The sequence below is a fragment of the Methylocaldum sp. GT1BB genome, assembly GCF_051027545.1.
Lineage (GTDB): Bacteria > Pseudomonadota > Gammaproteobacteria > Methylococcales > Methylococcaceae > Methylocaldum.
Genome location: NZ_CP194902.1, coordinates 3,152,358 through 3,267,700, shown reverse-complemented (window position 1 = coordinate 3,267,700; position 115,343 = coordinate 3,152,358). Strand labels below are relative to the sequence as shown.

The 115,343-nt window shown below is 57.3% G+C and carries 104 protein-coding genes, 1 tRNA gene and 1 pseudogene (2 of these 106 cut by a window edge); 51 read left to right on the top strand and 55 right to left on the bottom strand.

Annotated elements, in window-relative coordinates:
• Positions 1–181 carry the 5' portion of an accessory factor UbiK family protein gene (locus ACR2TX_RS16065; protein WP_077732357.1) on the bottom strand. It extends 71 nt beyond the left edge of the window, so 181 of the gene's 252 nt are visible here — the first part of the coding sequence; the start codon lies at positions 179–181; its stop codon lies beyond the left edge, outside the window.
• 279 nt (positions 182–460) lie between these two features.
• Between ACR2TX_RS16065 and glnK the strand changes: the two genes are divergently transcribed.
• Complete coding sequence (glnK, locus tag ACR2TX_RS16060) at positions 461–799, top strand: P-II family nitrogen regulator (protein WP_077732330.1); 339 nt, start codon at positions 461–463, stop codon at positions 797–799.
• A gap of 17 nt (positions 800–816) precedes the next feature.
• The gene (locus ACR2TX_RS16055; protein WP_077732329.1) at positions 817–2,208 is read left to right on the top strand and encodes an ammonium transporter; all 1,392 of its coding nucleotides are present in this window, start codon (positions 817–819) and stop codon (positions 2,206–2,208) included.
• 78 nt (positions 2,209–2,286) lie between these two features.
• On the opposite strand, the gene trxC is transcribed toward ACR2TX_RS16055, so the two are convergent.
• From trxC to ACR2TX_RS16015, 8 genes are all read right to left on the bottom strand, one after another.
• Positions 2,287–2,706, bottom strand: coding sequence for a thioredoxin TrxC (gene trxC / locus ACR2TX_RS16050; protein WP_133718684.1), 420 nt, complete (start codon positions 2,704–2,706; stop codon positions 2,287–2,289).
• Positions 2,707–2,730: 24 nt separating this feature from the next.
• The gene (locus ACR2TX_RS16045; protein WP_077732327.1) at positions 2,731–3,039 is read right to left on the bottom strand and encodes a hypothetical protein; all 309 of its coding nucleotides are present in this window, start codon (positions 3,037–3,039) and stop codon (positions 2,731–2,733) included.
• A gap of 128 nt (positions 3,040–3,167) precedes the next feature.
• A complete protein-coding gene (locus tag ACR2TX_RS16040; RefSeq protein WP_077732326.1) occupies positions 3,168–4,868 on the bottom strand; it encodes an AMIN domain-containing protein in 1,701 nt (566 codons plus the stop codon).
• 348 nt (positions 4,869–5,216) lie between these two features.
• Positions 5,217–6,641: a sigma-54 dependent transcriptional regulator gene (locus ACR2TX_RS16035; protein WP_077732325.1), complete on the bottom strand. Its 1,425-nt coding sequence runs from the start codon at positions 6,639–6,641 to the stop codon at positions 5,217–5,219.
• 104 nt (positions 6,642–6,745) lie between these two features.
• Positions 6,746–7,249 (bottom strand): hypothetical protein, encoded by a 504-nt coding sequence (locus ACR2TX_RS16030; protein WP_434130096.1) that lies wholly within the window; start codon positions 7,247–7,249, stop codon positions 6,746–6,748.
• Positions 7,250–7,266: 17 nt separating this feature from the next.
• Entirely contained in the window at positions 7,267–7,983 is a 717-nt protein-coding gene (locus ACR2TX_RS16025; protein WP_434130094.1) for a C39 family peptidase, read from the bottom strand.
• Positions 7,980–8,339, bottom strand: coding sequence for a hypothetical protein (locus ACR2TX_RS16020; RefSeq protein WP_086135627.1), 360 nt, complete (start codon positions 8,337–8,339; stop codon positions 7,980–7,982). Before ACR2TX_RS16020 ends, ACR2TX_RS16025 begins: the two co-directional genes overlap by 4 nt.
• A 92-nt stretch (positions 8,340–8,431) precedes the next feature.
• A complete protein-coding gene (locus ACR2TX_RS16015) occupies positions 8,432–9,310 on the bottom strand; it encodes a hypothetical protein (RefSeq protein WP_077732322.1) in 879 nt (292 codons plus the stop codon).
• A gap of 628 nt (positions 9,311–9,938) precedes the next feature.
• Here ACR2TX_RS16015 and ACR2TX_RS16010 point away from each other — a divergent pair.
• Positions 9,939–10,358, top strand: a complete 420-nt coding sequence (locus tag ACR2TX_RS16010; RefSeq protein WP_077732321.1) for a secondary thiamine-phosphate synthase enzyme YjbQ — start codon at positions 9,939–9,941, stop codon at positions 10,356–10,358.
• A gap of 324 nt (positions 10,359–10,682) precedes the next feature.
• Here the strand turns inward: ACR2TX_RS16010 and ACR2TX_RS16005 are convergent, their stop codons facing one another.
• Positions 10,683–10,826 carry a DUF2897 family protein gene (locus ACR2TX_RS16005; protein ID WP_240502640.1) on the bottom strand — a complete coding sequence of 48 codons (144 nt, stop codon included), beginning with the start codon at positions 10,824–10,826 and terminating at the stop codon, positions 10,683–10,685.
• Positions 10,827–10,993: 167 nt separating this feature from the next.
• Here ACR2TX_RS16005 and ACR2TX_RS16000 point away from each other — a divergent pair, with 167 nt between their 5' ends.
• The 3 genes from ACR2TX_RS16000 to mepA are packed head-to-tail and all read left to right on the top strand — an operon-like array spanning position 10,994 to position 14,172.
• The gene (locus ACR2TX_RS16000; RefSeq protein ID WP_077732320.1) at positions 10,994–12,244 is read left to right on the top strand and encodes a hypothetical protein; all 1,251 of its coding nucleotides are present in this window, start codon (positions 10,994–10,996) and stop codon (positions 12,242–12,244) included.
• Positions 12,237–13,319 carry a hypothetical protein gene (locus ACR2TX_RS15995; RefSeq protein WP_077732319.1) on the top strand — a complete coding sequence of 361 codons (1,083 nt, stop codon included), beginning with the start codon at positions 12,237–12,239 and terminating at the stop codon, positions 13,317–13,319. Before ACR2TX_RS16000 ends, ACR2TX_RS15995 begins: the two co-directional genes overlap by 8 nt.
• A 34-nt stretch (positions 13,320–13,353) precedes the next feature.
• Positions 13,354–14,172, top strand: a complete 819-nt coding sequence (gene mepA, locus ACR2TX_RS15990) for a penicillin-insensitive murein endopeptidase (protein WP_086135075.1) — start codon at positions 13,354–13,356, stop codon at positions 14,170–14,172.
• A 244-nt stretch (positions 14,173–14,416) separates the two neighbouring features.
• Here the strand turns inward: mepA and ACR2TX_RS15985 are convergent, their stop codons facing one another.
• Both ACR2TX_RS15985 and ACR2TX_RS15980 read right to left on the bottom strand, forming a co-directional pair.
• Positions 14,417–15,181, bottom strand: coding sequence for an ABC transporter permease (locus ACR2TX_RS15985; protein ID WP_077732317.1), 765 nt, complete (start codon positions 15,179–15,181; stop codon positions 14,417–14,419).
• A 27-nt stretch (positions 15,182–15,208) separates the two neighbouring features.
• Entirely contained in the window at positions 15,209–16,147 is a 939-nt protein-coding gene (locus ACR2TX_RS15980) for an ABC transporter ATP-binding protein (RefSeq protein ID WP_077732316.1), read from the bottom strand.
• 152 nt (positions 16,148–16,299) lie between these two features.
• Between ACR2TX_RS15980 and ppx the strand changes: the two genes are divergently transcribed.
• Positions 16,300–17,805, top strand: coding sequence for an exopolyphosphatase (gene ppx, locus ACR2TX_RS15975; RefSeq protein ID WP_156879436.1), 1,506 nt, complete (start codon positions 16,300–16,302; stop codon positions 17,803–17,805).
• Between the two features lie 666 nt (positions 17,806–18,471).
• Here ppx and ppk1 read toward each other — a convergent pair.
• A complete protein-coding gene (gene ppk1, locus ACR2TX_RS15970) occupies positions 18,472–20,811 on the bottom strand; it encodes a polyphosphate kinase 1 (protein WP_168175526.1) in 2,340 nt (779 codons plus the stop codon).
• A gap of 208 nt (positions 20,812–21,019) precedes the next feature.
• Complete coding sequence (gene msrB / locus ACR2TX_RS15965; RefSeq protein ID WP_077732314.1) at positions 21,020–21,535, bottom strand: peptide-methionine (R)-S-oxide reductase MsrB; 516 nt, start codon at positions 21,533–21,535, stop codon at positions 21,020–21,022.
• 185 nt (positions 21,536–21,720) lie between these two features.
• On the opposite strand from msrB, the gene ACR2TX_RS15960 reads away from it, so the two are divergent.
• From ACR2TX_RS15960 to ACR2TX_RS15940, 5 genes are all read left to right on the top strand, one after another.
• Entirely contained in the window at positions 21,721–22,167 is a 447-nt protein-coding gene (locus ACR2TX_RS15960) for a hypothetical protein (protein WP_139841136.1), read from the top strand.
• A gap of 236 nt (positions 22,168–22,403) precedes the next feature.
• Complete coding sequence (locus ACR2TX_RS15955; RefSeq protein ID WP_434130092.1) at positions 22,404–22,664, top strand: hypothetical protein; 261 nt, start codon at positions 22,404–22,406, stop codon at positions 22,662–22,664.
• A 240-nt stretch (positions 22,665–22,904) separates the two neighbouring features.
• The gene (locus ACR2TX_RS15950) at positions 22,905–23,309 is read left to right on the top strand and encodes a c-type cytochrome (RefSeq protein ID WP_086135071.1); all 405 of its coding nucleotides are present in this window, start codon (positions 22,905–22,907) and stop codon (positions 23,307–23,309) included.
• A 425-nt stretch (positions 23,310–23,734) separates the two neighbouring features.
• The gene (locus ACR2TX_RS15945) at positions 23,735–24,661 is read left to right on the top strand and encodes an OmpA family protein (RefSeq protein WP_086135070.1); all 927 of its coding nucleotides are present in this window, start codon (positions 23,735–23,737) and stop codon (positions 24,659–24,661) included.
• A gap of 377 nt (positions 24,662–25,038) precedes the next feature.
• Positions 25,039–27,714 (top strand): UPF0182 family protein, encoded by a 2,676-nt coding sequence (locus ACR2TX_RS15940; RefSeq protein WP_086135069.1) that lies wholly within the window; start codon positions 25,039–25,041, stop codon positions 27,712–27,714.
• A gap of 247 nt (positions 27,715–27,961) precedes the next feature.
• Here the strand turns inward: ACR2TX_RS15940 and ACR2TX_RS15935 are convergent, their stop codons facing one another.
• Positions 27,962–29,020 carry a hypothetical protein gene (locus tag ACR2TX_RS15935; protein WP_133718311.1) on the bottom strand — a complete coding sequence of 353 codons (1,059 nt, stop codon included), beginning with the start codon at positions 29,018–29,020 and terminating at the stop codon, positions 27,962–27,964.
• Between the two features lie 6 nt (positions 29,021–29,026).
• On the opposite strand from ACR2TX_RS15935, the gene thiO reads away from it, so the two are divergent.
• Positions 29,027–30,121: a glycine oxidase ThiO gene (gene thiO / locus ACR2TX_RS15930; protein ID WP_156879431.1), complete on the top strand. Its 1,095-nt coding sequence runs from the start codon at positions 29,027–29,029 to the stop codon at positions 30,119–30,121.
• Positions 30,122–30,456: 335 nt separating this feature from the next.
• On the opposite strand, the gene ACR2TX_RS15925 is transcribed toward thiO, so the two are convergent.
• The 7 genes from ACR2TX_RS15925 to ACR2TX_RS15895 all read right to left on the bottom strand — a co-directional run bounded on the left by ACR2TX_RS15925 (position 30,457) and on the right by ACR2TX_RS15895 (position 40,289).
• Positions 30,457–30,702 (bottom strand): formate dehydrogenase subunit delta, encoded by a 246-nt coding sequence (locus tag ACR2TX_RS15925; protein WP_086135066.1) that lies wholly within the window; start codon positions 30,700–30,702, stop codon positions 30,457–30,459.
• 44 nt (positions 30,703–30,746) lie between these two features.
• Positions 30,747–31,577: a formate dehydrogenase accessory sulfurtransferase FdhD gene (gene fdhD, locus ACR2TX_RS15920; protein ID WP_077729811.1), complete on the bottom strand. Its 831-nt coding sequence runs from the start codon at positions 31,575–31,577 to the stop codon at positions 30,747–30,749.
• A gap of 9 nt (positions 31,578–31,586) precedes the next feature.
• Positions 31,587–34,433: a formate dehydrogenase subunit alpha gene (fdhF, locus tag ACR2TX_RS15915; protein ID WP_434130088.1), complete on the bottom strand. Its 2,847-nt coding sequence runs from the start codon at positions 34,431–34,433 to the stop codon at positions 31,587–31,589.
• A 72-nt stretch (positions 34,434–34,505) separates the two neighbouring features.
• A complete protein-coding gene (locus tag ACR2TX_RS15910; protein WP_077729813.1) occupies positions 34,506–36,056 on the bottom strand; it encodes a formate dehydrogenase beta subunit in 1,551 nt (516 codons plus the stop codon).
• Positions 36,053–36,532 (bottom strand): formate dehydrogenase subunit gamma, encoded by a 480-nt coding sequence (locus tag ACR2TX_RS15905; protein ID WP_434130086.1) that lies wholly within the window; start codon positions 36,530–36,532, stop codon positions 36,053–36,055. Before ACR2TX_RS15905 ends, ACR2TX_RS15910 begins: the two co-directional genes overlap by 4 nt.
• Before the next feature lie 537 nt (positions 36,533–37,069).
• Entirely contained in the window at positions 37,070–37,345 is a 276-nt protein-coding gene (locus ACR2TX_RS15900) for a hypothetical protein (protein WP_086135061.1), read from the bottom strand.
• A gap of 1,516 nt (positions 37,346–38,861) precedes the next feature.
• Positions 38,862–40,289 (bottom strand): hypothetical protein, encoded by a 1,428-nt coding sequence (locus tag ACR2TX_RS15895; protein WP_434130083.1) that lies wholly within the window; start codon positions 40,287–40,289, stop codon positions 38,862–38,864.
• 167 nt (positions 40,290–40,456) lie between these two features.
• On the opposite strand from ACR2TX_RS15895, the gene trmB reads away from it, so the two are divergent.
• On the top strand, positions 40,457–41,206 hold the full coding sequence (gene trmB / locus ACR2TX_RS15890; RefSeq protein ID WP_434112330.1) for a tRNA (guanosine(46)-N7)-methyltransferase TrmB: 750 nt from the start codon (positions 40,457–40,459) through the stop codon (positions 41,204–41,206).
• Here the strand turns inward: trmB and ACR2TX_RS15885 are convergent.
• The 5 genes from ACR2TX_RS15885 to ACR2TX_RS15865 all read right to left on the bottom strand — a co-directional run bounded on the left by ACR2TX_RS15885 (position 41,203) and on the right by ACR2TX_RS15865 (position 45,789).
• Positions 41,203–43,188, bottom strand: a complete 1,986-nt coding sequence (locus tag ACR2TX_RS15885; protein WP_434130081.1) for a dynamin family protein — start codon at positions 43,186–43,188, stop codon at positions 41,203–41,205. The two genes, trmB and ACR2TX_RS15885, sit on opposite strands and share 4 nt — an antisense overlap.
• Positions 43,189–43,270: 82 nt before the next feature.
• Positions 43,271–43,570: a DUF167 family protein gene (locus tag ACR2TX_RS15880; protein ID WP_077729819.1), complete on the bottom strand. Its 300-nt coding sequence runs from the start codon at positions 43,568–43,570 to the stop codon at positions 43,271–43,273.
• A 1-nt stretch (position 43,571) separates the two neighbouring features.
• On the bottom strand, positions 43,572–44,147 hold the full coding sequence (locus ACR2TX_RS15875; protein WP_077729820.1) for a YggT family protein: 576 nt from the start codon (positions 44,145–44,147) through the stop codon (positions 43,572–43,574).
• Between the two features lie 2 nt (positions 44,148–44,149).
• A complete protein-coding gene (gene proC, locus ACR2TX_RS15870) occupies positions 44,150–44,974 on the bottom strand; it encodes a pyrroline-5-carboxylate reductase (protein ID WP_086135058.1) in 825 nt (274 codons plus the stop codon).
• 89 nt (positions 44,975–45,063) lie between these two features.
• Positions 45,064–45,789 carry a YggS family pyridoxal phosphate-dependent enzyme gene (locus ACR2TX_RS15865; RefSeq protein WP_434130079.1) on the bottom strand — a complete coding sequence of 242 codons (726 nt, stop codon included), beginning with the start codon at positions 45,787–45,789 and terminating at the stop codon, positions 45,064–45,066.
• An 88-nt stretch (positions 45,790–45,877) separates the two neighbouring features.
• Here ACR2TX_RS15865 and ACR2TX_RS15860 point away from each other — a divergent pair, with 88 nt between their 5' ends.
• On the top strand, positions 45,878–46,912 hold the full coding sequence (locus ACR2TX_RS15860) for a type IV pilus twitching motility protein PilT (protein ID WP_077729823.1): 1,035 nt from the start codon (positions 45,878–45,880) through the stop codon (positions 46,910–46,912).
• A 17-nt stretch (positions 46,913–46,929) separates the two neighbouring features.
• Positions 46,930–48,051: a PilT/PilU family type 4a pilus ATPase gene (locus tag ACR2TX_RS15855; RefSeq protein WP_077729824.1), complete on the top strand. Its 1,122-nt coding sequence runs from the start codon at positions 46,930–46,932 to the stop codon at positions 48,049–48,051.
• An 80-nt stretch (positions 48,052–48,131) separates the two neighbouring features.
• Here ACR2TX_RS15855 and miaA read toward each other — a convergent pair whose 3' ends face one another.
• Positions 48,132–49,070, bottom strand: coding sequence for a tRNA (adenosine(37)-N6)-dimethylallyltransferase MiaA (miaA, locus tag ACR2TX_RS15850; protein WP_086135056.1), 939 nt, complete (start codon positions 49,068–49,070; stop codon positions 48,132–48,134).
• Positions 49,067–50,854 (bottom strand): DNA mismatch repair endonuclease MutL, encoded by a 1,788-nt coding sequence (gene mutL, locus ACR2TX_RS15845; protein ID WP_434130076.1) that lies wholly within the window; start codon positions 50,852–50,854, stop codon positions 49,067–49,069. The genes miaA and mutL overlap by 4 nt, the downstream gene beginning before the upstream one ends.
• Here mutL and ACR2TX_RS15840 point away from each other — a divergent pair.
• On the top strand, positions 50,847–51,017 hold the full coding sequence (locus ACR2TX_RS15840; RefSeq protein WP_168175385.1) for a hypothetical protein: 171 nt from the start codon (positions 50,847–50,849) through the stop codon (positions 51,015–51,017). The two genes, mutL and ACR2TX_RS15840, sit on opposite strands and share 8 nt — an antisense overlap.
• Here ACR2TX_RS15840 and ACR2TX_RS15835 read toward each other — a convergent pair.
• The 3 genes from ACR2TX_RS15835 to ACR2TX_RS15825 form a co-directional block, all read right to left on the bottom strand.
• On the bottom strand, positions 51,004–52,335 hold the full coding sequence (locus tag ACR2TX_RS15835) for an N-acetylmuramoyl-L-alanine amidase (RefSeq protein WP_434130074.1): 1,332 nt from the start codon (positions 52,333–52,335) through the stop codon (positions 51,004–51,006). The genes ACR2TX_RS15840 and ACR2TX_RS15835 overlap by 14 nt on opposite strands.
• A gap of 71 nt (positions 52,336–52,406) precedes the next feature.
• Complete coding sequence (gene tsaE, locus ACR2TX_RS15830) at positions 52,407–52,862, bottom strand: tRNA (adenosine(37)-N6)-threonylcarbamoyltransferase complex ATPase subunit type 1 TsaE (protein WP_434130072.1); 456 nt, start codon at positions 52,860–52,862, stop codon at positions 52,407–52,409.
• Positions 52,859–54,346, bottom strand: coding sequence for an NAD(P)H-hydrate dehydratase (locus ACR2TX_RS15825; protein ID WP_434130070.1), 1,488 nt, complete (start codon positions 54,344–54,346; stop codon positions 52,859–52,861). Before ACR2TX_RS15825 ends, tsaE begins: the two co-directional genes overlap by 4 nt.
• A gap of 77 nt (positions 54,347–54,423) precedes the next feature.
• On the opposite strand from ACR2TX_RS15825, the gene queG reads away from it, so the two are divergent.
• Positions 54,424–55,533: a tRNA epoxyqueuosine(34) reductase QueG gene (gene queG, locus ACR2TX_RS15820; protein ID WP_434130068.1), complete on the top strand. Its 1,110-nt coding sequence runs from the start codon at positions 54,424–54,426 to the stop codon at positions 55,531–55,533.
• Here the strand turns inward: queG and ACR2TX_RS15815 are convergent.
• Positions 55,530–56,471, bottom strand: coding sequence for a hypothetical protein (locus tag ACR2TX_RS15815; protein WP_156879424.1), 942 nt, complete (start codon positions 56,469–56,471; stop codon positions 55,530–55,532). The two genes, queG and ACR2TX_RS15815, sit on opposite strands and share 4 nt — an antisense overlap.
• Before the next feature lie 203 nt (positions 56,472–56,674).
• Here ACR2TX_RS15815 and ACR2TX_RS15810 point away from each other — a divergent pair, with 203 nt between their 5' ends.
• The 10 genes from ACR2TX_RS15810 to ACR2TX_RS15765 all read left to right on the top strand — a co-directional run bounded on the left by ACR2TX_RS15810 (position 56,675) and on the right by ACR2TX_RS15765 (position 68,474).
• A complete protein-coding gene (locus ACR2TX_RS15810) occupies positions 56,675–57,061 on the top strand; it encodes a hypothetical protein (RefSeq protein WP_077729831.1) in 387 nt (128 codons plus the stop codon).
• Between the two features lie 120 nt (positions 57,062–57,181).
• The gene (locus tag ACR2TX_RS15805; protein WP_434130065.1) at positions 57,182–57,823 is read left to right on the top strand and encodes a DUF2760 domain-containing protein; all 642 of its coding nucleotides are present in this window, start codon (positions 57,182–57,184) and stop codon (positions 57,821–57,823) included.
• Positions 57,820–59,808, top strand: coding sequence for an Hsp70 family protein (locus ACR2TX_RS15800; protein WP_077729833.1), 1,989 nt, complete (start codon positions 57,820–57,822; stop codon positions 59,806–59,808). The genes ACR2TX_RS15805 and ACR2TX_RS15800 overlap by 4 nt, the downstream gene beginning before the upstream one ends.
• A 44-nt stretch (positions 59,809–59,852) precedes the next feature.
• The gene (locus tag ACR2TX_RS15795; RefSeq protein WP_434130063.1) at positions 59,853–62,645 is read left to right on the top strand and encodes an Hsp70 family protein; all 2,793 of its coding nucleotides are present in this window, start codon (positions 59,853–59,855) and stop codon (positions 62,643–62,645) included.
• Positions 62,646–62,834: 189 nt separating this feature from the next.
• Entirely contained in the window at positions 62,835–63,299 is a 465-nt protein-coding gene (locus ACR2TX_RS15790) for a hypothetical protein (RefSeq protein ID WP_086135050.1), read from the top strand.
• Positions 63,300–63,442: 143 nt separating this feature from the next.
• Positions 63,443–63,739: a PepSY domain-containing protein gene (locus ACR2TX_RS15785; protein WP_133718289.1), complete on the top strand. Its 297-nt coding sequence runs from the start codon at positions 63,443–63,445 to the stop codon at positions 63,737–63,739.
• A gap of 115 nt (positions 63,740–63,854) precedes the next feature.
• Positions 63,855–64,538: a response regulator transcription factor gene (locus ACR2TX_RS15780; RefSeq protein WP_086135049.1), complete on the top strand. Its 684-nt coding sequence runs from the start codon at positions 63,855–63,857 to the stop codon at positions 64,536–64,538.
• On the top strand, positions 64,535–65,905 hold the full coding sequence (locus ACR2TX_RS15775; RefSeq protein ID WP_434130061.1) for an ATP-binding protein: 1,371 nt from the start codon (positions 64,535–64,537) through the stop codon (positions 65,903–65,905). The genes ACR2TX_RS15780 and ACR2TX_RS15775 overlap by 4 nt, the downstream gene beginning before the upstream one ends.
• Before the next feature lie 184 nt (positions 65,906–66,089).
• Positions 66,090–67,307 (top strand): toxic anion resistance protein, encoded by a 1,218-nt coding sequence (locus tag ACR2TX_RS15770; protein ID WP_086135047.1) that lies wholly within the window; start codon positions 66,090–66,092, stop codon positions 67,305–67,307.
• A gap of 966 nt (positions 67,308–68,273) precedes the next feature.
• Positions 68,274–68,474 (top strand): hypothetical protein, encoded by a 201-nt coding sequence (locus ACR2TX_RS15765; RefSeq protein WP_077729838.1) that lies wholly within the window; start codon positions 68,274–68,276, stop codon positions 68,472–68,474.
• Here the strand turns inward: ACR2TX_RS15765 and ACR2TX_RS15760 are convergent.
• Together ACR2TX_RS15760 and ACR2TX_RS15755 are read right to left on the bottom strand one after the other, a co-directional pair.
• A complete protein-coding gene (locus ACR2TX_RS15760; RefSeq protein ID WP_434130059.1) occupies positions 68,440–69,555 on the bottom strand; it encodes a glycerophosphodiester phosphodiesterase in 1,116 nt (371 codons plus the stop codon). The genes ACR2TX_RS15765 and ACR2TX_RS15760 overlap by 35 nt on opposite strands.
• A gap of 52 nt (positions 69,556–69,607) precedes the next feature.
• The gene (locus tag ACR2TX_RS15755) at positions 69,608–70,939 is read right to left on the bottom strand and encodes a SpoIIE family protein phosphatase (protein WP_168175386.1); all 1,332 of its coding nucleotides are present in this window, start codon (positions 70,937–70,939) and stop codon (positions 69,608–69,610) included.
• 240 nt (positions 70,940–71,179) lie between these two features.
• Between ACR2TX_RS15755 and ACR2TX_RS15750 the strand changes: the two genes are divergently transcribed.
• The 13 genes from ACR2TX_RS15750 (at position 71,180) to ACR2TX_RS15690 (ending at position 83,101) form a co-directional block, all read left to right on the top strand.
• The gene (locus ACR2TX_RS15750; protein ID WP_434130057.1) at positions 71,180–72,175 is read left to right on the top strand and encodes a PspC domain-containing protein; all 996 of its coding nucleotides are present in this window, start codon (positions 71,180–71,182) and stop codon (positions 72,173–72,175) included.
• Between the two features lie 201 nt (positions 72,176–72,376).
• Positions 72,377–73,633: a serine hydroxymethyltransferase gene (gene glyA / locus ACR2TX_RS15745; RefSeq protein WP_434130055.1), complete on the top strand. Its 1,257-nt coding sequence runs from the start codon at positions 72,377–72,379 to the stop codon at positions 73,631–73,633.
• Positions 73,634–73,700: 67 nt separating this feature from the next.
• On the top strand, positions 73,701–74,210 hold the full coding sequence (gene nrdR / locus ACR2TX_RS15740) for a transcriptional regulator NrdR (protein WP_077729842.1): 510 nt from the start codon (positions 73,701–73,703) through the stop codon (positions 74,208–74,210).
• 4 nt (positions 74,211–74,214) lie between these two features.
• Entirely contained in the window at positions 74,215–75,327 is a 1,113-nt protein-coding gene (gene ribD, locus ACR2TX_RS15735; RefSeq protein ID WP_434130053.1) for a bifunctional diaminohydroxyphosphoribosylaminopyrimidine deaminase/5-amino-6-(5-phosphoribosylamino)uracil reductase RibD, read from the top strand.
• Between the two features lie 29 nt (positions 75,328–75,356).
• Positions 75,357–76,013 (top strand): riboflavin synthase, encoded by a 657-nt coding sequence (locus tag ACR2TX_RS15730; protein WP_434130051.1) that lies wholly within the window; start codon positions 75,357–75,359, stop codon positions 76,011–76,013.
• Positions 76,014–76,015: 2 nt separating this feature from the next.
• The gene (ribBA, locus tag ACR2TX_RS15725) at positions 76,016–77,119 is read left to right on the top strand and encodes a bifunctional 3,4-dihydroxy-2-butanone-4-phosphate synthase/GTP cyclohydrolase II (protein WP_205780727.1); all 1,104 of its coding nucleotides are present in this window, start codon (positions 76,016–76,018) and stop codon (positions 77,117–77,119) included.
• A gap of 17 nt (positions 77,120–77,136) precedes the next feature.
• Positions 77,137–77,616, top strand: coding sequence for a 6,7-dimethyl-8-ribityllumazine synthase (ribH, locus tag ACR2TX_RS15720; RefSeq protein ID WP_077729844.1), 480 nt, complete (start codon positions 77,137–77,139; stop codon positions 77,614–77,616).
• Positions 77,613–78,209: a transcription antitermination factor NusB gene (nusB, locus tag ACR2TX_RS15715; protein WP_077729845.1), complete on the top strand. Its 597-nt coding sequence runs from the start codon at positions 77,613–77,615 to the stop codon at positions 78,207–78,209. Before ribH ends, nusB begins: the two co-directional genes overlap by 4 nt.
• 36 nt (positions 78,210–78,245) lie before the next feature.
• Entirely contained in the window at positions 78,246–79,208 is a 963-nt protein-coding gene (gene thiL / locus ACR2TX_RS15710) for a thiamine-phosphate kinase (RefSeq protein WP_434130049.1), read from the top strand.
• On the top strand, positions 79,204–79,713 hold the full coding sequence (locus ACR2TX_RS15705; protein ID WP_434132488.1) for a phosphatidylglycerophosphatase A family protein: 510 nt from the start codon (positions 79,204–79,206) through the stop codon (positions 79,711–79,713). Before thiL ends, ACR2TX_RS15705 begins: the two co-directional genes overlap by 5 nt.
• Positions 79,714–79,796: 83 nt before the next feature.
• A tRNA-Met gene (locus ACR2TX_RS15700) sits at positions 79,797–79,873 on the top strand.
• Positions 79,874–80,156: 283 nt separating this feature from the next.
• Positions 80,157–82,268 carry a putative bifunctional diguanylate cyclase/phosphodiesterase gene (locus ACR2TX_RS15695; protein WP_434130047.1) on the top strand — a complete coding sequence of 704 codons (2,112 nt, stop codon included), beginning with the start codon at positions 80,157–80,159 and terminating at the stop codon, positions 82,266–82,268.
• Positions 82,269–82,477: 209 nt separating this feature from the next.
• Positions 82,478–83,101, top strand: a complete 624-nt coding sequence (locus ACR2TX_RS15690) for a urate hydroxylase PuuD (protein WP_205780728.1) — start codon at positions 82,478–82,480, stop codon at positions 83,099–83,101.
• 105 nt (positions 83,102–83,206) lie between these two features.
• Here ACR2TX_RS15690 and ACR2TX_RS15685 read toward each other — a convergent pair whose 3' ends face one another.
• The 5 genes from ACR2TX_RS15685 to ACR2TX_RS15665 form a co-directional block, all read right to left on the bottom strand.
• Positions 83,207–83,506 (bottom strand): hypothetical protein, encoded by a 300-nt coding sequence (locus ACR2TX_RS15685; RefSeq protein WP_077729848.1) that lies wholly within the window; start codon positions 83,504–83,506, stop codon positions 83,207–83,209.
• A 194-nt stretch (positions 83,507–83,700) separates the two neighbouring features.
• Positions 83,701–84,462: a slipin family protein gene (locus ACR2TX_RS15680; protein WP_133718278.1), complete on the bottom strand. Its 762-nt coding sequence runs from the start codon at positions 84,460–84,462 to the stop codon at positions 83,701–83,703.
• Complete coding sequence (locus ACR2TX_RS15675; RefSeq protein ID WP_077729850.1) at positions 84,459–85,850, bottom strand: NfeD family protein; 1,392 nt, start codon at positions 85,848–85,850, stop codon at positions 84,459–84,461. Before ACR2TX_RS15675 ends, ACR2TX_RS15680 begins: the two co-directional genes overlap by 4 nt.
• Positions 85,851–86,183: 333 nt before the next feature.
• A complete protein-coding gene (locus tag ACR2TX_RS15670) occupies positions 86,184–86,831 on the bottom strand; it encodes a carbonic anhydrase (RefSeq protein WP_077729851.1) in 648 nt (215 codons plus the stop codon).
• A 128-nt stretch (positions 86,832–86,959) separates the two neighbouring features.
• Entirely contained in the window at positions 86,960–88,342 is a 1,383-nt protein-coding gene (locus tag ACR2TX_RS15665) for an OpgC family protein (RefSeq protein WP_086135037.1), read from the bottom strand.
• A gap of 145 nt (positions 88,343–88,487) precedes the next feature.
• On the opposite strand from ACR2TX_RS15665, the gene ACR2TX_RS15660 reads away from it, so the two are divergent.
• Entirely contained in the window at positions 88,488–89,159 is a 672-nt protein-coding gene (locus tag ACR2TX_RS15660; protein WP_077729853.1) for a response regulator, read from the top strand.
• Entirely contained in the window at positions 89,152–90,537 is a 1,386-nt protein-coding gene (locus tag ACR2TX_RS15655; protein WP_156879415.1) for a sensor histidine kinase N-terminal domain-containing protein, read from the top strand. The genes ACR2TX_RS15660 and ACR2TX_RS15655 overlap by 8 nt, the downstream gene beginning before the upstream one ends.
• Before the next feature lie 50 nt (positions 90,538–90,587).
• Here ACR2TX_RS15655 and ACR2TX_RS15650 read toward each other — a convergent pair whose 3' ends face one another.
• Positions 90,588–91,592, bottom strand: coding sequence for a sodium:calcium antiporter (locus ACR2TX_RS15650; RefSeq protein WP_434130044.1), 1,005 nt, complete (start codon positions 91,590–91,592; stop codon positions 90,588–90,590).
• 329 nt (positions 91,593–91,921) lie between these two features.
• On the opposite strand from ACR2TX_RS15650, the gene ACR2TX_RS15645 reads away from it, so the two are divergent.
• Together ACR2TX_RS15645 and ACR2TX_RS15640 are read left to right on the top strand one after the other, a co-directional pair.
• On the top strand, positions 91,922–92,290 hold the full coding sequence (locus tag ACR2TX_RS15645) for a hypothetical protein (protein WP_077729856.1): 369 nt from the start codon (positions 91,922–91,924) through the stop codon (positions 92,288–92,290).
• Between the two features lie 215 nt (positions 92,291–92,505).
• Entirely contained in the window at positions 92,506–92,832 is a 327-nt protein-coding gene (locus tag ACR2TX_RS15640; protein WP_077729857.1) for a BON domain-containing protein, read from the top strand.
• Positions 92,833–92,988: 156 nt separating this feature from the next.
• Here the strand turns inward: ACR2TX_RS15640 and ACR2TX_RS15635 are convergent, their stop codons facing one another.
• The gene (locus ACR2TX_RS15635) at positions 92,989–93,360 is read right to left on the bottom strand and encodes a hypothetical protein (RefSeq protein ID WP_133718271.1); all 372 of its coding nucleotides are present in this window, start codon (positions 93,358–93,360) and stop codon (positions 92,989–92,991) included.
• Positions 93,361–93,780: 420 nt separating this feature from the next.
• Between ACR2TX_RS15635 and ACR2TX_RS15630 the strand changes: the two genes are divergently transcribed.
• Positions 93,781–95,736 (top strand): serine/threonine protein kinase, encoded by a 1,956-nt coding sequence (locus ACR2TX_RS15630; protein ID WP_434130041.1) that lies wholly within the window; start codon positions 93,781–93,783, stop codon positions 95,734–95,736.
• Positions 95,737–95,776: 40 nt separating this feature from the next.
• On the opposite strand, the gene ACR2TX_RS15625 is transcribed toward ACR2TX_RS15630, so the two are convergent.
• Together ACR2TX_RS15625 and ACR2TX_RS15620 are read right to left on the bottom strand one after the other, a co-directional pair.
• The gene (locus tag ACR2TX_RS15625; RefSeq protein ID WP_434130039.1) at positions 95,777–96,157 is read right to left on the bottom strand and encodes a hypothetical protein; all 381 of its coding nucleotides are present in this window, start codon (positions 96,155–96,157) and stop codon (positions 95,777–95,779) included.
• Positions 96,158–96,309: 152 nt separating this feature from the next.
• A complete protein-coding gene (locus ACR2TX_RS15620; RefSeq protein WP_434130037.1) occupies positions 96,310–96,501 on the bottom strand; it encodes a hypothetical protein in 192 nt (63 codons plus the stop codon).
• Between the two features lie 337 nt (positions 96,502–96,838).
• On the opposite strand from ACR2TX_RS15620, the gene ACR2TX_RS15615 reads away from it, so the two are divergent.
• Positions 96,839–98,272 (top strand): phenylacetate--CoA ligase family protein, encoded by a 1,434-nt coding sequence (locus tag ACR2TX_RS15615; protein WP_240507092.1) that lies wholly within the window; start codon positions 96,839–96,841, stop codon positions 98,270–98,272.
• Positions 98,273–98,629: 357 nt separating this feature from the next.
• On the opposite strand, the pseudogene ACR2TX_RS15610 reads toward ACR2TX_RS15615, so the two are convergent.
• Together ACR2TX_RS15610 and ACR2TX_RS15605 are read right to left on the bottom strand one after the other, a co-directional pair.
• Positions 98,630–99,697 (bottom strand): annotated as a pseudogene (locus ACR2TX_RS15610) (ribonucleotide-diphosphate reductase subunit beta); the annotation flags it as partial.
• Positions 99,698–100,069: 372 nt separating this feature from the next.
• A complete protein-coding gene (locus ACR2TX_RS15605; RefSeq protein ID WP_077729863.1) occupies positions 100,070–100,291 on the bottom strand; it encodes a hypothetical protein in 222 nt (73 codons plus the stop codon).
• Positions 100,292–100,506: 215 nt separating this feature from the next.
• Here ACR2TX_RS15605 and ACR2TX_RS15600 point away from each other — a divergent pair, with 215 nt between their 5' ends.
• Entirely contained in the window at positions 100,507–100,827 is a 321-nt protein-coding gene (locus tag ACR2TX_RS15600; protein WP_077729864.1) for a PilZ domain-containing protein, read from the top strand.
• A gap of 129 nt (positions 100,828–100,956) precedes the next feature.
• Here ACR2TX_RS15600 and ACR2TX_RS15595 read toward each other — a convergent pair whose 3' ends face one another.
• Positions 100,957–101,409: a hypothetical protein gene (locus tag ACR2TX_RS15595; RefSeq protein ID WP_347258360.1), complete on the bottom strand. Its 453-nt coding sequence runs from the start codon at positions 101,407–101,409 to the stop codon at positions 100,957–100,959.
• Positions 101,410–101,531: 122 nt separating this feature from the next.
• Here ACR2TX_RS15595 and ACR2TX_RS15590 point away from each other — a divergent pair, with 122 nt between their 5' ends.
• A complete protein-coding gene (locus tag ACR2TX_RS15590; protein ID WP_434130034.1) occupies positions 101,532–102,311 on the top strand; it encodes a ceramidase domain-containing protein in 780 nt (259 codons plus the stop codon).
• 99 nt (positions 102,312–102,410) lie between these two features.
• Here the strand turns inward: ACR2TX_RS15590 and mgtE are convergent, their stop codons facing one another.
• From mgtE to ACR2TX_RS15565, 5 genes are all read right to left on the bottom strand, one after another.
• Entirely contained in the window at positions 102,411–103,742 is a 1,332-nt protein-coding gene (gene mgtE / locus ACR2TX_RS15585) for a magnesium transporter (protein ID WP_434130032.1), read from the bottom strand.
• A 429-nt stretch (positions 103,743–104,171) separates the two neighbouring features.
• Positions 104,172–105,146 (bottom strand): XcyI family restriction endonuclease, encoded by a 975-nt coding sequence (locus tag ACR2TX_RS15580; protein WP_086135028.1) that lies wholly within the window; start codon positions 105,144–105,146, stop codon positions 104,172–104,174.
• Positions 105,146–106,018 carry a DNA-methyltransferase gene (locus tag ACR2TX_RS15575; protein ID WP_086135080.1) on the bottom strand — a complete coding sequence of 291 codons (873 nt, stop codon included), beginning with the start codon at positions 106,016–106,018 and terminating at the stop codon, positions 105,146–105,148. The genes ACR2TX_RS15580 and ACR2TX_RS15575 overlap by 1 nt, the downstream gene beginning before the upstream one ends.
• A 556-nt stretch (positions 106,019–106,574) precedes the next feature.
• Complete coding sequence (locus ACR2TX_RS15570; RefSeq protein ID WP_086135027.1) at positions 106,575–106,754, bottom strand: hypothetical protein; 180 nt, start codon at positions 106,752–106,754, stop codon at positions 106,575–106,577.
• Between the two features lie 108 nt (positions 106,755–106,862).
• Positions 106,863–109,784: a ribonucleoside-diphosphate reductase subunit alpha gene (locus ACR2TX_RS15565; RefSeq protein WP_434130029.1), complete on the bottom strand. Its 2,922-nt coding sequence runs from the start codon at positions 109,782–109,784 to the stop codon at positions 106,863–106,865.
• A gap of 250 nt (positions 109,785–110,034) precedes the next feature.
• On the opposite strand from ACR2TX_RS15565, the gene ACR2TX_RS15560 reads away from it, so the two are divergent.
• Positions 110,035–111,177: an AI-2E family transporter gene (locus ACR2TX_RS15560; protein ID WP_077729870.1), complete on the top strand. Its 1,143-nt coding sequence runs from the start codon at positions 110,035–110,037 to the stop codon at positions 111,175–111,177.
• A gap of 815 nt (positions 111,178–111,992) precedes the next feature.
• Here ACR2TX_RS15560 and rlmE read toward each other — a convergent pair.
• Positions 111,993–112,613, bottom strand: a complete 621-nt coding sequence (rlmE, locus tag ACR2TX_RS15555) for a 23S rRNA (uridine(2552)-2'-O)-methyltransferase RlmE (protein WP_077729871.1) — start codon at positions 112,611–112,613, stop codon at positions 111,993–111,995.
• 48 nt (positions 112,614–112,661) lie between these two features.
• On the opposite strand from rlmE, the gene yhbY reads away from it, so the two are divergent.
• A complete protein-coding gene (gene yhbY / locus ACR2TX_RS15550) occupies positions 112,662–112,934 on the top strand; it encodes a ribosome assembly RNA-binding protein YhbY (protein ID WP_240502471.1) in 273 nt (90 codons plus the stop codon).
• Here yhbY and greA read toward each other — a convergent pair whose 3' ends face one another.
• Entirely contained in the window at positions 112,935–113,411 is a 477-nt protein-coding gene (greA, locus tag ACR2TX_RS15545; RefSeq protein ID WP_077729873.1) for a transcription elongation factor GreA, read from the bottom strand.
• A 19-nt stretch (positions 113,412–113,430) separates the two neighbouring features.
• Positions 113,431–115,343 carry the 3' portion of a carbamoyl-phosphate synthase large subunit gene (gene carB, locus ACR2TX_RS15540; RefSeq protein ID WP_434130026.1) on the bottom strand. It continues 1,312 nt past the right edge of the window, so only the last 1,913 of its 3,225 coding nucleotides appear in the window; its start codon lies off the right edge, out of view; the stop codon is at positions 113,431–113,433.

The following is a 115,343-nucleotide window of genomic DNA, read 5'->3' as shown; positions in this document are numbered from 1 at the left end:
TCGCGAGAACGGCGGTCTGCACGTCGAATTCTTCCCGGCTGACCAAATTCATCTTGGCGAACGAGGCTTGAAGGATTGCGCGGAAATTCTTTTCCAAATCGTCCTGCAATTTGAGGAAGTCGGACGGTACCGCCTCGGCAAGGCGCCGAGCGAGATCGTTTAGAGTGGTTTTATCAAACATATTGAAAAGCATAGCCGAGTAACGCGGTGAGCGTCCAGTCGGACGCACTCCCGTCGATATGCACCGTCAGAGTGCATGCCAAATCAGACGCTCCGTGATGGTGCATTTTTAGCGTCTGCCATCTTGACAATTTCATTTTTTGCCAAGCCCACCGCACAACATAAAGCTTGGCACAGGTCCTGCTTCTTGGTCGAAGAACGCCTCAACACTGAGCAGGGCTTCGCCGGTTCAGCGTCGAATCGAAGGCGGCGTCCGCACATTCTATAGGAGAACTCTCGCATGAAATTTGTGACCGCGATTCTAAAACCGTTCAAATTGGACGACGTCCGCGAGGCATTGTCCGATGTAGGCATTTCCGGCATCACCGTTACCGAGGTGAAAGGATTCGGCCGACAGAAAGGACATACCGAATTGTACCGGGGCGCTGAATACGTCGTCGATTTTCTGCCCAAGGTCAAGCTCGAAGTCGCGGTAACAGACGAGCAGCTGGAAGCCGTGATCGATGCCATCTCCAAAACGGCCAATACCGGAAAAATCGGCGACGGCAAAATTTTTGTGCTCGACCTTGAGCAAGTCATTCGTATCCGTACCGGTGAAACCGGAGCGGAAGCCCTTTAATCAAGGAGAAAAACAACATGAAACGAATCCAGATCGCCCTTTTCCTGTTCATGTCGCTGTGTTTCACAGGAATTGCATTCGCCGAAGAAGCCCCCGCTCCGGTCCCCGATAAAGGAGACGTCGCCTGGATGATCGTAGCCACCGTATTGGTTATTTTGATGACCATTCCGGGGCTGGCCTTGTTCTACAGTGGCATGGTCCGCGCCAAGAACACGCTGTCCGTTCTCATGCAGGTGTTCGTGATTTTCTCGCTAATGGCGCTGTTATGGGCGATATACGGCTACAGCATTGCGTTTACGGAGGGAAACGCCTTCTTCGGCGGGTTCAGTAAACTGTTCTTGAAGGGCGTGACGCCGGAATCGCTCGCCGGTACGTTCAGCAAAGGCGTCTATGTTCCCGAATACGTCTATATCGTATTCCAAGCAACTTTCGCGGGTATCACCCCGGCACTGATCGTCGGCTCGTTCGCCGAACGCGTGAAGTTTTCCGCAGTACTGCTGTTCATGGTTTTGTGGTTCACGTTCTCCTATCTTCCGATGGCCCATATGGTCTGGTTTTGGGCAGGCCCGGATGCGTACACGGATGCCGCCGCCGCCGAAGCCGCCGGCGCGACGGCTGGTTTTCTTTTTCAAAAGGGAGCACTGGATTTCGCCGGCGGTACCGTGGTGCATATCAACGCCGGCATAGCAGGACTGATCGGCTGCCTATTGATCGGCAAGCGCATCGGCTACAAGAAGGAATTTATCGCACCTCATAGCGTAACGATGACCATGATCGGCGCATCGCTGCTTTGGGTCGGCTGGTTCGGCTTCAACGTCGGATCGAACCTGGAAGCCAACGGCATCGCTGCGCTAGTCTTCGCCAATACCTTGCTGGCGACCGCAGCAGCGACCTTGGCCTGGATGTCGGCCGAATGGCTCGCTCGAGGCAAGCCCAGCATGTTGGGTGCCGCGTCGGGCGCAGTCGCCGGGCTCGTCGCCATCACACCGGCCTGCGGCTTCGTTGGTCCTATGGGCAGCATCGTTCTCGGCCTGATTGCCGGTGCCGTCTGCTTCTGGGCGGTGACCAGCTTGAAAAACATCTTGGGCTATGACGACTCGCTCGATGTATTTGGGGTTCATGGCATCGGCGGCATCATCGGCGCGTTGGGAACCGGCATATTCGCCTCTCCCGACCTCGGAGGCGCCGGCGTATACGATTATGTGGCCAATGCCGTCGGCGAATACGACATGATGGCCCAGGTCATCAGCCAGGCTTGGGGCGTGGGAACCGTCGTCATCTGGTCAGGGGTGGTCTCTCTCATCGCCTACAAGATCGTGGACATGCTGATAGGGCTTCGGGTCACGGAAGAGATCGAGCGTCAAGGGCTCGATACGACCGAACATGGAGAAACCGCCTACCATCTTTAATTTGACAGCCTCTTGTCATGTCTATAGCGGGCGTCTTCGGACGCCCTCTTTTTTGCTACCGGCGCGATTCGAGCCCGATCAACGGGACAAAATCCAATTCCGGAGATTGGCCGCATTCATTGCGCCCATCGCCCGATCGACCTCTTTTCCGCCGTCGAACATCAATAGAGTGGGAATGCTGCGAATATTGAATCGTCCCGCAAGAGCGCTTTCCGAATCGACGTCGACCTTGGCAAAACACACTTGCCCAGCCAATTCGCTCGCCAACTGATCGAGCACCGGCGCCATCATTTTGCACGGTCCGCACCAACTCGCCCAAAAATCCACTACGACAGGCAAATCACTTCTTCCAACATAGGTTTCGAAATCCCTCTCGGTCAGATTTGCCGGCTGCCCGTTAAGGATTTCTTGGCGGCAACGCCCACATTTCGGACGATCTCTAATCCGCTCCGGCGAAACGCGGTTTACGGTCATGCAGAAAGGACAGACGATGTGCATATCTTCACTCCGATTCCGCTTCTGCTATTCGTCTTCTAAATCGCGATCGGGGTTCCAGCCCAAGGCTTTTGCCCGAGCAATCGCCTCCTCCTGAATGCGCAGATATTTCTGGAGAAGCTCCTCCGGAAAGTTGTGCACCGAAAATCCGTACTGATCCCAGGTTTGCTGAACCTTTTCCCACAAGTTCTCGATGCCCCCCGCTTGCCATCCCTCACAGGTCTCGGATTCAGGAATCAGCCCGAATGCCCAGGCGTCCCGAATGATGCGGCCGATATCCGTCATACCGCCGTAGCGGTCATTATGTATTCCGACATACGGTTCATTATTTTTCATGCCAATGCACAGATCCCAGTCAAAGGGCCATTCTACAAAGGTCCAGGATGAAGTACAGCATGCCGGCGCTGGTCGCCTTCTTCACCGGCAAGAATACGACGCTCAAGCTTGAAACGGTTTCACGAAAGTCAATTAAAAGGCGAAAAGGACATCGGCAATCTCAAGGTCAGCTTGACGTCCTGCGCATCTTCCGTGGCTCCGATGCTCACCGATAGATTTAGGCTGGTGTCTCTGGTGAGTTTGAACGAATACCCCAAAAGGAACTCCCCGATATCCAAACTCGATCCGGAAACGGATTCTCCGTCCACTTCCGTATCGAATACGTGCTTATGCGAGTATCCGATGCTGAAGGATGATCGTTCGTTAATGCTGAACCCCAACCCGAAGCTTGCTCCTATCGAGTCGCCGGGATCGATCGTTCCGACATCCTCATCAGTCTCGAGGGTGTAGCCATAATTGAGATTTGCGTAAAACACGGCCGGATCGGTCGGGTAGAGCGCCGTAATACTCGGCTGAACACTAACGTAACCCGAGCCGGTCGGGAGCTCTGTCGGAAAGCGGGCGCCCGGCACACCCTGAGCCAGCACATAGTCCACATCGTAGGGACTTTTTCCTGTGGGAATGGTAGTTGCGAGATTTCCCACGAATATCGGCCAACCGTTGGCTCCGCCATTAAACTGATACCGTGCCGTAAACTCGATATCGCCCAAACCGGATCCATCGGCATTGAAGGTCTCATCCACTCCGGCACCGATTGAAACAGCTCTCGATCGCTGCATGTCCTCTCTGTAAAGGAAAGGTACGCGGCCACTGATTTCGAGGCGATCGGTTACGCCGTAGCGGCCGGTAATCGCACCGATAAACGTATGCCGGTCGATTTCTCTAAGATCGATCAATCCGATGGCAATGGCCGGAACAAACGTAAACGCGTCAAGAAAAACCCGATTGTTGCTCGCGTAGTTGTATTCCAGCGATGGCTCCACAATCAGGTGGCCCTTCGGCGTCAACACGCCGCCTACGGTCTCCGAGATCCTGGGCAGTTCCGGGGGCTTCGGCTTCGCCTCCGGTTCCGGAGCTTGTCCGACCGGACCCTTGGGCATAGCCGGCTGTCGGTTATCGGCAACTTTGACGGGACCGGGAGGCTGGTCCTTGATTCGTGCTGCTTGTGCCGTACCGGGGTTTGTTGCAGTCTGTTTGGCGGGCGCACCGCCGGCTATACGTTCGAGCTGGTTTTGCAGGGTTTGAAGCTTTCGTTGCTGATCCTCGAACGCTTTCTTCTGAAGATCCAGTATCCGTTGCTGCTCGGCTAAGGCCCGCCGCAACTGCTCGATTTCGCTGCCTTTCGCCGCGTCACCGGCAGCCTTTTTGCCTTGAGGCACAAGAACGGCTCTCGATTTTCCCGCACTCTTAACGCCCGGCGCTTGGCCCGCACGCGCCGCCAATGCGGGCTTCGGAAAATCCACCAGAAGCTTGGGCGAAGCCCCATAGGAAACCGGCTCCCAAAACTGGGTAAAAGTCGCGGGCTGTTTTAAGTCGACGATCAGGCGCGAATCGTCATCGCTTTCTGAACCACTGATTACGCGCGAAAACAGGGGATGATCCCGAGGAGGTTGGGGGAGTGTTCTGCTGATTCGGCCGCCGGGAAACTTGATAACCAAGCGATCCGGGCCATCCAAAAAGGAAGCTTGCACCGAGACATAATCCGAAGCCGTTATCTCGAGCCTAAGCGCATCGACCGACTCTCCATACCTTATATCGGTGATTTCCGCTCCCAAACAGTCGGAAACTAGAAATACCCCAAAAATCGAGGAAATAACTAGTACACGCACTGACGTACCCTCCCTGGGTCCATGTCTTATTTTTGTGACGTAACAGAACGTACTTTAATTTGACTGGTTTGGCAAGTTATTTTCGAAGGATATGCGTGTACCAATAAAGCCTTGATTAAAAGAAAAATAGCCCTGCCCGCCATAAATAAATGACGGGAATATCTTGGACGCAAAGGAAATGCCTCGACGATGATCTAAGTCTTTCATGTCGTGAGGCGTTAAAGATCCGATATCGGCCCAAATCATGCGGCAGATATGGCGGTATAAATCATAAGGCGTATTTTATCAGTTCATCATTAATATATTATTCGATAATAAACAAACATATTTAGATGATCCAACGATAACTTATCCGGCGACATGCTCAACGCCGGGAACCGTAATGGAATGCTTTTCCATCAAGCGATATAGCGTCACGCGGGAAACTCCGAGCCGGCGTGCCGCGCTGGTAATACTTTTGGATTCCGACAACGCAGACATCACGGCTTGTTCGACGGCTTGCGCTTTTATCTCTCTAAGCGTTCTTCCACTGAATTTCGCCGGACGGGATAGCCCCAAATCCACCTCGGTAATCAGACGACCTGTGGAAAGAACGGCAGCTCGATTCACGCAACTCATCAACTCCCGCACGTTTCCAGGCCATGAATAATCGAGAATTGCCGAAACCGCTTTTTTCGACAGACGCTTCGAATTCCGCCGCTTCCCCTGATTAAATCGATCGACGAAATATTCCGCGATTTCAGCTGCGTCGGTATCCCGTTTTCTTAACGGCGGTACATCGATCTGCAATACATTGAGACGATAAAACAAGTCCTCTCTGATTACGCCGGCAGTCACCGCTTCTCGCAAGTTCGGGCTTGCCGAAGTAATAATCCTTACATCTATCGGACGTGATTCTTTAGAACCGAGGGGAGTTAACTCCTTTTCCTGCAAAAACCTTAACAGTGAGACTTGCCCCAACGGAGAGAGATTTTCGATTTCGTCCAAAAACACGGTACCGCCAGCTGCGGCTTCGAAATGCCCTACTCTCTCCTCGACCGCGCCAGTAAACGCTCCCTTGTTATGGCCGAAGAATTCGCTTTGCACTAGCGTGTCGGGAATGGCGCCGCAGCTCACGGCGATGAAAGGTTTTTCCGCCCTGGACGACAAGCCATGGATTGCCCTCGCAATGAGTTCCTTGCCCGTCCCGGTCTCGCCGGTAACGATTACCGGCTCATCACTCCGGCTGATTTTTTGGACATTTTCATAGACCAGCGACATTGCTTTACTGGACCCGATCAACCCAAACCTCTGATTGATCGCTAGACGAAATTCTCCGCGACTGGCCTCCGCCAGTTTTGCCGCGCCGTAAGCGTGCCCAAGCGAATATGCCAGTCTACGGACATCTACGGGGGTCGTATGAAAATCGAAAAAGAAAGAGCTCAAAAAAGAGGCGTGCTCAATAGAACCCATACTCCCTGGATCGACGATCGCAATCCACTCGGTAGACGAGCTTTCATTGATTACTTCCAATAGCCCGCTTTGCGTTTCCTCACTGAAACTTGCATCGAGCAGGACGACACCGACATAGATCTTGCTCGATCTGAGATGCCTTATCGCATCTCGCGTATCCATCGAGATGTGAGCCTTCCAGCCCTTTTCAGCGAGACTCTTCGCCAGACCGAGCGAGTCAGCCCAACCCGGCTGAAGCAAGATTAAATCCCTAGAATCGCCCCAGGCCTGATTGGCCGGAAACACCCTTTCGATTCGAGAAATCCCAGCTGTTAGTTCCATCTGTTTTCCCTTCCTTTTGATTATACAACACAGGACAATATTCCCTATTATTACAAGAACCTATGTAATTATATCTCCCTATAAATAAGCCGCTGCTTTAGATATTATGGAGCAAACCCGCCGCCGTACGGTCCAAAACCGTTAAAATCCATACCCTTAAGATTTGAAATGGTTAAATCGATGGACCGCATCATAGTTATTATCTGATTATCCATAGTATTTTGAATAACTGCCATGTTGTTCGTCCCAGCATCCGACATCGCGAAATTGTTGGGACCATTATTTACGGTCACTCCGCGCAACTGATCGATGGAAAAATCGTCGGCCAGCGCGAAACGGTCCGAAAACTGTTCTTGTCCATTGACAAATACGGATGTGGCCAAGGATAAGTCAACAACCATCCCGTTGTCCAACACAAACCCGGCACGCAACTCATCAAGCTCTGCGTCCTCGGCCGCTGTCCAGCCGGGAAGCGACTCAACGCCTCCCTGCCCACTTGCCGCACAGATTTTTATTGCTTGAGGGATCGAAGCAAGAAAGATGACACTCAAAACCAGCCGCATGACATCGAATTTCTTCGATGCTCGAACATCCTTGGCCGACATCATGATATTACTCCTTGTTTCTAAAAATCATATCTTCCCGGTTGTAGCAGGTTGAAGGAGGCGAGACTACCGTTATCGACTGCCATACCCAATGGGGCTTTCGGACTCAAAGCCCATTCTTCACCGCTGTTGAAATATTTGCCCGCAATATTCTTTTTATTTCGAATAACAAAAAGGATGCGGTTGTCCCATAATTCTCTAAACGTCTGAAGATCCACCCTTTTCAAACCCATGGCCGGATCTCCAAGCAACACAGCGGAGTCGTTCGTGCCTTTTATGATGACGAAGTGCAAATAGCCCTTATTATTGATAATAGTAATCGCGGGCACCTTCGCCTGAGCCAGCTGCTCCAAGCCGATTTTGTAACCGTCAGCCTTGTACCCTCGGCGTTCGAGGTATTGTTTCATGTCCAGCAAGGAAAAACCTTGCTGTTGTATTCTCTGCTGGTCGCCATGCTCCCACATGTCGCCGAAGACTTCCAATTCGCCGACCGTATCTTCGTAATGGAATGACAGCAAACTCGCCAGCGCTGCCGAGCCGCAGCTGAAATCATACTGCTGCTTCAGAATGGTCTTGAACCGTCTCTCCGCGTAGCTCGTTATGCCGATGTTATAGAATCCCGGCCCCGCCACTCCATCGAAAAACTGCACGGAGCCGGCGCGAACCTCCGACACCGTGCTCATAACACAGAGAACGAGCAAAAGACTTGAACGAAAAAGACCGGTACTTTCGCTCATGGCGTTATGGTGACGTTGACGTCCGTGAGATTTTGAATGATTACGTTGTTTCCGGTGTTTTGAATGACCGATATGATTCCGCCGGCATCGGTGAACGCGCTGCTATCGATACTGTTATATGTGGTCATATTACTGGTATTTGCGGTGTTACCAGCCATTGTCGCCTTGAGCGCGCCGCGGGCGAACGCCAAATCGTCCACGCCCTCGCGGGCCCGCTCCTCGCCCAAATCGCCGCTCCCAACCGCCGCATACGATTCGGAAGCGAATGCGACTTCGTCGTCGAGACCGCTTGCTTGGCCGGTCGACCAAAAACAACTGACGAGAAAACATAGGCTTCCAAGCAATCCTTTTTTCATCGTTCACACCTTCTTTCCTTTAGGCTTTGGCAGAGAGCCGGTGAGCGTTTCGGCGCTCACCGGTACCCTAATCGGCTGTTATCTCGTCAATTTCAATTGTTGACGTTCACGGTGCCAAAAACATTGGTGCTTTGTTGAATCAACGAGGCGTGGCCCAGGTTTTGGGAGAGCTGAACGATACCGGCGGCGCCGTTGGCTGAACCGTCGATGCTGTTGGATGAAGCCGCAACCGGCACCCCTGCCTGGACAGCGACACCGACCGGCACTACAACCACATGCTCGACTTCCCCATCTAGCTCGACCTTGGTACTGTTGTCGATCTCCACTTCGCCGCCCCTATGGACGTTAAAAGCATTCCCGTCGCCGGCGACCGAAGCCGAATTTACCTCGATCTCCCCGCCATTCTGCGCGCTTAACGCATTCCCGCCACCAGTGGCCGAGGCCGAGGTATAGTCGATCTCACCGCCGTTCTGGGCAGCAAAAGCATCCCCGCCAGCGTTAGCCGTTGTGTTTTCGCTCTGGTCGCGAGTTGCCGTGCCCCCGTTGTTCGCGGCTACACCGTCGTCCTCGGCCTCAGCTTCGCTGTTGTCGGCAGAGGCCGTGCCGTTGCCGGCCGCGGCAACAGAACCTTCGTCCTCCGCCTCAGCTTCACCAGCGTTGGCCGTGCTCCCGTTGTTCGCGGCAGCAGAGTTTTCGTCCTCGGCCTCAGCTTCGCCAGCGGTGGCCGTGCCCCCGTTGTTCGCGGCGGCAGCACCGTTGTTCTCGGCTTCCGCTTCGCTTTGGTCGTTCGTCGCATTCCCGTTGACCGCAGCAGCGGAATCCTCCTCGGCGTCAGCTTCGTAGCTCGCGTCCACCGCTACATTTAGGTTATTGTTTTGGGAGTCGATCTCCGCGTCAGCCCATGCCCCCGACGAGAAACCCAATGCCAGGCTGATACCGACCGCCAACAAAGTCTTATTGAAGTTCGTCATCGTATGTCTCCTTAAATTCAGTGGTTACCGGGCTGAACTCCAGCTCTGACCCGGAGCGTTCTTCCAAACGCCGCCATATTCCCAACAATTTTCGTACCACGGCGTTATGTCGCTGTTTTTACGAATTTTTTCGAAATGACGCGGTACTCGTTTTTGTAAATGTAGTGGAACGTCCGGCGTCCCCTAGTGGTGCTTTGAAACCCAGTTTCTTATGTATCGTAAATAGCAACTTCTAGCGGAAAGCCCGATCCGATCGTCCGTAGATCATTGATAGTTAAATCTTTTTAGACTCAGGGCGGTGCTGATGATGGCGTTTCCAAGAAATGTAAAATTTTCTGACACCGGAGCCTCCCGCCAATTTTCGCGGGCAAAAATCACGGCTTGAGAACAACATCAATCTGTCGCACCATTCGCAGTTATTAATCAGGCCCGTAAATACCCTCCTGGTATTTCGGGCCGCCGCCCAGGCCGGTACAAGCCCGGCCTGGGCTCACGCGGCTTGTCGCCGCGCCGGGGCATCCCTGCCCCGGATTAACCCGGCCTATATTTATAGGCCGGGTTAATGAAACCGACTGCATTCGTTGTCCCTGAAAAAATACAGCCCCCGAACAACAGGAGCACCTCAGACATGAAAAGTTACCGTAAAGAACTTTGGTTCGAAGCACCGAGCCGGATCGCTTTTATCAACATTACCCATCAGGTGGAGACATGTCTGAGAGAAAGCGGAGTGCGGGAAGGTCTCGTTTTGATTAACGCCATGCACATCACGGCATCGGTCTTCATTAACGATGACGAGTCCGGTCTGCATCGCGACTTCGAAACCTGGCTCGAAAATCTGGCTCCGCACGAACCGATCAGCCGCTATTTCCACAACCGCACTGGCGAAGATAATGGCGATGCCCACTTGAAACGGCAGGTCATGGGCCGGGAAGTGGTCGTGGCGATTACCGGCGGACAGCTCGATTTCGGCCCGTGGGAGCAAATTTTTTACGGCGAGTTCGACGGCCGCCGCAAGAAGAGGGTTTTGGTGAAAATCATCGGCGAGTAAGCCGATCAACGACGGTGGAAGCGAATTTCGGTTCCCATGGGAGGGGCAAAGGCCGATAGGCCGTGCCCCATCCCCGGCATCGATGGGCTAGCGGCGCTTTACTCGCCCGGAAAGCCAGGCTGGGCCTGTTCAGGTTGACTATGAGCCTATCCCAGTAGGCCGTTCGCCCTGAGCTTGTCGAAGGGTTTCTTGAGCCTACTGGGATAGGCTCTAAGACCACCCATGGCCTCACGGCAAACGTCGTTTGTCGCTTCCGGATCCCGGCGAATTTGCACCCATCCCGCTGCGCCATCAGGGGAAAGACTCGGTAGCTTCTTTAAGCTCTCACCAGTTCTCGTCATCGTCCTTGTAAGGCTTTGGCTTGACCGAGTCGGGGATCTTGGGCTTTTTCGCGGTTCGAAGCAGAATCATCAGATTACCGAGAATAATGGCAACCACCAGCACTATCGCGATCCAAAACATTCCCATAAAAATCACATCTTCACAAATGCATGAGTCAGACTCTAGGATAAGCCGGAAACGCGCCCGCCCCCAACCACTCTTACCGTTTCGACACCGATGCCGGGAAAATTGCTCAACCATCAACCCTCGATAAAATCCGAACGGCAGAACATCTGCGCCAAAGGCTACGCCCCATGATCAAAACAACCTGGCACATAGGCCAATTGTTAAATGCCGTTCAGAGTACCTTCATCGGCGTGCTGCGCGTTTTGTCGATCCCGATCGTCCTACTGCTCAGTGTTGCAGAGGGATACAACACCTGCTACGGCCTCAGCTATTTCATTCCTCAGTGGATCGCGCTGATCATGACGATCGCCGTGCAATCCATGATCGTGATTTGTACTTTGGAACTGGCCGGCATGCGCTGGCGCGCCAATCGCTTGCGCTATCTCAGCGTGGTGCTGTCGCTGTTAGTGGCTCTGACCATATCGATATCGTTCGCCTATTTCAGGTTTTACGAATTTTCCCAGCGCGATGCCATCCTGCTCGAACGACAGACCAGCGTAGTCCATGACGCGAACCGCTATATCGAAAGCGTGGTCGGTCTCAAGAGCCAGCTCACGGCGGCTCAGCAGAAGCGCGTCGAGCAGGCGTCGGAGGATGCCACCCGGGCTTACCTGGGCACTCATCCGGGCATGCAGGGACAGATAGGCAAGGGCAAAGTCTGGGGTTTTTACAATGAGATTCTGCAAAGCGAACAAGCCAGGCTGAAACAACTGAACACGTATTCCGAGAGCATGGAAAACCGTTTGTCCGAGGTGAGAGGCTCCCTACAGGAATTTTCGCTTCAGGTAAACAATTCCGAGGCTTACGAAAGGCTGGTCCGGAACTTCCAGAGTCTGCAAGGAGAAGCGGAAATCCTGGCCGCGACCTATGGTACGCCACCCATCGAGGCACCCCGGTTCGGCTCCTATGCCGAGTTTTCCCTCGGCATCACGCCGTCCTTTGCCATGTGGAAGAACATCTCTTGGTTTACCCTGGCCTGCGCCGCCATGGTGGACTTCTTCATCCTGTTCCTCTCCTACCGGCTGGAATCCACCGCGCCCGGCCCGCTTACCGAAGAGGAAAAGGAACTGGCCTATCTGGGACTACGCCAGTTCGGCGAATTCACCATCAACAAGAATGACGAATTGGAATTCGTGATCGAGAAAACCGAGCTGGAACGTGCCCGCCGTTATTCCGACTGGACGCGGATGTTTTCCGTGGCGTTTCTATTGAATCGGGGTTATCTTCGTAAGATAAACGATAAATCGGTGGAGTTCGCCCCGAACCTCTACCCGATCATCGCCGAGCGCATCAGGCCCCGGCAGACAACCGAAACTCCCGGGGAACCGGCCAACGAGAGCGAGCTCAAAGACACCCTGACGAGGAAAGGTTATGTTTGAGGACAACCCACTCGACTCCAACTCGCATTGGGAAGCGGGTTTCGAAGGCGACCGCCGCATCGTCGTCTCCGTTCTCGGCCCTTACCGCCGCGTGTTTCCTCGTCCAAACCGCTTTATCCGGCGTTTTTACCACCGTGTATACGAGCTGAAAATCGAAGATTGGCAGATCCCTCTGGAACCTCTGAGGCTGGGAACCCTTTGCACCATCGAAGCCGAGTTGTCGATCCGCTTCCAGCCAACCATTAAATACGCACACGAGCATCTCGACCACATTGCGAACCTCGGCGCCTATATCCGAGCCAATTATCTAACGCTGTTGCAGGATGCGGCGGAACACGAGTTGCGACAATTGGAACAGACGGAATTCGAGGATAACCACGTTCTAATGGAGCGCCGCATCGAAAACATCGCCAACGAACTGCTGGCCATGCGCGAAATTCAATGCCGCACACGCTGCACGATCCGAACTGTTTTCGCCGAGCTGGATAATATCGAGGAGTATGCCGAAACCGTCGACGCCAAGCACAACGGCATCTATCTCGAGTTGGTCCGGCGCCGCCGTCAGCTCAACGAAAGGCTGGCGAGGGAGCACTACGAACGCGAGACGAACGAACGCAAACTTAAGCTCGAGCACGAAGAACGAATGCTCGAATTGATTCGGCGCGAGGCCGAACTGCGCAAGGCGCAACGGGATCATGAGACCGAGCACGTCCGCGCCGAATTGACGACGGAAGAAACCCGCGCGGCCGAGCAGTATGACAGCGAAGTGCGTCTCCGCGAGGCGCGCATTCACCACGAGACACGTTTGAAGCAGTTGGAACTGGAGGCCGACCTGGCCGAAAAAACCCGCCGGGCAGGAGCCTTGGATGATGTCGAAAATCAGCTCAAGCGGGAAATCGAGTTGCTCGCTTTGGAACGCCAGCGCCTACTCCTGGAAGAGGAAATACACGACGTCAAGATCGCCAAAGCCAAAGGCTGGGTCATCAACGCCAAGCGTCGGTTCCCTTTGGGTGAAAACTCCAAAACGCTGAATTCGCAGGATTCCGGCGTCGCACAAAACCCCGGCAGCGACTAAGTCTCGCTGTCGCGCATTCCCAACACTGGCCGCCATGCGTTCGATCCGACGAGCACTGATTCTTTTTTTTGCCGTTCCCGGCGCTATTCTCGCTAATCCCTGGGCGGAGGTTCCCGGCCCGATCAAAGGCCCTCCGCGCGCAATCGGCGAAACCAACAACGGCTGCGTCAGCGGGGCGGCCGCTCTGCCCACGGAAGGCGATGGCTATCTCGTCATGCACTTGGAGCGGAAGCGCTACTTCGGCCATCCTTCGTTGATCCGGACGATTCAGACCTTGGGCAAGCGCGCCCACGAAACTATCGGGGTGATTCAGGTCGGCGATCTCTCTCAAGCGCGGGGGGGACCCATGCCTTTCGGCCACCGCAGCCATCAGACCGGCCTCGACGCCGACGTCTGGTTCAACCTCGATCCCGGCCTCTATTCGAATGCGGACGGATGGCGCGCCAACATTCCCGCCCCGAGCCTGTTGAATCGCGCCGGGAACGGGTTGGATCGCCGGCTTTGGAGTACGCAGCACGCGCGGCTGTTGAAACTGACGGCGACTATTCCCGAGATCGATCGGGTCTTCGTAAATGCGCACATCAAGCGCGAACTTTGCCGAACGGTTCGGGGAGACCGCAGCTGGTTACGAAAAATCCGCCCCTGGTACGGCCACCACGACCATTTCCACCTTCGCCTCACCTGCCCCGCCGAGAGCCCCGAATGCGTCCGGCAGCCCCCCTTACCGGCCGGTGACGGCTGCGATTCAAGCCTTTCCTGGTGGTTTCAAAAACACCCGCCGGGCCCGACCAAGCCGGAGCCGCCGAAGCCCCCGATGCCTGGCGCCTGCCAAATGCTCCTGAACGGCGATTAAGGCGCCGGCACTCGATCATTTTCCAAAAGAACCGGCGGTGAGTGGAACGCCGAATATCGTTCCCTATCGGGGAGGAGCCACGGTGTTGAAATCCCGAGGGTCCTCCATGGACGCAACGAGCGCGGAATAATTTATAGGTGTTTAGAGCCTATTCCAGTCGTCACAAAACCCTCCGACAGGCTTAGGGCGAACGGCCTACTGGGCCTACTGAGATAGGCTCTTAGAACTCTTTCCATTGCTGAGCTTAGGTCTTAAGCCCGGTGCCGCGCCGGAGCAAGACGAGGCTCCAGGCTACGAGGATCGAAATCGAGCCGCCGATGATCAGGAAAGCAGTCCGGATATCCACGTCGGAGATCCCTACGAATCCGTAACGAAAGGCGTTGACCATATAGAGAATCGGATTCGCCAGGGACACCTTCCGCCACAATTCGGGCAACAGCTCGATGGAATAGAAGACGCCGCCCAAGTAAACCAGCGGCGTGAGAACGAAATTCGGGACGATAGAGATGTCGTCGAAGCTGTTGGCGTAAACCGCATTGATGAACCCCGCCAGCGAAAACAGCGCCGCGGTCATGAAGAACACGCTCGCGATGAGACCGGGATGAGCCGGCCGTACATCGGTGAAAAACATCCCGACGATGGCCACCACGCCGCCCACCGCCAACCCGCGGGCTATCCCCCCGCCGACGTAGCCTGCCAGAATGATCCAGTTGGGTATCGGCGAGATCAACAACTCCTCGATATTCCGCTGGAACTTGGTGGAGTAAAACGACGCCACGACGTTGCCGTAGGCATTGGTGATGACCGACATCAGTATGACGCCCGGCACGATATAGTCCATGTAGGACATCCCGGCCATCGGCCCTACCCGCCCGCCGATCAAGGTCCCGAAAATCAGGAAATAAAGCGAGGTGGTGATCGCCGACGGCAGGATGGTCTGCGGCCAGATGCGGACGAAACGGTGAATTTCCTTGAAAAGAATCGTTTTAAATGCAATGAGGTGATGCATGTGATTGATGTATGTCGGACAACTCGGTCAGGCGGTTTTTCGCGCCGGGTCTATACGCTGGTTTTCCACCAAATCAATGAATAGCTGCTCCAAGCGATTCGCCGCATTGCGCAGACTGACCACTTCCATGCCCTGCGCGGCCAACTGATCGAGCAAGCCGTGCAACCCCAGATCCATGGGCACGTCCACGGCCAAGGTATGGTCTTCGAGCGGCTCCAGCTGGTAGCCTTCGACCGTGGGAGCGAACGGCGCGGGGTTTCTCAGCTCGAGGATATAACGATTGGTGTGAAGCTTTCTCAATAGATCCGCCATCGCATTGTGCTCGACAATGTGTCCGTGATTGATGATGGCGATGTGGCGGCACAGATTTTCCGCTTCTTCCAGGTAGTGGGTCGTCAGGATGATCGTGGTGCCTTCCTGGTTGATTTTCCGCAGGAACTCCCACATCGAGCGGCGAATCTCGATATCCACGCCAGCCGTGGGCTCGTCGAGAATGAGAAGTTTCGGCGAATGGACCAGGGCCCGGGCGATCATCAGGCGCCGTTTCATGCCCCCCGAAAGATGGCGCGACACACTGTTCCGTTTGTCCCATAGGCTGAGCTGAGTCAAGCATTCTTCCGCGCGCTGCAACGCCTCTTTCCGGCGAATGCCGTAGTACCCGGCTTGGTTGACGACGATATCCAAAACCTTTTCAAACTGATTGAAATTGACTTCCTGCGGCACAAGGCCGATGCAGCGCTTGGCGGCCTCCCGCTCTTTATCCAGATCATGACCGAAGACTTCGACCGTTCCGCTGGTCTTTCTGACCAAGGAACTGACGATGCCGATCGTGGTCGACTTCCCGGCGCCGTTGGGCCCCAAAAGCGCGAAGAAATCTCCGGCTTTCACATCGAGATCGATGCCTTTCAGGGCTTCAAAGCCGTTCTTATAAGTTTTCCGCAGATTACGAATGGAAAGGGCGTTCATTTCTGGCTGTTTTTGCCGGCAATATTTGTAAAAATACGGCTGCGACGCGAGAATCCCCGACTTTGAAATCACGCGCCGGGCCTCTCGATAACCGCAAGATTGTAACAAATACCACCCCTCTTAAATTCTCCTCTTACGCTTCCTACGGTTCCATGAGTCAATCGCAAAAACACCCTCCCGAGCACGTCGCAGCCGTGGACCTCGGTTCCAACAGTTTTCACATGGTCGTCGCGAAGCTCCGGGCCGGAGAGCTGATCGTCGTCGATCGGCTTCGGGAGATGGTCAGGCTCGGCGCGGGGCTCAACGCCCAGCGTCATCTGACCCAAGACGCGCAGCAGCGCGCGCTGGCATGTCTCGATCGTTTCGGCCAGAGGCTTCGGGATCTGCCGCCGGGATGCGTTCGAGCGGTGGGCACCAATACCTTGCGTACGGCGCGCAATGCCGGCCAGTTTCTGATCCAAGCCGAAAAAGTGCTGGGATATCCGATCGACATCATATCCGGTATCGAGGAAGCGCGGCTGATCTACGAAGGCGTCGCACAAAGCCTGGCGACGGACGGCAAGCGGCGGCTGGTGATGGACATCGGCGGTGGCAGCACCGAATACATCATCGGCGTGGACAAGGTCCCGCTTCGCAAGGAAAGCCTGCGGATGGGCTGCGTATCCATGAGCCTCGCTCACTTCTCCGACGGCAAGATCACCAGCAAGCGCTTCAAAAATGCGGTCATCGCGGCTCAACATGAACTGGAGCCGTTTGAATATACCTTTCACAAGGACCATTGGGACGAAGCCGTAGGCGCCTCCGGAACTTCGCGGGCGATCCGAAAAATATTGGTCGGCCGCGGGTGGAGCAAGGACGGCATTACTCGGGATGGGCTAGACCGGCTGGTCGATACGCTCTTGAGTCTCGGACGGGTCGACAAATCAGGATTCCCGGATCTCAACCCGGACCGTTATCCGATCTTCGCCGGCGGCCTCGCCATCTTGCACGCGACTTTCAAAACGCTGGGCATCCAGCAGATGCACGTTTCCGATGGCGCCTTGAGGGAGGGCTTGCTGTACGATCTCCTCGGCCGGATCTACAACGACGATATTCGGAGCCGAACGGTGGCGGCGCTCGCGACTCGCTATCACGTGGACCTGCAGCAGGTCGGCCGTGTTCAGGAGACGCTGAAATCGTTTCTGGACCGGATTCCGTCGATCGGCGGCATCGATCGGGAAACGGCCGAACAATGGCTGAATTGGGCGGCGAGCTTGCACGAAATCGGCCTCGATATCGCTCATAGCCAATATCACAAGCATGGCGCCTACATCATCGAAAACGCCGACTTACCCGGCTTTTCGCGCCAGGATCAGGTGCTGCTGGCCGCCCTGGTACGTGTCCACCGGCGGAAATTCCACCTCAAGTATTTTAAGGAATTGACTCCACCGTGGAATGAGGCCGCACGGTCCCTGGCGGTAATGTTGCGGCTCGCCATCGTTCTGAACCGCAGCCGGCACGGCAATCCGCCTCCCGATATCGCATTCGGCTTCAGCGATTCCAGAGTCGATCTACGGTTCCCGAGCCAATGGCTGGAGAATCACCCCCTAACCGCCGCCGACCTTGAGCAGGAAGCCGGCAATCTGGGCGCTGCCGGGATCGAACTGACTTATCTCTGAGAGGGTGTGCGAGACGCGTCACGAGTGCCCCGAGGACAAGCCTGTCCTGAGCTTATTCCATTCGGCATTCGAGTGAACATTATTAATCAGGCCCGTAAATACCCTCCTGGTATTTCGGGCCGCCGCCCAGGCCGGTACACGCCCGGCCTGGGCTCACGCGGCTTGTCGCCGCGCCGGGGCATCCCTGCCCCGGATTAACCCGGCCTATATTTATAGGCCGGGTTAATAGAGCGTTTTCCATCCCGGTGTACGGATTCGTTCCGGGAGGGGAGAGCGTAGGTCGGCAATCCCTTCCCAATCGCAAACGGTCGCTTTAGTCGCGACCCTTCCAATCGCAAACGGCATTTCTGGGAGCGCCAGAGCTGCCCTTCCGACAAAGCCCTTCGCCGAGCCGATACGTCGGCAAGGGATTGCCGACCTACATATCCAAATCCCTTACACCGATTCGGAAAACGCTCTAATTGTAGGGTGGGTTAGGCGCGCACCGCCACGAACCGTTCCGTGACCGCAGGGCTCTCTACGCGCCGTAACCCACCGGTTCCGCGGCCTTGCCCGGTGGGTTATGGCGCGCGGAAACGCCGAAGGAACTTTGCCGGTTCCGTGTAATGCGCGCCTAACCCACCCTACAAAATTTAATATTGAAAGCGATTTGGAATCAGTCCTCTTTCAACTCACTTTCTTCAATTGCTCCAGCAAAACGGACTGCGCTTGAATACCGCGCGGATTATCGGGCTGCGGGCGCTGATAGCTTCCGTCGGAAGCCAGCAACCAAGCTTGGCTGTCGTCCCGGAGATAAAGGTCTAAATCGGCCCGAATGCGGTCGGCCAGTTTTTTGTTCTCGATGGGAAAACAGATCTCGACGCGACGGAACATGTTGCGAGGCAGAAAATCGGCGCTCGTGAGATACACTTCCGGATGCCCGCCGTTCTCGAACCAGTAGACCCGGCTGTGCTCCAGAAATCGCCCGATAATCGAGCGGACTTCGATGTTTTCCGAGACGCCCGGAATTCCAGGGCGAAGACAGCAGATTCCGCGGACGATCAACTTGATCTCCACCCCGGCCATGGAAGCGCGGTAAAGCGCCTGGATCAACTGCGGCTCCGCCACCGAATTCACCTTGATGATGATGCGAGCGGGACGGCCGGCCAACGCATGCTCGATTTCGCGGTCGATTTTCTTGAGCAGGGTCTGATGCAAAGTGAACGGCGATTGCAACAGCTTGTTGAGCCTCCCGACTTTGCCCAGACTGGTGAGCTGGACGAACACCCGGCGGATGTCCTCGCCAAGTTCCTGGTCGGCGGTCAATAGCCCGTAGTCGGTATAGAGCCGGGTCGTGCGCGGGTGATAATTGCCCGTAGAGAGATGGGTGTAATAGCGCAGGTGCCGCCCCTCACGCCTGAGGATGAGCAACATCTTCGCGTGCGTCTTGTATCCGACGATGCCGTAGACCACCTGCACGCCCGCCTCCTGCAAGCGCGTTGCCAGCGAAATATTGGCCTTCTCGTCGAAACGCGCCCTAAGTTCCACCACTACGGTGACTTCCTTGCCGGCGCGGGCGGCTTTGAGAAGAACGTCCACAATCGGCGAATTCGGACCGGTACGGTACAAGGTCTGCTTGATGGCGACCACATGCGGATCGTCGGCGGCCTGCCGGATCAGTTCGATGACGGGCGTGAAAGATTCGTAAGGATGATGCAGCAGGATGTCCTGTTTCTTGATCGCCTCGAAGATATCCCGTCCTCCGGCGAGCTGGCCCGGGAATCCGGCCGTGAACAGGGGATATTTGAGATCAGGCCGATCGATCAAATCGTAGACTTCACGGGTGCGACTGAGGTTGACCGGGCCGTCCACCCGGTAAAGCCGATCCTCGGTGAGTCCGAACTGGCTCAGCAAAAACTCGACAATCTCATCCGGACAATTGTCGGCCACTTCCAACCGCACTTCGTCTCCGTAATTGCGGGTGCTCAGTTCGCCTTCCAAGGCGCGGAGCAAATCGTCGACTTCTTCCTCGTCCAGGTACATTTCGCTGTTGCGCGTCACCCGAAACTGATAGCAGCCGCGCACCTTCATGCCGTAGAACAGATCGTCGACGAAGGCATGAATGATGGACGAAAGAAACACGAAATCGTACGGGCCGCTCTCGGTTTCGCCTTGCGGCAGCTGAATGATACGAGGCAAGGCTCTCGGCGCTTGCACTATGGCGAGCGTGATATCGCGCCCGAAAGCGTCCTTGCCGGATAACGGCACGATGAAGTTCAGGCTCTTGTTCAGGATGCGCGGAAACGGATGCGCCGGGTCCAGGCCGATAGGACTCAGGATCGGAAGCAGTTCCTCCTCGAAATACTTCTTGAGCCAAGCGTGCTGGGAGGGATTCCATTCGCTCCTGCGGACGAATCGGATGCCCTGTTCCGCCAACAAAGGCAACATCACCTGATTCAATACCCGATACTGCTCGGCCACCAGCTCGTGGGCGCGCGCGCTGATCGCGGCCAATGTTTCCTGGGGCGCGAGACTATCGGGCTCGGTTTGGGTCGCCCCCAAATCGGCGAGCTGAATCAAACCGGCGGTGCGCACCTCGAAGAATTCATCCAGATTCGAGCAGGAAATGGAAAGAAAATTCAGGCGCTCCAAAAGCGGCGTGTGTTCGACCTTGGCTTGTTCGAGCACACGCCGGTTGAACTCCAAAAAGCTCAGCTCACGATTGATATAAAGCTGGCCATCGGATAAATCGATGGAACCGACAGCGCTCTCGCCCTCGCTCCCGGCCTCGGCCGAACCTTCCGCGCGTTTGTCCAGCAGTCTTCGGGCGCCGCTCGCCTTTTCCATGTCGCCCACCAGATACTTGGCCGCCCGAATCATGCGCATGGCCTTGGCTTTATTGAATCCCGCCATTTTGACCAATTGCTCGGCATCGGCGTTCGCCAATTCTTCGACCGAAAATATTCCGTGCTCGGCCAAGATGGTTCGAGTGGACTTAGTAATGCCTTTTACTTGGTTGATGATCAAACGTGTATCCCCTAATTGTTCTGATTCGGCAATCATAGCGCACCGCGGTCCGCTCAAAGTTGGGAAAACGCGGCGAATTGAAAACACATATGGCATGTACCGGTCGACTGCCGTTACGACCGGTTCTTGGAACGAGAACGAAAATACGCGGCGATTTAGCGGCTAAATCGGTCTCGACAAGCCAGACCCGTCAGCTTTTTTTGTTTGGTCACTTCGTCTTTTCGAAAAGAGCCCGGTACTCCCCGTAGCCTTCTTTTTCCAAATCTTCCTTGGGGATGAACCGCAAAGCCGCCGAATTCATGCAGAAGCGCTTTCCGGTGGGCGGCGGACCGTCATCGAACACATGACCGAGGTGCGAATCGGCGTGCTTGCTGCGCACTTCGTTGCGAACCATGAACCAGGATCGGTCCTGCCGGTAAGCGATGTTGCTCGGCTCCAACGGCTTGGTGAAGCTCGGCCACCCGGTGCCGGAATCGAACTTGTCGAGAGAACTGAAGAGGGGTTCGCCCGACACGACATCGACATAGATGCCTTCTCGGTGATTGTCCCAATACTCGTTCTTGAACGCTCTCTCGGTGCCATCTTCCTGAGTCACTTTGAACTGTTCGCTCGTCAGCTTCTTGCGGAGTTCCTCCTTGCTCTCGTTTTTGAACTGTGACGAATCCCACGACATGGCCAGGCCTCCATAAGACAACAAGGTAAGCAATAATAACAAGGCTTTCATGATGTTCCTGCGTCCGCTTTCAAAAATACCGGCGCGCTTCTCTTTCTGGTTTTTCTTATGTGTCAGCCGATTTCGACCTCTATGACAAACAAAATCGGTCGAAAAATCCTTTGACGTAAAACACCGAGGCATCCGATCCGTCTAACTTTATCTCGCCAACCGAATGGAATTTCCGGGAGGGCAAGATGCGACCGGAGTCAAGGAAAATCCCAGCAAGAACGGCCGATGCGCTATTGATGCTGATGGCCGTCTTATTCTCCAGATCGATTTTGGCGACGGGCGACGAGCTCGCCATGGTCGTAGGCTCTCATTCTTTATTGAGACCTCCAGCCATGATAGCCGTCAAGAAAGGCGCGATCCTGCACGGGCTGGACGCCAGAATGTATTCGGCCATTCATAAAGCCCGCCGGGTTTGGACGCGGCACGGAAAAACCCTGGTCGTTACGTCGGGCTTGGACGGCCGGCACAAAAAGGGGAGCCTGCATTATGCGGGCTTGGCTGTCGATCTCCGTTCCAGATATTTCGTTCCCTCTACCCGCAAGAAGGTCACTCGCGAATTGCGGAGGAGTCTGGGCGACGGGTTTCAAGTGATCGGCGAAAAACATCATATCCACGTGGAATACGATCCGTGAAACGAGATGTGGCAAGCTTATAAGTTCCTTTCGATATTCACTGCGTTTCTCGTCATCGCCCTTGATTTCACATGACGGGCCGAGTTTTCGAGTCCGCAGTTTGCGATAATTCCCATTTTCAAGCGCGCCGCGGTCCTGCAAGGGTTCGTCATTCGTGAAACGCGCTCATTTGCCGCGGTCTTTGAAATTCCAAGGCAAGATTAATTCAAACCCAGTCCAACCGGGGGGATTCGGCCATGGCCGACGAGACTTCCAATCTAATCGATCTTCAAGCACTCCGAACGAAACGACTCGCGGAACGGAGGAAAGACAAATCACGCCTTCAGGAAAGATTCGGGCGGGAGTTTCTCCTGGATCTTTTTTGGTACGAACACGAACGAAAACCCGCCTCCGCTGCCGAGTTAGAGCAATTCCTCGAGGCAAGGGGCCTGCCCACCATGACGGACTCGGCGCTTTTTCGCGGATGGCTGATGCGCCGCCTCCGAGAAGATGCCTAAGTCGGCGTGGTCCGCGTCGAGCGGGGCTCAACGACTCCAGCCAAAAGCTCCCTCATATAAATAGCTCGCCGCGATCTCTCAGCCCGTTTTATTCGTCGCCTATTGTGTGCAATTATCCGGTTTGTGAACCAAGACGGCCGCGATGCCATTGCGCCTTCGGTTCTCGTCTTCCAGCCAGGCACGGACGGTGTCTTGTCGAGTGCCCGGCTATTCAAACACGAACTTAGGAGGAGTTTGATTATGAGATCTTGTTCCGCAACAGCCGTTAAATCGGCATGGGGCATTATCGCCTGTTGTCTGCTTATCGCTGGCGCGCATACGGCACGCGCCGAGGGACCATACAAAGTCGAAGGCAACAAGGTCGATAAAGCGACCTTCGAAGGCTGGAAAATCTACAAACGGCAACGCTGCGAAACCTGCCATGGCCCCACCGGCGAGGGCGGCCCCGCTTTTCCCAATCTGCTCAACAGCATGAAGAATCTCTCGAAGGAACAATTCCAGCAAGTCGTTTTGGAAGGCCGGAAGAATATGCCTGCCTACAAAGGCAATAAGGCGGTCGTCGATAACATGGACGGCCTTTACGCCTATCTAAAAGGCCGCTCGGATGGTGCCATCCCGGCTGGCGAGCTGGTCGAAATGCAGTGACTTGTCTTAGAAAGCACCGTTTGACGGGAGCGCCATTCCAGTCGATGTCGCGACGGTGAATTCCTCCCCCTGACCGGGGGAGGCATCTCCGCAGCCCCGTCGAAAGGGCCGGGATGGCGGTGTTTCCAACGAACGCTGTCAGTCCCGGAACACCTTGTCTCTCTTCGATCGGTCGGTTCCGAACCTTCCCCTTCACACGCTCTTACCTCGGTACGATTCAGTCGAGATGAATTCAGATCTCTAACCTAGAAACGGCAGTTGGACGCGTCCGAGTGCCGTTTCTAGGTTTAAACTCCTCCGCCTCTCCGGCAACTGAAGAAACCCGCATCAAACAAAACCTACGTTACACTGTATCCGTTTGGGTGATACGGCGAACACGCCGCTCACTCGTTACAAAGCAAGCACGTCCATTCGAGGAGACAATAATGTTTAAGAACACTATTACCGCCAGCGTAGTCGCCATGTTATTGACGGGCTGCGCGAGTGGTCCTTACGGGGGTTCACCGCAATTCGGCAAGACCGGCACGGGGGCATTGATAGGGGCGGCCAGCGGCGCAGGGCTAGGCGCAATCATCGCCAAGGACAAGGGGAAAGGCGCGCTCATTGGCGCCGGCGTAGGCGGATTGCTGGGCGCCGGAGTGGGTGCTTACATGGATCGCCAGGAGACGCAACTGCGCGATCAGTTGGCAGGTACCGGCATCGAAGTGCAGCGGAGCGGCAATGATCTGGTTCTGAACATGCCGAACAATGTCACTTTTGCCTACAACTCCGACCAAATCTCACCGCAAGCGGCAAGTGCGTTGACCCAAGTCGCGTCGACTTTGAATCAATTTCCGGAAACATTGCTCACCGTGGTCGGACATACCGATTCGGACGGCAACGACGCGTACAATATGGACCTGTCTCGCCGGAGAGCCGGCGCCGTCTCCGAGTTCTTGATGGCACAGGCCGTTGCCGGCGGTCGCCTGCACACGGTCGGAATGGGCGAAAGTCAGCCTATCGCCAGCAATAGCACGGAAGAAGGTAAAGCACGCAACCGTCGGGTGGAGCTGTTGATTCGCCCCAATCAAGCTGCCGCACAGCAACCCGTAGCGCCGCAGAACCCAGGTTACTACCCCGCACCAACCGGAACTTATCCGCAAAACGGCTATCCTCAGCCGAACGCTTATCCGCAGCAGCCCGGCAGCTATCCTCAACCGAGCACTTACCCTTATCCCCAACAACCGGGCGGCTACCCTCAACCGGGAACTTACCCCCAACAGCCGACAGGATACCCTCAGCAAGGCAATTATCCGCAATATCCTAACAGCGATCCGCAGCAGACCTATCCGACTCGCACTTATCCGTATTGATTCATCGGATTCGGTCTTTTTTCTTTTGAGGAAGCCGTAGAAGCCTGTCTATGAAGCTTTTGCGACACGGACAGGGAATATTTCTCGTTTTCCAGATTACTCAACGGCTTATTACCTGTTGAAAAGTGGCGAACGTCGCTTTTTTCGGCACCATTCGTTCCGGGGCGGACCGAGATTCCCGCCCCTTTCGAACGGCCTTGTCACTAATTAAGCATCTACTTGTCTCACTAGAGTCTAGGTATTATCTTACGGCGTAGTCTGGCCGCTACAAATGCAACTCTAGTCCGGCTTCCCGATGCCGCTTTTTGAAACTGCGGCTCCGCCCCGCTATCCCAACCAGTCCGACAGCAAGAATCAGAATTACTCGAGAGGACCCTATGCAAAATTGGAAACGACTGCTGATGTTGATTGCCGCCGCCATCATTGGCTTGGCTGTCGTGCTTTTGGCATCCGGCATCGCTTTGACGAATTTCATAGTGGATTATTGGTGGCACGACGAGCTCGACTATGGCGGATATTTTTGGCTTAAACTTCTTTATCGCTACATTTTGTCGGGTAGCGTCACTCTGTTTTTCTTCTTCATCTTCTTCCTGAATTTCTGGGCTGCGTCCCGTTATCTCGGCATAGACGAAACCGCCTTTGCCAGATTGGGCCATACCGAAGGAACCCGCTACCGGCGATTGTTGAAACTCTTTCAAACCGGCTCTTTGCGGGTTTACACGCCATTGTCCTTAATTTTGGCCATTCTCATCGCGATTCCGTTCTACAAACAATGGAATGCCGCATTGCTGTTCTTGTTTGCTCCCAGCGCCGGAGTCACCGATCCGGTATTCGGGAACGATGTCAGCTTTTACATGTTCTCCTACCCGATCTTCACGCTGATTCAAAGGGAATTGCTCATCGCATCGATCATCGCGACGCTGGCGATCGCACTCCTTTATTGGCTGGAGCATCGGTTACTTCCGGGCGAAAAAAGGGAGTGGCCTATCGGCGCGAGAATTCACCTCAGCGGCCTGGTCATCATCACCGCGCTGATCGTGGCATGGGGTTTCATTCTCTACCGCTTCGGACTGCTATATACGGACGTCCACGAGCCCCAATTCTTCGGCCCGGGGTTCATCGAACTTCGCTATCACTTGCCTTTGATTTGGCTCGCTATTTTGACCCTGCTTGGGGCGGTGGCCGCCAGTTTGATCTATGTACACCGAGGCAACGGATTGACTGCACTGGTCAGTTTGGTCCTCATTTTCTCAGTCGCTTTGGGTGCCCGTAAGATCGACTTCATCCCCGGCTTGATCGATCGGTTTGTGGTAAAACCGAATCCCGTCAAGGTCGAGCAAGAGTTCATGCGGAACAATATCAATGCGACCCTTGCCGCTTATGAGCTGAACGACATCAAGATCATCGATGTCATGCCGGGTCTCCCTAACCGAGATATTCTCGATCAGGCCTTCCGCGAACACCTGTACAACATTCCGGTCTGGGATCCCGAATACCTTGACGACGTGTATCAGCAGATGCAGGGTATTCGGCCCTACTATCGCTTTCCAGGCGTGGACATTGCACGCTATGTAATCAACGGCCGGCTCGAGCAGGTGAATCTTTCCTCGCGCGAAGTCAACATCACCAAGCTGCCGTCCGAGGCTCAGAATTGGGAAAACACCCACCTCCGTTATACCCATGGCTACGGTGCGGTCATTACGCCCGCCGCTCAGGATGGCGAAACGCCGATGAAGTGGTTTCTCCGCGACTTGACCCTTCAGTCAGGAGTCGGCTTCGCGATCGAAAAGCCCGACATCTATTTCGGCGAAGAGAACTTAACCTACGCGATCGTACCGAATCGGCTCAGCGTGGTAGGCATTTCCAGCTTCGACGAGGAATCCAGCTACAACTATACCGGCAGCGGCGGGGTGCCGATTTCCTCGTTTTTCAGGAGACTGCTTTTCTCAATTTATTTCAGAGACGAGAAACTGTTTTTTTCGGTCAACATCCGCGGTGACAGCCGGGCGCTGTTCCGGCGCAACATCATCGATCGGATCAAGAGCCTCACGCCCTATTTGTCCTTGGACAACGACCCCTACGCCGTCGTCACGCCAAAGCGTATCTACTGGATCGTAGACGCCTACACGACTTCCGGCCTGTACCCGGTCTCAAAAACCTCGGTCACCCGTTTCAATCGGGACAGCGAGGATAAGCAATTCAATTACATCCGCAACTCGGTCAAAATCGTCATCGACGCTTTCGACGGTAACGTCGACTACTACGTCGCGAACCCAAACGATCCCATCATCCAAGGCTACAGAAAAGCTTATCCGGGTGTCTTCAAGGATATGAGCGCCATGCCGCCGATGCTCCGAGAGCAACTTCGCTATCCCAAGGATATGTTCACCACTCAGATGAGCATCTACGCCCGCTATCATCAAACCGACCCGGCTTTGTTCTTCCAGCAGGCGGAGACCTGGGATTTTCCTCTGGTCAACGATTCCATCCTGAAGCCCTTTTACTTCACAACTTACCTGTTGGAGGGACTTCGTGAGCCAGAAAACTTCGTTCTGATCAACCCGATGACCCCCATAGGACGGAGCAACCTCAGCGTGCTGGCAGTCGCGGGCACGCCGGCCGCCAGGGGGGGACGTACCGACTTTTTCAAGGAGATCGTCCTCTACAGATTCAGCCGCGAGGTCCAGGTCGAAGGCCCGTCTCAAGTCAGCGCTCTGATCGACCAGGACCCGGAGATCGCAAGACAGTTTGCCCTTTGGGACCAAAAGGGCTCGCATGTATTGCGCGGCCGCATCATCGTCCTGCCGGTGGGTCGATCGGTCTTGTATGTACAGCCCGTTTACATCGTCTCGACCGGCACCACGAGAATCCCGGAACTGCAACGGATCATTTTATCGATGGGAAACGTCGTCATTATGGATGCGTCTTTGGAGAGGGGAATGGAAAGACTCCAGGAGCGGCTAAGGGAAATAGGGCCCCAAGTACCGCCTAGCCCTCCGACGGCGCCCGTGGAGCCGCCACCGCCGCAATTGCCTGAAATCAGGCCGATGTAAGGCAAGACGAGTTTCGAGAAATCCACGGAACACGATCGCGGCAGTGAAAAGAATCACTGCCGCGATCGACCCTCTAGGCACGTAGGAAAAAGAAGCGGACAGACCGTTGTCCTAGGTCCTAGAAACGGCGGTTGGAACGTACCCGAGTGCGCGGCGTCACCCAAACGGTTCAGCGGATAGCCGCCGGGCTGTCCAAACTCGGACAGCTTCTCCGGTATTGCCTAACCACACAGTTGCCGTTTTTGGACTATCGGACTTTTGGCAACAGTTCGGTCGGCGAAGGCAACTCCTGTTTGTCGGTCGCTTTGATATCGATCGGCGTCGCATTCGTGGGATCGGAATCAGACTGTAGTTCGGGCAAAGGAGGCAGCCCATTCTCCAGCTCGCCTGGATCTGTCGGCAAGGTTTCCGCTCCTGATTCGCCTGCTTCCGGAGATACCGGGGCTTCGTCATCTTCCAAGGTTTCCAAAGTATCCAGCTTATCTTCAAAAGTGGAGCCGGTATCGAGCGAAATCAGGCATCTTTCAGGCAAAGCCAACTTGTGTTCCGCTCCGGTAAATTCGATTTTCAAAACCCCTTTCAACGAGCGAGGTCCGGCAGCCAAGTATTGCTTCTTGACCGAATATTCCAGCAATGCCGAATCCAACTGATCGCCTACGGTAAAATCCAAAGGTGTTGCTATAGCGTCATCCGAACCGCCTTGCGAGAAGAAGGTTTCGAGCTTCAACTTATCGCCAGTCGGAACGCCGACGCCGCTGCCGGTGGCAAAAAAGCCCTGTAACTTGGCGCGCGCCATGATCTTTCCATTGATGCCAGGCGGAAATTCATGCTCGAATTTGATGACCACCTCCTGTTTCACCGGCGGTTTGGCAACAAAGGTGGCATTCGCAATGCTGACCGAGTTGTTCCGCGAGCCGTTGTAGCAAATTCTCGGAGTTTGGCCCGGATTATCGGCCTCGATTCGCACACCTCGATAATCACCGGTAATATCGACGCAGGTTTCGCCGGGCGCTTGCGGTGCAAGCCGGGTACCCTGAATATCTACTACCAGTCCGGAAGAAACGCCGGGCAAGAAAGACAGTAAAATAGACGCGGCGGATAAACTTTTTTTCCAAGGCATTGATGTTCCTCTAGTCGATTTCATATCCCACGGCCATGCTCGGCATTGTGTCCGTCGTGGCGCAGGGATGTCGGTGAGTCGAAATATAGCAAGCTTCGCATAAATGTCTCCACCGAAATACACCCAGAAAAGCGCATCGCAATGCGCACAAGACGTTTTTCGAATAACTCTCGACCAGCTTGGCAAATTGGTATGACGGATATCATCATCATCGGCGGTGGCGTTATCGGACTGATGACGGCGCGCGAACTCATAAGATCTGGCGCTCGCGTTCTCATCCTGGAAAGGCAGATGATTGGTCGGGAGTCTTCGTGGGCGGGCGGCGGAATTCTCAGTCCGCTCTATCCCTGGCGAGCCGTGGAGCCGATCCTCCAACTCTGGCTTCCAAGTCATGCTGAATATCCCAAGCTTGCCGAAACTCTACATCGCCGCACCGGGATCGATCCGGAATGGCGAAAGAGCGGATTATTGATTGCCGACTGCGAGAACGTGCATCTCGCGGAAACTTGGTGTGAAAGCTACGGGATTGCCTACGAACGGCCGGATCTCGCGCGCTTCCGTGAACTGGAGCCTGCCGTGCAATTTATGCCGAGTTCCCCCATATTCCTGCCTGACATCGCTCAGGTCAGAAATCCGAGATTGCTCCGAGCATTGCAGTCGGAGCTATTGGCAGACGGCGTGCAAATTTCGGAACACCGGACGGTCACCGAGATTGCCGTGGACCGCAGCAAGATCACGCATATTAACGCCGGGAACGAAACTTACTCCGCCGACCAATACGTCATTACTGCCGGAGCTTGGTCGGGAACGATGAGTGATCGCTTTTTTTTCGTGCCGCACCTCGACGTGGAACCAGTGAAAGGACAGATGATCGTCTTTTCGGCTGAGCCGGAGTTGCTCAGACATATGGTCCTGAGCCGAGATCACTACTTGATTCCTCGAAAAGACGGAAAGATCTTAGCGGGCAGTACCTTGGAGCACTCCGGCTTCGACAAGAGCACCACAGAGTCCGCACGGGACGAGCTTGCCGAGTTTGCCTATACCGTGCTCCCGGCACTCCGCGCTTGCTCGATTGAAAAACACTGGGCGGGACTGCGCCCCGGCTCGCCTAGGGGTATCCCGTATATAGGCAGGCATCCTGAGATTCAGAATTTACATTTCAATTGCGGCCATTTCCGCAACGGATTCGCCATGGCACCGGCTTCTGCCCGCCTCCTGGCCGACCTCCTCTTCGCCCGTACTTCTGAGCTTTCTCCGGAGCCTTATTCTCTGACTGCCGAGCATTGAGCAAATAGCCGGCGCTTTTTAGAGCGTTTTTCATCCCGGTGTACGGATTCGTGTGGGGCGGGAAGAACATAGGTCGGCAATCCCTTGCCGACAAAGCCCTTTGCCGAGCCGGTACGTCGGCAAGGGATTGCCGACCTACATATGGGGCTCCCTTACACCGAATCAGAAAATGCCCTATTGACTCGGTCTAAGAATATAGGCCGGGTTTATCCGGGGCAGGGCTTCTTAGCGCGGCGACAAGCCACGCGAGCTAGGCCTAAGCGTGTAAACCGGCTTGGACGGCGGCCCGAAATGCCAGAAAGGCATTTACGGGCCTGATTAACAATCGGCTAGCTTCAGCCGTCGCCGGATTCCTTCAGCGATACGGTTTCATCCGCCAGTTCGGCGACAGCTGCTCGCGGCAATTCACTCAGACCGATCCCGCCTTCCCGATGGTGAGCGATGATGGCTTTACGCATTCTAGGGTCCCAGAATTTCCGGATGTGATCGGCGATGCCATGTATCGCAATGGATCGGTCCGGCTCGGCATTAAAAAAATTGCCGATGTCATTGGCCATTTTTACCAGATTTTCGATATTCATGATCTTCTTGTTTGAGAGGTTGAAGGCTTGGCGGCGTTAAGCGCTCAGGCCTTGCTGTGCAGCAGGCGTTGCGGATTTGCGTAAACCACATGCTTGTCGCCACGGGCAAATCCGACCAGCGTGACCCCCGCATCTTCGGCCAAGCGCACCGCGAGTCCGGTAGGCGCTGAGATCGCGGCCAGAAAACCGATGCCGACGGACGCGCATTTCTGCACCATCTCATAACTGGCCCGGCTGGTTACCACCACGAAGCCACTGCCGAAATCGACACCTTGCCGCGCCAGCGCGCCGATAAGCTTGTCCAGCGCATTATGTCGGCCGATATCCTCGCGAACCCACTGTATGCCTTGTCCCGGCACGGCCCAAGCCGCCGCGTGTACCGCCCCAGTGATACGGTTTAACCTTTGATGCTCCGATAGTTCGGCGAGCACCCGAATCAATTCCGGCGCCGACACTTGCACACCCTGCCCTACCGGACCCGGCCGGCGCATGGCCTGTTGGAGCGTGCGCGCACCGCAAAGCCCGCAGCCGGTCCGTCCGGCGAGATTGCGCCCTTTCTCCGCGGCACCCGCGCAACGCGCCTCCGGAATGCGTAGGCGCACCTCGATTCCCTCGGAACGCTGGTAAACCTTTATCGACTCCACCTCGCCCGGCGACGCGACGATAGCCTCAGTAAGGCTGAACCCCAGAGCGAAATCCTCCAGATCCAAAGGCGTCGCCAGCATGACGGCATGCGATTCGCCGTTATACATCAAGGCAATCGGAGCTTCCTCGGCGATACAGTCGTCCTGATTGGCATGTTTATCGCCATGCCAGCGCTCAACCGGACTGACTCGATAACTGGGCCACCCCAATTCGGAGGCGAGAACGGCCATCTCGCAGTCTCAACCGGTGGCCGATGTACGTTGCTCGAGCAACGCCAACTGTTCCTCCGAGAACTCCTGGTATCGGCGCTGCCATTCCGAGGGGCCGGAAACTTTGGTGACTTGCACCGCCGTCACCTTGTACTCAGGGCAATTGGTCGCCCAGTCGGAATTGTCTGTAGTAATGACATTGGCGCCCGATTCCGGAAAGTGGAAAGTGGTATACACCACGCCCGGCTGCACCCGTTCGGTGAGGGTGGCTCTCAGTACGGTTTCGCCCGAACGGCTCTTGATGCCCACCCAGTCGCCGTCCTTGATACCGCGTTGTTCCGCATCGTGCGGATGGATTTCCAGACGATCCTCCGAATGCCAGACCGAATTCATGGTGCGGCGGGTCTGCGCACCCACGTTATATTGGGACAGGATGCGGCCGGTAGTAAGGATCAGCGGATAACGGCTGCTGGTCCGTTCCTGGGTCGGCACGTATTCCGTCAGCATGAAGCGTCCTTTGCCGCGCACGAACTGGTCGATGTGCATGGTCGGCGTACCGATCGGCGCTTTCTCGTTGCACGGCCATTGCACGCTGCCCAGCTCGTCGAGCTTGGCGAAGCTGACGCCCGTGAAAGTTGGCACCAGCCGCGCGATCTCATCCATGATCTCGGACGGGTGCGAATAGTTCATGGGGTAACCCAAGGCATTCGACAGCAACTGGGTTACTTCCCAGTCCTCGTAGCCGGCCAAAGGCGGCATGACTTTCCTGACTGGGGAAATACGCCGTTCGGCATTGGTGAAAGTGCCGTTCTTTTCCAGGAACGACGCGCCCGGCAGAAACACGTGGGCGAACTTCGCAGTTTCATTCAAGAACAAATCCTGCACCACCACGCATTCCATGGCCCGGAGGGCGGCATGGACATGCTGGGTATCCGGATCGGACTGCGCGATATCTTCACCCTCGCAATACAGCCCCTTGAAGCTTCCGTCCAGCGCGGCGCCGAACATATTGGGGATGCGCAAGCCCGGCTCGGATTCCAGGGTTACGCCCCACGCCGATTCGAACTGGGCGCGGGTTTCGAAATCGGAAACGTGGCGATAGCCGGGGAATTCGTGCGGGAACGAACCCATGTCGCAGGAGCCCTGCACGTTGTTCTGGCCGCGCAAGGGGTTCACGCCCACGCCTTCCCGTCCGATATTGCCGGTCGCCATGGCCAAATTGGCGATGCCGATCACTGTGGTGGAACCCTGGCTGTGTTCGGTAACGCCGAGGCCGTAGTAAATCGCGGCATTGCCGCCGGTGGCGTAGAGCCTCGCCGCGGCGCGCACCGTCGCTGGCGGAACGCCGGTCACCGATTCGCTCGCTTCAGGCGAGTTGCGCTCTTCGCTGACGAAGGACTTCCACTTCTCGTAAGAGGCCGTTTCGCAGCGCTCCAGTGCGAAAGCGTCGTTTGAAAGGCCTTCAGTAACAATCACGTGGGCCAAGGCGTTGATCAGCGCCACATTGGTACCGGGGCGCAGTTTCAGATGGTAATCGGCCTTCACATGCGCGGATCTCACCAGATCGATGTCGCGCGGGTCCGCCACGATCAGCTTGGCGCCTTCGCGGATACGGCGCTTCATCATCGAGCCGAACACCGGATGGCCATCGGTGGGATTGGCGCCTATCACCATGATGACGTCGGCCTTCATGACCGAATCGAAAGTCTGGGTCCCGGCCGACTCGCCCAAGGTCTGCTTGAGGCCATAGCCGGTGGGCGAGTGGCAGACCCGGGCGCAGGTGTCGACGTTATTGTTGCCGAAAGCCGCGCGCACCAGCTTCTGCACCAGGTAGGTCTCCTCATTGGTGCAACGGCTGGAAGTCAAGGCGCCCACGGAATAGCGACCGTACTGGGCCTGAATATGCTTGAACTCGGATGCGGCATAGTTTATCGCTTCTTCCCAGGATACGACCTGCCATGGATCGTTGATGCTTTTCCGAATCATGGGCGTCGTAATGCGATCCTTGTGGGTCGCATAGCCGAAGGCGAAACGTCCCTTGACGCAGGAATGGCCGTGATTGGCGTGACCATCCTGGTTGGGCACCATGCGCACCACCTCGGCTCCCTTCATTTCCGCCTTGAACGAGCAACCCACGCCGCAATAGGCGCAGGTGGTGACAATGCTGTGTTCCGGCTGGCCCTTCTCGATTACGGACTTTTCCATCAGCGTCGCAGTCGGACACGCCTGTACACAGGCCCCGCAAGAAACGCATTCGGACTCCATGAAGGCCTGGTTCTGCCCGGGCGAAACCTTGGAGTCGAAGCCCCGGCCGTCCAGGGTCAAGGCGAAGGTACCCTGCACTTCTTCGCAGGCACGCACGCAACGGGAGCAGACGATGCACTTGGCCGGATCGAAGGCAAAATAGGGGTTGCTGGTGTCCTTTTCGGCCTTCAGATGGTTCTCGCCCTCGTAGCCATAACGCACTTCCCTGAGGCCCACCGCGCCGGCCATATCCTGCAATTCGCAATTGCCATTGGCGGAGCAGGTGAGGCAATCCAGCGGATGGTCCGAAATGTACAGTTCCATCACCCCGCGGCGGACTTTGGCCAATCGCTCGTTCTGGGTGCAGACCTTCATGCCTTCCGCCACCGGCGTGGTGCAGGACGCGGGCAGCCCTCGTCCGCCCTCGATTTGCACCAGGCATAAGCGGCAGGAACCGAAAGGTTCCAGGCTATCCGTGGCGCACAGTTTCGGGATCTGGATGCCGATGCTGGCCGCCGCTCTGAGAACCGATGTGCCCTCGGGCACGGTCACGCTGAAGCCGTCAATTTCCAAGGTGACCAGCTTGTCGGATTGGCTTGGGGGGGTGCCGAAGTCGTTATCACGTAGTGCCATGGGATGACTCCTGAGTCGTAAGATGCGCAATGCGCACCGCAAAGCATTCGGGGCGGGCGACGCACCCTATTTCTAAGCAGCTTTGTCTGCCGTGGAAATGCCGAAATCCTCGGGAAAATGGTTGAGAGCGCTCAACACCGGGTACGGCGTCATGCCGCCCAACGCACAAAGCGATCCATTGAGGAGGGTATCGGAAAGATCCCGGAGGAGCGCTAGGTTTTTCTCCCGGTCTACGCCTTCAATGATCTTGTCGATTACTTCTATGCCGCGAGTCGACCCGATTCGGCAGGGCGTACACTTGCCGCAGGACTCGATCGCGCAGAATTCCATGCCGTAGCGGGCCATCTTGGCCATGTCGACGGTGTCGTCGAAGGCCACCACGCCGCCGTGGCCGAGCACCGCCCAAATGGCGGAAAACGCTTCGTAGTCCAGCGGCGTATCGAACTGGGATTCCGGCAGGTACGCGCCCAAAGGCCCGCCGACCTGTACCGCGCGAATCGGCCTTCCGGTGGCGGAACCGCCGCCATAGTCGTAAAGGATTTCCCGTAAGGTGATACCGAAAGCCTTCTCGATCAACCCCGGATGCTTGATGTTGCCCGCCAATTGAATCGGCAGCGTGCCGCGCGAGCGGCCCATGCCGAAATCACGGTAGTATTCGCCGCCCTTGTCGAGAATGATCGGCACCGAAGCCAGCGAAATGACGTTGTTGATGACGGTCGGCCGTCCGAACAGCCCTTCGATGGCCGGCAGCGGCGGCTTGAAGCGGACCAGTCCCCGCTTGCCTTCGAGGCTCTCGAGAAGCGAGGTTTCCTCGCCGCACACATATGCTCCGGCGCCCAAACGAACTTCCAGATCGAAGCTCTTGCCGCTGCCCAGAATGTCTTTTCCGAGGTAACCGGACCGATACGCAGTGTCGATGGCCTCGTTCAGCGCACGATGGGCATGGGGATATTCGACGCGCAGATAAATGTAACCCTGGGTTGCACCCACCGCGAGCCCGGCGATGGTCATGCCCTCGATCAGAACTAACGGGTCCCCTTCCATGATCATGCGGTCGGAGAAAGTGCCCGAGTCGCCCTCGTCGGCGTTGCAGACGATGTATTTTATGTCCGATGCCGTATTCAACACCGTGCGCCATTTGATGCCGGTCGGAAAAGCCGCACCGCCGCGTCCGCGTAGCCCCGAGGTGGTGACCTCGTCAACGATGGCAGAGGGCTCCATGTCCAAAGCGCGGCGTAGGCCGCGAAAGCCCTGATGACCCAGATAGTCGTCCAGGCTGACCGGATCGGTGATCCCGACGCGGGCAAAGGTCAGCCTTTCCTGATTCTTGAAATAAGGAATGGCATCGGTCGGCCCAAGGCAAAGGGAATGCGAACCGCCCTGAAGAAAACCCGCCTCGAATAAGGAAGGCACGTCGCCGATACGCACGGGCCCATAGGCTATCCGGCCTTCCTCGGTAGCCACTTCTACCAGGGGCTCCAGCCAATACATGCCACGGGAGCCGTTACGAACCAAATCGATAGCGATATTTCGTTTGGCCGCTTCGGCCCGAATGGCGGCGGCGACCTGCTCGGCGCCGAGGGAAAGCGCGCTGGAGTCTCGAGAAACGTAAACGGTCGTCATTGCGCATCAACCTGCATATTTTCAATAATCTCGTCGAACGTCTCGGACGTCACGCGTCCGTATACGTCTTTATCGATCATGATCGATGGCGAACACGCGCAGTTGCCGAGACAATATACGGGCTCCAGGCTGAAAGCCCCGTCGCCGGTCGTTTCGTGGTAATCGATATTCAGCCGCTGCTTGGCATGAGTTTCCAGTGCGTCGGAACCCATCGCTTGGCAGGATTCGGCCCGGCACAGATAGATGGTGCGCTTGCCCGGCGGCGTGCTACGGAAATAGTGGTAAAAGCTGATGACGCCGTGCACTTCGGCGCGCGAAAGGTTCAGTTCCCCTGCGATCAGCGGGATGCTGTCCGGTGGCACATACCCTAATGCGTCTTGAATGCCGTGCAGAATCGGCAACAATGCACCAGGTTTATCCTTATCACAGCGGATAATTTCCTGCACGTGTTCCCGATCCCATTCGTGTTCTGTCATTTGCCCCTCGCTCAACTACCTCTAAGAATGGGTGGAAATCGCACAAACTTCGATAATCGCCATTCCCTCTCACTACTTAGAAAGTAAAGTAATTTATGCATCTATATGCACATTTTAAAGGCTCGTTGTCGCTTTGCAATATCTTTCTTGACTAAATTGCTAAGCTTTTCAGCAAAGCAACAACCTCGTTGGCGGTCATGAAACGCGATCAGGACAGAGGAAGGCGTTTGGATTAAGGTCGCGGGTACTCACCCGAGCGCTGTTCGTATCGGAACGCGCAGTGCAGCCCGAGTAATATGGCTACATGGAGAAGGCGCGGTATCGGTGAGACCGATTCGACCGATGCAGTCGAGTTGCGGCTTAGTATTGAATTACGATTACTACCCCTGGTGACACGGACATCGAAATTAAGCCGATTATGACCTTGGTCTTTTACCGACCGGTTCGGCACAAAGCGAGGTTCCGCGAGTGTGGAGGATCTGATTGAAACAAGACGGCCGGGGTCCAGGTGCCCCGGCCGTCTTATCGCCCCGAAGCTCAGCGCTTCTTGCTTACTTTCTCGTTATACGCGGTGATTTCCTCGGCATCGAGCTTGTCATCCTTGTTCGTGTCAGCCATGTTGAATATCTCCTCCGGGACCCCATTGGCCAGGGCGTCTTTCTTGGTTAGCGATCTCTCAGTTGACTGTTCCTCGGGCTGGGGAGTGGTGGCGCCGGGCACCGCGGGGTCGCCCGCGTCGCGGAACGCGTAGGCCGTACCGAAGGATAGCGAAATAACAGCGGCCAGAAGGCTCAACGTAGATTTTGTAGCCATGGATACACTCCTTTTGATGGTTAGAGGCAGTATGGTCGGAGCCACAACGACACCTCCAAGCAAGACCAGGGCCAATGCAACAACTTTATGATTATTGGAAATAATATGGCGAACTTCGAATATTCTTCACGAAAACCGTCGTTCTGCGACTACAGTCACAGAGCGATTGTGGATGGACACAAGATTCAACTCGGGTGCCTGTGGGAACAATGAAAACGGGCGCGTCGAAAAGCCTTCAAAAGGCCGGGGGATTGTAAAAAAGCCGCCGGAAACGAGGGGAGCCGCCTCATAAAGCCTCCTCTGTACCAGGTGTCGAACATCGCAGAACTACGTCCGACTCTTGGCCCAGTTGGAACTGGGAGTTATGCTCGAAAGTTGACGGGCCGGCAAAATTTGACCATTACCCGGAACTGGTCGAGCGCACAAAATCGGCCCTGCGCCCCCGCGCGAGGGGAATACCTGTTGCCAATTCTCCGCTGCCGTTGGGAACCGGGGTTCCTAAAAGTATGACTACGCAATCGGCATGGAACGACCGGTTTCCCCCATTGCCGATGGATTTCCCTCGGCTGCGGCTTGAGCACCGGTTGGCGGTTCGCGCTGAAACCGCCCCCGACAGCGGACGTCGTGCAGTGGCGTCATTTCCACAAACGAGGCGCCTCCATCCACCACCGGCCCCACAGCTAAAGTCTCTGGTGATCAGCGGCAGTTCTTTTCGATCAACGCCGCAGTAACTCGGGTCTCGCACCCGTACCTTGCATTTATGGATTTCCTATCGATGTCGACCATGCCCTCCCAATTAGATCTGGCATAGGTTTTGCTGGTTATCGCTTAGGCCAAGTCGACAAGCCTAAATTCTCTACCCTCGATAACTTCGGGAGACACTTATGAAAGTACGGCAACTACTTAGGACAGCACACCCTATTTTCTTGGCTCTACCCTTGTTGCTGATGGGATGCGAGCGATCCGAGCAACAACCCAGCATGCCGCCAAAGGAGTTAACCGCTCCGACTCCGGCCCCAGATTCCGATCTGCCTAAACCGAACCAAACGGAAGTGGTGCCCGTCACGCCGCCCCCATCGCCAGAAAGCAATACGACACCTTAAACGAGAAGCTTTCTCGTCCGCTCACTGGAAACAATGCGAACAAGCCCGGATGATTGCGAGCAGGAAACGGTCGACGACTGCTCGCAATCGTTCGGATACTTACAAGCGACCGTAGCGATTCAGCCTGCCGCCGGCGGGGGAACTCAAACGCTTCCGCCCCAGTGGCGCTATGCCACCGCTACCGCTCACTGAAGGCTTCTCATCCGCAGGCGCACGTTATCCACAGATGTGCCTTTCGTGACAGAACGTTGGAATTAGCGCCGGACGCGCAAAAAGCGACGTGGCCATCAACGATTGCTGCATCTCAAACGTCCATCCCGGACCATTTTACCACTGCAAGATGAGCTGTTCGGTAGACTGCATGCGAATAGTAGAACTGAGGCTGCTTTCAGTTGGCTGTCGGACACAAACACTTATTCCAGGTTTACGTCCGGAATCACACAACTGACCCGACCGACGCTGTCATTCGCAAGTCCCGCAGGAATTTGCAAAAAGGTTCGAGTCGTGTTCGGTTCGATCGTTCCCGATAATACGGCTTTTAGAGGCTCCAAAAGCTCCAGATCCTTGGAATACTGAAGACAAACCACTTCGATTCCGCTGATTCGCCGTTCACTGCCGTTCTTGATAGAAAAATCGAACAACATCGTTTTGTCTGCTGGATCTAAAGTCCAGCTAAAATCCGTCAGCTCGATCGCGCGTAGGATTTCGTATTTCGCACGCGTGTCGGAACCGGTCGGGGGCTGCACGGATTCTTCCTTGGTGAGTTCGGGCGATGAACCATCCGGCGGCGTGATCCCTTCGCCGATGCTAGTCGACGTACTCTCCCGAAGCAGGGCTTTTTCATCCAAGCTCGCCGATTCGGTCTGCCGGCGAGCTTCGTCTTGCGCGACACGTCCGTGCCGATGCTCGGCAAACCGTGTACCCAGCTGCCAAGCCGCGGTCGCAAGCAATATGGTCAGGAGCAAAGAAGCAAGCACGTGAGCGTAACGGCGGAACCATGGCTTTTGAGACCCACCCTCACGGCACTCCGCCGGCGCGGTAGCCGTTTCCTCCTCATATTCGGTTTCGCCGCGCTTCTTTGGGCTTGGGCTTATCGGGCCAGCCCCGTAACCGACCGCATCCCAAATCGCCTTTTCCTCGGGCACAATTCTGCCGGCGAACGGCGGCTTCAACTCCTTCGCACGGGCAGACGTGCCGCGCGCGTCACTTTTACTTTTGTGTTCGTTCAAAGCATGCCGAAATGCGAGGCATGCTTCGCCAAGGTGTCTCAGAACGTCTTTGATGAATTTTTCGTACAATACTAGGCGCACTTTTTGATGAATCGGAACCTCGATCCGATCGAGAACCGCTGACAACGCATCCAATATCGCGACGGGGCTCCAGGGTGTGGCCGGTAATGAATCAAGCGCTCGGCCGACTACCTCGGCATAAGTTTCATCGAGACGACGAATACTTTGACCGTGTTGGAGTTCGACGTCCCGAACCCCACGGGCCAGATGCTCGTCCACCGCAAATGTCCGCCGATAGCCTGGTATTTGGCCGGTCTGCCATGCACGGTCACCGGCGTCCGCGCTAGAGTTCTGCTTGCCGGCATCCTGTTGATCCGAAAAACGCGCAAAAGAACCCAGCAATTCCTGGCTAAGACTTTCCGAAACGACCTCTTGATCAAGGTGAAGAGTTGTCCACACGTCGGCAAGATGATCCTGTAATGTCGAATCGAAGCTTTCGATGTTTTGAACAGCCGTCGCTAGATTCAAATCGTCCAACATGTAGCGAAAGCGATCTTGAATGACGCCTACGAATGTCGACCGATAAAGTTCGATTAATACCGGAAAATCCATCGTATTTTTTGGTCCGTCAAGCATGGATACCATTTTATAATTCTCACCTATTTATGCGGCGGAACAGGAGCACGAGTCGAGGCCGGCTCCGCTAAAATAGTCGGTCGAGTTCTTCCATCTTTTCGGTTCCGCACTTCCGAACAAATTCGAAATCAGGCATCCTGCCCATGAACGACAGCCTAAACGCGTCCGTTAATTCCGGCTCGAACAACTCGGTCCAAGACAGTGATTCGCACCACCGTTCCATCCGCAGCTTCACTCTCCGCCAAGGTCGATTCACCGTAGCGCAACGGAGAGCCATGGAGGCTCTTTGGCCCATCTATGGACTAAATGTCGCCGATACGCCCCCCGATTTCGAGGCGATTTTCGGCCGGGGCGCGCCTCTGGTCGTCGAAATCGGCTTCGGTAACGGCGAAACTCTGGCACAACTCGCCGGCGACCAGCCGCAGACCAACTTCATAGGCGTAGAAGTCCACCGACCTGGCGTCGCGCAGTTGCTGGCGCGCCTAAAAGAACGCGAACTAAATAATGTGCGTATTTTTTGCGCCGACGCTGTCGACATCCTGACAAATCAGATCGCTGACGGAAGCCTTTCGGGCGTGAACTTGTTTTTCCCGGATCCGTGGCCCAAAAAGCGCCACCACAAACGCCGACTGGTCAACCCGGAATTTATCAGCCTCGTAGCGCGGAAGCTCAAGTACGGTGGCTATTTTCATGCCGCCACGGACTGGGAAGATTATGCTCAGCACATGCTGGACGTGCTCGAACATTGCGATCGTCTTGAAAACACCGCAGGCGGGAGCAAGTTTTCCCCTCGCCCGACGCACAGAGCGTTGACCAAATTCGAACGCCGCGGACAAGAGCTCGGACACGGCGTATGGGATTTGATTTTTATCCGGCGAGCAGACGATCTTTAGCCGGCCACTGCTTCCGCGGGTTGGAACGGCCCCTCCTCCGCCTCGACCTCTGGCTGTACGTCATCCAGCTGCATCGCTTGCCGTATGGCCAGGAGTTCATCGTATTGCCGACGGAGCGGCTCCAAAGCCTGGGTGAGCGCGGCGATCTCCTGATCCAAGGAGTGACTGGATTCGTTGATCTTGCGCAATACGTCCAGCTTGCTTTCGATTACGCGTTTATGATCCCGAATTTGATGGATAAGCGGCGTAAGGGCCATGCCGGACCAACCCACCGCATCCTTGTGTGCGTGCAGAAAAAGCTCTCGGGCGCGGGCGACAACCGTTGTATAAAGCTTTACCACAACCATGCTCTGCTCCATCAAAGTTGACGAAGCACTGTCTCTGAAAGCCTCCCCTTCCTTGAATACCCGCTCCAGTTCGGCCTGATATTTCTTGAGCGAGAGCGACGGCGCCTTGAGATCGGCAAAGCCATATTCCTCCTGGAATTTTCCGTATATCCCTTTCACCAGTTTTCGACTTTCCTCAGAGATCGACACGGCTTTGACAAGCACGCCGTTCAACTCCTCGAGCACTCCCGCCATGACCGATTTCATCCCGATCGTCGTCAGACTTCCGGCCATCTGCCGCCGAGTTCGCTTGATAATCTCATCGATGCTTTCCGGCGCCAGGGACTCGACCAAAGCCTTGGCCTGCACCGCGAACACCCGTCGGCTCGCCTGAAATTGGTTTACGCTGGCCAAATAAGCATTTTGCTGGTCTCGGGTCTCGGTCATCAGCTGCTTGATCTTGTCCCGATTATTGACATCGACATTGCGGAGATCGTTGATCTGGCGCTCGGCATCCGCTATATGGGCCTGCAGTACACCGGTCGATTCGGTAACCAAATGGCCGATCCTCTCGGTGACCGACGTCATCAGCAGATTCTGCCTCTCCTTTACCACTTTTTCGGCCAAGAAACTCTCAAAAAGATGGAGACGGCTTTTTTCCAGGAGTTCTTGGTCGCCCTTCACTTTGGCAAGCAAAGCCTGTTTGGCGGTCAAGGGAAAAATCGAGCTCGCGTCGACTTCCAAAGTTCTGGCAACTGAGTCGATTTGGGCGCGAATCGATTTCTCGATGACGTCGTCTCCGTGCAAATCCCCCCACATCGAATCGATCTTGTTCATGACCACCGCCAGACCGCTTCTTTTCTGCTGGCCTTGGCGGGAACCCCGAACATGGTTGCACCACATATCCAGATCGCTCTTGGTAACCCCGGTATCCGCTGCAAGCACGAAGATAACCGCTTGAGCGCTGGGCAGCATGTGCAAGGTCAACTCGGGTTCCGCCCCGAGTGCGTTGAGACCGGGTGTGTCCAGAATGGTAAGGCCTTCCTTTAAGAGGTAATGCGGAAAACTGATCAATGCGTGACGCCAGCACGGAATCTCGACGGTCTCCGGCGCCACCACCTGTCCCGGATGAAGATCTTCGTTGTACAGACCGAGCTGCTTCGCTTCTTCGAGCGGCACACGCTTGGTTGCGGTCAGCTCTTGAAATGCTTCCTGCATTTGCACCGGCGAGGTGCAATCCAATTCGATCTGCATCCAACTCTGCGGGTGTCGCTTGTATTCGCTGAGCGATGCCTGGTTCAGACGGCTCTCGATCGCCAAGAGTCGGATATAGGCACCGCCTTCGGGGTCGTAAAAGATCTCCGTCGGACACATGGTTGTTCTTCCGGGAGATGATGGCAAAAGCCGAACACCGGTATCCGAGAAAAACAAAGCGTTAATGAGCTCGGTCTTGCCTCGCGAAAATTCGGCGGCGAAGGCAAGCACAATACGATCCGCGCGCAAGCTGTCGAGCATGCCCAGAAGAGTTTCATTTACGGCATCGCTGTTCAATTCATGCTGATCAAGCCAGGAACGATATCGCTCAACCGCCTGGCTCAGTTGCTCACGCCACTGGCCGTAGCCTCGCAGCTTGTCTTCTAAATGAATGATGCTCATCTCCGACTCTCGACCCGATCGTCTAGTGGAATAAAGTGCAATTCTGGGGACAGTTGGGATGAAGTTTAGACCAATTCAAAATTCAGTCCATTTTCGAGAGCTCTGCCCACCATGCCGGCCAGCGTTTTGGAGAGCAGATTTTGAACCGCTTATCCCGGCCGGTTTCACCGGCCAGCAAAACCACATCGCGTTTGGCGACGCCGAAAACGTCTGCCAGGAAGTCGATTAGATAACGGTTTGCTTTGCCGTCGACAGGCGGCGCTTTGATGCGGATCTTGAGCCGATCGCCATGCAAACCCGCAATCTCGTCCTTACCGGCGCGAGGTTGTACGTGGACGTTCAGCACCAGTGCCTGGCCGTCCCAGGTATACCAATCGCTCAAGTCAGTTCAGCAGATTCGTGAGTTGCTGCAGCGGGGGCAGCACAAGCATTTTGGCGAGTTGTATGCCGATCAAGGGGATCAACGGCGAGAGATCGATACCCCCTATCGGCGGCAAAAGCCGACGGCTGAAGCGAAGCAGCGGCTCGGTAAGGCTGTAAAGGAGGGAAACCGCGGGGTTATAGCTCCCTGGACTGACCCAACTCAGGACCGCACGGATGATGATGGCGAAAAAATAGACATTGAACAGCAAATCCAAGAGCTGCACGACAGCCCACAGACTCAATGCCGCAAATGTGATCCGCGTATCCTGAAGCACGAATATCAGATAGCCGCTCAGCATTTGCAGCCCCAGCATCAAGACGAGCGAAGCCGTGTCGACGCGGCCGACGGACGGAATAAAGCGGCGGAACATGCGAAGCGGCGGGTGCGTGATCTTGATCAAGAACTGGGAAATCGGATTGTAGTAATCCGCATCGACCCACTGAAACAAGAACCGCAGCAGTATCGCGAATATATAAAGACTGAAGAGCGTATCGATCAGAAAAACAGCGGGATTCACCAGAAAATCCGGAGACATCGTCAACCTCCCAGTTGCTTGGACAATTCTGCCGCCCGCGCATTTGCCGCCTTCATGGCGTCAAGCACGAGGCTACGAAGGCTTCCGCGCTCGAATACCTCTATTGCCTTTTCCGTAGTACCGCCGGGCGAGGTAACCCTTCTTCTCAATTCCGCCGGACCGTCTTCGGATTCTATGGCGATGCGCGCCGCACCAAGCGCCGTCTGCTGGGTAAGAAGCCGCGCCGTAGCTTTGTCCATTCCCATTTCGGTCGCCGCATCCTCCATGGCCTCCATGAACAGAAAAAAGTAAGCGGGTCCGCTTCCGGAAAGCGCCGTCACCAAATCCAGGAGCTCTTCCTTTTCTACCCACACTGCGATGCCGACGGCACGGACTATCGCTTCCGCCACACTTCTATGTTCGGCGCTCGCTCGATCGTTCGCGTGCAATGCGGTAGCCCCGGTTTTCACGAGCGCCGGAGTATTGGGCATACAGCGCACGATGCTTGCGCCGCCGCCCAGCCAGTGGTCGAGGGCGGTCTCGCGAACACCCGCGGCGATGCTGATCATCAGGGGGCCGCGTTGCCGCACGGGGCCGGCAATTTCTCGAGCCACCTGTTCAAGAATCTGCGGTTTAACGGCCAGCAACACGGTCTGGGAGCGCTCGACCAAGGATTTGTTATCTTCGAACGTATGGACGCCGAAACGGCTGGCCAAATCCTTCAGCTTCGCGGTGTCGACGTCCGACACGAAAATATTGTCCGCCGGATAGCCATCCGAAATGAGACCGCCGATCAGGCTGCTCGCCATATTTCCGGCGCCGATAAATCCTAAAGTTTGCTTTTTCATTTGAAATCATCTCCGAACCAACGGACGTATTCTAACCGAGACACGGCCCCAAAAACGTCCCGTTCGCCGTGTAAGCCGACAAGTGTTCCTCAGCCGTCCGAAACGCTCCCGGCATCGAGCACGGCTATGTCACGGCTTGACCTCGGCCCGAACAGCGCCGTGCCGATACGTACCATCGTCGAACCTTCCATGACCGCCGCTTCGAGGTCGTCGGACATCCCCATGGACAGCGTATCGAGCCCAAAGCGGCCCAAGCGTTCCGCGGCTTGCCGCAAGCTCCGGAACGATGCGCGCTGAAGGTCGATCGTGTCCGTCGGGGCCGGAATGGCCATAAGCCCGCGGACACGAAGCCTAGGCAGTTCCGCGATCGCTTCGACCAACCCGTCGAGCTCCTCCGGGGCAACGCCCGATTTCGTCGCTTCTCCGCTGACGTTGACTTGAATGCAGATGTTGAGCGGCGGCAGCTCTTCGGGACGCTGATCGCTCAGGCGCTCCGCGATCTTGAATCGGTCGACGCTATGTACCCAGGAAAAACGAGCCGCGATCGACCTGGTTTTGTTGGATTGAATGGGTCCGATGAAATGCCAGCCGATATCGTAATGCGCCAACTTATCTTGCTTGGCCAGAGCCTCTTGAACGTAGTTCTCCCCGAACTCCCGCTGACCGCAGTAATAAGCGGCGGCAATCGCCTCCGCAGGCTGAGTCTTGCTTACGGCGATCAGCCGAACCGAACCCCGGCATCGACCGGCTGCCGTCTCCGCGAGTCGAATTCGCTCGCGTACGGCGTCCAGGCGCTGTTGTATTTGACTCCTCATGTTGCTGATACGTTTGTCTATACTTGCCCGGAGGGTAAGGGTATCTACCGACCAACGCTTACACAAGAGCCATTACAGAAGAGAATCCATGGATATCGCCGAACTGCTCGCTTTCTCCGTCAAGAACAATGCATCCGACCTGCATTTGTCCGCCGGACTTCCGCCGATGATCCGCGTGGATGGCGACATACGCCGCATCAATGTGCCGGCGCTCGACCACAAAGAGGTGCACGCGCTGATCTACGACATCATGAACGACAAGCAGCGGCGCGATTACGAGGAGTTTCTGGAGACCGACTTTTCGTTCGAGCTCCCCGGCGTCGCGCGATTTCGTGTCAACTCGTTCAACCAGGACCGGGGCGCGGCGGCGGTATTTCGAACCATTCCGTCCAAGGTTTTGACATTGGAGGAACTGGGTTGCCCCAAATTTTTCCAGGACGTTACCATGCACCCTCGCGGCCTGATCGTGGTCACCGGGCCCACCGGATCGGGCAAATCGACCACCCTCGCCGCGATGATCGACCACATCAACTCGAACCAGTATTCCCATATCCTGACGATTGAAGACCCCATCGAGTTTGTGCACTCCAGCAAAAAATCGTTGATCAACCAACGCGAAGTTCACCGGGATACTTTGGGTTTCAACGAAGCCTTGCGCTCGGCTCTGCGCGAAGACCCCGACGTGATTCTGGTCGGCGAAATGCGCGACCTGGAAACCATCCGCCTCGCATTGACCGCCGCCGAAACCGGTCACTTGGTTTTCGGTACCCTGCACACCAACTCGGCTGCCAAGACCATAGACCGCGTCATCGACGTTTTCCCGGCCGCCGAAAAAGGCATTATTCGGTCGATGCTGTCCGAGTCCCTGCAGGCCGTGATCTCCCAGACTCTGCTCAAGAAAAACGGCGGCGGACGCACGGCGGCCTGGGAGATCATGGTGGGCACGCCGGCGATCCGCAACCTCATCCGCGAAGACAAGGTCGCACAGATGTACTCGGCCATCCAGACCGGGCGCAAGGACGGCATGCAAACGCTCGACCAGCACTTGCAGGAACTGGTCGAAAAAGGCGTCGTGGCGCGTGCCGCCGCTCGGGTCAGAGCCGTCAATAAAGCCGCATTCTAAAGCCGGAGAACAAGCTCGTGGACTTCGAATCCTTGCTCATGCTGATGACGCAGAAAAAAGCGTCCGACCTCTTCATCACCACCAATAAAGAACCGTGCATGAAGATCGACGGCGTCATTCAGCCGATATCGAACGCCAAGCTGAGCAAAGAGCAGGCGCGGCAGATCGTTATCGGGATCATGAACCAACGCCAGCGCGACGAATTCGAGAATACCAAGGAGTGCAATTTCGCGATTTCAGCGCCCGGCCTAGGTCGCTTCCGCGTCAGCGCCTTCATTCAAAGAGACACCGCCGGAATGGTGTTGCGGCGGATCGAAACGAACATTCCGACGGTCGATGATCTGAATCTGCCGCCGATCCTCAATGAATTATCGATGACCAAACGCGGCTTGATCCTGTTCGTCGGTGCGACCGGAACGGGAAAATCCACATCGCTGGCGGCCATCATCAAACATCGGAACGAGCATTCGAGCGGGCATATCATCACGATCGAAGACCCGCTGGAATATGTGCATCCGCATGCCGGCTGCATCGTCACCCAGCGCGAGGTCGGGATCGATACCGAATCCTACGAGGTGGCGCTCAAGAATACGCTGCGGCAGGCACCCGACGTTATTCTGATCGGGGAAATCCGGACCCGCGAGACGATGCAGCATGCCATCACCTTTGCCGAGACGGGCCATCTCTGCCTTAGCACGCTGCACGCCAACAACGCCAATCAGGCGTTGGACCGAATCCTTCACTTTTTTCCTGAAGAGATGCACCCGCAGCTATTCATGGATCTATCCCTCAACCTCCGGGGCATCATCGCTCAACAGCTCATTCGCAGGGCCGATGGCAAGGGACGATATCCGGCGGTGGAAATTCTCTTGAACACCCCGCTCGCTTCAGATCTCATCCGAAAAGGCGAGGTACATAAGCTGAAGGAACTGATGAAACATTCACGGGAACAGGGTATGCAAACCTTCGATCAAGCCTTGTACGATCTGTACAAGGCCGGAAAGATCACGTACGAGGATGCCCTACATGCCGCGGATTCGAAAAACGAAGTCAGACTGATGATCAAGCTGGGCGAGGAAGGCAACCTCGAGAAATATGCGGGCCGGAATGACACCATGTCCATCGCGGACGACAATTGACCTCCTCGTAAAAACTCCACGCCCTTTACCTGCGTTCTGATCAGTACGCGAGACGGATGCGACGCTCGTCCTTCCCCGCTCTACCGCTTCAGGCGGGCCGTCACGTCTCGCAATACGGACTCCACCAACCTCTCGTCCTCGCTGGCATACCGTAGCGCATCCCTCTCACGCCTCAGCCAGGTGAACTGCCGCTTGGCGAATTGGCGGGTGGCGATGATACCGCGCTCGATCATGGTACCGCGGTCGTATTCGCCCTCGAGATAAGCCCAGACCTGTCGATAGCCGACGGCGCGAATGGAGGGCAGATCGGCGTGGAGATCGTCCCGTTCGTGCAAGGCGCGGACTTCGTCGATAAATCCGCCTTCGATCATGGTCAAGAAGCGCTGGCGAATCCGTTCATGCAGGGCCTCGCGGCTTGCCGGCGCGACGATGAGTTTGATCAGATCGAACGGCAAAGGCGGCGATCGGGTCTCGGCGCACAGCACGGACAGCGGAACCCCGGTCGCGTGGTATACCTCCAGGGCCCGCTGGATGCGCTGGGGATCGTTGGGATGAATGCGAAGCGCAGCTTCCGGGTCGATTCGACCGAGTTCCTCGTGCAGTTTCGCCCAGCCGACCCTCGCCGCTTCCTCGTCGATCTGCCGCCGAATCTCGGGATCGGCAGCGGGCAGACTCGAAAGCCCGTAAAACAAGGCGTTGAAGTACAGCATCGTGCCGCCGGCGAGAATCGGCAGCTTGCCGCGGCTTGTTATGTCCTGCATCGCCGCGAGCGCCTCGTCCCGAAAACGCCCGGTGGAATAGGATTCGGCTGGATCAAGAATGTCGATCAGATGGTGCGGAATGCCTGCCCTTTCCTCCAAGCTCGGCTTGGCGGTGCCGATGTCCATGCCCCGGTAAACCAGTGCGGAATCGACGCTGATCACTTCTCCGTCCAGCGTCTTGGCCAATTCGATGGCCAGCCGCGTTTTGCCCGAGGCGGTCGGCCCCATCAGGGCGATAGCGGGTGGTAATTCAGTCACTGGCCGCGCATGAACAAGCGGTTCAGATCCTTGAGGCTTAGCTCGACCCAGGTCGGGCGCCCGTGGTTGCACTGGCCGCTGCGCTCCGTCGCTTCCATGTCGCGGAGCAGCGTGTTCATTTCCGGCACGGTCAGCTTGCGGTTGGCCCTGATCGATCCGTGGCAGGCCATGGTCGCCAGAACCTCGTTCATGGACTGCTCGATCCGGACGCTCCGTCCATGCTGGTTGAGATCGGCCAACACATCGCGCACCAGGCGCTCGCCGTCCGCATCCGCCAGCAAGGCCGGCACCGCTCGCAACATGAGCGTATCCGGGCCGCTTCGGCGAAGTTCGATGCCGAGGCTTTCGAACACACCGGCCGCCTCCTCCGCCAAATCGGCCTCGGCTGCGGTAACCTGAATTCGGATAGGCAGCAGCAAAGGCTGCATCGGAACTGATCCCGCGCCGACCTGATCCTTCAGCTTTTCATAGGTGATGCGTTCGTGGGCGGCATGAGCGTCCACCACGATCAGCCCGTTGCGGCTCTCGGCCAGAATGAAAGCGCCATGAAGATGCGCCACCGCAAAACCGAGCGGCGGAGTCGTTTGCTCATCTGGCTCCGGTTCCTGCGGCGCTTCCGGCTTAGGAGCCGGAGCGGAATAAAGATCGGCATAACTTTGAATCGCCTCGGCCACTTGCAACGGCAGCGTAGCTTGGCGGTGCGGTTTAGAAAACTCGGGTGCCGAAACTGCACGCGCCGGCCTGTCTTCCGGATGGGGCACCGCCTCGGCCTCGACAGCCCGCGGCTTGGTCTCGGCCAAAGCCCGATGCAACGCGCGAAACAGAAAATCGTGGACCGTCCGGGAATCGCGGAAACGCACTTCGAGTTTGGCGGGATGAGCATTGACGTCGACCAACGTCGGGTCCAGCTCCAGATACAGCACGTACACCGGCTGGCGCCCGTGGTAAAGCACGTCCTGATAGGCCTGCTTCACGGCATAGCTCACCAGCTTGTCCCGGACCAAACGCCCGTTGACGTAGAAGAACTGCATGTCGGCCTGGCTGCGGGAGAACGTCGGAAACCCCACCCACCCGGAAAGCCTGAGACCCGCCGCCGAAAACTCCACCGCCAGCGCGTTTTCCAGAAACGCCTCACCGAGCACCAAGGCCAGGCGCCGCTCGATTTCGGCCTGGGTTTCCGCCGGCCGCAAGCTCAATACCGTCCGCTCGTCGTGCTTCAAGGAAAATCCCACTTCAAACCGGCTCAGCGCCATACGCTTGATCAGTGTTTCGATATGGGAGAACTCGGTCTTTTCCGACCGGAGAAACTTCCGGCGCGCCGGCGTGTTGTAGAAGAGATCGCGAACCTCCACCGTCGTGCCTTCGGGATGGGTCGCCGGCTGCACGTCGAAATCGGTTTCCGTCCCGTCCGCGGTGACACGCCAGGCGCAACGCTCGCCGCGTATCCGCGAGGTCAGCGTCAAGCGCGCCACCGAACTGATGCTGGGCAAAGCTTCGCCCCGGAATCCCATGCTGGAGACCCGCTCCAGATCCTCCAGACTGGCGATTTTGCTGGTGGCGTGCCTGGACAGGGCGAGCGGCAATTCCTCTCTATCGATGCCGCAGCCGTCGTCGCGGATGCGCATCATGCGCAATCCGCCCTGTTCCACGTCGATGGCTACCGAGCGCGCGGCGGCGTCGAAGGCATTTTCGACCAATTCTTTCACCACCGAGGCGGGGCGCTCGACCACCTCCCCGGCGGCGATTTGGTTTATGAGTTGCGGAGGGAGAATGCGGATGGGCATGGCAGATGGAATCGGCGATCGAGAAAACGGTTTGGCGGTTAGACAGAACCGCGGGAGCAAGGATTCAATACCTTGCTATTCTCGGGAAAATACAGAAATTATGAAAGACGGGGATAAAGGTGCTTTTGCCGACCTTCGGCGCAAGCGTTCTATTTTCGAATGACCGGCTTCTTGCCGTCGGATTCGGCCACGCTCTCCAGAGCATCGGCCATGCGCAGATCGACCGGAACCATCGGCCGAATTTCGGCGAAATAATTGCGGATACCGTCGAATATGGCGCGAGCCACCTGATCCTGATGGCTCGAATTGCGCAGATTACGCTCTTCGTCCGGGTTGGATATGAACGCCGTCTCCACCAGTATCGAGGGAACGTCCGGCGACTTGAGCACTGCAAAACCGGCTTTTTGCACGTCTCGATGATGTAGATGGAAATCCTTTCTTAGCTCTCCCAATACCTTTGCGGCCGCGCGGTTGCTGGCATCTAGCGTGGCGGTTTGCGACAGATCGAGCAGCACCGAAGCCAGCAATTTGTCTTTTCCCCCGAGCTGAACACCGCCCACCAAAGCGGCGTTTTCCCGGTCCGCCAGCCAGCGAGCGGCTTCACTCGAAGCGCCGTGATCCGACAGAGTGAATACGGAAGACCCCTTTACGTCATTGGCGACGTAGGCGTCCGCGTGCAGGGAAATAAACAAATCCGCCTTCGCCTTGCGGGCGAGTTCCGCCCGTTCGCGCAAATCGACGAACTGATCGCTCTTGCGCACCATGACCGCCCGCATGCCCGGTTCGGCTCGGATCAGCCGTTCGAGCTTGCGGGCGATAGCCAGCACCACGTCTTTTTCATAGGTTCCGTTGGGACCAATCGCCCCGGTATCTTTGCCGCCGTGGCCGGCGTCGATGACGATCACCCGCTCCTTGGCCAGCGCCGGCTTCAGGAAACGGACCGGCCTCGCTTCGCCCGGCGAGCTTCCGGCCTTGGCCGCGACCGGCTTGGGAGCCGCTTTCGGCGCCGCAGCAATCTTAGTCGGTTTTGCCGATTTGACCGGCTCCTTGGAAGCCGCCTTGTCTCCCGCCTGGGCGGTCAAAATCGGGGGCGTCAGTTCGAGCACCAGGCGCGAGCTTCCCTTGAGACGGGTGACGTAAGACTTGTATCCGGCCGGGCGCTTAAGATCGAGCAAAATCCTGGGGCTGTCCTTGGCCTTGCCCGATACCGGAATGAGCTTCGCGATCAGGGGATGAGACGCCAGGGGTAGTCCGAGTTTTCCGGACAGGGAAACATTTTCTAAATCGATTTGCAGCTGATTCGGCTTGCTTCCGCGGGAGATTCGGTATTTGGGCGGCGCCGAGAAATCGAAAACCAGCCGTGAACTCTGCGCGGCGGCCTCAATCTTCACCGAGTTCATCTGCACGGGCGCGCCGAAAACCAGCGGCGCGTAGCCCCAAAGCGTGAACACCAGCCATGTGATTAGAGTTTTTTTTTCCATGAACGAAGCCGCCATGCGTGAACGCCCCCGGAAAACATAGTCCGAGCTGCGGAAAACCGCAAGGAAATAGGCTACTCGGCTTGCAGCCTGGCCAATACGGCTACACCGGAGTCGGTGCCGGCCGATATCTCCGCGATGCGCCCCGTACCCGATATTTCCAGGCTGATCTCGAGATCCGCCTCGGGCAATAGCCCCGCGCCGCGCTCCGGCCATTCGATAAAGCAAACTGCGTTCGGCCGTAGATAGTCCCGGAACCCCATCCACTCCAACTCTTCCGGATCGTTCAGCCGGTACAAATCGAAATGGTAAACGATCCGCTCCTCGATCGGGTATTCTTCGACCAGCGTGAAAGTCGGGCTTTTCACCGGCCCCGAAAAGCCAGCTGCCCGGAGCCAGCCGCGCACGAAGGTGGTTTTGCCGGCGCCGAGGTTTCCGAGCAGGAAGACGAGCCCGTTCGACGACATGGCTCGATAGACGCGCCCGGCGAATGCGAGCGTTTCCGCCTCGTCCCTAAGAGTCACTTTCATAAATTGACGAGCCGGCGCAAAGGATCCATCAAATCGCAGGCCAAGAGTCCCCTTTCGCCGGCCTTCGCCGCCTCGTCGCCCGCCGCGGCATGCAATTGCACGCCCAAGGCCGCCGCCCCGAAAAGATCCAGACGTTGCGCCAGCAATCCCGCGATAACGCCGGTCAGCACGTCGCCCATGCCGCCGCTGGCCATGCCGGGATTGCCGGCGGTACAGACATAGGGCAATCCGTCCGGACCGCAGACCAGGCTGCCGGAACCTTTCAATACGGCTACGCCGCCGAACTTCGCCTGAAGGTTCCGAACGGCGCTGAATCGATCTTTCTGTATGTCCGCGGAAGACGAGTCGAGCAGCCGCGCCGCTTCCCCCGGATGGGGCGTGATGGTCCAGTTGTCCCGTTTGCGGGGGCTTTCCGCCAGAAGATTGAGCGCGTCGGCATCCGCCACGACCGGCAAATCGCTTTCCAACACCGTGCCGAGCAGCGCCTTCGCCCATTCCGAACGGCCCAGCCCAGGCCCGATAGCAACGACCGTGGCCCGCTCCAAGGGTATCCGCAAGTCCTCGGTGGTTTCGACGCCGTGGCACATCAGCTCCGGCCGGGTCAGGTTGAGCGAGTCGGCATGGGACTTCCGCGTGGCGATGCTAATCAACCCCGCTCCGACCCGAGCCGCGGCCTCCGCTGCCATGCGAGGGGCGCCGCTGTAGCCGCAATCGCCCCCGACCACCAGCACATGACCGAAATGACCTTTGTGCGCATAACGCGGACGCGCCGGCAAGCCGCGTTCCCACGGCGGCAGCAGCATGGCCGAAGGTTCGACGGAATATCGCACTTCCGGCGGTGTGCCCAGATCGGCAAAGACGATCTCGCCTGTGTATTCCGGACCTTCACCGGTAAAGAGCCCCTGCTTGAGACCGATGAACGTCACGGTCAAATCGGCCTTGACGGCAACGCCCAGAGCGGAACCGGTATCGGCATGAAGCCCGGACGGAATATCCAGCGCCATCACCCGACCGGAGAACCGGTTGACGGCCCTGATCACGTCCGCGTAAAGTCCGTCGACCTTCCGATCCAAGCCGGTGCCCAAAAGTCCGTCGACCAGCACTTCCGCACCCTCGAAATCGGCCGGGATAAAATCCAATATTTCGCCGCCCGCCGCTCGATAATCCTGGTAAGCCGCCAGGGCATCCCCCTTGAGATTCGCGGGCGGCGAAACCGGATAAACCCGCACGTCCATCCCCGCCTCGTGCGCCAAGCGGGCGACCACATAAGCGTCTCCCCCGTTGTTGCCGCCGCCGCAAATCGCCGACAGCGTGCGCGCTCCCGGCCAGCGTTCGTGCAAAGCGGCAAAGGCCGATGCGCCGGCGCGGCGCATCAACTCGATGCCGGGAATGCCCACCGTTTCGATGGCATAACGGTCCATGGCGCGCACGTCCTCCGCGCGATAAAGATCCTTCGGGAAACTTCGGCTGTATCGTTCGCTCATAACCCAGTAAGCTGTACCCAAACTACGCTCGTTCCGTTTACATTCTGGCTCAAACTCCGCACCGCCTCCACACTTCTGTGACTTCGTCCGCTCGCGATTACTCCGCTCTCGCCGCCAAAATCAAGACCTGGGGCAAAGAACTCGGCTTTCAGCAGGTCGGAATAGCCGATACCGACCTTTCTGCGGCCGAACAGCAGCTTCAAGAATGGATAGACGAGGGATTCCACGGAGAAATGGACTACATGGCGCGGCATGGCACCAAGCGCAGCCGTCCGGAAGAGCTGGTTCCCGGTACGCTCCGGCTCATCAGCGTACGCATGGATTATCTCCCGGAGAATCGAACCACGGTTAGGGAGCGGCTGGACGACCAGACCGCCGCGTTCATCTCCCGCTACGCCCTTGGCCGCGATTACCACAAGGTGCTCCGCAAGCGCTTACAGCAATTGGCCGAGCGCATCGCAGTCGAAATCGGCCCCTTCGGTTATAGGGTCTTCGTCGACAGCGCGCCGGTGCTGGAAAAGGCGCTCGCCGCCAAAGCCGGGCTCGGCTGGATCGGCAAGCACACCAATTTGATCAACCGCAAAGCAGGCTCGATGTTCTTCCTGGGGGAGATTTACACCGATCTCCCCTTGCCCATCGATGCCGAAACGACCAATCACTGCGGGAGCTGCACCGCCTGCATGGAGGTCTGCCCCACCCAAGCGATCGTTGCGCCTTATCGCCTTGACGCCCGGCGCTGCATCTCCTATCTGACCATCGAGTTGCGCGGACCGATTCCCGAAGAATTTCGCACCGCCATCGGCAACCGCATCTACGGCTGTGACGACTGCCAGCTCGTATGCCCGTGGAACCGCTATGCGCGGCTGACCGAGGAAGCGGATTTCATGCCGCGCCACGGTCTCGATACCGCCGGGCTGATCGACCTTTTCCGCTGGGATGAAGCGACGTTTCTACATAAGACCGAAGGCTCTGCCATACGCCGCATCGGTTACGAACGCTGGATCAGGAATATCGCCGTGGCCTTGGGTAACGCTGAAACGTCTACTAAAATCGTCGACGCGTTACGAGCGCGGATAGACGACCCGTTGCCTTTGATCAGGGAGCACGTGCGCTGGGCGCTTGCACGGCACTGCTCCAACGAGCGACAGCCGCACCGTGCGGGAGCCCCAGCGTCTTCTACGTCTTAACGCCGCGTTTTCTTAGCGGCGGGAGCCGATGCTTTGACAAAGGCGGGACCCTTGATGCGAAGCTGGTCGGACAATTGCTTCAGAGTATCGTTGAGCGCGGCGCGGGTCGCCTGACCCAGGGCGCTCGCTGCAAACGCGGATTCCCCGCCCCCGACGCCGAACAAAGAGAAACCGCTGGTGGCGGATTCGGAGGTGAAGGAGCCGTGGGAAGTAATCGTTCCCACCATGCGGCCGCTGCTAGGCTCGACCACTTGCAGGTCCATGCCCACCGCCCCGGTTCGCCGGGCCTTGGTGTTTTCCCAAGTCGGATTGGCGGCAGATACGGCAGCACCGGCGATGCCCGCGGCGGGTGTCCCCGAAACGGCGCCCGCGATGCCGAGCACTGTTCCTGCCCAGCCGAGCGATCCACCTTTGCGCTCGTCGTTGGCTTCGGCAACCTCGTTGAATTCCGTGATCGTACCCTTGATCACGAACGGCCCGACCTCGCCGGGATTCAGCAGCTTTGCGGGATTGCTTTCGTTCTTGCGGTAATGTTCGTAGTCGACGACCACGATGTTCCCTACGTTGCCGAGGGCACTGATTAATTGCGCGGCGACGCCTTGCCCGACGCGATCGCTCATACCTTGATGGTCGGGCGTGTAAGCCCCCGGTGCCGTAGGTGCGGCCCCTCCGAGAATACCCCAGCCGAAGGGTCCCCAGCCGTAGCGGGCCCCGGTCGGAGCCTGTGTCACGCCGCCCCCCGAACCGGTTCCGACACTCAAAGGCTCCACCGTGACGACGTACATGGGTTGAGAACCGTCGAACGGAATCCGCACCACTTCCACCTGCGTCGAAACCGGCGCCACGTGCGTGGCCTGCACCGACGATTTATCCACCGTCGCCGCGCAGCTCACGAGAAATGGAACCGCTGCCCCCACTAACCAAGACTTTAGTTTCATTATTCTTCTCCGGTTATTTTCGTTTGTTGTCGTCCCACGCCGAAAGTCCGGCGTAAACCCACGCCGTTGAAGGTTAGCACACTGCACTACCGCGTCCCAAAGCTGCCGCGCCAAGCCGATGCGGCGGATTCGGCGTTCCGCCCTCCCTCGACATAGCGTAAAATCCGGTGCATTCGTCTCCAACTCGTAAGGAGTTAACGCCCATGAACTTTTTTTTTCGCGTGCTGCTCGCCGCAATCGCTTTGTCCGCCCTGCAAACCGTCCGGGCGGAAGACGAATGGCAGGGCACCACCCTTTCGGACCAGACTCTGGAGAAAGTCAACCTGGCTTTAGTCGCATACCAGACCTGCGTCAACAGCGAAACCCGTGCGCGGGTCGGCGAGCAGGCGGATTCGCGTGCACTCACCGATCGCGTTTTGAAAACGTGCGAAGAGAAGCTGTCGAAGGTCAAGGCGGCGTTCGATAGCGAAAAAGTACCCGGCACGATCTCCGAACGATATATGCGCAGCCGCCGTACTCAGGCCGCACGTCAGGTCCTGCGCACATTGATGGGTGCTCAGGCGGCTCAAGCCGCGACCGGGCAGCCCTAATACGATCGTCCTACCCCGCGCTTAGTTTTCGGCCGGCTGTCCCGCCGATGCCGGCGGCTGTATTTGCCGCACCAACCGCGCCTGCGTCCCAGGGCACCACTCAACGCAAAGAGGATCCGAATGCAATTCGACCCAACTCTCATTCCGACCACGCTCGACGCCGTACACATCGGACTTGCAGCCCTCGTGGTCATTCTGCTGATTCTGCAGATCCTTCTGCTGTCCGTAGCCGTCATCGCTTTGATTCGCCGTGGGCGGCGGGCAGCCGAACCAGTCGTTGCGCCGGTCCCCGCCGGACCGGCCCCCGTTCCGGTCAGGGAGGCACCCAAACCCTTGGAAGTCGTCAAACCGGAACGGCCGGAGCCGGTGGTTGTCAAAGAAGCCACACCGGATGCGGCCCTACAGCTTCTCGGACTTTTGCAGAAAGAAGCCCGTTTTATCGACTTCGTTCAGGAGAACGTCGGCGCCTATTCCGACGCCGAGATCGGCGCGGCGGCTCGAGTCGTACACGAGGGATGCCGCAAAGTATTGAGCCAGCATTTCGAGCTTGAACCGGTGCGCAAAGAGCAGGAGAACTCCCGCGTTACTCTGCCCAAAGGCTTCGACGCTTCAAGCGTAAGGCCCACGGGCAACATCGTCGGCGATCCGCCGTTCACCGGCACATTGATACACCGCGGCTGGCGCGCTACGGCCGTCAGACTGCCCAAGATCGCCGAAGGACATGACGTACGCATCATCGCCCAAGCAGAGGTGGAATTGTGAGCGAAACCCAGTATTCCGTCGGCATCGACCTCGGCACGACCAACAGCGTCGTGTCCTATGTCGATCTCAGCCAGTGCGACGGCGAAAAAGCGCCGATCGAGGTTTTGGATATCCCGCAATTGACGTCGCCCGGTACGGTCGGCGAAAAAAGGCAGTTGCCTTCGTTTCTTTACCAGGCTCACGAGGCCGAGCTCGCACCGAGCGACATCGTGTTGCCCTGGAACGAACATCCGGAAGCCATCGTCGGTGACCTGGCAAGGCAACTCGGCGGCAAAACGCCCATCCGGCTGGTAAGCAGCGCCAAGAGCTGGCTATCTCACAGCGGCGTCGACTGCCGCGCGCCAATCCTGCCCGTTCAGTCACCGGAGGAAGTAAAGCGCGTTTCGCCTCTTCAAGCGTCGATCGAATATCTCCGCCACATGCGTGACGCCTGGAACGACCGCTATCCCGACGCGCCCCTGAGCGAGCAGGAACTGGTGATCACCGTACCGGCGTCCTTTGATCCGGCGGCTCGGGAACTGACCGTGGAAGCCGCCCACGCCGTGGGCCTGCGCCAGGCCATTCTGCTCGAGGAGCCGCAGTCGGCGCTGTACAGCTGGATTCAGACCAGCGAAGGAAAATGGCGCGAGCAGGTCAAGCCGGGCGACATCATTCTCGTCGTGGACGTAGGCGGCGGTACCACCGATTTGTCGCTGATCGCCGTGACCGAGGAGGAAGGCAATCTGATCCTCAACCGCGTCGCCATCGGCGATCACATTCTCCTCGGCGGGGACAACATGGACCTCGCCTTGGCTTATGTCTTGAAAATGAAGCTCGAAGCCGAGGGCAAACGGCTGGAACCTTGGCAGATCCAGGCACTCATGCACGGCTGCCGGGACGCCAAGGAATCCTTGCTGTCCGACTCGGATACCGACGAAGTCGCCGTCGTCGTCCCCAGCCGCGGTTCGTCGCTCATCGGCGGCACGCTGCGTACCAGCCTGACTCGCGACGAGGTCGGACGTACCCTGGTCGAAGGCTTCTTTCCGAAGGTGCAAATCACAGACCGTCCTGCCGTTCAGGCTCGCACCGGTCTGACCACCCTGGGCCTTCCGTATGCCAAGGACGCACGGATCACCTGTCATCTCGCCGCCTTCCTGAGCCGACAGATCGGCGCGACCGGCGAATTGCAGGGATTCAACCTCCCTGCCGATGCCCAGTTCCTGCATCCGACCGCGCTGCTCCTCAACGGGGGTGTATTCAAGTCCGAGGCGCTCGAAAAGCGCTTGCTCGATGTACTCAATAGCTGGCTTCAGGCCGACGACGCACCGCATGCCCGACTGCTGCACGGCGCCGACCTGGATCTAGCCGTGGCCCGTGGTGCCGCTTATTACGGCTATGTCCGCAAAGGTCGTGGGGTCCGCATCCGCGGCGGCACCGGTGCTGCCTATTACGTGGGCGTCGAGAGCGCCATGCCCGCCGTACCGGGCTTCGCCCCGCCGATCGAGGCCCTGTGCATCGCGCCTTTCGGCATGGAGGAAGGTACCGAGGCGGATCTGCCGCCTTACGAGTTCGGATTGGTCGTGGGCGAGCCAGTGCGCTTCCGTTTCTTCGCGTCCAACGTCCGCCGCGACGACGTGGTCGGCACGCGCCTCGACTACTGGTCGGAAGACGAAATGGAAGAACTGGACGAAATCGAGGTCACCTTGCCGGCAGAAGAGTACCAGGCGGGCGATGTGGTCCCGGTTCATTTGGCCGCCAGGGTCACCGAAGTGGGCACGCTGCAACTGGAAGCGGTCGCTAAGGACGGCGACAAACGCTGGAACGTCGAATTCGATGTCCGTGCAGGCGAAAAGCCCTTGCCGTCGGATGAAAATGTCGCACCGGAGGAACCGATCTTAGGCAATCTCTCCGAGCGGGCGACCGAAACCGCATCCGACGAAGCAGCTTCGGAAGCACCTGGCGACGACGCTTCGGCCAAAAAAAGTTTTTGGTCTTTCAATAAATAATCCTGCAAACCGCAGGGGCAATGCCCCTGCGGCCATCCTCACCCATGCCCGCATCATCAAGCCAGACGCCTCGCTATCTTGTCGGCATCGATCTCGGCACGACCCACACCGTGGTCGCCCATGCAGACCTCACCAAAGGTACTCCGGCCGAAATCGAGCTTTTTCAAATCGACCAATTGGTTGCGCCGGGCGAAGTGGCGGCTGAACCGCTGCTGCCGTCTGTTCGCTATCACGCATCGCCGGACGAACTGACCGTAGCGGACGTGCGATTGCCCTGGCCTTCTTCGGAGCCGGAGTCGGCTTATCGTCCGATCATCGGCAAGCTGGCGCGGATCTTGGGCTCGAAAAGCCAGGGACGTTTCGTGACCAGTGCCAAGAGCTGGCTGTCCCATGCCGCCGCGGACCGGACCGCCGCTATCCTCCCCTGGGGCGCGCCGGAGGAGATTCCGAAAATCTCTCCGGTCGAAGCCAGCGCGAGCTACCTCCGCCACGTGCGTTCGGCCTGGAATCATCACCATCCCGAGGCGCCACTGGAAGAGCAGGAGATCGTGGTGACCGTACCGGCCTCATTCGACGAGGCCGCACGCACTCTAACGCTCGAAGCCACCCGGCTGGCCGGATTCGCGACAGTGCGCCTGCTCGAAGAGCCGCAAGCGGTCTGTTACGACTGGCTCTGGAACCACCGCCAGTCCTTACGTCAGCAGCTCGGCGGCGTGCGCTTGCTGCTGGTCTGCGACGTCGGCGGCGGCACCACGGACCTGACCTTGATCAAGGTCGAGCCAGGCGAGGACGAACCCAAGCTCACCCGTATCGCCGTCGGCAATCATCTGATGCTGGGCGGGGATAACATCGATCTCACCTTGGCTCATCTTGCGGAACGCCGCCTGGTGGGCGAGGATCGAAAGCTGTCTGCGGCCGAGCTTTCCCAACTGGTCGAACAATGCCGGTTAGCCAAGGAACGGCTGCTGGCTCCCGATGCGCCGGAAGCCGCGACCGTAACACTACTCGGCACGGGAGCCCGGCTCATCGGAGGCGCGCGCTCGGTCGAGCTGACCCGAAGCGAGGTCCATGGCATCGCTCTCGACGGTTTTTTCCCGATGGTGAGCCTCGCCGATCATCCCGACCGAAAACGCAGCGGCGTCGTCGAATTCGGCCTGCCCTACGCCGCCGATCCCGCGATCAGCAAGCATCTGGCTGCTTTTCTGACTCACCACTTCGAAACTGCGCGAGAGGCCCTCGGATCGGACTCCGCCGACCCCATTCCCGATGCCGTTCTTCTCAACGGTGGCGTGTTCCGCGGCTCGACCATAGCCCAGCGTCTCGTAGAACTTGTGACGTTCTGGGGAAAACAACGCCCCGTCCTGCTCAAAAACGACCGTCCCGATCTGGCAGTAGCCTACGGCGCGGTAGCCTACGGACTCGCGCGGCGCGGCCATGCCGTTCAGCGCATAGGCGGCGGCTCGGCGCGCAGCTATTTTCTGGTGGTGGAAACCGGCCGGGACGGGATCCCCAAGGGTATCTGCATTCTGCCGCGGGGGACCGACGAGGGCCGGGAGATCGTGTTGACCGACCGCTCCTTCCTGCTCAGGCTAGGACAACCGGTGCGTTTCAACCTGGCCTCAACCAGCGAGGACCGGCGTTTCCAGCCGGGAGACCTTGCCGAAATCGACGAAGACCGTTTCGTTCACTTGCCGCCCCTCGCTGCTGTCTTGGAGCGGGAAAGCGCACAAGGGCGAACGGAGCAAGCCGTGCGGATCGCCGCCTCCCTAACCGAGGTCGGCACTCTCGATTTGCACTGCGTAGCAGCCGACGATCCCGACCGGCGATGGAGGATCGAGTTCCAATTGCGGCAGGCCGTCCCGCAGACGGTTTTGCCCGAAGCCCGGCACCACCCGCGCCTCGATGAAGCCGTCGAGAAAGTCCGCCTGGTGTTTGGGAAAAAAGCGAAAGCGGCCGACACCAAGCTGGTCAAAGGATTGCGCGGCGAACTTGAAAAGATTCTCGGACCGCGAGCGGATTGGGACACCGCCCTATTACGCGATTTGTTCGGCGCCCTGCTGGAAGGCCTGCCTCATCGGCGGCGATCGGCCGAGCACGAGCGCCTGTGGTTCAGCCTGACCGGATATTGCCTCCGTCCCGGATTCGGCTATCCCTTGGACGATTGGCGGGTTGAACAGGTCTTCGCGATTTACGGGCAAGGTCTGCAATTCGTCAACGAAATCCAGAACTGGACTGAATGGTGGACGTTCTGGCGCCGCCTGGCTGGCGGCTTGAACGAAAAGGCGCAGCTTTCGATATTCAAGGATGTGGCCGACTTCATCAATCCGGAAACCGCCAAGCGCGGCAATCTCCCTGCCCTCGCCAAAAAGCGCAGCTATGAGGACATGGTGAGACTTGCGGCCGTACTGGAACGGCTCCCCGTATCCCAAAAGGCCGAATTGGGAAGCTGGCTTCTCCAGCGCCTGTCCAAGCCCAGCGAGCCCGCCGAAAGCTGGTGGGCGCTAGGCCGCGTCGGTGCTCGCGTACCGTTCCACGGCAGCGTGCATAACGTGGTTTCCCGCGTCACGGCCGGGGAATGGCTGGCCCAGATCCTGAGCCGCGACTTCAAAAAAGAGCCGCATGCCGGCTTCGCCGCCGCTCTTATCGCGAGACTCAGCGGTGACCGGGAGCGTGACATCGATCCGGCGCTGAGGCAACGCGTCATCGAGCGGCTGAGAGTCGGCAAAGCGCCGGACTCCTGGATTGGCATGGTGTCCGAAGTAAAAGAACTTTCCGAAGCCGACGAAAAACGCATCTTCGGCGAGGCATTGCCCCCCGGCCTGAAGCTGATTGCCTGATGCGGCGAAGTCCGTAGGATGCGCTGAACGAAGGGAAGCGCATCGTTAGCGATAAGCTGCCGGAGCCATAAAGCCGCCCATTCCCATTCAGCTTCCGTTCAGGAACAGAAGACTATCTTCATCCTGCCGGCAAATCTCACGGGTTTGAATCCGGCGCCAGTTTCGAGTTTTTGAACGGGGGATCAAGTCATGAGACCGCTGAATAAAATCATAGCCCTAAGCACAATCGCCTTACTCGCCTTTGCATCGGGCGCGCGCGCCGACCGCGACCATTGGGGCCACGGCCATCATCGCGGCCACCACGATCATGGGTATCGTCACCATGGTCACTACGATCATGGACATCATCACCACGGCCATGATCATCACCGCCCGAGAGTGATTCACCATTACTACGAGCCTGCGCCACGTTATTACCGGCCGCCGCGCGTGGTACATCGCCATATTCACCATTACCAGCCGCCGCGAGTCGTCTACCACGACGATTACCCTTCCTATTACGGCCGTAGCAGCGGTTTGTCCGGAGCCATACCGATCGTCGCGGGTGGCGTCCTCGGCGGCATGGTTGGAGAACAAGTCGGCTACGGCAATCATGGCGCCATCATCGCCGGCTCGGTAGCCGGAGCCGTCTTGGGACACGAGATCGGCCACTGATCCAGGAACATCATTGACCCGTGGCTTGGTAGAGCCCGTTGTCGGTCCGGAAACGACAGTGTTATTCTGCGCCTACCTCAGTGCCGGGCGGCATTTTGCGGCCCGGCTCATACTTCGGAAACGCCCTAGTCGCATCGAGCCGCGTGATAAACAAACGCTTTTTGTCCTTCACCCTGGGCTGTTCGCTGCTGATGGCATTTCCGTCCTATTCACAGCCGCCGTTCGGTCCGGAGGGTTTGATGACGCCGTTCATCGCGCGCCAGCCTCAGTTCGGGCCCGGCATAAGCCTAGACGAGGCTGTTCAGCGCATCCGGCGTGAAACCGGCGGTCGCATACTGGCTGCCGATACCATCAGAAATAACGGCACGATCACTTATCGCATCAAAGTGCTCATGCCGGACGGCCGCGTGCGCGTCTTCCATGTCGACGCCAACCGATGAGACACCAAAGGCGCCAGCCCGGAATGATCGCTGCGGTTGGCTCCCGTGCCGAAACCCCGCTGCCACGAGTAGTGTCGGCTAAGTCCCTCAAACAAGCTGCGTTCAAGCGAGTTTCATGCGCCTACTGATCGTCGAAGATGAAGCCGAGCTCCGCTCTCAGCTGAAGTCGCGCTTGCAAGCCCTCGGTTACGCTGTCGACACCGCGGCCGACGGCAAGGAAGCAGTTTTTATGGGAAACGAATATCCGTTCGATCTGGCTATCGTCGATTTAGGGCTGCCGCTGGTGTCCGGCATCGACGTCATCAGACATTGGCGCGCCGACGGCATCAACTTTCCGATTCTGATCCTCACCGCGCGCGACCGCTGGCAAGACAAGGTGGAAGGGCTGGACGCCGGAGCCGACGATTACCTGAGCAAACCCTTCCATTTCGAAGAACTGCTCGCCCGGACCAAGGCGCTGTTGAGGCGGTCCGCCGGCATCGCGCAATCCCTGCTGCGGTGCGGCCCTATCGTGCTCGATACCGGAGCACAGAGCGTACGTGTCGACGGCCAGCCGGTGGAGTTGACCGCGCAGGAATACAAGGTTCTCGAATATCTGATGCTGAATACCGGCAAGGTCATCTCCAAAACGGCCCTGACCGAACACATCTACGACCAGGAATTCGATCTGGACAGCAACGTGATCGAAGTCTTCATCGCCAGGCTGCGTCGGAAACTCGATCCCCAGAACGTCCATCGCCCCATAGAGACGCTCCGCGGACGCGGCTACCGGTTTACCCTGGAACGCACGCCCGGATGACCTATTCCCTTCGGACGAGGGGACTGCTCGTCGCCAGTGTGGTGCTGATCGCCTTTCTCAGCGCAACCGGGCTGGTCCTCGACAAGGCCTTCCGCGACAGCGCAAAGGCGGCCATGCGCGACAGGCTGCAAGGGTTTGTCTATACCCTTCTGGCCGGCTCGGAACTCGATGCCCGAGGCGTCATGAAGGGCCCCGAAAACCTGCATGAGCCTCGCTTCAATCAAACCGGGTCCGGGCTTTACGCCGACATCCGTCGAGGCAACCGCAAGCCGGATTGGCGATCCCCCTCCGCAGCGGGTATTGAAATTCCCTCGACACTCACACCCCAGACCGGCACTGCCACATTCAGCAGCGCCGTATTGGAAGACGGCACGCCGGTTTATGTGCTCAGTTTCAGCGTACTGTGGGAGGAAGAGGGGCGCAGAAGACCGGTTCGCTGCGTGTTTCGCGTGGCCGAAACCCTGGACGGATTCTACGCAGAGGTCAATCAATTCCGGCGCAGTCTCTGGAGCTGGCTCGGAGCCGCGGCGCTAGTGCTGCTGCTGGTGCAAGGCGCTATTCTCCGCTGGGCGTTCTCGCCGCTCCGCCGGGTCGCGGCCGACCTTTCGGCCATCGAAGCGGGCCATGCCGACAAACTCGTTGGCCAGTATCCGGAAGAACTGCGCGGACTGACCGACAACCTCAATGCTCTGTTGGAGAATGCACAGTCCCACCTTGCCCGGTATCGGGATGCGCTGGGCGATCTCGCGCACAGCCTGAAAACCCCGCTCGCCGTGTTGCGCGGCGCCATCGAAAAACAGAATTCGGACGCCGACAGCGAAATCGGCGCGGTAGCCCAGGAACAGATCGACCGCATGACTCGAATTATCGAGTACCAACTGAAGCGAGCCGCCGCCTCCGGGCGAACCCACCTGACTCCGCCGGTCAGTGTCGCGGAAAAGTCCCGCCAAGTCGCGGCCGCACTGGCCAAGGTCTATGCCGAAAAACAGGTCGACTGCCGAATCATGGTCGAGGACGACGTCGTCTTTCACGGCGACGAGGGCGATTTGCTCGAGATCCTTGGGAACCTACTCGACAATGCCTTCAAGTGGTGTCGAAGCCGAGTCGAACTGAGCGCCCGGACGGTTTTGGAACCGCTGGGAACAAGCTCGCATCTCGAACTGCGGGTGGACGACGATGGCCCCGGAATTGCCGAAGATGTGGCCGAGCGCGTTACCCGCCGCGGTGAGCGCACCGATTCGTCTGTGCCCGGGCACGGCCTCGGCCTCGCCATCGTGGATTCCATCGTGCGGACCTATCTCGGCCAGCTCGTGATCGAGCGAAGCCCGCTCGGGGGGGCAGCAATCGTGATTCGGAATGTCGGCTAACATGGTCCGCATCGAATAGTTCGATAAATTGTCTCGAATTCGATCTAATGAAAGGGTTATCCCGGCGCTCCCGAACCGATCGTTTGCGATTGAAAGGATCGCGACTAAAGCGACCGTTTGCGATTGGGATGCGAATTCGCCTTTTACTGACTACTTTTTACCGTATTTTCATCCGGAGAAAACCATGGCCGAAGCCACTTCGAACGACACTCTGACCTTGACTCCGCCCCAGCCGGTCCCCGAAATCGACGAGGAACAGGCGACCAGCATGGTTAAACTGGATCAGGAAACCATTTCCAAATTGGACGAGAAAATTACGGAATTCCTGCACACCGTCCTAGCCGCCGATGTGAACGACGCCGAATTCCGGGAACGGCTATCCGGCGTACACAACATGGGCAATCGCGAGATCAGGGCCGCGGCAACGGTTTCGAACCGGCTTCTGGAACGCCCGGTACGGGCCATGAAATCCGGAGTGTATGACGAGTCTTCGAGCATCTCGAAATCGCTTCAGGAACTGCGCGCGACCGTGGAGCAGCTCGACCCTTCGCGTCAGGGCGACCTCCTGGCCCCGCGGAAACTCCTCGGAATCATTCCGCTCGGCAACAAGCTCAAAAATTACTTCGAAAGCTATCAATCCGCGCAAACGCATCTGAACGCCATCATCCAGGCGCTCTACAATGGCCAGGACGAGCTCCGCAAAGACAATGCCGCTTTGGAGCAGGAAAAAATTCATGCCTGGGAAGTCATGCAAAGGCTCGAGCAATACATCTATGTGGGGAAAAAACTTGACGAGGCCATTGAACGCCGCCTACCGGAAATCGAGGCGCAAGATCCCGAGAAAGCGCGCGTCGTCCGCGAGGAGATGCTTTTTTATACGCGCCAGAAAGTCCAGGATCTGCTGACCCAGATGGCGGTGACGATCCAGGGTTATTTATCGATGGACATGATTCGCAAGAACAACCTGGAGCTGATCAAAGGCGTCGACCGAGCCACGTCGACGACCATATCGGCACTGCGAACCGCGGTCATCGTGGCGCAAGCGCTGACCGATCAAAAGCTGGTGCTGGATCAGATTTCAGCCTTGAACACCACCACCGGCAATCTCATCGCCTCCACGTCGCGCCTCCTGAAACAGCAAGCGGCCCGTACTCACGAACAAGCCGCCAGTTCGGCGGTATCCCTGGATCAGCTGAAACAGGCGTTCGAGAATATCTACGAGACCATGGATGCGATAGCGACATACAAGACTCAGGCGCTCGGCAATATGAAGGAGACCGTCAAGCTTCTAACGCACGAAGTCGATAAAGCCAAGACCTATCTCGACCGGGTTCGGAGCGAACAGCAAGCCGAGGTCATCAAAGAATTCGAATTGGACGAATCGGACGAGATTCGGCTCTAAAGCGAGCCCGACAGCGGAAGAGCATCTCGCTTTTACAACCAGATTCTGCTCCGGCAGAACACGGCGAATCCAGAACGAGGTGCGGTAGGCGAGAGACTCGGACTCCAAAGCCTGTTAGGAACTCCGTTAGCCAATTGCATTATCGAGGCTAGGGAACCCTGTTGAGTCAACCGATATCTTGGCCTAGATGATTGATTCTTCGAAGTATCCGTGAAAGCTCGTAACAGGTTCGTTGGCCGGCGCCAGTTCCGCTGAGGTGGCATGATGCCCCTAAACACAATACGAAGAACTGCGCCAGATGCATCACGACGCCGGCCGCTCGTCGGTCGCAATGTCGTAAGCTTCGCGTTATCGACAATTCCGACCGACTAGCCAACGAGGCGGCATCGGATGGTCATGCGAGGGGGAATGGCGCGGAGCAATAAAGCATCATCCCCGACAGACCGTTTCACCTTCTGCTCGTTCGTATTCGAACTGTCAATCCCTTTCCATTCGGCTCGGCTGCGTCGGAATAGTTTGAGTGCTCGGTGTCTCCTGTTTCTGGCACTCGTTTTCACTCCCGTTCGCGTCCCGCCGGTGGGCTTCTAACGGCTCATTCCATCCCTTTCGGACCGGATAAACGCGCCGACGCCCAATGACTTTGATACACCCGTTCTGCATATAAGTTCTTCCTGTTGTCTTTTCCTAACACGAGGCTATCGTTTCTATTTGACAAACTAATGACGCAACGGGTTCTTTGGTGTCCCGCAAGATCCGGTAGCGCGCCGTTCGACCTCGGAAGATTCCCAAACTGTAGAAAAAATCGGTCACATGCGCGCTAGAATCACCTTCAAGGGGCAAAACACCTACAAACTGCCACTCTTAAGCTAGAATACGGAATCTCCTTAGCCGCCCTGGCTCATCGAACGTCGATGACTTCACTTATCCACTTATCTTCTGCGATGACTCAAATAGGAGACCTACCCTATGAACAAACATGTCGGACACGACCATCTTTCCGGTAACCGTTTCCAGATCGTCGGCTTGGATCCGGCGGCAAACACGGTAGCGATACAATACGATCCCAACGCTTGGATGCCGAATGCCGAACCCAATCAACAGATGACATGGACCGAATTCGTCAGTCATCTGATCAACGGCCATTTTGAAATCTATCGCGGGACTTGATCCCTTTGTTTTTCTTGCCTGCACGCGCGGCGACTGCCGTGTTGGGAAACTCCGAAAATACGCCATCGACGCCTAAGCTATAAAACTGGTGGTACTCCTTCAGCGGATCGCCGCCATAGTCGCTTGCCAGATAGCGAGACTCGTCGCGAAACGTCCAGGCGTGAACGAACAGGCCGACACTGTGCGCATCCCGAACGACAGCGGTCGGGTACCCCAATTTCTCACCGTAATCATTCTCCGACGCGCCGACTTCGCCGGGATCGGCAAGACCGATCAAATAACGTTTCCATGGTCCGATTCCGTCGGCATAGGTTTTGATTTCCATTAGCCCCTCCGGAGTCAAAAGGTCCGCATAGGTACGGGGATCGCCGCCTGCGGTGAAATCGTACGGCTTGCCGGGTATCGGGCCGCCACCCGGCGCAACACCATCCCCATCGATGAGCTGCACGAGCCGGACCTCCGTCATCTTCCTCAAGGCTTTCAAATTGTCCGTCTCGAAGGACTGGATCACTACAGGAGCCGCTCTTCCGTTCAGTCCGTATCGCTCCAGCATCTCGACCAGTTTCTCCTCCAGCGGCAGGCCGACCGATCGATGGTGAGTGGGGTGCTTGGTTTCCGGATAAATGCCGATGACCCGTCCGCTCCGTTCACTTGCTCGTTTTGCCAATTCAACCACTTCCTGGAAGGTCGGGATTTCGAATCGGTCGTTGAACTGCTGCGGGCGGAACGGAAGACGTTGCCTCGCGCGCAATGTCTTAATTTCGGCAAGCGTGAAATCGTCGGCAAACCAGCCCTCCGCATGTATCCCGTCGATGATCTTGGAAGTGCGGCGGGCGGCGAACTCGGGATGCTCGGCAACATCGGTGGTTTCGCTGATGTTTAGCTCGTGACGCACGATCAACATCCCATCCTTGGTGGACACCAGATCGGGCTCGATAAAGTCCGCGCCTTGCTCGATCGCGAGCTCATACGCGGCAAGCGTATGTTCCGGCAAATAGCCGCTAGCGCCACGGTGGGCGATGACGACGGGCGGTGCTCCGCTTAAGGTCGGAAAGCTTGAGTGAGGCGTACAACCGGTCATGATCAGAATGCAGCAGACGCTAAATCCAAACCCATTGGTTCGGAGATTCTGCCTATTCCATGCACACTTGAAAACGGGATTTTTCGAACGCGATATCGCCGATTTCGACAGCCAACAAACATACATCGTCTTCGAACTCCCCATGGAGAGACGGGCCACGAACACCGTTGAGCAGTTCCTGAACCAGTACCTCGCCCGATTGGCTCATGGTCGCTGCCGCTAACTCCAGCAAACGCTCCTGGCCGAGGATGTCGTCGTCCTCCCCCCGGATTTCGAACAGTCCGTCGGTGAAGAGCAGCACGGCATCCCGCGCCTTCAATTCGGCGCTACCGGTACGATAAGTCACGTCGGGTCTCACGCCGAGTACGCCGCCATTGCTCGATTGCGCGCAATCCAGGTGCACTGCGCGTCCGGATCCCCGACGTAGGTGGATGGGGCAAGGATGTCCGGCATTGGCGTATCGGAGCTGGCCGCCTCCGATATCGATCACCAACGAAAAAGCCGAGACAAACGTCGACAGATTGCTGCACTTCAAAATCTCGCAAAGACTTCGGTTCAGCGACGTCAGTAACCTGCCCGGATCGCTGGCCGCCTCGCGATGATTCTGTATCAACGCCCCCATCATCGCCATCACCAAGGCTGCCTGCACACCGTGCCCCATAACATCAGCGATCAGAATGGCGATAGCATCGTCGGCGATCGGAAAAACCTCGAAAAAATCGCCGCTTACCAGACCGAGGGGGGCATAGTGGCTGAAAATGCGTACGACACTTGAGTCCGGCGCGACCTCGGGAGGAATGGTCGGCACCGTCCGCGGCAACATGGCCAGCTGTACCTCGCGGGCCATGCGCAAGTCTTCCGTCAACTGCTGATTGCGTCGGCTGATTTCGGCCTGCTTTTGCTCCAATTGCACGATGCTTTGCATCAACAGCCGGGTCTGGAGGCGGACCAAGGTTTGCACCGAAATAAGCCCCAGGAACGTGCATCTATCGTCGACCAACAGCACGTCCTGATTGAAGCTTTCGCCGGTCCGCGAAAACACGCGCTGAAGCACGTCCGCCCAAAGCTGGTTGATGTTGATCAACAAAGGCTGTGCGACCAGATGATCGCGGACCGGCGCCGTTCCGAACAGCGAGAACCCGTATTGAGAGCCGAGACACATGCCGATTTCGTGGCGCGCGCACAGGCCGATCACGCGTTTCCTGTCGAGGACGGCCATGAAGCTGACGTCAGCCTGCCGGAACTTCTCCTGGACGCGAGCCAGAGGCTCGTTCTGCTGAACGCAGGTTCTGTGATCCACCAAGTTTTCCCAGTCGACGCTCGCCATCTCGGAAATCGATTCGGTGAGGCCAATCGGGTTCTGTCCTGTTTCTAAATCGTTCATTGCTAGGATTTCCGCACTTCGGCGTTCCAACTCGTTACCCGCTATCTTACCGGAATCGGGATGTGCCATTGTGCTGAATGCGCCGGCTTAATCCGTACGGCTTTTCCGACCGCGGCGTTTCGGATTTCGAAACTTTCCCGACCTTTTTCGTTCGAAGTGTCAACTTCTCGTTTAGAATCTAGACCCATGCCGAACACTGGCTATCCGGATACAGCAAATCCGTTCCAACCGCTCCGAAAAATGAGTTCCAGACCCAAACTCCAACGCAACCGTCAGCGGCGCAGGCTGGGCGGCGTATGCGCAGGGATCGCGGATTATTTAGGCGTAGACGTCACGCTGGTGCGTTTTCTCTTCGTCCTATCCGTGTTCTTTTCGTTCAGCCTGACGATGTGGATTTATCTGGCGCTTTGGGCACTGTTGCCGGCCGGAACCGAGGCGCCGATGCCGGACGTGTCCTGGCGTCTGTCACGGGAACTCAGACGGGTCGAGAAACTGGTCCGCAAGGCCCATCGCCGGTTGCCGGCGCCAATCGCCGACGAGGTTCAGGAAACCTTCGACGTAATCAAGATCATCGCGCCCTATTTCGAACATACCGGTCTTGCGCCGAGAACGATCGATTCGCTAAGGGAGCAGGCGTTGCTGCGTTTTCCGGCCATCCTGAAACAAATGCTGCCCTTCCCCGTAAACCTGCCTCCTTTCAAACGCGCACACATGGAACTGGCGGAACTGAAGGATGAGCTTCAACGCGCCTCGAACGAATTGATCGATCAGGAGATACACCTCACCGTGGGCGATGCCGACATGATTTCGCCGCACGTAAGGTTATGGAAGGAACGGCTCGCACCTCTCAGAGAAATACTGCGCGAACGTGCGAGTGAAAGCACCTTGCGCACGCTGCAACAAATCGAAGAAAAACTGGCGTTCCTCATGGATAGGACCGATAGCGGCGGCGATGTGTTCGATTTGACGCCTTTCGAGGTGCGCAAGATCGCTTTCGATTATCTGCCGGATACCGTCAACCAATATCTGCAACTTCCGCCGGCCTTGGCGCGCTCGCAACAGTTGAGCAGCGGCAAGACCGCCGAGGAATCGCTCAACGACCAACTGAACTTGCTTGATCGCGCCCTGCACGATCTTGCGAAAAGCCTGTTTGAAAAGGACGCCCAAGGGTTGCTGGTGCACGGACGATTCCTCAAGGAAAAATTCGCCGAGAAATCCTTCCGGCTGCCGGATTGAATGCAGCAGCGGCCAAAACGCTCCGGAACCAAAGGTGTGTATGGCCCACGCCGGCCCCGCCAGTACCGAATTACTGCTGCCATGCCGCCAACTCGAGGTGATCCATCGTCGAATAATTTTTTGTATGACAAAGCGAGTTTGTCCCCGTGGCCGTTGCGTTACAATATGCCATTCATCTAACCAGCCTGTAGGTTCGCTTTTATGTTTAGCAAGGGTATGGAAATCGCGGGATTCGACGACGAACTGTGGTCTGCCATTGAAAAAGAAGAAAGAAGACAAGAAGACCATATCGAGCTGATTGCTTCCGAAAACTACGCCAGTCCCCGTGTGTTGCAAGCACAAGGCACCGTGCTCACCAATAAGTATGCCGAGGGTTATCCCGGCAAACGGTACTACGGCGGCTGCGAGTATGTGGATATCGTCGAGAGTCTGGCTATCGAACGCGCAAAGGAACTTTTCGGTGCCGATTTCGCCAACGTCCAGCCTCACTCCGGCTCGCAGGCCAATGCGGCGGTCTATATGGCCCTGCTCGAACCCGGCGACACCATACTCGGCATGAGCTTGGCCCACGGCGGCCACCTGACCCACGGCGCCAAGGTCAATTTCTCCGGCAAGATTTACAACGCCATCCAGTACGGTCTCAATCCGGCGACCGGCCATATCGATTATGAACAGGTCGAAACCCTGGCCAAGGAGCACCGGCCGAAGATGATCGTTGCCGGTTTCTCGGCCTACTCGCGCGTTGTCGACTGGCAGCGCTTCCGCGACATCGCCGATTCGGTCGGCGCCTTTCTGGTCGTGGACATGGCGCATGTCGCGGGACTGGTCGCGGCCGGTGTCTACCCGAGCCCGGTACAAATCGCCGACGTCACCACGACAACCACCCACAAGACCCTGCGCGGCCCGCGCGGCGGCTTGATTCTGGCGAAATCCAATCCGGATATCGAAAAGAAACTGAACTCACTGGTTTTCCCCGGCATTCAAGGCGGACCTTTGATGCATGTGATCGCGGCGAAAGCCGTCGCCTTGAAGGAAGCCGCACAGCCGGAATTCAAGCAATACCAGGCGAACGTCGTCGAAAATGCGCGCGCCATGGCGCAACGCTTCATCGACCGCGGGTACAAAATCGTCTCCGGCGGCACCGACAACCATTTGTTCCTTGTGGACCTAATCGAGAAGGGACTTACCGGCAAACTGGCGGACGAAACATTGGGACGAGCCAACATTACCGTAAACAAGAATGCCGTTCCGAACGATCCCCAGTCGCCGTTCGTCACCAGCGGCATTCGCGTCGGCACTCCGGCTGTCACCACCCGCGGTTTCACCAAGCTCGATTGCGAAACGCTGGCCGGATGGATGTGCAACGTACTCGACGAGCCGCAGAACGAATCGGTCATCGAGCGAGTAAAAGAGGACGTGCTCCAGCTTTGCCGCAGATATCCCGTCTACGCGGATTGAGCGTTTTTTCTCGGAGCGACGCGGATTTCTTACCGGGCTGCGCCGTTCCGCTTTCAAAAAAACAATAATGCGCTGTCCATTTTGCGGTGCTCAAGACACCCGAGTAATCGACTCTCGCTTGTCACAGGAAGGCGATCAGGTACGTCGGCGCCGCGAATGCACCGAATGCAGGGAACGCTTCACGACCTACGAAACTGCGGAGCTGAATATGCCTCGGGTGATCAAGGCCAACGGCAGCCGTGAACCGTTCCGCGAAGAAAAACTTCGCGCCGGCATTCTTCGCTCCCTCGAAAAGCGACCGGTGGGGAGCGACCGGATTGAGGCGGCCATCAATCGCATCAAAAAGAAGCTATTGGCCCGCGGCGAGCGCGAAGTCTCATCGCGATTGATCGGCGAAAGCGTGATGCAAGAACTCAGCGGGCTTGACCATGTCGCTTATGTTCGGTTTGCCTCGGTGTACCGCAGCTTCGAGGACGTGAACGAGTTTCGCGAGGTCATCGATCGTCTCGAGAAACAGCCGAATCCGGATGAAAAGAAGGATCAGCCGGACTTGTTCGGCGACGATTCGGAGCCATAGCCCGATGGAGCTATCTACGGTTTTTGCCCGCGAAGATGCGGAATTCATGTCTCGTGCGCTGCATCTAGCCGAGCGGGGTTTATACACGACCGATCCCAATCCGCGCGTCGGTTGCGTCATCGTCAAAGACGGCCAAATCGTCGGCGAGGGCTGGCATCGACAAGCGGGAGGCCCTCACGCCGAAGTCGAGGCGCTCCGGCAAAGCGGCGCTCGGGCGCACGGCGCGACTGCCTACGTCAGCCTGGAGCCGTGCTGCCATCACGGCAAAACGCCGCCTTGTACGGACGCTCTGATTTCGGCCGGGATTGCCCGCGTGGTCGCTGCCATGAAAGATCCGAATCCACGGGTTGCGGGCGAGGGTCTGAAAACACTCAGAGACACCGGCGTGGACGTCGCCTGTGGGCTTTTGGAAAACGCGGCGGCGGCACTGAATCCCGGTTTCTGCAAGCGCATGAAAACCGGCCGGCCTTATATCCGCAGCAAACTGGCCATGAGCCTGGACGGCCGCACCGCCCTGCCCTCCGGCGAAAGCAAATGGATTACCGGCGATGACGCTCGCCGCGACGCACACCGTTTGCGGGCCAGAAGCTCCGCCATCGTGACCGGAATCGGCACGGCGCTGCAGGACGACCCGGAACTGACGGCACGCTTGCCGGAAACGGCGGGAGAGATTTTGCAGCCGGTCCGTGTCGTCCTCGATTCCCGGCTGCGCATGGCCGCGAACATGCATCTCGCCGGCGGGGGGAACCGCGCGGTGGTCTTGACGACCGTGTCGGACGAGGAACGAACTCAGACCTTATCGGACAGCTTCGACATCGAAACCCTGCCCGCAACGCTTGACGGGCGACTGGACTTGACGGCGGTCGTCGACTGGCTCGGACACCATCAATTCAACGAAGTTCTGGTGGAGGCCGGCCCGACTCTGAACGGCGCCTTGCTCCGGGAAAACCTGGTCGACGAATGGGTGATATATCTCGCGCCGGTGGTTTTGGGCGATAAGGCGCGCGGACTATTCCACTTGCCGGATTTGACCCGGATGGCCGAGCGGTTCGAGCTGACGATTGGCGACGTGCGGCAGGTCGGGCGCGACCTCAGGCTGACCTTGCTCAGGCAGTAGCGTTTTTTTGAATCACCAACGAGCTCTTTATGTTCACCGGCATTATCCAAGCAATCGGAACAATAACCCGCATCGAACCTAAAGGCGGCGATTGCCGCTTGACGGTCGCTACGGGCGAACTGCCTTTCGCCGATGTCCAATTGGGCGACAGCATCGCGGTCAACGGCGTGTGCTTGACGGCAATCGAACTCGGAGACCGGTTTTTCGCCGCCGATGTCTCGCGCGAAACCCTGTCGCGCACCACATTGGGTGAAGCCAAAGCCGGAACCCATGTCAATCTGGAACTCGCCCTGCTCCCTACCACCCGCCTCGGAGGGCATCTCGTCAGCGGCCATGTGGATGGCGTGGGCACGGTGGTCGACGAGCGCGCCGAAGCCCGCTCGGTGCGGTTTACCATCGAAACGCCGGCCGGTTTGGCGAAATACATCGCCGAGAAAGGCTCGATTTGCGTAGACGGGATCAGCCTGACGGTGAACGAAGTGAACGGCAATCGATTCGGTATCAACATCGTTCCCCATACCTTGGCCGAGACCACTTTGGGCGAAACTGGCGTGGGGCAGCGGGTGAACCTCGAAGTGGACATCCTGGCCCGTTATCTGGAGCGCCTTCTGCTCGGCGATCGCGCCGCCGAAAGCGGGCCGGCCATCACCGAAGAACTTCTCAAGAATACCGGCTTTATCTCCTGAACATGAACAGCATCGAAGAAATCATCGAGGACATCCGCCTCGGCAAAATGGTCGTCATCATGGATGACGAGGACCGCGAAAACGAGGGTGATCTTGTCATGGCAGCCGTGCACACACGTCCCCAGGACATCAATTTCATGGCGCGTTACGGCCGCGGACTGATCTGCCTGACGTTGACCCGCGAACGCTGCCAGCAGCTGCGCTTGCCCTTGATGGTGAACGAGAACAAGACGCCGCATTCCACGAATTTCACTGTATCCATCGAAGCCGCAAGCGGTGTCACCACCGGGATTTCGGCCGCGGACCGCGCCCGCACCATTCTTTGTGCTGTAGCGCCGGACGCCAAGCCGGACGATTTGGTGCAGCCGGGTCATGTTTTTCCGCTGATGGCGCAACCGGGAGGGGTGCTCAATCGCGCCGGACACACCGAGGCCGGCTGCGACTTCGCTCGGCTGGCAGGGCTCGAGCCCGCCGCGGTGATCGTGGAGATCCTCAACGAAGACGGCTCCATGGCCCGTGGCCCCGATTTGGAGAAATTCGCGCAAGAGCATGGACTCAAGATCGGAACGATCGCCGATTTGATTCATTACCGGATTCAGAACGAAAAGACCGTGGAGCGGATCTGCTCCTGCGATTTTCCGACGGAATTCGGTCAATTCCGTTTGCACGCCTATCAGGATCAAGTCGACAAGCGCCTGCATCTGGCGCTGACCATGGGAAAAGTTGCTGGCGACGAGCCGATACTGGTCCGGGTGCACGGACGCAATCTCCTTAGCGATCTTTTCGGTGCCAGACGGAACGACAGCGGACTGCCCCTGCGCAATGCCATGAAACGTATTGCCGACGAAGGGCGCGGAGTGTTGGTGGTTATCCGCAAGGAGGAGGACGACAAGTTTCTGGTCGAACGCATACACCAGTATCAGATGGAAGATAACGGCATCGAAATGGCTGTCGACGAGCCGAAGACCGACGATTGGCGCACCACCGGAACGGGTGCGCAAATCCTGGCCGATTTGGGTGTGCACAAGCTCCGCGTATTGGGCGCGCCGAAAAAATACCTTGGCTTATCCGGCTACGGGCTGGAAGTCGTCGAATACGTTTCCTGAGAATAGAGAGAACATCGATGTCCGATATCAAAACCTACGAAGGCCAACTCTTGGTCCAGGGCGCCCGCTTCTGCATCGTGGCGTCACGCTTCAACAGCTTCATCGTCGACCATCTGGTTGCCGGCGCGGTGGATGCCCTTTTGCGGCACGGCGCGAAAAAAGAGGATATCCATCTGGTCAAGACGCCCGGAGCCTACGAACTGCCGCTGGCGGTGCAGAAAGCGGCCGCTTCGAAGCGCTACGATGCCATCGTGGCCGTCGGCGCTGTCATTCGCGGCTCAACGCCTCATTTCGACTATGTGGCCGGCGAATGCGTGAAGGGCATCAGCAGCATCTCGCTCAAGCATGAAATTCCGGTCGCCTTCGGCGTCCTCACGGTGGACACCATAGAACAGGCCATTGAACGTGCCGGCACCAAGGCCGGCAACAAAGGCGCCGAGGCAGCGTTATCCGCGGTCGAGATGGTCAACTTATTGAACCAGATAGGCTCGGCATGAGTAATGCGCGAACCATGGCGCGCCGCTGCGCGGTACAGGCCGTTTATCAATGGCAGTTGAGCGATGCCGATCTGTCGGCGATCGAAGCCCAGTTCCTGGGTGAATTGAAGGAGGCAAAGGTCCTTTTCAGACGATATAAGAGCGGATACGACCTGACCGATCACGAACAAAATCTGCTCGAAGAATCGCTCGAGAAATACTGCCGCCAGCGGGAAACGGAAGATCAGCAGCCGGAACGGCCGCCGCTCGACGAGCTGATCGAGCATTGCTGTGCACCCGAAATCAACGCCCGTTATTTTAAGGAACTGCTGCATGGCGTACCCGAACACCTTCACACGATCGATTCGGCGCTGGGCGAATTCGCCGATCGCCCGGTCGCCGAAATCGACCCAGTGGAGCGGGCCATCCTCAGGATCAGCGCTTACGAGCTGCTGTTCCGCCTGGAAATACCGTACCGGGTGGTGCTCAACGAAGGCATCGATCTCGCCAAGCACTTCGGAGCCACGGAAAGCCATAAGTACATCAACGGCATCTTGGATCGCTTAGCCCGTAAGCACCGCACGGCGGAAATACAAACGCGGCATAAAACCTAGTAGTTGCCGCACTACCCTTCTACTTTGCGCAATGCCATGGCCTTAGGTGAATTCGAACTGATTCGCCGTTTTTTCACCGATCAAGCCGTCAAGCATCCATCCACGGTTTTGGGCGTCGGCGACGATTGCGCTTTACTGCGCGTCGAGGAAGGCGAGGATCTGGCTGTAACCGCCGATACGCTGGTGGAAGGAGTCCATTTCCTGTCCGATGTCGATCCGGAAAGCCTAGGCCACAAGGTACTGGCCGTTAATCTCAGCGATCTCGCCGCGATGGGAGCGAAGCCCAAGTGGGTGGTGCTCGCGCTTACCCTTCCCCATGCCGACGCCGCTTGGCTGCAAAGTTTCGCGAAGGGTTTTTTCGCTTTGGCCGAGCGCTACGGCGTCGAATTGATCGGTGGAGATACCACCCGCGGCCCTTTGACCATTACCGTCCAGGCCCTTGGCCTCACGCCGCGAGACGGCGCTCTTCGACGTTCCGGCGCGCGTCCCGGCGACCTGATTTATTTGACCGGCGAATTGGGCGCCGCAGGGCTGGGACTCAAGATGCGTCAGGGCCGAACCGGTATCGAAGACCAAACGGCCATTGCCCATCTGGAAAGACCGGAACCCCGCGTCGATATCGGCTTGAAGCTGCGCGGCTTGGCTAACAGCGGTATCGACGTGTCCGACGGACTTGCCGCCGATCTCGGACATATCTTGGAAGCTAGCGGCGTAGGCGCGACGCTAGCCTGGGAACGGTTGCCATTACCGGACGGGGTACGCCGTTATATCGAGGAAACGGGCGACTGGCGGATGCCGTTATCGGCGGGCGACGATTACGAACTTTGTTTCACCGTTCCGCCGGGAAATCGGGAGAAGTTGGAGCGCTGCCTAACGACAGGCGGTTTTCCGTTCGCCCTGATTGGCCAAATCGAGCCGCAAACCGGCCTGAGACTCTTCAAAGACGGCAGGTCCATCGAGCTTTCCCAAGACGGATATCAGCACTTTTCCAGTGATTAATCAGACAATAAAAACAAGGTCCCATCGCCTCATCAAACCGGCGGAGATTTTCGGTAATCCCGCGTGCTTCCTGGCATTCGGCTTCGGTTCCGGTCTTGCGCCGGTCGCACCGGGAACCTTCGGAACGCTGGTCGCCGTTCCGATCTACTTGCTGGCAGCCAATCTAAGCACCCCGTTTTATGCACTCACCGTAATCGTCTTGTTGATCGCCGGCGTTTATATCTGCGGGCGGTGCGAGCAACAGCTCAACGTGCAGGATCATCCGGGCATCGTGTGGGACGAGATTACCGGCTTTCTCATCACCATGATGTTCGTGCCGGCCTCCTGGGAATGGGTGCTCGCCGGCTTCCTGGCCTTTCGTCTTTTCGACATCTGGAAACCCTGGCCGATCGCCATGCTCGACCGTAGCGTTCACGGCGGACTCGGCATAATGCTCGATGATGGATTGGCCGGTATTTACGCAGCCATTTGCTTAATATTGTTACGAACGGGATTCGGAATCTGAAGATCCGAAGAGCCTGTTTCGTTACCCAAAGTAAACGTTGGATTGCATCGAGGAAGCATTTACGGTATAGTACTCTGAATTGACGCGGGGTGGAGCAGTCTGGTAGCTCGTCGGGCTCATAACCCGAAGGTCGTAGGTTCAAATCCTGCCCCCGCTACCAACAATTTGAGGGCTTACAGATCAACATCTGTAGGCTTTTTTCGTTTCTGGCGATCCCATTGATACGCAGAAACCGAGCCGTCTCTTTTCCTCCTGCCGAACGTCTGATTAACGCCCGAGTTGCCAACCGGGTTTGCCCGCTCCGCCTGGATCGCGACATAAAGCCGCACGATCCGATGTTCTTCTGAGCAAGCACGCTTTGTGTGCCGAACTGTGGTTATGTCCTGAGGGATAAGCGATAAACTAAGCTTCGTTCATCAGTCCCAGCACAATAACAAATCATAATGGCTCACTTCCTCTACTTTGGAGAAGACGCCTCCCTGGCGCCTCTCGTACAGGCACGGCTAACGAAACTTGGTCATCGCGTCGATATCGCTGCAAGCTGCGACGAGGCTCTGGAAAGGCTGGCTAGGGAACAGTACGACCTCATGATTCTCGATCAATTGGTTCCTGGGAAGCGCGGATTGACCACCCTTCGTGAAATGCTGGCTTTGCCGTTCGTCCCCGGTGTCATCGTGATTTGTAGAGATCACGCCTTTGATGTCGCTGTCGAGGCTCTTCGGCTTGGCGCCACGGATTATGTCGTAAAGGACGAGCATGAGGCATTCTTCGATCTTTTGCCGTCTGTCATTCAAAAGGTTCTCGACCGAGAACGCTTGCTCCGCGCCCAGAAAGAATCGGAAAACCGGGATCGAATTGCCGAGATGGTGTTTCATAACGTCACCGAGGGTGTCCTGATCACCGATTCCGAAACGCGCATTATTGCGATCAATCCCGCATTCAGCTCGATCACCGGTTACGCGCCCGAGGAGGTCGTCGGCAATACGCCGGCTATTCTGAGCTCAGGCAGACACGACAAGGCATTTTATAGGAGCATGTGGGAGGCTATCGATCTGACCGGACAATGGAAGGGCGAAATCTGGAACAAGCGGAAGAATCAGGACATTTATCCTCAATGGCTCACCATCAATGTCGTACGAGACGAGAATGGCCGGTTGTTGAACTATATCGCGACCATCTCGGACATCACCGAACGCAAGAAGATCGAAGATCGTCTCCGCAATCTCACTCATTACGACACGCTGACAGGGCTTCCCAATCGCGAACTGTTCAATAAACGACTGAATGAAGCCATCAATCGGACCAGGCAGAACAATACCGGCCTCGCACTGCTGTTCGTCGACCTCGACCGGTTCAAAACCGTCAACGATTCCCTGGGTCATAACGCCGGCGACGAATTGCTGCGGCAGGTCGCCGCGCGCATCAAACAGTCGGTCCGCGAGAGCGACGTGACGGCGCGCTTGGGAAGCGATGAATTCACGGTCATTCTGGAGAACATCACGGAGCCGCAAAAGGCGCAAATTGTTGCACAAAAGATTATCCATGCGCTGAACAAGCCGATTAACCTGAAACGTCATCAAGTTTTCATTTCGCCTAGTATCGGAATCGCGTTCTACCCGTCGGACGCTACCGAGATGGAAGAATTGGTCAAGAATGCCGACCGCGCCATGTACACGGCTAAGTGCGAGGGACGCAACAACTTCAAATTTTATTCGCCCGGCATGAATGCCGCGGCCCTGGAACGACTCACACTGGAAACCCAACTGCGGTTGGCTTTGGAGAAGAACCAGTTCGTCCTGAGCTATCAGCCGCAAATCAATCTTCAAACCGGAAGCGTCATCGGAGTCGAGGCCCTGATTCGGTGGAACCACCCCGAGTTTGGGCTTGTACCGCCGGATCAGTTCATACCCTTGCTCGAGGAAACCAATCTGATCCTGCCGGTCGGCGAATGGGTCTTGCGGGCCGGGTGCCGGCAACTCGGCGAATGGCACAAACTGGGGCTGTATCCGTTACGCCTGGCCGTCAATATTTCCGTCCGGCAATATCGTCTCGATCATCTTGTTCCGTTACTCGATGCCATCATTGCTGAAACACAAGTCGACCCGAGCTGCCTGGAACTGGAAATTACCGAGAGCATCATGATCGAAAACCTCGACGCCACACTGCAAATCTTCGAGGCATTCCGAAACCGAGGCATCCGGATTTCGATCGACGACTTCGGTACCGGCTATTCCTCTTTAAGCTACTTACAGCGATTGCCGATCGACGCACTGAAGATCGATCGCTCGTTCATCCAGAACATTCATACCTCAGCGAGCGACAGGACGATCACCAAAGCCATCATCTCAATGGCGCACAGCTTGGGAATCAAGGTTATTGCCGAGGGCATCGAAAATGCGCGCCACTTGCACTTTCTAAGAGAACAACGCTGCGAAGAAGGACAAGGTTATTTCATTCAACGAGCCATGCCCGCCCATGAGTTGACTGACTGGTTGCTGAGCCGTGCGCCATGTCGGCAAAGCATCCATGATACGGAAACTGTTACGACCGAATAAGCCGGGACGCTAGCCGCCCGCCTGACACGTTTTCTCGCCTGGTGTAGCGTTCGCGGAGGAAGGCGTTACGCGTCGCAAATATCGTAGCCCCCTATGTCGGCCACGCCGCCGAATTCCATTTGATTGCCGCCCGAGAGAAGAATACCCTGTTGAGCCCGCGCACACTTTGCACGGTCTAGTCAACACTAACAAAAAAGAGGAAAACGACAATGCAAAATGTCATGCTTCAGGTGATCAACGCACTTGCGAAATTCGGATTGGACAAACTGGAAAGGGCTCTGATCTTCGGCGCCGTGCTGGTCGTGGCTCTGGCGTTCGCCACCGGCACCGTTCAGATGTCGCAAGTCTGGTTTGCGTTTCTGTTTCGCTGGCTGCATGTGCTTTCGGGCGTCATGTGGATCGGTCTGCTGTGGTACTTCAACTTTGTCCAAATCCCGTCCATGCCCAAGATCCCGGACGAACAAAAGCCAGCGATCGGCAAGGTCATCGCACCGGCCGCTCTGTTCTGGTTCCGCTGGGCTGCCTTGTCGACCGTAGTCACCGGACTGATCCTGGCGATCCTGAACGGCTACGTCATCCAGGCCCTGCTGTTGGGCTACTTCAAGGGCGGACAGGCTACCTATATCGGTCTCGGTATGTGGCTTGGCCTGATCATGGCCTACAACGTGTGGAACATCATTTGGCCGAATCAGAAGAAGGCGCTGGGGCTGGTCGAAGCCACGGATGACGAGAAAAAGACGGCCGCGCGGACAGCGATGCTGGCCAGCCGCTTCAACACCATGTCCTCGATCCCGATGCTTTACTTCATGGTCGCCGCCCAAAACCTGGCGTAGGGGGTTCATCGAAATCAAAAAGGGATTCCGGTTTAAGCTCGGAATCCCTTTTTCCGTGTATCGAACCTAGAATCGGTTGCTCGGTAGCTACCGAAAAATGACCGATTACGATTCCCGAACATTGGCTTTCAACAGGACGAACTTGTAAACCAACACGGCACATAATGCGCCCACCAAAATCCAGGAGTGACCGATCAGGAACGCCGACATTCCGGTTTTCGCCGCTCCTCTGAGTGAGGACAGGTACGGTTTGGAAACCAAAATCATCCACGCCCAGGCCGGCACCTGGTAAGCGATGGCTCCCGCGACACCCCAGTGCAGCGACTTCAATCCCAACCGCTCTGCGGTCCGGTAATACCAATAAATGATGCCTATGGTGAGCAATATGGAAATGAATAGCGGCATATCAGCATAACCTCGCTTGACTGGTAGGAATCGACGCGACCGAGCCGCGTCCTGGGCAGTAAAGCTGCCCGCAATCGGATTATCCTACCTGTGGGTACCACCGCGAAAGAGCGGCGAGAACAAAGTCGCGGCGTAATCGCCTTCCTTTTCCGGCGCCTGTTCTACCGCATGGCATGGGCAGAACGATGAACCGATCAAGATGTCGTGCTTTGACTGCTCCTGAAGGCACTCACGATTTCCATCGGCAGCGGAAACACGATGGTTGAAGATCTGTCGCCCGCAACCTCGGTCAGGGTCTGGAGATAGCGCAGTTCGATGGCTCTGGGGGCCTGCGCCAATGTCCGAGCCGCTTCGACCAGGCGTTGCGAAGCCTGAAACTCGCCTTCGGCGTGTATCACTTTGGCGCGGCGTTCCCGCTCCGCCTCCGCCTGTCGCGCAATGGCTCGAACCATGCTCTCATCCAAGTCGACATGCTTGATCTCCACATTGGATACTTTGATGCCCCAGGCATCCGTCTGCTGATCGAGGACGCCCTGTATGTCGATGTTCAATTTCTCGCGTTCCGCCAGCATCTCGTCCAGTTCGTGCTGGCCGAGCACCGAACGCAAGGTTGTCTGCGCGAGCTGACTGGTCGCTTCGTAATAGTTGGCCACCTGAATGATCGCGTTGGCCGGATCGATCACCCGAAAAAAGACGATCGCATTCACCTTGACCGAAACATTGTCCCGCGAAATCACATCCTGGGTCGGAACGTCCATCACGATGGTCCGGAGATCTACCTTGACCATCTGCTGAATGATCGGAATGACGATGAACAGTCCCGGTCCCTTGACCTTGTAGAATCGGCCCAGCAGAAAGATGACGCCTCGCTCGTATTCGCGCAGCACTTTGATCGCCGCGAACAGAAACATCAGTACGATGACGGCGAGAAAAACGACGAAATAGGTGGTGATCATGGCTCTAGCTCCTTTCGTTCTTCTAATGGCGCGACGTTGAGAATTAATCCGTCCATTCCTTTTACGCGAACGCGTTGACCCTTGTGCACCGCAATCCCGGTTCGCGCCGTCCAGATTTCGCTTCGGACATGGATTCTGCCCAATTCCTGGAAGTCCTCCAGGGCGGTCCCCACCGCACCGATCAGCTCTTCGCGCCCGGTGACGACGGCCTTGTGCCGCGACCGCAAGATCAGGCCTACCGCAACGCCGAAGAACATCAGGCTGGCCAGGGCGAATGCCGCAATCACGGCCCAACTGAGGCCGACGCCGGGCATTCGTTCGGTGTCGATCAGGATTACGCTGCCGATGATGAACGCCGCGATGCCGCCTAGCCCGAGCGCCCCGAAACTCGGCGCGAACGCTTCGGCGATCATCAGACCGATGCCGACGATGATCAGGGCGAGACCGGCATAATTGACCGGCAGGACCTGAAAGGCATACATCGCCAGCAGGAGGGAAATGACGCCGACCGTGCCCGGTACGATGGATCCGGGGTTGTAAAATTCGAGAATGAGTCCGTACACCCCGATCATCATCAGGATGTATGCAACATTGGGATTGGTGATGACGGCGAGAAGACGGCTGCGCCAATCGGGATCGATCGCTTCCACGGCGGCCCCGGTCAAATCGAGCGTTACGGAGCGGCCCAACACGTCGACCTGCCGTCCGTGCAATTTCGCCAGCAAAGTAGGAACATCGGACGCGACGATGTCGATGACGTGCATCTTAAGCGCTTCCTCGGCGGTAAGACTGACCCCTTCGCGCACCGATTTCTCGGCCCAGTCGGCGTTTCGGCCCCGAAGCTGAGCAAGACCGCGCAGATAGGCCACCGCGTCATTGATTATCTTCTTGGACATGGCGTCGCCGGAGTCGCGCGGCGCTTTCGGCTCATCCTTATCGTTCGGCCCGGGCTTGCCTTCGTTTCCTCCCGGTGCGCCGATGGCGACCGGCGTCGCGGCGCCCAGATTGGTGGCGGGTGCCATCGCAGCAACATGGCTGGCATAAAGAATATAAGTCCCTGCGCTGGCCGCCCGGGCTCCGCTTGGGGCGACGTAGGACACTATCGGAAAGGGCGAAGCCAGAATCATTCGGATGATGTCGCGCATCGCCGTGTCGAGGCCGCCCGGCGTATCCATCCGAATGATTGCCAGGCTCGCATTTCGAGCTTCGGCATCCTTCAGCGCACGGTCGATATAATCGCTGGTCGCAGGCCCCACAGGACCATCTATCGTCAATTGCGCAACCACCTTCGGCGGCGGAGCCGGACGTTCGGACGGCTGCTCGGCTCCACCCGCGATCTCCGCCGTGAGCCACAACCCGATAAAGATGACGATGATATTTCGCAGCATCCGTTCTCCGCGACTCCCGGTGAATGTGTTTGACCTTTCCGAGGCGGAGCTCGCCGGCAAGCCTCCGGTTCCGATTGATTCTTCTCTTTCTCGGACTCTCTTATACCGCTAACGGTTCTCGGGCGGCAAATCTCTTCTCGCGCGACGCTTCAGGTGTATGGGAACTACGCAGACGCAAAAACCGGATGCGCGCCGAAAGCCTATCTCGGTCGGCCGTTCGCCCTGAGCCCTTCGACTTGGTTCAGGACAGGCCCTTCGACGGTGCTCAGGACAGGCTTGTCGAAGGGTTTGGGGACCTACCAGAATAGGCTCTAAGCGCGCCGACTGGAAGGGTCAACCCTCGGGCAGATCCGTGTACTGGTAAATCGGATGAATCAGCGTTTCGGGCGGAAGCCGGATGAGTTCTTTGATGATTCCATCTTTCAGGCCATATACACACCCGTGCAGTACCGGGCGTTGATGGCGTTTCCATGCATGCTGGATTACCGAGGTGTGCGCGAGCGTCTGAACCTGTTCGATGACGTTGAGCTCCACCAATCTCTCCGCCCGCGCTTCTTCGGTCTCCAGCGCATTGATCTCGGACTGGTGCAAACGGTACACGTCCTTGATATGCATCAGCCATTTGTTGACGATCAGCAGTTCCGAGCGTTGCGGGCTGAGCGCCGCCCGGATGCCGCCGCAGTTGTAATGCCCGCATACGATCACGTGGCTCACCTTGAGCACGTCGACCGCATACTGGATCACGCTGAGACTATTGAAGTCGGTGGTAATGACCTGATTGGCGATGTTCCGGTGTACGAAAATCTCGCCGGGCTGAGCATTGACGATGATTTCCGCCGGAACCCGGCTATCGGAACACCCGATCCACAAAAAATCCGGTGTCTGAGCGTTAGCCAACCGCGAAAAGTATTCCGGCTCCCGGATCGTTTTTTCTTCGGCCCATGCTTTGTTTTCCAATAATAGTTTCTCGAACGGTCTCATAGTTGCCTCTTCAAATGTTCGTTAATCGGCGTTTGACGGTGCCGGTCCAGATACCGACGCTGCACGCATAGGACCGGCCTGCGGCCAAATGCGTCACGCACTCGCGACGTACTCATCGCCCGAGCTTGCTACTTGAAATTCTCTTGAGTGCCCACTGCCTCGTTTACATGACCATGCACATGATCTTGCACTAAGATCCCTCCGGCCCCTCGCATGGCCACCATGGAATAGTGAGCGTCCGAATTCCTTTGAGAAAGAGACAAAGGCACCGCTGCCACAAAAGCTACGAGAACCATTACCGGAGTTTGCTTCAATCGGCTCGGCCGTACCGCAAAAACCGGAAAGAGCGAGTCGCTCGCTCCATCATCGTGCCAAGCGGCCGACAAGGAACTCCGCCCGCTCTGAACTTTCCATGGGCTAGACTTCAACCACGCCATCGTGCGGGCGGTAAGCAAGAGCAACGCGCAGCCGCCCAAATTGACCGCCGTAAGCGCCGCGACCTCGTGACCGAATTGGTCCAAGAACATACCGCCGACATAGGAAAGCGCCATCGTTACGATGAATATCGGCAGCGACTGCTGACCCATTTCGATAATGGGCCGGACGGCCTTCGAATTCAGCCAATGTTCCCGGTTCCGCAGGAATGTCGTGACGAGATAGGCCAAGGCCATGAAATACACCCACCGTAACGGCCCGAGATGGGTCTTGTCCAGCCAGGGCAGCAAACCGGCGTGGAGTTGAATCAGGAACTCGGTCGGCCGGAGCGCCGGCTCGGGACTCAGCGGCAAAGACAGAATCACGAACGCCACACAGATTGCCGCCAGCCATATCTTGTGTCCGGGAGGTTTAATCCAGCCGGATCCGAAGGCGAAGCCGGTGAAAAAAATCAGCTGCCAGCCGAACGGATTGAAAAACCAGGGGCGATCGCTGTGCAGGTCCGCCGAAAGCTCCAGTCCGTATCGCCACATGGCGAGGTAAACACCGATAGGGAAGGCGAAGGCCAGCGCTATATGAATGCGGGACAGCGCCCACACCACCGGTATCCACAACATGACCACCAGATACATCGGCAGAATATCGAAATAATTCGGAACATACCGTAGGGAAATCAATCCCAGAAGGGCCTCCTGAGTATCATCGAAAAAATATCGAATATTGAGACGGTGGATATAATCCGGCTCTTCGAAAACCGCGTTGCCCAGCACGCAAACAGCCGCCAAAAGCATGAACAGAGCGAGGTGGGCGCCGTAGATTTGCCCACAGCGGTAAAACACCCGAACGCTGCCCAACCATAAACCGGACGTGCGGAAACTGCGGCCATAAGCGATGGCCGCTGCATAGCCGGAGAGAAACACGAAGACCTCGGCCGCATCGCTCAAGCCGAAACGAGACGGGGTATAAAGCAGCAGCTCGTTGGCGGGGATGTGATTGATAAAGATAATCAGCAAGGCAAGGCCGCGAAAAAAATCGAGCTTAAGGTTTCGCTGTTTGTGTAAGCTTTGTCCGGTCATCGGGATCTTAATCTGTCGACGAAAATATGCACCGGGTCCACGCTGACTTAGACACTCACCCCATAGCGCTCTCGGCGCGGGCGCCCTAACGCTCCATTCTATAATCCGAAGCTTTCACAAACCTTTCATAACGCTTGTTTGACTTATGAAGATTCTACTCGTGGAGGATGATACCGTTCTGGCCGACGGCCTCACGCACGTGCTCGGTCAATCGGGCTACGCGGTCACCGGTGCGGCTTCGGGAGCTTATGCCGAATCCGCACTGCTCACCCAAAGCTTCGATTTGGTCATTCTGGACCTGGGACTGCCCGACATGGAGGGCTGCGAACTATTGCGAAGGTTGCGAGCGCGGAAAAATCCCGTTCCCGTCTTGGTCCTGACCGCACGAGATGCCCTGAATGACCGAATCAAGGGTCTCGAATGGGGCGCGGACGACTACATGGTCAAGCCTTTCGACCTCCGAGAGTTGGAGGCAAGAATTCACGCTCTGATACGTCGCCGTTATGGAGGATTCGGCGATCTCACGGTCGGCCGATTGACGCTGGACACCCTGAATCGCCAAGTGCTGGTGGACGATGCACCCATCATTCTGTCCGCGCGAGAATACGGAGTGCTCGAGGCGCTGTTGATCCAGGCCGGGCGGGTGGTCAGCAAGGACCGTATCGCCCAGCGCCTGTCGGCGGGAAACGAAGAACTGGGAGACAACGCCATCGAAGTCTATATTCACAGGCTGCGCAAACGGATGGAGGCATTCGGCGTGAGAATCCGGACTGTGCGCGGCCTAGGCTATTTACTCGAAAAAGACACCGATGGCTAAAGTCCAGAGCCTCCGAACCCAGTTTCTGCTGCGCTTGGCGCTCCCTCTCGCCCTGTTCGTGGTGCTGGACGCCATAGCCTCCTATTACATCGCGTTTCATTACGCCAATGCGGCCTATGACCGCTGGCTGCTCGACTCGGCACGCTCGCTGGCGCAGGAAGTCAAGGCCCAGAAAGGCAAGGTGACCTTCGAACTGCCACCCACCGCATTGGAGATTTTCCAGTGGGACGAGGTGGATCAAACCTTCTTCAAAATCGAATCGTCCCGCCACGGATTCATGGCCGGGGACAAACGAGTTCCACCTCCGCCCGACTTGGCTTCGGTCCGCGATCAGCCGGTGTATTTCGACAGTATGATTCAAAACCACAGCGTCCGGGTGGTTTCCATGCTCGCCACGCCCAAGGACAGTTCCGAGGAAGTCTTGGTCCAGGTTGCCGAGACGATAAGGAAAAGACGCAGCATGATGACCGACATTCTCCTGGCCGAGCTGGTACCCCAATTTTTGCTGGTTTTTGGCGCGGGGCTGTACATCTGGATAGGCATCAACCGGGGCCTGCATCCGCTAAACACATTGACGCGCGAAATCGCCCAACGCTCGCCGCGCGACCTCGCGCCGATCCCGGATACCGGCGTACCTCTCGAAGTGCTCACGCTGACCCATACCATCAACGATCTACTCGCGAGGCTCTCCACGGCAATCACTGCCCAGCAGCGCTTCATCGCCAATGCCGCGCACCAGCTGCGAACCCCGTTGGCCGGCCTGAAAGTCCAGGCGGAGCGTGCTCTGCGGGAAACCGAGCTGGCGACGATGCGCCCCGCCCTCGCGCAAATCCGAAACTGCGCCGACCGGGCATCGCGGTTGAGCACGCAGCTCTTGGTGCTGGCGCGCTCGGAAACGGCTCTAGGCGGCTCTCGACCCGGTTCGCGGGCGGACCTCCGCGCCATCGCAAGGGATGCCTGTATGGATTGGGTGCCGAGAGCGCTGCAACGCGATATGGATCTGAGCTTCGAAGGACCGCAGGCTCCGGTGTACGTGCAAGGCGAGGAAACCCTGCTCCGCGAATTGCTCAACAATCTCCTGGACAACGCCATCCGCTACGGACGCGATCATGGCCAAATTACGGTACGGCTCGCGGCGGATACCCATCCATGCCTCATCGTGGAAGATGACGGGCCGGGCATTCCGGATTCCGAGGCGGACAGGATTTTTGAGAGGTTTTATCGCCCCCCGGGCAGTCCCGGCGACGGCTGCGGGCTCGGGCTTGCGATCGTCAAAGAAATTGCCGAGCAGCATGACGCGCGGGTCCGGCTGTCACGTTCCGATCACGGCGGAGCGCGGATCGAAGTTCTCTTTCAAGACCGAGAACCGTTTTTTTGAGCTGAGAAACTCTTCCGGCGAACCGACTGGCAAAGCCTACCTTCGGCCGGTTACTCGCTATGGAGGTAGAGCACCGTGGAATTTAGCAAATAAATCGCAAAGAGCCCGAGGCTGATCCAGCCCACTGTTTTGAGGACACGCGTCGCCGGTCGATACAGAATGCCCACGATCGCGAGACCAGTCATGATTACGGCCGACATCGCCGACGCGCCGTGGATGGCCGATACGTTGGATAACAAAGGCCCTGGGTGGTAAAACAAATCGTCGATCGCGATAATCAAAATGTTGAAAAGATTACTCCCCAGGAGATTGGCGATCGCCATGTCGAGTGCCCCGAGCCGCAAAGCACCCAGAGTAACCGTGAGTTCGGGCATCGAGGTGACTATCGGGACCAGCAGCGTGCCGACGAATGACGTGTGCCACCCCATGGCCGTCGCGAGCTTGGTCGCGATGAACGGCATCCATACGCCGGCGGCGACTACGACCACCACGGCCCCGCCGTAACTCACGATCGCGCGGCGCAGCGAGATGCCGGCATAACGATCGGTAACCTCTTCCGCGAACTCGATCACCTGCTGCTTTTCGTAACGGAAAATCGAACGCACGGCGATCAAATACATCAGAACGATGACAGGCATATAAACGCCTACATGCCCTATGGCCCAACCGTTTCGCTGTCCGAGGAGAACGTTGAACCCCACCAGGCCGATCATGACCACTCCAAAACCCGCGGAGAGAATATGGCCCTGGCTGGCGCGGCGATAAATCGATTCTTTACGGTGGAGGAAATCGACCACGACCAGAATCATCAGATTTAAAACGCAAGCACCGAGCACATTACCCACGGCGATGTTCGGCGCCGATGCGAGCGTGACCGAGCTTAACCCGGTAATCAACTCGGGCAACGATGTCGCGGTGGCAAGCATGACCAGTCCCACCCAGTTTCCCGAGAGGCCGGTCTTGTCAGCAATGACATCGCCGTATAACGAAAGCTTCGTTCCGGCATAAGCGATCAAGAGGAAGCAAGCGGCAAATTCCGCCCAAATACTGAACATTATTGGATATTGATTGTGTTTCGTGACAAGTCGCAGGGTTCGCCCGCTCCATCGCCGCATAGGGTTGCCGCATGATCCCCTTTCTGCGGACGGGACGGAGGCAAAAGTTGGCGCGTAGTTTAACGTCTTTTCACGAGACCTCCGATTAACCGCATTTCACCGGGCCGTGGGGCGAAATCGGAGTATGGGTGTTTGCATGTTTACATGAGCTCGGCACCTTCCCCTCGTAATAGTCCATAGAGACCGAGACCGGCGTTCGTGCTATTAGTAATTTTCATTCGATGTTGTCGGGCAGCTTCCGAATAAGGATGCGAAACAGGAGGGAATCCATGCGCCACAAAATCTCGATCGCCCTGGCGGCAGCCGTATCGAGTCTGCTATTTGTCGCGAATCCGGTCTGGGCGGCTAAGAAATCTCTGGACAAGGCGACTGTCGTCGCGGGGACCGAAGCCGATCGCGATAAGTCCTACCCCGGCTGGGAGGGTTTCCAACCATTCGGGGAAAAACAAAAAGAAGGCGGAACCGGTCAGCCGGAGACGGGACAGCAACCCCAAGGCGAAGGCCAGCAGCCCCAACCCGGGATGGAGCAACGGCAGCCCGAAGGCGAGCAAGGTACGGGCAGTCCCGGCGGGGCAACGGGCGGAGACAGCGGCACGGAAGGCGGAGAAGGCGGCTCCGAAGACGGGCAAAACCAATAGATTTTCACATCGGGTTTGCGGCCGACGCTAAACAGAAGCGCCTTTCGAGCGCCAACGCGAATCCAGCACGAAAACCCCGATCTCGCTCAGATGACGGAGGAAACGAGACGCTCTAGGGACGGCTGGCTAAGAGCGTCTCATGCTTCAAGTACGACTGGATTGAACGAGCATTTGGGCTTGGCTACTGCCGTAGATCGAAACCAGGCAAGGAAAAAATGAAACGGCGATATTTCCTGGTGTCCATTGCGGTGCTCGTCCTGACCGGCTGCGCCAATTCGGAAGGCAAGAAGACGGAGTTCGGCGCCAATGCCGACGACGTTACTATTGCGAGCAGGGTCAAGGCAGCGCTTTTACAGGACATTTATGTCGGCGGTCTCGGCATCCAGGTGCAAGCCCATCAGGGGCATGTGCAACTCGGCGGTTTCGTTCCCGACGAGGATCAACGCCGGCATGCCGAGGCGATCACGCGCGGAATCCGAGGCGTCAAGTCGGTCGAGAACAACATCCGCGTCAGGCAGAAACGCGACGAGCCGCGGTTTTAGGAAACCCCGTCGTGGAGCTGAGACTTGGCGTCAGGCTTCTCGGGAGACTGTTTGTTCTTTTCGGTTCGTTCGTCGTCGCCTTTCTTATCGGCTCGGTTTGATTTCGCGTTGCCGCACCTGCCGGCGCGAGGAATGTTCCCTTGTTCGGCCCGGTCCTTATCGCCGCTCTCGCCAGAAATGAATTCGGTCGGGCGACATTCCGTATCGCGAGTAGCGTCTTGCGTCGTGCCCATACGGGAACGGATATCCGCTAAAACTCGAATAATCGCGAAAAATGGGGACTCCGGGATAAGTCCATAACGGAAAATAGACCGGCTGAGGATATTGGCAATACTGAGCGGCCTCGGCGTCCACCATAGCCGCGCGCGCCGATTGCCATGCCGCCAGGGCTTCCAGCTCGCGAACCCGGACCAAGCGTTCTTCACGCGCTTCCGCCGCTTTCCGAGCCGCCTCGGCCGCCTGCTGCTCTTTCCATTCCTCCAATCGCGCAATCGCCTCGGGGTCGGGTTTGGTGACCTTGATATGCATCCGACGGCAACTCCTCGAAGCCGGTTCATCGGTATATAACAACCCGGCATCGGTTCGGCATTTGTAGATCTCCGCCGAATGCACCGGTCGAAACCACAAGACCGCGATGCTCGCGAGAAGGCAGAACAAAAGGCACCTGACCGGACTCGATTTCCCTGAGCTGACGGCGACTCCCTTCCGCACGCCTTCGTTCTCTGCCCCTGTCGCTAAATCGCCCATTACGCGCTTAGTGACCATATCGCTACTTCCGTACGATTCGGGCAACGTCAAGCAATTAGACCCGCGTTCCGCCCCTTCCGTTCTTGGATAAGAGCCGACCGTGGCGCCGATCGGTTCGGCGCGATCGTCGCCGTCCGTTTGTCCCTTAGCCGATGACGAACTACATTAATGTGAACTTCGTTCAATACACACGATCGACCAATGCGCGGTAACGATAACGCCGATTTCGACGATTACACGGTGCTGAAACTCCAGCTCGATGCTGCGCAAGGTTCGCAGGAATCCACAGCCGATTACAGACTCACCGATCATTACTCCTTGTGCGGCACAGTGGGCCAGGGGGGCGTGGGGCGGGTGCTGCTCGGTTTCGACGAGCGCGTTGGGCGTCAGGTCGCCATCAAGGAAATGCTCGCATCGAACGAAGCCGTCGACTCCACCATCAGGCTCCGTTTTCTCCGTGAGGCCCAAATCACGGGACGCCTGGAGCATCCGGGCATCGTTCCAGTCTACGACATGGGAACCACTTCCCAAGGTGCTCCTTATTACGTGATGCGCCTCGTACGGGGGCAGACCCTGGCCGAAGCGCTTTCCGCATGCAATTCGGAACAGCCCGAACAGGCGCTTGCAAAACGTCTGCAATTGCTCGACCGGCTCATCGATGTCTGCGAGGCTATGGCCTACGCCCATTCAAAAGGCGTGGTGCACCGGGATCTCAAACCCGGCAACATCGTGCTGGGACAATTCGGCGAAACCATCATCCTGGACTGGGGTCTCGCCAAGATCGGCATCGAAGCCGATGTCTTCCGCCGGGCCGTACCGGCCGCATCCGAAGAGGCCGGATCCGACGACCTCACTCAAGTCAGCGAAATCCTCGGGACACCCGCTTATATGGCGCCCGAACAAGTGGATCAGCGTTATGGCGAAGTGGACGCGCGAACCGACGTATTCGCCCTCGGCTGCATTCTGTATCACATCTTGGTCGGACGGGCGCCGCTCAAAGGCAGCCTCTCGTCCATCGTCGAGCAGCTCAAGTCCAAAGCGCCGCTGCCCTCCTCGCGCAAAGGTCCGGTTCCCGCACCGGCCGAGCTTACCGCCATTTGCGACAAGGCCCTCGCGAAGGACAAGCTTTGCCGCTTCCGGGACGCCGCCGAATTGACCGACGAGCTGCGCGCTTTCCGCGATGGACGATTGGTCAGCGCGTACGCTTATTCGCGCGGCGAGTTGCTGCGCCGTTTCGTCGCCCGCAACAAGGCAGCGCTTTCCGCTGGACTTGCGGTCGTCATGGCCGTCGCGATCGGTGCGGGGCTGGCGGTCCATTTTGCCATGGATGCCCGGAAAGAGCGGGAAGTGGCCGTCGCCGAGCGACGAATGGCGGTCCATGCCCGCGAGCGCGCGGAAACGGCGCTGGCCGACGTCACCCGCATATCCAACGAAAACCTGACCGCCGCCGATCAGATCGCGGAAGACATAGCGAATGCCATAGGCTCGATACGAAGCGGGATGGAACGGCTCGCGGACGCCGCGGGCAACGTAGGCGACCGCAAGGCCATGACTCCGATTCTGACATCCCTGCTGACCCGGTATCCCGACGCCGAGCTTTTTGCCGCCACGATCGCCCCCGGCACGATCACCGCCGTGGCGCCGGCGAAATACGCTGAAGCCATCGGCGCCGATACCTCCCGGCTCGAACACAATCGTCTGGCGCTGGAATTGACCGAACCCATACTGAGCCGCGTCTACGAGGCGCCCGAAGGTTTCGACGCCGTAACCCTCGTCGTACCCATAAAGCGCGGCAAGACCATACCGGGTTTTCTGTCCGCCCGTTTCAAGGCCGCCGAGTTCCTGGGAAAACTATTGCCCGCCGGACTCCAAACCCAGGAGAGAGCGGTGTGGATCATTCAGGACGACGGTTTCATCCTTTACGACACCGATACCGACGAAATCGGGGAAAACCTGTTCCGCGAAGAACGGTTCGACAAAATTCCCGAATTGCGCCAGCTCGCGAGACAGATTGCGGATCAGGAAGCCGGCATCGGCTATTACCACGGCCCGACCCATGGAAGCGGCCGAGAATCCAATCGCATTGCCGCCTGGCAAACGGTTTGGCCTACAAAAAACCGCGCGTGGAAGGTCGTAGTGCTGGAGCAGTGGGGATAAAACGGCCGAAAAGCTCACGTTGGCGCAGTCGGCCGGAAACTCACGGCTTGACCTCGACAGCATACGGCTGAAATCCCCAGCACCCGTCCCGGCTCTTCGCCTTGACCGAAATCCGAATCTTACCGGGCTCGGTGAGGGGCTGCGGCGGGACGGCCTTGACTCGCCAGTCGCCGCTTCTCATGCGTTCGAGTACCGGCTGAACCGTCTGGCCGTTGATTTCGACCGTAAGAGTATCGCTGTCGGTATTGTCCGACGCGACGAAAGCGAACTCGGCAAGCGCGGCAACGGCGCCGGTCGGATTCGGTTCGAAGAATTTCGGCTCGGCGCACCCGCTGCTTCCGCCGCCCCCGCCACCGTAAGCCCAGACGCTTCCGCTCGCGATAGCGATCAACAAAACCGCCGTCTTAACCAAACCGCGCATATTGCCTCCTTCGGACAAGCCGGAATCGGAACGATCATCCTGCCGACTGAAACAAATCGGCGGAACGCCGTCAAGACACTTTCGGCGGCAAAGGATCGCGTACCTGCAATTCGTTTGTCGAGAAGCCCGTTGCGCGGCCGGCACGTTCGAGACTAGGGTTTGTCCGACACGTTCATCACCATCTTGTGCTCCGCCACCTGCCGCGAATCGAGGAAATCGCGCATCGCGAGAGCCACGGTGCGGATAAGCTCCTCCTTGTGCGGATAGTGATTGATCTGCTCCTGGACCCACTCGTCCAGTGCGACTTCTAATGTAGATTGCTGAAAGACCCAAACTTTGCTCATCGACTTCGAATCCAATTATTAATCGGACCCGTATATACCCTCCTGGTATTTCGGGCCGCCGCCCAGGCCGGTACACGCCCGCCCTGGGCTCACGCGGCTCGTCGCCGCGCCGGAGCATCCCTGCCCCGGATTGACGCGGTCTATAAGTTATAGACCGCGTCAATAAGCACACCTCGGCACGCCCGCGAAGTTTCGATGGCGGTGGCGCCCAGGGTGGCCGGAGATCATAATTCAAAGCACCACATTTTAATCGGCGCGACGAACCGTGTTGACCCATCGCACTTCCGAAATTCAAAGCCGGCTTCACCACTTTCTATTTAGCTCGCTCGACGAACTGATGGCCGACCGGCTTGCCATGGATGCTGAATCCGCCGTATTGGACCTTTTCCACCGAACGGCGAGCCGTGTTCCGGCTTACCGAACATTTCTCGGCGCCCATGGCATAGCGCCGGAGACCGTCGGATCCTTTGATGCCTTTCGGCAGCTTCCCCTGATCGACAAGCCCAATTACATGCATGTCTACCCACTGCCGGAGCGCTGCCGCAACGGCCGCTTGGCGGAGTGCGACCGGGTGGCGGTTTCCTCGGGTTCGACCGGAAAACCCACGTTCTGGCCCAGATCGATCATCGACGAGCTCGATATCGCGCTTCGTTTCGAGCAGATATTTCACGACAGTTTCTGGGCGCACGAACGCAGCACGCTGGCCGTGGTTTGCTTCGCCCTCGGGAACTGGGTCGGCGGACTGTACACCACGTCCTGCGCCTGGCATCTCGCAGCCAAAGGGTATCCCCTGATGGTGGCGACGCCCGGCAACAAAAAGGACGAAATCTTCCGGGTGATCCAGGAACTCTCGCCGAGTTTCGAACAAACCGTGCTCCTCGGCTATCCGCCGTTCATCAAAGATGTCATCGATGCGGGTCTTGCCGCCGGAATCGAATGGCCGCGCTATCGGGTGAAAATGGTCTTCGCCGGCGAAGTGTTCAGCGAGGAATGGCGGAACCTGGTAGGCGAGCGGGTCGGCTCGAAAGCGCCCTGCTACGATTCGGCCTCGCTCTATGGCACGGCGGATGCCGGGGTTTTGGGCAACGAAACGCCGCTGAGCATCGCCGTCCGCCGCTTTCTGGCGGACCGCCCCGAGGCGGCCAGGGAGCTCTTCGGCGAATCGCGCCTGCCTACGCTGGTTCAGTACGACCCGATCAGCCGGTTGTTCGAGGTCCACGAGGAAACCCTGGTGGTTTCGGGCGACAACGGAGTGCCGCTGATCCGCTATCACATCGCCGATAAAGGCGGAGTTGTCGGTTACGGTGAGATGCGCGATTTTCTGCGAGATTGGGGAGCGGGCCCGCTGGCCGAATACGGTTTGGACGAAACCTTTCCCTGTAGACCCCTGCCCTTCGTTTATGTATTCGGACGCGCGGATTTCACCGTGTCTTTCTACGGTGCCAATATCTATCCGGAAAACGTGACGGTCGGCCTGGAACAGCCGCATATCATGGCTTGGGCGACGGGCAAATTCGTCCTGGAAACGAAGGAATCGGCAGACGGGGACAAATACCTGAGCGTGACCGCCGAACTTCTGCCCGGCGCCACGGCGGACGATCAGAAATGCCGGACGCTTGCGGAATCCGTCAAAGCGCAGTTGTTGCGGCTCAACAGCGAATTCGCCAACTACACGCCGCCGGAAAAACAACTCCCCAAAGTTACGCTACGGCCGTTCGAGGATCCCGAGTACTTCCCGGCTGGCGCCAAGCACCGGTATACCCGGCGATGAGGCCTTAGCTTGCCCGGCTTTACACGGGAAGACTACGATGCCGGGGACTCTCCGTCGGTAGAGGAAGCTTGCTCCGGTCGGCCAGCGAGACAGCGCAGCACGATCGATAAGCGCTGCACTGTCGCCAACCGGACAGGGAAGCCTGATGGCCTATAGAGCGCTTTTCACCGCGGTTTAGCGGCGAGGATCGGGAGTTTGTAGGTCGGCAATCCTTTGCCGACAAACCCGCTGCGTCGGGAAGGGTCGCGACTAAAGCGACCGTTTGCGATTGGGAAAGGATGCCGACCTACTGCACCTTCGGGCGCCACGCCAAACCGGAAAAATGCTATAGAGCGTAGTTCCGGGAAGAGACCGAGATCAATCCCAGCTCAGAACGCCGCCGGTCTGATATTCCGTTACCCGGGTCTCGAAGAAGTTCTTCTCCTTCTTGAGATCCAGGATTTCGCTCATCCAAGGGAATGGATTGCCAGCGCCGGGGTACTGCTCCGGCAAACCGATCTGGGCGCAGCGTCGGTTGGCGATGAACTCCAGATAATCCTTGAACATGCCGGCATTCAGCCCCAATACGCCACGCGGCATGGTGTCGTAGGCATATTGCGTCTCTATCTCCACCGCCTCGCGAATCATGCGGATGATTTCATCCTGAAAGTCTTTGCGCCAGAGATGCGGATTCTCGATCTTGATTTGGTTGATGACATCGATGCCGAAGTTCATGTGCATCGATTCGTCCCGCAAGATGTATTGAAACTGCTCGGCGGTGCCCGTCATTTTGTTGCGTCGCCCCATCGAAAGGATTTGGGTAAAGCCGACGTAGAAGAAGATCCCTTCGAAAATCACGTAGAAGGCGATGAGATCGCGAAGCAGGCGCTGATCGTCTTCGGGCGTTCCGGTCCGGAATGCGGGATCGCCCAGAGACTGGGTGAACGGCAAGGCCCACTCCGCCTTGCGCGCCACGGCCGGCAATTCACGGTACATGTTGAACACCTCTCCCTCGTCCATGCCGAGAGACTCGACGACATACTGGTAGGCATGAGTGTGCAGAGCCTCTTCGAAAGCCTGGCGCAGCAGATATTGGCGGCACTCCGGATTGGTAATGTGCCGGTATACCGCCAAAACCAGATTGTTGGCCACCAGGGAATCGGCGGTGGAAAAGAATCCGAGATTTCGCTTGATGATGGTGCGCTCGTCTTCGGTCAGTCCGTCGATACTCTTCCAAAGCGCAATGTCCGCGTTCATGTTGATTTCCTGCGGCATCCAGTGATTGGCGCAGGCATCCAGATATTTCTGCCAGGCCCAACGGTACTTGAACGGCACGAGCTGATTCAGGTCGGCGCGGCAATTGATAATCTGCTTGTCATCGACCTGGATGCGCCGGGCCCCCATTTCGATGCTCTCAAGGCCAGTCGCACCGGTACGAGAGTCGCTGCCCGCAGCAATCCCCTGGTCCGCTTCGTATCGCGTTTCAGCAAAAAAATCCTGAAATTCGGGACTGACCTTGCCGGTATCGCGCGCTGCGGCTAGTTCCCCTCCCCATTCCGCCAGCCGGGGCGCATTCGGATTAGTTTCAGCTTTGACGGATTTGCCGGTAACGCCAGCGAGGGGATCTTCCCAATTCAACATGCTTTTTTCCTCTTTTCGGCCCGTGAGTGTTCAGGAGAAATATCTATGCAACTCTCGATCGTTGAGCGGTTGCCAACCTAAGCGACTATATATTGTGCACAAAAACATTATAGACACAATATGTAGGCTATAACTTTTGCCGGCAAGCCTCTCCCGCGTTTTTTGGGCCGAACCGCGCTACCACTGCACGGTAAAGGACATGGTGTTGATGTTCTTCCTGAACACTTCCAGCGCAAAGGGCTGCGCCAGTTTGTAAAGGTCCAAGATGGAATAATCGAGCCCCGGCCGTGCTCCGCTCTTGAATAACGACTCTTCGATGTTCTTGGCCATGATCAGCATCAGATCGTCAAGGTTTTCAGGGGAAACCGGTTTAATATCGCGCAAAAGTTTTTCGGCCATGATCCGAGCTCCTTTGGTTGCTGCGTCGCATCTCGATCGACTGATTCTCTTCCGAGTCCAAGTCGACTCTCGATTTGTGGTATTTATTCTACTCCTTAGACAGTTCGGATGTGGGTTGCCTCCGAACCGGGGATGTGCAAACCGTTCTCGTCAAGCTCTGACAAATGTGATGAAATTTCGACGTTGGGGTTATCTAATAACAAAGGCTGGACACGATGAATAAAAAGACCGACTCCCCCGAAGATCGACGGGTCGCACCGCGTTCGATTTCTTCCGTTCGCACTTATCTCATCCCCCCTGCCGGCAATCCATCACGCGGAATCACCAAAAACCTGAGCCGTTCCGGCATTTTTCTGCAGATGCCCACGCACACAGAGGCATCCGTGGGAAAACCCGCCATGGTCGTTTTTGCCGTCGAAAGAGGAAAAATCGTGCGGTTGCTCCGGTATTCGGTCATCGTCAAACGTGAATCTCAACAAGGATATGGGCTCGAATTCGGGCGGGCGTTATGGTCCACCGCGGTATTCCGCCGTTAATAGGCTGTGTTTACACTGCACGGGATATGGACGGTCTATCGGCCGGCGTACGCCCGAGTGAATCCGGCCAAGAGTTTATCAATCGAGGTTGCCACCTCGCCCTTGACCGGGCGAGGCGCAAAAAGCAGGTTAACGCAATAGCTCGAGTGCCTTCTCGGCCGCTTCTTGTTTAGCCTTGCGTTTTACGACCTGAGCAGCGTCCCGGGTCGATTTGGGTGCATTTTTGACTTGGCTTTTGATCGCCTTGGCCTGATCCACACCGTCCTCGACAGCCTTGACGCCTTGTTTGGCTTGTGCCGGGACAGCATCCTTCAGCTGCCGCTCGGCAGATTCCTTGGCAGTGTCTAGGGCTTGCTCTCCTATCGCAGCAGACGCTTTATCGATGCTTTCCCTCAGGTTTTTGGCTTTCTCTATGCTCTCGGCCGCCACGTGCACTCGCTCGCGTGTACCGCGCTGAACCACCGTTTTGGCAGTATCTTTCAAGAGTTGTTTGGTGGCGCTTTCGATACCAGCCTCGGTAGCGGTTGTCGTGCCGCTCTCCCCTAAAAGCATGACCAGCAACCCCAGCGTTATTGTTTTCATAGGATGTCTCCTCATGTCTGAACACGGACGCCCAAGGCCATCCGTCGGCTAATAGTATGCAGACCGGCCGGCTGTGTATAGCATGGAGTGCGTCAACGCTCGCATTCCTTTAGCTTCATCGCATGAAAACAGAACGCCACAGAACCCCAAAACTGGCTTTACTGCTCGGCATTATCGCGCTCGCGGTCATCGGCATGTTTTTGGTTCCCGCCGTCCCGCAAGACCCGGCCTATCACGAGTTCGCCGACCGCAGCCGGTGGTTCGGCGTGCCGCATTTCTGGAATGTCGCGACCAATCTCCTCTTCCTCCTGGTCGGTCTGACTGCGCTTCGGGAACTCGTCCGGGGAGTGCCGGATCGAACGCTCCCGGAGCTCCGGGCAAGCTATTTCGCCTTCTTCATCGGTATCGTACTGATCGGCCCCGGCTCGGCGTATTACCATCTCGATCCAAACAATACGACACTGGTCTGGGACCGCCTGCCCATGACCGTCGCCTTCATGGCTTTCGTCTCCATCATCGTCGGCGAATACATTTCCCGCCAGGCGGGGCAAAAACTGTTATGGCCGCTGATTCTCGTCGGTATTGCCTCCATCATCTATTGGCACGTGACCGAACAATCCGGACAAGGGGACCTACGCCCTTACGGCCTCGTCCAATTTCTACCCATGCTGCTGATTCCGCTGATACTGCTTTTGTTCTCACCTTCGTTCACGGGAAGCGGGTATATCTGGGCATTGCTCGGGTTCTATTTGGTCGCCAAACTGGCGGAGCTGCTGGATGAGACGATCTTTCAGGTGATGTACCCGATCAGCGGGCATGCGCTCAAACATGTTTTGGCGGCGATAGGGGCTTATTGTTTCTTGCTGGGGCTGAGAAAAAGAAAGCCGATCCGACACGAATGAGCTTTGGCGGAGCAATCCGCCGCCCCCCCGGCAGGGTAAACCGATTACTCGCGGATAAACGTCAATTGTGTTTCCGCCCGCCCCCCATTCGCGCCGCCATCAAAACTCCATGACGACCCTTGCAATCAGGAAATATAAGACTAAGCCGAGAGTATCGACCAGCGTCGTTACAACAGGAGCGCTCACTACCGCCGGATCGATACCGAACCGTCGCGCCAACAGCGGCATGCCTGCACCTACCAGAGTTGCGAGGACACAGATGGCGATCAGGGTCAGGGAAACTGTCGTAGCCAGCCCCGATTCGAACAGCAGCAACACGGGCACATAGGCGAGCAAAGCCACGGCAGTGCCGAGCAGAATGCCGATCCGAGTCTCGCGGAATACCACGCGCCCGACTCCCACCCCGTTGACATCGCCTGTGGCCATGGCACGGATCACGGTAGTCGCCGATTGGGCTCCACAATTGCCCCCAATACCGACGAGAAGGGGTATGAACACCGAGAGACTGATCGTCTGCTCCAGCAGTGATTCGAAAGCGGTGATTACGTTGACCGTCAGGGCGCCGGCCAAGGCAAGCAGCAACAGCCAGACAAAGCGGGCGCGGGCCAGATCCAACAAGGTGATCGAAAAATAGGGACGATCCACCGGCTCGCTACCCCCGGCCCGAGCAAAGTCCTCCTCCTGCTCGAGCTGAACGACGTCCATGGCGTCGTCCACCGTAATCAAGCCGAGCAAATGCCGAGCATCGTCGATTACCGGCAGCGCCAATAGATCCGCCGCCTGAATCAGGCGGGCCACCTGCTCCTGGTCGGTCTCAGGGGCTACCGTGGGTACCGGCGCCAGCATCACGTCCGCCACCTGCTGGTCCGGGTCGGCCAGCACCAGTGCGCTGAGCATTGCCAATCCCACCAGCCGCTCGTCGCCATCGAGGACCGGCAGCACGTTCACTGTACCGACCGCACGGCCCTCGCGGTGGACTAGGATCAACGCATCCCGCACCGAAAGTTCCGGCCGAAGCGGCAGATACTCCGGGTTCATGATGCGGCCCGCGCTCTCCGCAGGGAAGGCGAGCAACTTGTGGGTCAGGCGCCTTTCGCGAGGACTGAGGCGAGCCAGCAGAGCCTGGCCTACCGGCTCAGGCAAGGTATCCAGCAGTCGGACTCGATCATCCGGATCGAGGTCCTCCAGCAACCGATTGACTTGATGATCGCGCAGAAACGCCAGCACCTCCTTCTGAAGCGGCGCTTCGAACTGCTCGAAAACAGTCCGCGCCACCTCCGGCGGATAACGCGACAGCGCCTCTGCCCGCTGCGGCGGTTCCAGCCGCCGTAACGCCTTGACAGCATCGAGCGTGTATTTCGGCATTTCACCGCCTTGATGACTCATCACGTACTGGATTGTTGGATGCCGAAGGCATTTCAGCACGACCATGTGCCAAACTCGAGATTCTGGTGTGTCACGCTGTCCTTTGCAGGCTATTCCATGCGCCTAATTCTTTGGACAACCGGCATGGCCGGTATCGTTCAGAGCTCTTCCGTAATATGGTATTTATCTTTTTCGAGTTCGAAAGAATAAGGTGTCGCTGCCGCGACGGGTTTATGAGTGCGGGTTCTCGGACCCATAGTCAAATGAACCCTCGCGAAGCGAAACCTTTTATTCGGTGGGTTACGGCCGAAGGCCTAACCCACCCTACCATACTGCCGAGTGGACGCATCCCTGCGTCCACCCTTCGGGCCATTCCCGCCCACGCCAGCGATGCTCGGCTGCGTCGACGGACAAATCATCTTCATTCATAAACAATCTATCCAACGTGATGCCCGCATTTTGCAGACGCATTGCTGACTATGAGACTCATCAGCGTCAATTATTCCGGATTCCGGTCAGTGAAATAATGCGATCTTTAAAATCCTCATACTCCTCAGATCGACCATTTATAAGCGTCGAAAGCCGATAAAACCGATTTGTAGAAGGAGACTCACGCTTTGCCATATCAAGATCAATGCGGTCGACATTCACGACAGTCCAGCATTCCACATAACCGGAAGCTTTTGCCTTTTGATGACTTTTTTCAGCTTCTCCGATACGGTTGTGAATGTTGGAAAAATCGGTACCCCCTTTAACTTCGACGGCGATAATGTTCCGAAATTTACCTTTCGCCATTTCTTCACGTATGACAATGTCGGGATCGGGCGCAAATGCGATAGACACCTTGCGCCCTGCGGCGTTTTCGATCTCTATTTTTCCCGAACTCGATGAAGTAGCGGCATGTTGGACGATAAGATGAATCGCCTCAAACACGCGAACAATGCCTTCCGCCCCTTTCTTCACATTCGCTCCGCCACGGAGTTGCGGACCAACCGTCAGCAAGGCCAAGTCGTCCAGTAACTCGCGACTGAGCCGATCTGCGCCGATACCCTCCACCAAGGCGCAAGCGCTATCGATCAAAGCTTTGCACAGCGCGGACAGAGAGGCCTTTTGTCCCTCGTTCAAACGCCCGAACTCTTCCATTGCTTTGAAACCCGAAACACCAAACTCCGCGCTATAAAAAGCTTTCTGACTGAAGCCGAGCAAAAGCCGGTAATACCCTAATAATCGCGGATTCTGTTCAAATAAGCACGGAACAGGAAACACCAACTCGCCACGCAGCCCTCGGGCAGCCAAGGCTTTAAGACAATGTTCGGGAACGTATTCGGATAACTGGGTATTCAGCAGGGCAAGATCGGTCTTCTCTACCGTCGAACCAAGCGCATCCTGCATGTACAAAGTACGCATCTGACCGAGTGCAAATGAAAAATCGATTTGCAATTCGGGTGCGGGAATTCGGAAGGCAGCCATTATGCAGCTACCTTAATGACACTCGGTTCGAAAATACCCAATCTTTGAACCGCCATTCGGACATATTCCGAATGAAGTTCTATACCCACATACCGGCGTCCATGGCTTAAACAAACAAGTCCTACGGTACCTGAACCGAAAAAAGGATCGAGCACGAAATCGTTCGGCTTCGTGGAAGCGAGTATGCAAGGCTCGATTAAAGCGGGCGGAAACGTGGCAAAATGCGCGCCCGGAAATGCTTGGGTATTAATATCCCAGACGCTGCGCCGATTACGTGGTTTTCCGTTTCCCCCTATCTCCCGTATTGCCTCGCGGTCGTAATAATAACGCTCCGATTTGCTGAACATGAATAGATATTCATGGGCACGGGTCGGACGATCAGCAACACTTTCTGGCATCGCATTGGGTTTGTGCCAAACGATGTCGCTGCGGAGATACCACCCATCTTCTTGGAGCGCAAACGCCAGACGCCAGGGAATGCCCAACAAATCTTTGGGTTTAAGACCTTCCGGCGTATCCGGGCGAACGTTCATTGCCCGCGCTGGATTTTTCTTGTCCGGCGCTCGATACCCCCGATTGCCGCTGGTGTAGCCATCGCCGATATTGAGCCATAACAACCCATCGGATTTGAGGACCCGTTTGATTTCCGCAAATATCGCGACGAGCCGGTTCAAAAACTGCGGCAACGTCGGCTCCAATCCGATTTGGCCTTCGATGCCATAATCCCGCAGGCCCCAATAGGGCGGCGACGTGACTACACATTGCACTGATTCCGATGGGATTCGTTGGAGAACGTGAAACGCATCCCCTTCAAACAAGATCGACTCCGTAAGAGGGAATTTTTCCGGCGGAAAGATATGTTCTTGTCGCATGGCGGTTACCTTCAAATTGCTGATCTCGTTCCCCAGCGCATTCCGTCGAATTTTATGCTGGTCGATTTCCTCTAGTCTTTTGTTTCCCTGTTTGCCGCGCCGAGCACCGGAGCTTTCGGCGGGAATAGCCCGGCAGGGGCGTGGAATGGATTCCGCGCGTCGCCAGAGGGGCATGGAAGCCCCTTCTGGCGACCCCCGCCGAAAGCGAGGAGCGGAGGAGACAAGCGGCAATCGGGTGTCCTTTCTTTTGGGTACTGCTGTTTCGCGCCGTCCTGGCGCGAACCCTTCGGGCGCCCTTCGTGCGACCAAATTTGTTCCGGACAAATTTGTCTTTGGACAAGCACAAATTCGCCGGGAGCGAATTTGAACAGCCGGAAGGCTGGCCCGCAGGGTGAAAACCAGGGACGGGTTTCATAGCGAAAAGTACCTCGGCTGTGGGTCCGAGAACCCACACTCAATTCAACCCGTCGCGGCAGCGACACCTTAAAAGCGAAACCTTATTCGGTGGGTTACGGCTACGCCTAACCCACCCTACGACTACGACAGATACGGTATCTCAACGACGATCATCCGGTTCCTTCGCAACGCCTTTAAAGGGTTTGCCATCAGTCTTTTGATCCATAAAACGGCCAGTTGAAGCATCACGCTTTGTCCAATTTCCGTTTTTGGGATTTTGGGTCTGCGACCGATTATCGATAGATCCACGGCGAAAACCGTTACCTGTATTTCTTGCCATAACGTTCTCCCACAATTTATGGGTTAAGCGATAAATTTCCTTCCCTCACCCTAACCCCCTCCCAGAGGGAGAGGGAACTGAAAGGTCCCACAGTAGAGAGGAAGTAAATTATTGACACGCCTCACATTCCGGATCATCAATCGAACACATCTTCACCCCCGAAGCCGCCGCCTCGGCATAGGCGGCTTCCGCCGGGTGGTGCTTCGTTCCGGGAATCGCATCGTCGATGGGGTCGGTCTTCACGGCGTTGAGCTTGCCGTCGAAGGCGGTGCTCTTCTCCACGTGGGTGGCGCCCATGGTGCGGAGGTAGTAGGTGGTCTTGAGGCCGCGAATCCAGGCCAGCTTGTACAGGTTGTCGAGCTTCTTGCCGGAGGGCTCGGCCATGTACAGGTTGAGGGATTGCGCCTGGTCGATCCATTTTTGCCGGCGCGAGGCGGCTTCGACCAGCCAGCGCGGGTCGACTTCGAAGGCGGTGGCGTAGATCTGTTTGAGCTGGTCCGGTATGCGCTCGATCTTTTGCAGGCTGCCGTCGTAGTACTTGAGGTCATTGATCATGACCGCATCCCACAGGTCGAGCTTCTTGAGATCGTTCACCAGATACGGATTGACCACGGTGAACTCGCCGGAGAGGTTCGATTTGACGAACAGGTTCTGATAGGTCGGCTCGATCGACTGCGACACGCCGCAGATATTGGAGATAGTCGCCGTCGGAGCAATCGCCATGGTGTTGCTGTTGCGCATGCCGACCGTTTTCACCCGCTCGCGGAGCGCGTCCCAGTCCAGGGTAAAGCTGCGGTCTTGCTGGAGATAACCGCCCCTGCCCTGTTCGACCAGAGCCATGGAATCGTAGGGCAGGATGCCCTGGCTCCACAGCGAGCCTTCGAAGCTGGAATATCGGCCGCGTTCTTCGGCGAGATCGGTGGACGCCTTGATGGCGTAGTAGCTCACCAGTTCCATGCTCTTGTCCGCAAAGCTTACGGCTTCATCCGAGGCATAGGGGATGCGCAGCTTGTACAGCGTCTCCTGGAAGCCCATGATGCCCAGCCCCACCGGCCGATGGCGCAGGTTCGAGCGGCGCGCCTGGGGAACGCTGTAGTAGTTGATGTCGATGACGTTGTCCAGCATGCGCATTGCGGTGGAGATCGTTTTCTCCAGCTTCTGCGCGTCGAGAACGCCGTCCTCGGTGACGTGATTCGACAGATTCACGCTGCCCAGGTTGCACACGGCGATTTCGTTGTCGTTGGTGTGCAGGGTGATCTCGGTGCAGAGATTGGAGCTGTGAACCACGCCCATGTGCCGGTTGGTATAGCGCAGGTTGCACGGATCCTTGAAGGCGACCCAGGGATGTCCCGTTTCGAACAGCATGGACAGCATCTTGCGCCAAAGCTGGGTCGCCGGAAGCCGCTTGTATAGCGTGATTTCGCCGCGATCCACCTTGGCTTCGTACTCCAAATAGCGCTTCTCGAAGGCTTCGCCGGTGAGGTCGTGCAGATCCGGCGTGTCGCTGGGCGTGAACAGCGTCCAGTCGCCCTCTTCCGCCACCCGCTTCATGAACAGATCGGGCACCCAGTTGGCGGTGTTCATGTCGTGGGTACGGCGGCGATCGTCGCCGGTGTTCTTGCGGAGTTCCAGGAACTCCTCGATATCCAGGTGCCAGGTTTCCAGATAGGCGCACATGGCGCCCTTGCGCTTTCCGCCCTGATTGACGGCGACGGCCGTGTCGTTGGCCACCTTGAGGAAAGGAACGACGCCCTGGGATTTGCCGTTGGTGCCTTTGATATGGGACCCCATGGCGCGAACCCGGGTCCAGTCGTTCCCCAGGCCGCCGGCATATTTCGACAGAAGGGCGTCGTCCTTGATGGCACCGAAGATGCCGTCCAGATCATCCGGCACGGTGGTGAGATAGCACGAGGAGAGCTGCGGGCGCAGTGTGCCGGAGTTGAACAAGGTGGGCGTGGAACTCATGAAATCGAAGCTGGAAAGCAGGTTGTAGAACTCGATGGCTTTCGCTTCACGATCGATTTCGCTGATGGCGAGCCCCATGGCGACGCGCATGAAGAACACCTGGGGCAGCTCGAAACGGACGCCTTTGGCGTGAATGAAGTAACGATCGTACAGCGTTTGCAGGCCCAGATACGTGAACTGAAGATCGCGTTCGGGTTTGAGCGCCGCGCCGAGGCGCTGCAAATCGAATCGGGTCAGCTCGGGCGACAAGAGCTCGAGTTCGGCACCGCGCTTCACGTAATCCGCGAAATATTCCGCATAGCGGTCCGCCATTTCGTCTTGAGTGGCTTCGAAAAAGCCGTGGCCGAGAAAACTCAGCGCTTCGCTGCGCAGGCTGTCCAGCAGCAGCCGGGCGGCCACGTAAGAATAATTCGGCTCCTGTTCGATCCGGGCGCGCGCCGCCATCATAAGCGCCGGGGCCACGTCCTTCTCGGGCACGCCGTCGAACAGGTTGCGCTGCGTTTCTTCCAGAATCCAGGCTCCATCCACGTCGGCGAGATCGCGGCAGGCTTCTTCGACGATCTTTTGCAGGCGCGCCATGTCCAATGGCTTTTGGCTGCCGTCGGGCAGGGTCACGTGAATGACCGGCGCTTGGGCTCCTTCTTGCTCCGCGGCTTTCTGCGCCCGAAGCCGCGCCCTGTCCTCGCGATACAACACGTAAGCGCGGGCGATCTTGTGATGCCCCCCACGCATCAAGCCCAGTTCGACCTGATCCTGAATGTCTTCGATATGAATGGTGCCGCCGGAAGGATTCCGCCGGAACAGGGCATTGACCACCTGGCCGGTCAGCTCCTCGACGGTCTCGTGGATGCGGCGGCTAGCGGCGGCGGTATTACCTTCGACGGCCAAAAATGCTTTGGTAATGGCAACGCTGATCTTGCCGGCGTCGAAAATAGTCACCTTGCCGTTGCGCCGGATGACGCGCATCTCGCCGGGAGCGGTTGCGCGCAGATCGGCGGAAACAGTTGGCAGATCCAAGGGAATCGCGGTCGGCTGATTGGTACGGGCTGCGGATTCGGTTTCCATAGATGCGTGTCCTCCGAGGATGGCTGTATGTATTACGACATACACTATAGAATGTGGTCCGCCATATCGTCAAGCACAACATCCTGTGGTTTACTCTGTTGAGGGCCTGTGGATAAATTGTGCAAGAAAAGCTTTAAAATGTATTGAAATCAAGGTACTTGGCGCACGTCCATTATTCGTCCAACGGGTTTGTTGTACTATTTGTCCGCCAATACACAACAACAATTCATAACAAGGGCAACTTCTCACCATGCAAAGCGTGCGGGAATGGTTGAGTGACTGGGTCAAGCGAGTGCTGCCGAACTCGCAGGCCGTCTCTTTCGCAATTCTTTTGATCGTCGGTTTCGTGCTGGTGATCAGTTTGGGGCAGATGCTCATGCCGGTATTCGCGGCAGGCGTCATTGCCTATCTGCTGGAAGGCCTAGTCGCAATCGGCGTGCGGAAAAAGCTGCCCCGCCTTGCCGCAGTCATCATCGTCTACGTACTTTTCCTCGCTTTTCTATTGTTTTTGTTCGTCGCACTCCTGCCGCTCCTTTATCAGCAAACCGTGCAACTCATAGAGCAGCTGCCGGCTTGGATGAACCGCGGACAAATGCTGGTGATGCAGCTGCCGCAGCAGTATCCGAACTTCATTACCGAGGAACAGATCTACGAATTGACCGGCGTGGTACGGAGAGAACTCCTCGCCTGGGGCCAATCCATGCTGACTTATTCGTACGCGTCCTTGGTCAGCGCCATCACTTTGATCGTCTATCTGATCCTGGTGCCGTTGCTGGTGTTTTTCTTCCTTAAAGACAAGGACTACATCCTCGGTTGGTTTAGCCAATACATGCCCCGCGACCGCAATCTTTCTACCCGTGTGTGGCGCGAGGTAGACATGCAAATCGGAAATTACGTACGCGGAAAGTTCTTCGAGGTCACGGTGCTGCTCGCCGTCAGCTATGCGGTGTTCTCGCTGATGGGGCTCAATTACTCGCTGCTGCTCGCGGTGCTGATGGGGCTCTCGGTGATCATTCCCTACGTCGGCGCGACATTGGTAACGTTTCCGGTGATGATCGTGGCTTTCTTCCAGTGGGGACTCACCGACGATTTTTGGTATTTGCTGCTGGCTTACGGCATCATTCAGGCCCTGGACGGGGTCGTATTAGTACCGCTGCTGTTTTCCGAAGTGGTCAACCTGCACCCGGTGGCCATCATCGTCGCCATCTTGTTTTTCGGCGGGTTCTGGGGATTCTGGGGCGTGTTTTTCGCCATTCCCTTGGCGACATTGGTCAAGGCGGTACTGGCGGCTTGGCCGCGATTGGGGGAAGAGGAAATTCCGCCGGAAGACGCCGCCCCGGCTCAGTTGGTAAAACCACCCAAAACCATACCCTTGAGCCGGGAGCAGGTTTAAACCCGCATTTCTCACCCTCCTTCGTAGCGACGGCGTCGAAACTCCGCTGTGGCGCGCCGCACGGACTGAGCGACGGCGGAGGCGTAGCCGACACTACGTCGAGCCGCCGTGCCAAGGCTATAGGATGTGCCGACCAAGGAAGGGTTGCGACTAAAGCAACCGTTTGCGATTGGGTGCATCGCTCGCGAACGATGCCTGTCCTGAGCCCAGTCGAAGGGCGGTTCGTTCTTCACAGCATCCTACGGCCTCTGTTTGCAATTGGGACGGCGTCCGTAGTAGGAAGGGTCGCTTCGGCGCTCCCGAAGCGACCGTTTGCGATTGGAAGGGCATCTCTGACGCTCCCAGAGATGCCGTTTGCGATTGGAAGGGGCCGACTAGAGCGTTTTCACTCGCTCGCACGGCAAAACAGGCCTGGCAGGAGTCGTTGGCGCCTTCGGCGACGGTAAATTGATTCAAGCATTCGTAGGTCGGCAATCCTTTGCCGACGAAGACGCTCGGCCGGGACGTGGCGTCGGGAAGGGGGGCTTCGGCGCTCCAATCGCAAACGGTCATCCCAGGAGCGCTGGGATGACCCTTCCAATCGCAAACGGCCTGGCCGGGAGCGCCGGCCACGCCCTTCCCGAAGACGCCGTTTGCGATTGGAAGGGTCATTCGGGCGCTCCCCGGATGACCGTTTGCGATTGGGAAGGATTCCCGACCTACTCGCGAGTGCCCGTACAGTAGGTATGAAAATGCTCTAAAGGCCCGTTTGCGATTGGAAGGTCGCGACTAAAGCGACGTTTGCGATTGGAGGAGAGTGAGAAATGCGGGTTAATCTACGATTTTCTCGACTTGGCCACCAAATAGACTTCGGGGCTTCGATCCCGCGAAGCTTTGGGTTTTCGCACCGACACCTTGCCGAACATCTGGCGGGATTTCCGCACGAAGTCGTCGAAGTCGGGTCCTTGGAACAGCTTGGCCACAAAGCTCCCGCCGGGCTTGAGGAGCTGTTCGGCGGTATCGAGAGCCAATTCGGCGAGATACATCGCTCTTGCCTGATCCACAACGCGTGCGCCGCTCATGTTGGGCGCCATATCGGACAAGATCAGGTCGACCGGCCGGCCCTCCAGTTTCGCCTGCAACTGCTCCAATACGGATTCTTCCCGAAAATCGCCCTGAATTGCGGTCACACCCGGAATCGCTTCCATCGGCAGAAGATCAAGCGCTATAATTTCGCCGCTTTTTCCGATCCGCTCAGCTGCGTACTGGGACCAACCGCCCGGCGCGGCTCCCAAGTCCAGCACCACCATGCCCGGCTTGAACAAGTGCTCCCGCTCGTCCAATTCTTTCAGCTTAAACACCGCCCGTGAGCGGTAGCCAAGCGCTTGGGCTTGTTTTACATATTCGTCGGAAAAGTGTTCGGCCAGCCAACGACGGCTGCTTCGACTACGCGGCATAATCTAATGTACGGCCAAATTGAATCCCAGTTCCCGAGGAAATCCGAGTTGAAATCTGATTATAAGAAATTCTTGCGTGCCAAGGCCCATTCCCTGAAACCCGTCGTCATCACCGGCCAGGCGGGAATCACACCCGCCGTATTGAACGAGATCGGTTTAGCCTTGGACCATCATGAATTGATCAAGGTGCGGGTGAACGCCGCCGACCGAGAAGAACGCCGCGAGATGACCGCCCAGATCTGCGGAGAACTGGGCGCCGAATTGATTCAATCGATCGGCCATATCATCACGCTTTATCGGCAAAATCCTGACAAGAAATAACTAAATATATTTGACCGAGCAAACTTCGAATTCCCTTACGCCACCCGGCGCCTGTACCGTCGCGACATCGCCCTCCCGCTTGCCGATCAGCGCCCGGGCGATGGGCGAGGTGATGGAGATCAGTCCTTCCTTGATATTGGCTTCATCCTCGCCGACGATTTGGTAAGTCACCGAATCGCCGCTGCCCATGTCTTCAAGCTCGACCGTGGCCCCAAAAACCACCTTGCCCCCGGCATTGAGCGTCGTCACATCGATGATTTGAGCGTGCGCCAACTTGGCCTCGATTTCCTTGATCCGGCCTTCGGTAAATCCCTGTTGCTCGCGCGCCGCGTGATATTCCGCGTTTTCCTTCAAATCGCCGTGCGACCGAGCCTCGGCGATGGCTTCGATAATCCTCGGGCGCATGACTGTCTTAAGGTGGTTAAGCTCTTCGCGCAGCTTTTCTGCCCCACGGGCGGTCAGTGGAACTTTATTCATAGTTGCGTTTCCTCAAAAGTCACACTTTGCAGAATTCCTGGTGCAAATCCTGTAGGCGATTGACATCGCCGGCATCCAGTTCGCTAAGGGCGGAACAGGTGGCACGGGCACCGGAAATAGTAGTCGTGTAGGTAATCTGCTGTTGCAGTGCCTGGCGCCGAATGGTGAATGAATCGGCAATGGCTTTCTTGCCTTCGGTCGTGTTGATGATGAACTGGAGTTCGTCGTTCTTGATCATATCCACGATATGCGGACGCCCCTCGTAAACCTTGTTCACGGTGATGCAAGGTATGCCGGCGTCTTCGAGCACTCTCGCCGATCCGCGCGTGGCCACTAATCGGAAACCTTTGGCCAGAAGATCTCGGGCTATCGGGATGACCTTGGACTTGTCGCTCTCCCTCACACTGATCAGCACATTGCCGCTGTGGGCCAGTTTTACGCTGGCGGCGCGCTGCGCTTTGGCGTAAGCCTCGCCGAACGTGACTCCCACGCCCATCACTTCGCCGGTGGACTTCATTTCCGGGCCGAGCAGCGGGTCCACGCCGGGGAATTTGATGAAGGGAAACACCGCCTCTTTGACCGAGTAATACTCCGGTACGCGTTCCTCGAAGATGCCTTGTTCGTCCAGACTTTTTCCCACCATACAGCGGGCCGCGATCTTGGCCAGCGGATAGCCGGTGGCCTTGGATACGAACGGAACGGTGCGCGAAGCGCGCGGATTGACTTCCAGAATGAAAATTTCTTCGCCCTTGATGGCGAACTGGGTGTTCATGAGCCCCACAACGCCCAGGGCCTCGGCAAGCTGACGAACCTGTTCGCGCACCCGAGTCTGAAGCTCGGGGCTCAAATCATACGGCGGAATCGAGCACGCCGAATCGCCGGAATGCACGCCCGCCTGCTCGATGTGCTGCATCAGTCCGCCGATCAGGACTCGTTTTCCGTCGCATATCGCGTCGACGTCCATTTCGATGGCATCGTCCAGGAACCGGTCCAACAGCACCGGCGACTCGTTGGAAACGCTCACCGCCTCGCGCATGTAGCGCCCCAGGTCCTCGTCGTTGAACACGATTTCCATGGCCCGCCCGCCTAATACATAAGACGGCCGCACCACCAGCGGATAGCCGATTTCGTTCGCGCAGCGCATGGCTTCGTCCAGGGAACGCGCGGTGCGGTTGGGCGGCTGTTTGAGATTTAGGCGATCGACCAGCTTTTGGAAACGCTCCCGGTCCTCCGCCAGATCGATGGAATCGGGCGAGGTGCCGATAATGGGCGCATCGGCCGCCTCCAGCGCCCGCGCCAGCTTCAGCGGCGTCTGGCCACCGTACTGGACGATGACCCCGGCTGGTTTTTCCAGATCAATGATCTCCAGCACGTCTTCCAGCGTGAGCGGTTCGAAATAGAGCCGGTCGGACGTGTCGAAGTCGGTGGAGACCGTTTCCGGGTTGCAGTTGATCATGATGGTTTCGTAACCATCTTCACGCAGCGCCATCGCGGCGTGCACGCAGCAGTAGTCGAATTCGATGCCCTGGCCGATTCGATTGGGTCCGCCGCCCAAAACGATGATTTTCTTCCGCTCGGTAGGATTCGCCTCGCATTCTTCCTCATAAGTGGAATAAAGGTAGGCCGTTGCCGTGGCGAACTCCGCCGCACAAGAATCGATGCGCTTGTAAACCGGACGGATGCCGTGCTTGTGGCGCACGGCCCGGACTTCCGACTCGGCGCTGCCCAACAGCGCCGCGAGACGCGAATCGGCGAACCCTTTGCGTTTTAAAGCGAACAGTTCTTCCGAAGACAGCGTGGCCAAGGTGCGCTTCGCCAGTCCCATTTCTTCCTGCACCAACTCCTCGATCTGGGCCAGGAACCACGGGTCGACGCGGCAATGGGCATGCACCTCGTCCAACATCCATCCCGCCCGGAAAGCGTCGGCGATAT

Excerpts from the sequence above, each read along its gene's own strand:
- trxC (WP_133718684.1), bottom strand. The coding sequence starts at position 2,706 with ATGCACATCGTCTGTCCTTTCTGCATGACCGTAAACCGCGTTTCGCCG.
- ppx (WP_156879436.1), top strand. The coding sequence starts at position 16,300 with ATGAGTCAATCGCAAAAACACCCTCCCGAGCACGTCGCAGCCGTGGAC.
- ACR2TX_RS15885 (WP_434130081.1), bottom strand. The coding sequence starts at position 43,188 with ATGAGCATCATTCATTTAGAAGACAAGCTGCGAGGCTACGGCCAGTGG.
- ACR2TX_RS15600 (WP_077729864.1), top strand. The coding sequence starts at position 100,507 with ATGAATAAAAAGACCGACTCCCCCGAAGATCGACGGGTCGCACCGCGT.
- ACR2TX_RS15895 (WP_434130083.1), bottom strand. The coding sequence starts at position 40,289 with ATGGATTTTCCGGTATTAATCGAACTTTATCGGTCGACATTCGTAGGC.
- glnK (WP_077732330.1), top strand. The coding sequence starts at position 461 with ATGAAATTTGTGACCGCGATTCTAAAACCGTTCAAATTGGACGACGTC.
- ACR2TX_RS15825 (WP_434130070.1), bottom strand. The coding sequence starts at position 54,346 with ATGAGCGAACGATACAGCCGAAGTTTCCCGAAGGATCTTTATCGCGCG.
- ACR2TX_RS15780 (WP_086135049.1), top strand. The coding sequence starts at position 63,855 with ATGCGCCTACTGATCGTCGAAGATGAAGCCGAGCTCCGCTCTCAGCTG.
- ribBA (WP_205780727.1), top strand. The coding sequence starts at position 76,016 with ATGAACAGCATCGAAGAAATCATCGAGGACATCCGCCTCGGCAAAATG.
- ACR2TX_RS15690 (WP_205780728.1), top strand. The coding sequence starts at position 82,478 with ATGCAAAATGTCATGCTTCAGGTGATCAACGCACTTGCGAAATTCGGA.
- ACR2TX_RS16045 (WP_077732327.1), bottom strand. The coding sequence starts at position 3,039 with ATGAAAAATAATGAACCGTATGTCGGAATACATAATGACCGCTACGGC.
- trmB (WP_434112330.1), top strand. The coding sequence starts at position 40,457 with ATGAACGACAGCCTAAACGCGTCCGTTAATTCCGGCTCGAACAACTCG.
- ACR2TX_RS15645 (WP_077729856.1), top strand. The coding sequence starts at position 91,922 with ATGCGCCACAAAATCTCGATCGCCCTGGCGGCAGCCGTATCGAGTCTG.
- ACR2TX_RS15590 (WP_434130034.1), top strand. The coding sequence starts at position 101,532 with ATGAAAACAGAACGCCACAGAACCCCAAAACTGGCTTTACTGCTCGGC.
- ribH (WP_077729844.1), top strand. The coding sequence starts at position 77,137 with ATGTCCGATATCAAAACCTACGAAGGCCAACTCTTGGTCCAGGGCGCC.
- fdhD (WP_077729811.1), bottom strand. The coding sequence starts at position 31,577 with ATGGCCGTTCTCGCCTCCGAATTGGGGTGGCCCAGTTATCGAGTCAGT.
- ACR2TX_RS15835 (WP_434130074.1), bottom strand. The coding sequence starts at position 52,335 with ATGGAAAAAAAAACTCTAATCACATGGCTGGTGTTCACGCTTTGGGGC.
- ACR2TX_RS15840 (WP_168175385.1), top strand. The coding sequence starts at position 50,847 with ATGGGCATGGCAGATGGAATCGGCGATCGAGAAAACGGTTTGGCGGTT.
- ACR2TX_RS15950 (WP_086135071.1), top strand. The coding sequence starts at position 22,905 with ATGAGATCTTGTTCCGCAACAGCCGTTAAATCGGCATGGGGCATTATC.
- ACR2TX_RS16010 (WP_077732321.1), top strand. The coding sequence starts at position 9,939 with ATGAAAAGTTACCGTAAAGAACTTTGGTTCGAAGCACCGAGCCGGATC.
- ACR2TX_RS15650 (WP_434130044.1), bottom strand. The coding sequence starts at position 91,592 with ATGTTCAGTATTTGGGCGGAATTTGCCGCTTGCTTCCTCTTGATCGCT.
- ACR2TX_RS15670 (WP_077729851.1), bottom strand. The coding sequence starts at position 86,831 with ATGAGACCGTTCGAGAAACTATTATTGGAAAACAAAGCATGGGCCGAA.
- ACR2TX_RS15810 (WP_077729831.1), top strand. The coding sequence starts at position 56,675 with ATGAACTTTTTTTTTCGCGTGCTGCTCGCCGCAATCGCTTTGTCCGCC.
- ACR2TX_RS16025 (WP_434130094.1), bottom strand. The coding sequence starts at position 7,983 with ATGAGCGAAAGTACCGGTCTTTTTCGTTCAAGTCTTTTGCTCGTTCTC.
- ACR2TX_RS15985 (WP_077732317.1), bottom strand. The coding sequence starts at position 15,181 with ATGCATCACCTCATTGCATTTAAAACGATTCTTTTCAAGGAAATTCAC.
- ACR2TX_RS15775 (WP_434130061.1), top strand. The coding sequence starts at position 64,535 with ATGACCTATTCCCTTCGGACGAGGGGACTGCTCGTCGCCAGTGTGGTG.
- ACR2TX_RS15685 (WP_077729848.1), bottom strand. The coding sequence starts at position 83,506 with ATGCCGCTATTCATTTCCATATTGCTCACCATAGGCATCATTTATTGG.
- nrdR (WP_077729842.1), top strand. The coding sequence starts at position 73,701 with ATGCGCTGTCCATTTTGCGGTGCTCAAGACACCCGAGTAATCGACTCT.
- ACR2TX_RS15595 (WP_347258360.1), bottom strand. The coding sequence starts at position 101,409 with ATGAAAACAATAACGCTGGGGTTGCTGGTCATGCTTTTAGGGGAGAGC.
- ACR2TX_RS15570 (WP_086135027.1), bottom strand. The coding sequence starts at position 106,754 with ATGGCAAGAAATACAGGTAACGGTTTTCGCCGTGGATCTATCGATAAT.
- ACR2TX_RS15770 (WP_086135047.1), top strand. The coding sequence starts at position 66,090 with ATGGCCGAAGCCACTTCGAACGACACTCTGACCTTGACTCCGCCCCAG.
- thiL (WP_434130049.1), top strand. The coding sequence starts at position 78,246 with ATGGCCTTAGGTGAATTCGAACTGATTCGCCGTTTTTTCACCGATCAA.
- glyA (WP_434130055.1), top strand. The coding sequence starts at position 72,377 with ATGTTTAGCAAGGGTATGGAAATCGCGGGATTCGACGACGAACTGTGG.
- ACR2TX_RS15905 (WP_434130086.1), bottom strand. The coding sequence starts at position 36,532 with ATGACAGAACACGAATGGGATCGGGAACACGTGCAGGAAATTATCCGC.
- mutL (WP_434130076.1), bottom strand. The coding sequence starts at position 50,854 with ATGCCCATCCGCATTCTCCCTCCGCAACTCATAAACCAAATCGCCGCC.
- ACR2TX_RS16035 (WP_077732325.1), bottom strand. The coding sequence starts at position 6,641 with ATGGAACTAACAGCTGGGATTTCTCGAATCGAAAGGGTGTTTCCGGCC.
- ACR2TX_RS15565 (WP_434130029.1), bottom strand. The coding sequence starts at position 109,784 with ATGGAAACCGAATCCGCAGCCCGTACCAATCAGCCGACCGCGATTCCC.
- ACR2TX_RS15615 (WP_240507092.1), top strand. The coding sequence starts at position 96,839 with ATGGCCGACCGGCTTGCCATGGATGCTGAATCCGCCGTATTGGACCTT.
- msrB (WP_077732314.1), bottom strand. The coding sequence starts at position 21,535 with ATGAAAGCCTTGTTATTATTGCTTACCTTGTTGTCTTATGGAGGCCTG.
- ACR2TX_RS16000 (WP_077732320.1), top strand. The coding sequence starts at position 10,994 with ATGATCAAAACAACCTGGCACATAGGCCAATTGTTAAATGCCGTTCAG.
- ACR2TX_RS15960 (WP_139841136.1), top strand. The coding sequence starts at position 21,721 with ATGCGACCGGAGTCAAGGAAAATCCCAGCAAGAACGGCCGATGCGCTA.
- ACR2TX_RS15660 (WP_077729853.1), top strand. The coding sequence starts at position 88,488 with ATGAAGATTCTACTCGTGGAGGATGATACCGTTCTGGCCGACGGCCTC.
- ACR2TX_RS15865 (WP_434130079.1), bottom strand. The coding sequence starts at position 45,789 with ATGAGGAGTCAAATACAACAGCGCCTGGACGCCGTACGCGAGCGAATT.
- ACR2TX_RS15620 (WP_434130037.1), bottom strand. The coding sequence starts at position 96,501 with ATGAGCAAAGTTTGGGTCTTTCAGCAATCTACATTAGAAGTCGCACTG.
- ACR2TX_RS15995 (WP_077732319.1), top strand. The coding sequence starts at position 12,237 with ATGTTTGAGGACAACCCACTCGACTCCAACTCGCATTGGGAAGCGGGT.
- ACR2TX_RS15605 (WP_077729863.1), bottom strand. The coding sequence starts at position 100,291 with ATGGCCGAAAAACTTTTGCGCGATATTAAACCGGTTTCCCCTGAAAAC.
- ACR2TX_RS15760 (WP_434130059.1), bottom strand. The coding sequence starts at position 69,555 with ATGACCGGTTGTACGCCTCACTCAAGCTTTCCGACCTTAAGCGGAGCA.
- mepA (WP_086135075.1), top strand. The coding sequence starts at position 13,354 with ATGCGTTCGATCCGACGAGCACTGATTCTTTTTTTTGCCGTTCCCGGC.
- ACR2TX_RS15860 (WP_077729823.1), top strand. The coding sequence starts at position 45,878 with ATGGATATCGCCGAACTGCTCGCTTTCTCCGTCAAGAACAATGCATCC.
- ACR2TX_RS15875 (WP_077729820.1), bottom strand. The coding sequence starts at position 44,147 with ATGTCTCCGGATTTTCTGGTGAATCCCGCTGTTTTTCTGATCGATACG.
- proC (WP_086135058.1), bottom strand. The coding sequence starts at position 44,974 with ATGAAAAAGCAAACTTTAGGATTTATCGGCGCCGGAAATATGGCGAGC.
- ribD (WP_434130053.1), top strand. The coding sequence starts at position 74,215 with ATGGAGCTATCTACGGTTTTTGCCCGCGAAGATGCGGAATTCATGTCT.
- ACR2TX_RS15655 (WP_156879415.1), top strand. The coding sequence starts at position 89,152 with ATGGCTAAAGTCCAGAGCCTCCGAACCCAGTTTCTGCTGCGCTTGGCG.
- ACR2TX_RS15900 (WP_086135061.1), bottom strand. The coding sequence starts at position 37,345 with ATGGCTACAAAATCTACGTTGAGCCTTCTGGCCGCTGTTATTTCGCTA.
- greA (WP_077729873.1), bottom strand. The coding sequence starts at position 113,411 with ATGAATAAAGTTCCACTGACCGCCCGTGGGGCAGAAAAGCTGCGCGAA.
- ACR2TX_RS15680 (WP_133718278.1), bottom strand. The coding sequence starts at position 84,462 with ATGATCACCACCTATTTCGTCGTTTTTCTCGCCGTCATCGTACTGATG.
- ACR2TX_RS15560 (WP_077729870.1), top strand. The coding sequence starts at position 110,035 with ATGCAAAGCGTGCGGGAATGGTTGAGTGACTGGGTCAAGCGAGTGCTG.
- mgtE (WP_434130032.1), bottom strand. The coding sequence starts at position 103,742 with ATGGTCGTGCTGAAATGCCTTCGGCATCCAACAATCCAGTACGTGATG.
- ACR2TX_RS15765 (WP_077729838.1), top strand. The coding sequence starts at position 68,274 with ATGAACAAACATGTCGGACACGACCATCTTTCCGGTAACCGTTTCCAG.
- ACR2TX_RS15580 (WP_086135028.1), bottom strand. The coding sequence starts at position 105,146 with ATGGCTGCCTTCCGAATTCCCGCACCCGAATTGCAAATCGATTTTTCA.
- thiO (WP_156879431.1), top strand. The coding sequence starts at position 29,027 with ATGACGGATATCATCATCATCGGCGGTGGCGTTATCGGACTGATGACG.
- ACR2TX_RS16055 (WP_077732329.1), top strand. The coding sequence starts at position 817 with ATGAAACGAATCCAGATCGCCCTTTTCCTGTTCATGTCGCTGTGTTTC.
- ACR2TX_RS15635 (WP_133718271.1), bottom strand. The coding sequence starts at position 93,360 with ATGCATATCAAGGTCACCAAACCCGACCCCGAGGCGATTGCGCGATTG.
- ACR2TX_RS15945 (WP_086135070.1), top strand. The coding sequence starts at position 23,735 with ATGTTTAAGAACACTATTACCGCCAGCGTAGTCGCCATGTTATTGACG.
- ACR2TX_RS15630 (WP_434130041.1), top strand. The coding sequence starts at position 93,781 with ATGCGCGGTAACGATAACGCCGATTTCGACGATTACACGGTGCTGAAA.
- ACR2TX_RS15910 (WP_077729813.1), bottom strand. The coding sequence starts at position 36,056 with ATGACGACCGTTTACGTTTCTCGAGACTCCAGCGCGCTTTCCCTCGGC.
- ACR2TX_RS15695 (WP_434130047.1), top strand. The coding sequence starts at position 80,157 with ATGGCTCACTTCCTCTACTTTGGAGAAGACGCCTCCCTGGCGCCTCTC.
- ACR2TX_RS16015 (WP_077732322.1), bottom strand. The coding sequence starts at position 9,310 with ATGACGAACTTCAATAAGACTTTGTTGGCGGTCGGTATCAGCCTGGCA.
- nusB (WP_077729845.1), top strand. The coding sequence starts at position 77,613 with ATGAGTAATGCGCGAACCATGGCGCGCCGCTGCGCGGTACAGGCCGTT.
- ACR2TX_RS16030 (WP_434130096.1), bottom strand. The coding sequence starts at position 7,249 with ATGATGTCGGCCAAGGATGTTCGAGCATCGAAGAAATTCGATGTCATG.
- tsaE (WP_434130072.1), bottom strand. The coding sequence starts at position 52,862 with ATGAAAGTGACTCTTAGGGACGAGGCGGAAACGCTCGCATTCGCCGGG.
- ACR2TX_RS15575 (WP_086135080.1), bottom strand. The coding sequence starts at position 106,018 with ATGCGACAAGAACATATCTTTCCGCCGGAAAAATTCCCTCTTACGGAG.
- ACR2TX_RS15955 (WP_434130092.1), top strand. The coding sequence starts at position 22,404 with ATGGCCGACGAGACTTCCAATCTAATCGATCTTCAAGCACTCCGAACG.
- ACR2TX_RS15805 (WP_434130065.1), top strand. The coding sequence starts at position 57,182 with ATGCAATTCGACCCAACTCTCATTCCGACCACGCTCGACGCCGTACAC.
- ACR2TX_RS15980 (WP_077732316.1), bottom strand. The coding sequence starts at position 16,147 with ATGAACGCCCTTTCCATTCGTAATCTGCGGAAAACTTATAAGAACGGC.
- ACR2TX_RS15795 (WP_434130063.1), top strand. The coding sequence starts at position 59,853 with ATGCCCGCATCATCAAGCCAGACGCCTCGCTATCTTGTCGGCATCGAT.
- ACR2TX_RS15790 (WP_086135050.1), top strand. The coding sequence starts at position 62,835 with ATGAGACCGCTGAATAAAATCATAGCCCTAAGCACAATCGCCTTACTC.
- ACR2TX_RS16020 (WP_086135627.1), bottom strand. The coding sequence starts at position 8,339 with ATGAAAAAAGGATTGCTTGGAAGCCTATGTTTTCTCGTCAGTTGTTTT.
- fdhF (WP_434130088.1), bottom strand. The coding sequence starts at position 34,433 with ATGGCACTACGTGATAACGACTTCGGCACCCCCCCAAGCCAATCCGAC.
- ACR2TX_RS15665 (WP_086135037.1), bottom strand. The coding sequence starts at position 88,342 with ATGACCGGACAAAGCTTACACAAACAGCGAAACCTTAAGCTCGATTTT.
- ACR2TX_RS15755 (WP_168175386.1), bottom strand. The coding sequence starts at position 70,939 with ATGAACGATTTAGAAACAGGACAGAACCCGATTGGCCTCACCGAATCG.
- ACR2TX_RS15640 (WP_077729857.1), top strand. The coding sequence starts at position 92,506 with ATGAAACGGCGATATTTCCTGGTGTCCATTGCGGTGCTCGTCCTGACC.
- ACR2TX_RS15675 (WP_077729850.1), bottom strand. The coding sequence starts at position 85,850 with ATGCTGCGAAATATCATCGTCATCTTTATCGGGTTGTGGCTCACGGCG.
- ACR2TX_RS15815 (WP_156879424.1), bottom strand. The coding sequence starts at position 56,471 with ATGAAACTAAAGTCTTGGTTAGTGGGGGCAGCGGTTCCATTTCTCGTG.
- rlmE (WP_077729871.1), bottom strand. The coding sequence starts at position 112,613 with ATGCCGCGTAGTCGAAGCAGCCGTCGTTGGCTGGCCGAACACTTTTCC.
- ACR2TX_RS16005 (WP_240502640.1), bottom strand. The coding sequence starts at position 10,826 with ATGGGAATGTTTTGGATCGCGATAGTGCTGGTGGTTGCCATTATTCTC.
- ACR2TX_RS15940 (WP_086135069.1), top strand. The coding sequence starts at position 25,039 with ATGCAAAATTGGAAACGACTGCTGATGTTGATTGCCGCCGCCATCATT.
- ACR2TX_RS15750 (WP_434130057.1), top strand. The coding sequence starts at position 71,180 with ATGAGTTCCAGACCCAAACTCCAACGCAACCGTCAGCGGCGCAGGCTG.
- ACR2TX_RS15925 (WP_086135066.1), bottom strand. The coding sequence starts at position 30,702 with ATGAATATCGAAAATCTGGTAAAAATGGCCAATGACATCGGCAATTTT.
- ACR2TX_RS15730 (WP_434130051.1), top strand. The coding sequence starts at position 75,357 with ATGTTCACCGGCATTATCCAAGCAATCGGAACAATAACCCGCATCGAA.
- ACR2TX_RS15625 (WP_434130039.1), bottom strand. The coding sequence starts at position 96,157 with ATGCGCGGTTTGGTTAAGACGGCGGTTTTGTTGATCGCTATCGCGAGC.